The sequence below is a fragment of the Akkermansia sp. GGCC_0220 genome, from assembly GCF_017566105.1.
GTDB classification, from domain to species: domain Bacteria; phylum Verrucomicrobiota; class Verrucomicrobiia; order Verrucomicrobiales; family Akkermansiaceae; genus Akkermansia; species Akkermansia massiliensis.
In genome coordinates this window covers 115,344-208,789 of sequence record NZ_JABFCI010000005.1, presented here as the reverse complement: position 1 = coordinate 208,789, position 93,446 = coordinate 115,344, and the positions used below count along the sequence as shown (strand labels likewise).

The window sequence follows — 93,446 nt, the reverse complement described above, 5'->3', positions numbered from 1 at the left end:
TTTCCCTGCTCGATCCCCTCCTGGAAAGCAAGACCATTTCCACGGACGTCTACGGCCAGCAGAGCATCCAGTGGACGGAGTATACCGCTCCTACCAAACGCACCCGGTTCAGCCGCATTCCCACTTCGGATATTATAGCCGAGTCTCTTGTCGTAGACGGCTTTACCGTAAGCCAGACCGACCACTCCGGAATCTGTTCCATCCAGCGGCGTTCCTGCACCTCTACAGGGGTGATTCTGGAAAAAACCGATGGTCGCGGCAACACCATTATGGAGGAAACGGATCTTGCAGGACGCCCGGTTAAGACTACTGGTCCTGCGGGCCATGTCACCACCACCAGCTACTCGTCCTGCTGTGACCATCCTGCCTGCATCACCGACGCTTTGGGAGGAACAACCTGTTATTCCTATGACATCCGCGGCAGAAAGACGGCCGAATATGGCACCGTCATTCAGCCGGCCTGCTTCGCCTACGACGAAGCCGACCGCATGGTGGCCCTGACTACCTTCCGTGCAAACGAAGGCGACATCACTTCCGATCCTTCCGGCCAAACCGACGGAGATACCACCATCTGGCTCTATGACGAGGCCACGGGGCTGGAATTGAAAAAGACTTATGCCGACGGTTCCTGTGTTTCCAAAACCTATGACGAGCTCAACCGTCAGGAGACACTTGTCAAAGCCAGGGGGCTTGTCACAACGTATAAGTATGCTCCCTTTACAGGAGAACTCGTCTCCGCCTCCCACAATGACGCTACTCCCGGATGGAAGTTCACCTACAACCACCTCGGACAAATGACCTCCATCCGGGACGCCTCGGGTATCAGGGAATGCTCCTACGATGCTTATGGCCGCATGATTCAGGACACTTCCTTTGGACAGGTAGAAAGTTCTCTTCAAGAAGAATACGATGCCCAGGGGCGTTCCAACGGATACCGCCTGATGCTCGGCACACGCACCGTGCAGCACTCCCATCTTGACTACGATTCCAAAGGCGGCATGATTGGGATGAATCTGGAAGGACTGAAGTCTTCTTTTACCTGGCGGTACGATCAAACCACCGGCTTCCTCCACCATCTCACCTACCCCAACGGCATGGTCCGCCAAAACACCTACCATCCCACACTGAACATTGTAACCGCCATCGGTTACAGGAAGGAAGCGGACGGCGAATTGGCGGTCAGCCACGAATACGACTATGACGCGCTGATGCGGCCCGTCCAGCGGCGGGATTGCTGGGACAGCACTACTGCTGAAGTAGTAAGAGATTTTACCTACAACAGCCGCAGTGAACTGCTGGAAGACCGCATCAGCCGGGGAGGATGCTTCAGCTACCAATACGACAACATCGGCAACCGCAAAACCGCCCGGGAACTGGAGGAAGACCTCTCCTACGAATCCAACCGGCTCAACCAGTACACGGATATTGCCGGGGGGAAAGAAGATTTTACCCCCGTTTACGACGCCGACGGCAACCAGACCCGCATCAGGACCTCAACGGGCATCTGGGAAGTCTCCTACGACGCCAATGACCGCCCCGTCGTCTTCACCAGCCAGGATGGCAGAACGTCCATTACCTGCGGCTACGACTACCGGGGACGGCGCTTTGAGAAGAAAGTGGTCATCAATGGGGCAGTATCCAGCCACTCCCGGTTCCTGTACCGGGATTATCTGCAGGTAGCCGAACTGGATTTGATGCAGCCTGAGCCTATGCTTATAAAGAGCTACCTGTTGGATCCAACGGAACCGACGGCAACGCGCATCCTGATGATGACATGCTGGCAGGAAAACGGAATAAAAGTAAAAGAGCATCTCTACTTCATGCACGATGCCTTGAAGAACGTTACTTCCATTTTTGACGGACAACAGACGAGAAGAGCTCGTTACGAGTATGCTCCTTTTGGTAGCCTTCTCACCGCTAAGGAAGACATGGCTCAAGAGAACAAGTTCAGGTTTTCCTGCGAGTATGCAGATGACGAATTGGGGCTTGTCTACTACAATTACCGCCACCTCAATCCCACAGACGGCAGGTGGATCAACCGCGATCCCATCCAGGAACAGGGAGGTTGGAATTTGTACTCATTTATTAATAATAGTATTAATATAGAAGCGGATTTATTAGGATTGAGCTCCATTGAATGGGAATTAGGAGATGTTAAAGAAATTGTGACAAAGAAATATAATCTTTCTTTTAGTGATCCTGGTCATGATGAAATCATAGACAATTTTATTATTAATGGACTCGGTCCTAATGGAAGAGCTGTATTTGCAGCAGTTATGGGATTTGTTAGTTTAAGATATTGGAATATTGATATAATGAAAATTTATACTCATTTTTTGGCAGGAAGAGGAACTGATTATACATATGATCCTAATAAAATACCCAAAAAACCAGAGATGTATGCTGTTAGAAAAGCCATTGCTTTTGTGAAGGCAGATCCTAAAAATAGATGCAATAAGAATATTAGAATGAAAAATTGGTCTCTGGCCCATTCCAAAGAAAATGATATGCTATATATTTTAGGAGATTATAGTTATATTGTTGGAGGTATTGTTGATAATAAATTTAATTTTAAATATTCATTGTACATATATGATATATATGATTTTGATTTTCGATCTTTAGAAGGAACATGGAAAGAAAAAATGGCTAAGTGTTTTAGAAATGTAGCTTGTTTTGTTTCCGGTAAAATACCTGAATTTCAATTCAATTCTAAGAATTTTATTATCAAAGGTGTAAAACAAGATGAATATAATCCATCATCAAATAAATGAATACAAAAAATGTTATAACCTGGTTCGTTCCTATTATTTTATTTATAATTAATATATGTGTCACATATATTCTGCCACAATTTTATAATAAAAATAATGATAGGCAATTAGGATATTTGATTTTCTATTTAATTTTAGTTATTTTAATTTTTCTATTTTGCTGGATATATTCTCTCTTCTTAAATAGAAAAAATCTACTGATATTTTTTGTTATTTCTATTTTTTACTTCTTTTTTATATGTATAATGTTTTTATTAATTTTTCCGTTTCTTTAAAATTATATTGATATTTTAATAATATTATCAATTCGAGGTTTAATGTCTTTAAACCCTTCGAAAAGCTACAACTTTCCGAAGGGTTTTTTGTAAATTTGTATTAGATAGTTGTAATGGTTGTATATATTGTTTAAGCTAGGTCTTCCTCACTAATAGGTGGCGGAATATGAGTCAGGGGATTGACGGGGTGCAAACCGTTTATACTTACGAAGCAGTCACTGAATACGGAGCCCTCCATGAAGTGACAGAAACCTTGCAGGCGAACGGAAGCATCGTTCCGGGACAAAGCACCCGAAACATAGAGTGCATCGCTGAAAACGGCACGACTTCCAGAAGCGAACAGTATGTTCACACCGGAGAGGACTGGTCGCTGATTGTCTCGGAGGACTGCGAATATGACGACGAAGGGCAACGGGCGCATCAGCACGACGGAATGGATGTGCTGCGGCCCGTTGAGGGAAACCGGTAAAAACGGTACCGTGACCGGCTACGGTTACGGCTACAACTTGGCCAAGCAGCTGGTGGAGACCATTCGCTCGGCCACCGAAACACCCCCGAAACGATTACTTCCTACAGCTATGATTCAGCGGGAAGAAAGGTATCAACACGCCGAGACGTGAGTCAAATAAGCACTGTCCGGGACGCCTCCGGCATCAGGGAATGCTCCTACGATTCCTACGGCCACATGACCAAGACACTTCCTTTGGAACCGTGGAAAGCTCCATTCAGGAACAGAGAGGGTGGAATTTGTATGCATTTATTAGGAATAGAATTAACATAGAAGTGGATTTATTAGGTACAATACCCCCCTACAATGGAGGTGCCTCTGGCATCGTTGAAGTTCCTATTCCACAATCTTCTATAATAGAGAGCAACTAAATAACATTAAATTATATTGCTTATCCTGGAAAGCAAAAAAAAGATAAAGGATTTGAAGAAGTCAAAAAGCGATTAGAAAGAAAAGGCCCGGTTTATGAGACATTTTCTCCAGATGGTTTTAATCCCAGTGAACACTGTTGTTGTGGAAAATGTGTAAAAAAATTGCTTATTGTGATACACGGGACAGATATGTCCTATGGAACTAATCAGAATGTACGCGCTGAGTGGAGAGAAGCTGGACTGATGGAAACTCGAACGAGGCAGCAAATATCAGATGTATTCAAAAATGTAAAAATTCCCTTTTGTGAAAAATGTGAAGTAGAGTTACGCTCATGTTATTTGGGACAAAATGACGCGCTACGGACATCATTACAGAGTATGTTTCCTTGTGAAATTGTATTATATGGCACGCCTGTATTTGGATATGGAGCTATTTATGGATTTCAGTATCTATATCAAAAACTATTCAATTAGAATTATTTTCTTTTATAAATGAATGCAAAAAAAATCATATTCCTTCTATTTGTTTTAATTTCTTTTATTTTATTATATTATTATATTGACGTTTTAAACAATAGAGAAAGTGCAAAGAGTCTTAAAAGATTTTTCGATGTTTCTTCTTTAGAAAAAATAAAGAGCAAATATACACAAGTTGAAACTCTCGCGGTAGATGGATCTTCTTATACGAGTATTTGTATACCAAGTACCCAAAAAGTATTACCAAATGGTATTATCCTTATTAAAATGCCTTCGGGGAAAACGAGAGTATTTTACGGAGGTTATTATTTTCAACATTGTTTTCTACATAGCTTAGCACAGTACGCAAAAATAATAATTGAAGAAGATCCGGAATATATAATTGAACAAAAGAAAATATTAAATTTTGAAAACGCCATGGAAGTTTCTTTAGATATTTTCACTAAAAATAGTCATTTTTCGGAATTATAGAGTTCCAATTATTATGGGATTAATTTTAAAATAGAAAAAATTCTTATGAAAATCAGATTGATCACTTTCAGAATATCCTCAATAAATATCATTTGATTTTTCAGAATTTCAATTATATTCACGAAAATATGTGGAAAATCTGATGAAAAGAAGCGGCATTTCAGATCTTGATCTACACCAGCTGATAAGTATCGTTGAATGGTGGGAAAATGATTCCCTTGATATAGACAGCAATCAGCATGTATTATTTGTATTTAAAGAATACTGGTCAGACATACTGGTTACAGACAAAAATATCAACGAAATCAACAAACGACTTTCAGACATGAGTCAAATATGCGGATATGAAATTAAAATAACTTTAGAATTCCATGTCGAATTTACGAACCGCATCATCTATCCTGAACAATTTTACGGCGACCATTATTACAGGCCTAAATACAATAAAATCCTCCATTCCATTCTAAAAATAATTGGCATCAACATACCTTTGGAACCCATGCAACATTCCCGTTTTTTCCAAAACAATAACGCTGGACCGGACATATCATTATAGTAGTGGAAATATGACCCAATCCCCACTTAACCATTTTAACCTTTAATTGTCATGATATTCTAGTTAAAAAAGAATATGCCTTATTACCTAATGACGAATAAAAATGAGAGTAATGTAAAATTCTCAAATTACTGACCAGGATTTTATGACTACACCGAACTTTCTTTATCTGCCATTTGGTGATGCAGGACAGTCTGAGCACTTCCCTTTTGCTGATCGTTGGAAAGGAGATAGATGGAACGAGCATATTCATTGACAGGAATCCCTCCCCCCCCCCCTTCTTTTTTCTTCCATTCACCTACAGCCGCGGCACTGCGGCAAGCAACGCCTGCGTGTACTCGTGGGAGGGGGAGGAAAAAACTTCGTCCGCCTCCCCGTATTCCACGATGCGGCCCTTGCGCATCACGGCAATACGGTCCGCAATGTAATGAACCACGGACAAATCATGGGAAATGAAGATCATGGTCAGATTCAAGTCGCGGGCCAGAGCGATGAGAAGGTTCAAAATCTGGGACTGGATGGAGACGTCCAGCGCAGAAACGGGTTCATCCGCAATGACCAGCCGGGGTTCCGGAGCCAAGGCACGCGCGATGGCTACGCGCTGGCGCTGGCCTCCGGAAAATTCATGGGGATACTTGCGCATCAGGGAGGGATTCAGGCCCACCCTTTCCATCAGTTCCGCCACCTCGTCCCTCATCTGTGAGAAAGATCTTTTGCGGCTGCGGCATTCCAACGCCTCCTTCAACGTCGCATACACCGTGAAACGGGGATTCAGGGAAGCGTAGGGGTCCTGGAAAATCATTTGAAAATCCGGACGGCGCTTCCTGACCTCGGAGGCGGAAAGAGCCGTCAGTTCCTCTCCTTCTAGAAAAATGCGTCCCTCCGTAGGCTTCTGGAGCAGCATTACCGTGCGGGACAGAGTGGACTTGCCACAGCCGGACTCCCCTACCAGCCCAAGGATTTCTCCTTTCTCCACGGACAGGGACACCCCGTCCACCGCCACCACAGACGCCGGTTTGCGGGAGGAGAGCAGTCCCTGCACCGCAGGAAAGACAACGCTCACATGATCCAGTTCCAGAAAAGCCATGCCATCACTCTAACAAGCCTCCTGAGGCAAAACAAGACCCCAACCGTGCCAGCTCCGCCAATATCAAGACATCCATGCGCATCTCCCATTCATGCCTGCCCCAAAAAACACTGGGGCCGGCCTGAAGAATACGCAGGAAAAATCTAGCCTGTTTTTACTACCGCCGCGTCCTGTACCAATAGATGCCCTTCTACCGAAAACAACTTTACTTCTCCTTCTCATCTTTGCCGCAGGATGAACGGACAAGGAAGGAAAGAAGAGCTGCCCCGGCATCTCCAAGGAGAGCCGCTATTCCGGAAAAAACCGGACCAAAAATGATAATCAGCCCCGACTGGGCATCGCGCATATCTTCCGGAGTCACCCGGGACCAAAAGAGTTCATAGTAACACACGAGGCCGATAACAACAAAAGAAGTTGTTTCCCATTTCCACCGTCTATTGGTCTTTTTGAAGAACCACAACACCGCAAGGAAATACCAAGGCCCCCACACAAGGCCAAAGACATTCCTCAACACAAGAGCGCTCCAGAAACCAGCTACCACGGTGGAGGCAATAATCAGCAGCAGGACCGGATCTTTTCTTCCCCGCACATTTTGATGACCCATATCCGGACTCCCGGTTTCTCCATGCATATGGTTTATGAATAAATCTTTAATGGATCCATCTCAAGCAAAAAAGAGCCGTTCCCCGCGAAGGGAACGGCTCCTGAGATTGATGCTGCCGCGGAGCTTACGCGCCGAGCTGGTAGCGGACGAAGGAGACGACGGAGACGTCATCGCCGAGTTCCTTGCCGACCTGCTTGAGCAGGGCGTCCACCGTGACGTTGGAATCCTTAACAAATCCCTGGTTCAGCAGGCAGGACTGGGCGTACAGGGCCTTCAGCTTGCCGGGAAGAATCTTTTCCAGCAGGTGTTCGGGCTTGCCTTCCTGGATGAGCTGCTGCTTGGCGATTTCCTGTTCCTCAGCCACGAAGGCGGGGTCCAGGCTGTCGGAGCTGACGCTCTTGGGAGCGGCGGCGGCAATGTGCAGGGTCAGGTCCTTGGCAAGAGCCTTGAACGCGTCAGACTTGACGGTTTCTTCCTTGCCGGCCTTGATAGACAGCAGAACGCCAACCTTGCCGCCCATGTGGATGTAGGAGACCACAGCGCCGGAGCCGTCCACCGTGAGGCGGGCGAACTTGCGCAGAGCCATGTTTTCACCGATGGAGCTGCACATGGCCTTGATGTATTCTTCCGTAGTGCCTTCGGGCATGGCAACCTGGAGGGCTTCCTCCAGCGTGGCGGCCTTGGAATCCATGAGAGCCTTGGCAACGTCGTTCACCAGGCCCTGGAACTTGTCGCCCTTGGCGCAGAAGTCCGTTTCACAGTTGAGTTCAAGGATGATGCCGGAACAGCCGCAGGGAGCCACGGCGGCGCGGATCACGCCTTCCTTGGCGTCACGGTCAGCCTTGGCGGCAGCCTTGGCAATGCCCTTTTCGCGAAGATACTTCACAGCGGCTTCCATGTCGCCGTTGCATTCGTTGAGGGCCTTCTTGCAATCCATCATGCCGGCGTCCGTTTTGTCACGGAGGGCCTTGACGAGAGCTGCAGTAATTTCTGCCATAGTGTTTCTGTTCTTTCTAAATGGGTTGGTTTAGGCTTCGGCGGGAGCGCCCTTGCCTTCGTTGATGGCCTTGACAATGCAGTCAAGGACCAGACGGATGGAACGGACGGCGTCGTCGTTGCCGGGAATCGGGAAATCGATTTCCTTCGGGTCGGCGTTGGTGTCAACCAGAACGCAGACGGGAATGTTCAGACGGTGGGCTTCGCGGATGGCGATGTCTTCATGATCGGCGCCGATGGCTACCATGGCGTCCGGAGCGCCGCCCATGTTGCGGATGCCCTGAAGGTTGCGTTCCAGCTTCTGGCGTTCGCGGTCCAGAGCGGCCAGTTCCTTCTTGGACATGCTCTTGAATTCCGGGGTCTTTTCAATCCCTTCAAGGTAGGAAAGGCGTTCGATGCTCTTGCGGATGGTGCTCATGTTGGTGAGCATGCCGCCCAGCCAGCGATGGTTGACGTAGTACTGACCAGTGGCTTCCGCGGCTTCGCGGACGGCTTCCTGGGCCTGGCGCTTGCAGCCGACGAAGAGGATCTTCTTGTTGCGGCGTGCCAGATCGGCCAGGAAGGAGCAAGCCTTGTCCAGGCATTTTTCCGTTTCTTCAAGGTTGATGATATGGATACCGGCCTTGTCCTTGAGAAGGTACTTCTTCATGCTGGGGTGCCATTTGCGGGTCTGGTGGCCCAAATGAACACCGGCTTCAACCATCTGGTTAATCAGATCATTAATCATATATGTATGTAGGTGGCTTTCCTTGCGGCAGGAAAAGCGGTTTTTGGGGACTTCGACGCTTTCTACCCCTCCGATCCCCATTGTTCAGGTTGCGCCGAATCACGCGAGGGACAAATAATATACTTCACGATGCCCTTCTTGTCAAAGCATAAATCATTGATTTACGCAACCATTCCGCCATCCGCGGCATCCCGCCGGAGGAGCGCCTCCGCAGCGGCTTTCATCCCCTGCCTGATACTTATCGTATAAAAAACAGGAACATGCCGCAAAACAGTCTTGGAAAAAACATGGAAGAGGCGTTCCATGCGGGCGTTCCGGATGACCAAGACCCTGACAAGCGGCAATCCCGCCAAATTGATTTTCCTGTTTACCATTCCCCTGCTGATCGGCAACCTGTTCCAGCAGTTTTACAACATGGCGGACACCCTGATCGTGGGCCGCACGCTGGGCGTGGAAGCCCTGGCCGCCGTGGGCTGCACGGGCGGCCTGATGTTTTTCATCCTCGGCTTCGTCATCGGATTCACGGCGGGGCTGGCTATCATCACGGCCCAGCGCTTTGGAGCGGGCCGCAGGCGGGCGGTGCGTCGCAGCTTTGCCGTCTGCATCGTCCTGAGTTCCGTCATGACCGTCCTGCTGACCGCCGTCAGCGTCGCCTTCGCTCGTCCCGTTCTGGAACTGCTGCAAACTCCTCCGGAAATCCTGGAGGCGGCCCACGCCTACATCATCGTCATTTCCTGGGGCATCGGCGCAGCCATGCTGTTCAACCTCCTCTCCAACGTTCTCCGCGCCCTCGGGGACAGCCGGACGCCCCTCTATTTCCTGGTTCTGGCCTGCGTACTGAACATTGCGCTGGACCTGGCGCTGATCCTGCGGTTCGGCATGGGACCCGCGGGGGCTGCCGTCGCCACCGTAGCCTCCCAACTGGTTGCGGGCCTCTGCTGCACCGCCTACGTTTTTAAAAGGTTTCCCATTCTCCGGCTGACCAGGGCGGACTGGAACATGAGCCGCCGCTACCTCTGGGCGCATATCCGCGTGGCCCTTCCCATGGGGTTCCAGGCATCCATCATCGCCATTGGAGCCATTCTGGTGCAGTTTGCCCTCAACCGGCTGGGAGCGCAGTCAGTAGCGGCTTTCAGCGCGGCCCAGAAAATCGACATGGTGGCGACGCTGCCCATGATGTCCTTCGGCATCACGATGGCTACGTACGTGGCCCAGAATTACGGAGCCAGGAATCTGGAGCGCATCCGCCGGGGCGTCCTCCAGTGCAACCTGATGTCCGTGGGGTTCAGCATCGCCGTAGCCTCCGCCAATATTGCCTGGGGGCCGGAACTGATCCGGCTGTTCGTGGGAGACGGGGAGAAGGAAGTCGTCAGCCTGGCCCAGACCTACCTGAACATCAATGCCTCCATGTACTGGGTGCTGGCGCTCCTCTTCGTCTTCCGCTACACGCTGCAAGGGCTGGGCCAGAGCATCGTGCCCACCTTCGCGGGCGTCATGGAGCTGTGCATGCGCGCCCTGGCCGCCATCGTGCTGGCCCGCTGCCTGGGCTTCACCGGAGCCAGCATGGCGAGCCCCGCCGCCTGGATCGGCTCCTGCGTGCCTCTCGCCATCGCCTATTACTTCACCAGCAGAAAGCTGGCGCGGTCCATGAAGCAGGGCTTTCCTCCCTGCCGTGAGGAAGAGCCGGGAGCCGTCCGGCAGGCCGCGTGATTGCGGCTGGCATTCGCCCCGCACCGGAACCGGTATCTCACCCGGAGGAAAGAGAAACCGTCATGGAACGCCGCAGAGGTCAATCACGGGTCTTCGCGGAAATCCCGGAACGTTCCCTTCCCCAGTATTCCCGCGCCTTCTGCAAATAAAACGTGCCCAGGGGAGGCAATATTTCCAGTTCCTTGCCCCACTTTTCCGCCAATTCCGGAGAAGGCATGTCCTCCCTCATGTGCTTTCCCTCCCCGATCAGGAAAGGAAGCACTACCACCCTGTTTCCCTTCAAACGTGGAAATACTTCCTCCACGGAGGGGGAAGCGCCGAAATAGGCCAGGGCCATATCCGTTTCCTGCGGCCATAAAAAGGCCCGCAGTTTCTGTAAAAAGGCGAACGGCTCCGGAGGAAGGTCCTTTCCCACCACTCCATGGGCCACCACCAGCAGGGACGTTCCCGGCTCCAGCTCTTTCCCGAGGGCGTCGCGGACGGTCAGGAAGGGCATCACGTCTTCCCCGGCTCCCCACACCGGCTTGAATTCGAATTCCGGAGACACGCCGCGTTCCGCATACATGGCGCTCAATTGTTCCGGCAGCGCTTCCGTCACCGTCCAGCCGCTTTGCATGAAGACTGGATAAATCTGAACCACCCCGTCGCCCGGAGGCAGGTCGTCCGCCTGCATGTCCCGGAAGGAAGCCTGCCAGACGGGAGCGCCGTCCATGCCCAGCAGCTTGATGCGATCCGCCAGATGCTGCCGGAGTTCGGCCCCCGCCTCATCATAGGAGACGCATAGCTTGTAAATTTTTTTGGGCATGTGAAGTGAGACCCCGGAGGGAAGGCGGCGTTCAGCATCTTCCCCACTTGCAGACGCAGGGACGGTGCATGCCTGCCGTTTGTAACAGAAACGCCGGATGCCGGCAATACCATAACCGCCTTTTCCCTCCATGGCCTCCCATTCTCCGCAATACAGCAGGAAAAATTCTTTTATTCCGCTGATTTTCATTTTCTTATGAACCTTCTAAAGAAAGGGTCCGGAGAAAATGGTCCCCTCTTGCCGAATCTCCCGGCGGAGGCAGGATAGCGGCTTGACCGGAGGGCTTGAAACCGTCATGATATAAGGACATACAGGTTTTGTTTTATGTCGTTTTACATTCAATCCGTTGAAATCGGCGGCCCGCGGCCGTTCTACCTCCTGGGCCCCTGCTCTCTGGAATGCGAATCCTTCGTCTGGGAGATGGCCCGCTCCATCAAGTCCATTGCGGAAAACCTGGACATCCCGCTGATTTTCAAGGCCTCCTACGACAAGGCGAACAGAACTTCCATCACGTCCTTCCGCGGACCCGGCGTACGGGAAGGCTGCCGCATCCTATCGGAAATCGGCAAAGAGCTGGAACTGCCCGTCGTTACGGACGTGCATACGGCCCGGGAAGCGGAGATTGCCGCCGAATACGTGGACCTGCTCCAGATTCCCGCCTTTCTGTGCCGCCAGACAGATCTTCTGGAAGCCTGCGCCAAGAGCGGCCGTCCCGTGAACATCAAGAAGGGCCAGTTCCTGGCTCCGTGGGATACTGTGAACATCGGGGAAAAGATGCGCGCCTTCGGCTGTGACGAGTTCATGATGTGCGAGCGCGGCACCTCCTTCGGCTACAATAACCTGGTGGTGGACATGCGCTCCCTGTACTGGATGAAACAGGAAGGCTTCCCCGTCGTGTTTGACGCCACCCACGCAGTCCAGAGGCCCGGAGGCCTGGGCGGAACCACGGGAGGAGACAGCGAACTGGCTCCCGTGCTGGCGTCCGCCGCCATGGCGACCGGCAGCATTGACGGCGTGTTCATGGAGGTGCACAAGGATCCGTCCAAGGCTCTTTCCGACGGGCCCAACCAAATCCCCCTCCACCTGCTTGAAGGCGTGCTGAAACGCCTTCAGTCCATCCATCAGGCGGTTCAGTCATGATGAAGTTACCGTTCACATGCTTTCTGGTAATTGCCATGCATGGCATGGCGGCGCAGGCGGATACCACCCTGCCCGCAGCCACGCCCTTCGCCGGCGTAGACAAGAAATTGCCCATGCTGGAGCTTCTGCCCGTAGGCCAGGTGCTCCCCAAAGTCAGCCTGTCACGGTATGAAGGGCCGCGCCTTTCCATGCTGCTGACCGCTTCAAGCGTGACCGTAGCCGCCCCGCAGGAAATTGCCGCCAGCATCCTGAACGTGTACCTGTACGGGAAGAACAACCAGACCTCCCATCTTTTCACGAAGGCCGCCTCCTACTTTCTGGACAAAAAACTGGTCGTCTCCCATACGGAGACCACCCTCAAGGAAGAGAACTTTTCCGCCAGGGGCACCGGCCTTTACATGGATACCAATATCAAGAGGGGCATCATCCTTGGCCCCGTTCAAACCACCATCCGCATGGATCAACGCAACAAGTAACCATTCCTTTTATGAAAAAACTTTCCTCCCTGCTGCTGCTCGCCCTGACCGGGGGTCTTGCCTGCGGCGCCACTGACGGCGTTCCCGCCCATATCGTACAGCCTTTGCCCAAGGAACTGGATCCACGCCTGGAACCGCCCCTGGCTCCCCCCTCCGGCATCGTGCGCCCCCTGACGGCGGAGGAAACCGCCCGGAGGGAACGGGAACTGGCCCCCGTTCCGACCGCGGGCCTGAAGGAAGACGGTGAGAAGGCGATTGAAGCGTACAACGTGAAGGAAAAGACCGTTGACGGGCAGATTCAGGAATTCCGCCAGCAGCACCAGGTCACCGGCAATGCCACCGCCCCGGCTGCGGACACCGCTCCCGCTGCGCCCAATCCGGAAGAGAACTTCATGCGCGCCAATTCCTCAAACAACCTGTACTCCGTAGATTGTGACGGGGACCTGTACTTCGACATGGAAGAAGGCGTGCTGGTGTTCATGAAAAACGTCCGGGTGCGCAACCCCAATCTTTCCATGGACTGTGCGGACCACCTGAAAATTTATGCGGAGTTCGTGCCGAAGAAGCCGGGCGACAAGAAGCCCTCCGAACGCAAGCAGGAAAAAGAGAAGGAAAAGGAAAAAGAAGGGGAGAAGCCCCAGGTGGCCCTCCCCAACGGCGGCAATTTTGACTATAATTCCATTAAAACGGTCGCAGCCTCCGGCAACGTGAAAGCCAGCTATACCAACAAGGAGGGGGAAACCAGCAACGCCCAGGCGGACAAGATCACCTACAACGCCAAAACCGGGGAAATCATCCTGACAGGCTCCCCGGTGATTATTACGCCGGACGCCATCATCAAGAATCCGAACAAGGACGCCTTCATCCGCGTGTACTCGAACGGGAATATGTACAGCAGCCGCGGCACCAAGACCACGTTCCGCCACGTAGACAAGAAGCTTTCCGACCGGGACAAACAGAAAACCAACCGCAAGCCGTGAGCTCCCCCCTATCCACCCATCTGCTGAGAGCCGAAGGCATCTGCAAAACCTATAAAACGCGGACCGTCGTGGACCAGGTCAGCCTGACGGTGGGCCATGGCGAGATCGTAGGCCTCCTGGGGCCGAACGGCGCGGGAAAAACCACCTCCTTCTACATGGTGGCGGGGCTCGTGCGCCCGGACGAAGGCCGCGTGATTTTTGCGGGCGAGAATATCACGGAACTGCCGATGAACCTGCGCGCCAGGCGCGGCATGGGCTACCTGCCGCAGGAGGAGTCCATCTTCCGCAAGCTTTCCGTGGAGGACAACCTACTGGCCATTCTCCAGACCCGCAAGGACATGACCTCCCGCCAGCAGAAGGACCGCGCCGTGGAGCTGATGGACCGCTTCGGCATCACCAAGCTGCGCCGCTCCATGGCCATCCAGCTTTCCGGCGGGGAAAAGAGGAGGCTGACCATCGCCCGCGCCCTCGCCACCAGCCCCAAACTGCTGATGCTGGACGAACCGTTCAGCGGCGTGGACCCCATCGCCGTTTCAGACATCCAGAAGATCGTCATGGAGCTGCGCGATACGGACGGCCTTTCCATCCTGATTACGGACCACAACGTGCGGGAAACCCTGCACATCGTGGACCGCGCCTACATCCTGTTTGAAGGGAAGGTCATCAAGCACGGCACTTCCGAGGAAATCGCCAACGACCCCATCGCCCGCAAGCAGTACCTGGGCGACCAGTTCCGCATGTAACGCCACTTTCCGCCCCTCCCATGTCCTCTCCGCAGAATACGATCGCCCTGGTGTTCGACTATGACCAGACCCTGAGCCCCTTCTACATGCAGGATCAGGCCATTTTTCCGGAATTCGGCATCTCCCCGCAGGAGTTCTGGACCAGGTGCAACGCCACCGGGGAACGGGAAGGCTGGGACGGGGAACTGATTTACATGAAAAGCCTGCTGGACGCCCTCTCCCTGGACCGCGTCAGCAATGCCCGGCTCACCCAGCTTGGGGAACGCCTCACCTTTTACCCCGGCCTGCCGGATTTCTTTGACGCCTTCCCGTCCATGACCCTGTCCTCCCTTCATACGGACCTGGGCATCAACATTGAATACTACATCATTTCCTCCGGCCTGAAAGCCCTGATTGACGGCTCTGCCCTGCGCCCTTATTTCAAGGCCGTGTTCGGGTGCGAGTTCAGCGAGGAGAACGGCTACATCAACTTTCCCAAGAGGGTCATTTCCCACACCACGAAGACCCAGTACCTCTTCCGCATCAACAAGGGCATGCTGGATTACGACCAGGACGTGAACGACCACATGCCGGAGGACATGCGCCCGATTCCCTTCGCCAACATGATCTACATCGGCGACGGCCCCACGGACGTGCCTTGCTTCACCGTTATGCGCAGGAATGGCGGCCACGCCGTGGCCGTGTACAATCCGGAGGACGAAACGGGCCGCAGCTTCCGCAAGTGCTATAACCTGGCTTCCAATTCCGACCGCGTGAACTTCATCGCCCCGGCGGATTACACGCCCGGCAGCCACCTTACCCGCCTGCTGTCCGGCATGGTGACGGACATCGCCAACGGCATCGTGCGCCGCCGTGACCGCGCCCTGGCGGATTCCTGCATTGCGGCCCCCACCTTTTCCAAATAAAAACCTGCTCCATTCCTCTCCCCCCGTCATGAACAGCCATTTCCATTTCCTCGGCATCTGCGGAACCGCCATGGGCGCGGTAGCCGCCGCCATGGCCCGCCGCGGCTTTACCGTCACCGGCTCAGACGCCAACGTTTACCCCCCCATGTCCACCTTCCTGGAGGAGGAGGGCATCACCCTGTTTGAAGGCTACAAGGCCTCCAACATCCCCGCGGACGCGGACGTCATCGTCATCGGCAACGCCATGAGCCGCGGCAATGAGGAGGTGGAAGCCGTGCTCCAGCGGCGCCTGCGCTACCTCTCCCTGCCGGAGACGATGAAGGAATACTTCCTGCGCGGCAAGCGCAACTACGTGGTGACCGGCACCCACGGCAAAACCACCACCACGTCCATGCTGGCGTGGCTGATGGAGGACTCCGGGCTGAACCCCAGCTTCATGATCGGCGGCATCGCCCGCAACCTGGGCCGCGGCGGCCGTTTTACGGATTCCGATTTCTCCGTGCTGGAGGGGGACGAATACGACACGGCGTTTTTCGACAAACGCTCCAAATTCCTGCATTACCTGCCGGAACTGGTGGTCATCAACAACATTGAGTTCGACCACGCGGACATTTACAATTCCCTGGAGGAAATCAAGCTGAGCTTCCGCCGCCTGACCCAGATCATTCCCCGCAACGGCCTGGCGCTGGTCAATGCGGACGATCCCAACTGCCTGGACGTGGTGAAGGGGGCCCCCTGCCCCGTCAAGACGCTGGGCTTTTCCGACTCTTCCAACATTCGCATCCTGGACGTGGAAACCTCCACGGACGGCAGCCATTTCACCCTGGAAGGCACCCGCTACTACGTGCCGATGATCGGGGAATTCAACATCCGCAACGCCGCCATGGCGATTGCCGCCGCACAGTTTGCGGGGCTGAACGTCAAGCAGCTGGCGGACTCCATGGGCCGCTTTGAAGGCGTGGCGCGCCGCCAGGAAGTCAAGGGCGTGGTCAACGGCATTTCCGTGGTGGACGACTTCGCCCACCACCCCACGGCCATCAAGCAGGCCATCCTGGGCCTGCGCCAGCGCTACCCGGGATCACGCATCTGGGCCATTTTTGAGCCGCGCTCCAACACCACGCGCAGAAACATCTTCCAGAATGAACTGGCCCTGTCTCTCGCCACGGCGGATTTCCCCGTGGTGGCCGCCGTGGACCATCCGGACAAGGTGGCCCTGGAGGAACGCCTGGACCTCACCAAACTCTCCAATGACCTCTCCGCGCTGGGCAAGGACGCCCTGATCGGCGGACAGGCACAGGAAATCGTCTCCGCCGTCTGCAAGAAAGCCCAGCCGGGAGACGTTATTCTGGTAATGAGCAACGGCGGTTTTGACGGCATTCACGCCAAATTGCTGGAAGCCTTGAACGCCTGACCCTTTTTCATACATTCACCTCCAATGAAAAACGCATCCACCATCACCGCCTTCATCATCAGCTTCCTGGTCGTGGGCAGCCTGGCCCTGGTCTTCCTGTTCCTGGGAAACCGGGAGGAGGAGCCCGCCCCCGCTGAACCCGCGGCGCAAACGGAAGTTCCTCCGCGCCAGACGGTGACGCCCCAGCCCACCGTGGACCCGCTCACCAAGGAAGACATCAGCCGGCAGACGGCCACGCCGTCCTCCCTGGTCAACCTCAGCTCCCCCCAGACGCTGGCGCAGGCGATTGCCAAGGTTATTCAGGACCGGGACGCGGACACCCTGAAATCCCTGGAAATCCAGCAGGCCGTCACGGAGGCCCAGGGCCGCATCATCCGGGAACTCATGGAAGCGCGCCATGTGCGCCTTTCCACCCCCGGCATCACCAGCATCGGCGCGAATAACCAGGGGGCCAACCCCACGGCCAGATACACGCTCAACTTCAGCAGCGGCGCGCGCGGCTACCTGGACATGAAGCGCAATGACAAGCAGCAGTGGACGCTGGACACCCTTACGCTGCCCAGCAAGCAGGACCTGGCCAAGGACAAGGCCGCCCCCATGGCCATGAACGACCCCATGGGCATCGTCAGCTCCTTCATGGACGCCGTTGCCAAGGCGGACTTCCGCACGGCACGGAAATTCGTGGACGGAACCAAGGTGCAGGACGCCACCGTGGCCGGGCTGTGCATCCTGTTTGAAGAAGGCGCCTTCCGCCTCCGGGAGGACGCTCCCATCAAAACCGCCTATGAAGCGCCCACCAATGCGGGCTTTTTCGTCCACCTGCAGGACGCCCAGGGCAGGAAAGCCGGCAACGTGGGCCTGACCGTAGCCAAGAAGGATGAACAATGGCTGATTGCGGAAGCCTCCCTGGACAACATGCTGGAAGCCTACACGAAACGGCAGGGGGCCGGAGACGACATTTTCATCCCCATCGTGAAGAATCCGCAGGGGGGCGATTCCCTGGCCCTGTTCTTCGGTTTCAATGAAGATTCTCTGTCCAAGCGTTCCGAACGCCAGCTCCAGATTGTGGCGGAGGCCATCAAGATGGACAGCGGCAAGAAGCTGGAAATCAGCGGCCACACGGACGATGTGGGGAGTGAACGCTACAACCAGGGCCTCTCCGAACGCCGGGCGGCGGCCGTGAAGGCCCAGCTCGTCCAGTTCGGCGTTCCTGCGGAAAGAATCGTCACGAAGGGATTCGGCAAATCACAACCGCGCCGCACCTACTCCCCCACGGCGGACGAAGGAACGCGGGATGAAGCCCGCAAGGAAAACCGCCGCGCGGAAATGTACCTGGACTTTTAAAGAGTGATTAGAGTGGAGAGTGGAGAGAAAAGTTTTTCAGCCAATTCCATTAACTATTCTCTATCAACTATTAACTGAAACGCCATGGCCCGCCGCTACGTCATCAAGCAGGATGCCGCGCCAGCCGTTCCCATCTCCGGGATCGACTACCGCACGGCCCTTAATGAAGAACAGTATGCAGCCGTTTCTTCGGAACCGGGACCGGCGCTCGTCATTGCAGGGGCCGGTTCGGGAAAAACGCGCACGCTGACCTACCGCGTGGCGTGGCTCCTGGACCACGGCACGGACCCGTGGAACATCCTGCTGCTGACCTTCACCAACAAGGCGGCGCGTGAAATGACGGAACGGGTTCGCTCCCTGATTCCCCTGGACCTGTCCCGCCTGTGGAGCGGCACGTTTCATTCCATTGCCAACCGCATCCTGCGCCAGCACGCGGAATACCTGGGCTATACTCCGGCTTTCACGATCATGGATTCCGACGACCGCAAATCCATGATTAAAAGCGTGGTCAAGTCCCTCAAACTGGATGAGAAATCCACCCGCTTCCCCAAACCGGAAGTCCTTTCCTCCCTGTTCAGCCTGGCGGACAATGAGGGCGCCAATATCCAGGAAACGCTGGAAAACGCCTATCCGTACCTCTCCAACCACCTGGACGCCATCCTGGACGTGCATGAACAATACGTGGCCCGCAAGCAGGAAACCAATAGCATGGACTTTGACGACCTGCTGCTCAACGTCGTGAGGCTTTTCCAGGAACAGGAGCATCTGCGCGCCCTGTACGGCTCCCGCTTCCAGCACATCCTAGTGGACGAATACCAGGACACCAACTACCTCCAGAGCCGCTTTATCGACCTGCTGTCCCGGGAACACGGCCAGCTCATGGTAGTGGGGGACGACGCCCAGAGCATTTATTCCTGGCGCGGGGCGGATATGGAGAACATCCTCAGCTTCACTACCCGCTACCCGGCGGCAAAGACCTTCAAGATAGAGACCAACTACCGCAGCGTGCCGGAAATTCTGGAGCTCTCCAACGCGGCCATCGCCGCCAACGAGGTGCAGATTGAAAAAAGGCTCCGCTCCGTGCGGCCTACCGGGGAAATGCCCCCGGCCCTCGTTCCGCTCAACGACGACAGGATGCAGGCCAAATTTGTCGCCCAGCGCATCCGGGACCTCATTGAAGAAGGCACGGACCCCAATGAAATAGCCGTGCTCTACCGCGCACACTTCCACAGCATGGAATTGCAGATGGAACTGACCCGCGGGGAAATCCCCTTCCGCATCACCAGCGGCATCAGGTTTTTTGAACAGGCCCATATCAAGGACGTGGTGGCGTTCATGCGCTTTGTGGTCAATCCCAGGGATGAACTCTCCTTCCGCCGCATGGTGATGCTGCTGCCCGGCATCGGTCCCGGCATGGCCCAGAAGCTCTGGATACGCTGGGCCGCCTGCCCGGAAAGCCGGCTGGAAACGCCGCCGGAATCCTTCTCCGCCCTGATGCTGGATTTTCCGGTCCCGGCCAAGTCCAAAACGGCCTGGACGCAGCTCTGCTACACGCTGGATGAACTGGCCCCAGCCGGAAAAATCGCCGGGCCGGCCTCCATGCTCATTTCCATCAATGAAGCCGTGTATGACGAGTACATGCAGGCCGCCTTTGAGAATTACGACCAGCGCAGGCAGGACCTCCTGCACCTGGCCGGATTCTCCGAACGCTTTGAATCCACGGAGGATTTCCTCTCCCAGCTTTCCCTGCTGGGCAATACGGATGATGAAAGCGCGGCGGCAGACCTCTCCGGAGGCGCCGTCACCCTGTCCACCATCCACCAGGCCAAGGGGCTGGAATGGTCCGTCGTCTTCCTGATCGGCCTGTGCGACGGCATGTTCCCGCACCAGCGGGTGATTGACGACGGAGACCTGGCGGGTCTTGAGGAGGAACGCCGCCTCTTCTACGTGGGCATCACCCGCGCCAAAGACCAGCTTTACCTGACCTACCCCCGCTGGAACTGCCGCGCGCAGGGAGGAACCTTCATGCAGATGCCCTCCCGCTTTCTGGATGAATTCCCGGCCAGCCTGGTGGAGGAGTGGGCGGTAGAATAAGAAGCCTGTCCCCCTTCCTGCGGTAAATGCGGGGCGCACTGGGTCTTTAATCCTTTTCCGCCGGGGAGGGAAGACGCTGTGCGGAGGTCTGGGGTGACACCTCCTCCATCCATTTGAGGACTTCCACCAAATTCTCGTCCGGCGGCATTTCATGCTTTCCCGGAAAGGGAAATTCCTTGATGGCGCACTGCCTTCTTTTGAGAACCTTGACGTCATGGCTGACGGCACTGTTGGCTCCTCCGTCCTTGTCTCCATTGATAATAGCCACCGCCATGCGCGTGGGGCACGTGAGGCGGTCCTTCCCTCCCAGCCAGCCGCCCATGGATACAATCCCCTTCCACGGGCGGACGGGCGGAATCCTGCGCTCACTATATGTAAAGGCACGGGACGCTCCGCCTGAAATGCCGCCCATGTACATGCGGTCCGCATCAAAAAAGGCCATTCTCTCCAAACTCCCGTTCGTGGAAGTCCACAGCTTGCCCAGTCCGGCTTCATGTTCCTTGGACTCCGAATTTTTAAACGTCGTCAATCCCAGGGCCACCCATCCGTTGGCCTCGCAGGCCTTCCGGAATTTCTGGACCATGTGCTGTCCATTGCCTACGGAATTAAACAGAATGATGACGGGAGGCGGAGTTTCCGCCTTCAGCGTGGATGGATAATAGACAAAGGCTTCCGGATAGGAATCCGTAGCGGGGATTTTAGTGATCTTCCCCAGCCTTCCTTCCGTATGCCGCTGCATGCGCTCCTGGTTGCTCATGGCTTCCGGAACATGCTCCTTGATCCAGTCCACGTCGTTCCCGGACAAGCTTGCCAGAGGCAGTTCCACCTGTCGGCCTTTCTCCAATTTAAGGGAAACTTTCCTGCCGGCGGCGTTGAAGCGGACAAAAGCCGCCGTGATGGTTTTGCCGGCGGTATTGGTCCACACGCGCGGCTGGTGCGGCACATCGGCCTCCTGCGCCGGGGCAAGCGGCAGCAACACGGCCGCGAGGACCGTAAACAATCGGGTAGTCATTCCCCGGTAATAGGCTGCCGACCGTTGGCAGTCAATAAAATTCGCCTGATTGCACAGCTTTGGGCACATCCCTGTTCGGAAAGCTCCATTCTTGCAGAGGCGGAACGGAGCATCCAAACTGCCACCACAGCCGGAAACAAATTTTCTTATTTATATTTGAACCATTTTCACGGCCATTATTCCGGGAAGGAAACAGCAAAATAAAAGAGGACCCAGAAAACATCATACATCCCTCACCATCAATGAGATATTTTTTCTTCTCAGGAAAATGAATTTACTGGAAGCTTTCTGGAATTCCTTTCCGGCTCCAGGTTTAAAAACCCTGTCATGACAAAGACCGCCAGACAATAGCCGCAACCATCTTATCCTGAATCATTTTCATTCCCATCTCCATCAAACCTTCCCATGTCATCCCACTGAACAGCCCGGAACGAGAATCATCTAAAACCTCGGGCGCCGTGATTGTCACGAACGCATAACCACCTAATCATTAAACAAATAAAAAAGCATGAAATTAAGACTCCCACATATGCTGCTGGCAGCAGTTATCGCTTGCCTTGGCAGTTTCTCCGTTGCTACGGCAGCTAACTATGCGGCCAACAGCGCCGATTCATTCGTGACGGCCTGGAACCAGGCTGCCGCCTCGAATGAAGCGTCAACCATCACTATCACCGTGCCGGCAGGCTCCGATAACATCACACTGACCCAGGAACAACGGGCCCAGTTGAACGCCATCTCCGGAACGGGCAACGTTACCGTCCAAATGGCGGACCCCAGCGGCAAACTGGTTAATTTCAATTATGATCTGGTTAATGGACAGGTCAGCTTCAACGACATCACACTGAGCGAACCCCTGGGAAGCGACAATGACATCGTAGTCACGAACGCCACGGACACCACCACCATTGACGGCAGGAACATTGCCATCGAAGGAACGAATGACGCCGCCAATCCCAAGACGGTAGGCGCCACCGTCACTTCCACGAACGGACAGGTAGGCATCGGCGACAACGTTTCCATGGAAAAAGCCGTCACCGTTACCGGCCAGGCGGCTCACACGGTGGACCCCTCCACGCCCCCGGCAGGTGAGGCCTATACCAGGACGACCTACGACACCTACAGCAATTCCAACGAGCAGGCCGTGGTCCTGGGCAACAACGTCACCATGCAGGATACCGTGACGGCTACCGGCCAGATCGTCAGTGATCCGGCGGCCAAAGTTACGCTGAACGGAGACGTGACCTCCACGGCCGGGATCGGCACCGTGACCACGGAACAGTTTGACGCGGCCAACAACCAGAACAGCAAAACCGTCATCGATTCCATGGATGACAGCATTTCCGGCGGCATCGTCCTTGGTGAAACCACGGCCGGATCCATCACCATCAAGACTGTAGGCGGCAATGTTTCCCTGGGAGACAACACCGTTCTGAACGGCACCACCGTTTCCGCGGAATCCGTCGACCTGAACAAGACGGTTTACAGCAATGACGACGGCAACTGGAATACGGTTGTGGGCACGGAAAAGCTGGACACCATCGAAGGCAGCGTCACCCTGGGCAACAACACCACCGTCAAGGGGAATTCCACCCTGACGGCGGATGACAATATTGCCATCGGCACCAACAGCGTGATCACCGGCAATACCGCCGCTGACGGCATCATCACTGCGGGAGGCCAGATCTCCATCGGAGACGGCACCCAGGTCGTGGGCAACACCGCCACCAACGCCGGCAAGGCCGCCATCAACCTGGCCGACGGCCAGACCCTGTACATCGGTTCCGGCGCAGTTCTTTCCGGCAACACGTCCAACGGCGTCCTCGGTTCCGTGCATGCGGGCCAGAACACCCAGATCAACGTTTATACGGACGGCACCGCCTACACCTTCATCAATGACGGCATTGACACCGCGGCTCCCGCGGCCCCCACGGCTGACGCCGCCCCTCTGGCCGCTGACCAGACCGTCATGACGAAGACCGGCACGGGCACCCTCGTCTACGGCGGCGGCGGAGCCACCGACACGTTCGGAGGCACCTACCAGCAGCTTGAAGGCAACCTGATCATTGGCCACGCCACCTTTGGAACCGTGGACGCCGCTACCGGAAAAGTCGGCCCCCTCCAGTCCATCGGCGCCGCCGTAATGGGCACGGACGATACGGTTTACGACATCCGGACGGGCCAGGTGACCCTGGCGCAGAATTCCACCATGAAGGGGGCTTCCGCCTCCTTCGGAGGCGATTCCACCCTGCTCCTGAGCGACGGCTCCGTGCTTGACTTCGGCACCCCGGCCACCTTCACGGATAATTCCCGCGTGGGCATCCAGGTATCCGACGCCACCGGCAATCCCGTCCCAATCGCCCAGCTGAAGAAGGGCACGGAAAGCGTGAACGTCACGCTGAACGGCACGGACATTTCCGGACGCCTGCTGAACAACCTGTTCCTGACCACCACCATGGCTCCGGGAACGACGGAAGGCACCACCACCATCACCCAGAACATGAGGGGCATTGACGGTCCCATGTCCGGCTACAACGGCAACGTTTACACCGTAGCGGCCGCTCTGGAAAGCAACCGCCTGAACGTGGCCGCCGGTTCTCCCGCCGCCCAGTTCTATGAAACCCTGCTGCGCGTGACGGACCCGAACGAAGCTGCCAACATGATTCAGTCCGTCAGCGGTGAAAACGTGATGAACTTCGCGTGGGCCGCCAGCCGGACGCTGAGGAGCTTTGCCGACCTGGGACGCATCCAGTCCGCCGCCTCCATGGCCCGCCAGACGGAAGACACCATTGAAGTGGTGGACGCCAAGGGCTCCCCGATCGCCCGCAAGACGATCGCCAAGGGCAACGGCAACATCTGGGTAGGCGGCATGGGCAACTGGGATGACCAGGACGCCCGCGGAGGCATCTCCGGCTACAAGTACAATGCAGGCGGCTATGCCGTGGGTATTGACTACAAGGCTGCCCAGGGTTCCCTGATCGGCATTGCAGTGGGCCAGAGCTTCGGCGACATCAAGGACAAGAGCGGATTCGGCTCCGACTACGACGTGGATTCCTTCATGGCCATGATCTACGGCCGCATGCATCCCTTCAGGGAAAGCAAGTTCACGCTGGACGGCTACGGCGCCTACGGACGCTCCAAGTTCAAGGGCAATTCCTACATCATGGGAACCGCCGCCAACGGCAATGAAAATGCGGACTCCTTCAGCGGCGGCCTGTACGCCACCTGGACGGAACACTTCGCACTCGGCAAGGCCTTCGTAACGCCTTACACGGGTATCGAATTCATGACCACCGAACTCAAGGGCTTCTCGGAAAGCGGACCTTACGGCCGCTCCTTTGACCACGCCCGCGCCCAGAACTGGACCATTCCGTTGGGCGTGACCATCGCCCGCGCCTACCAGACGGACGGCGGCACCACCATCACCCCGGCCTTGACGGTGGCCGCGGCGCAGGATGTGAGCCGCATGAATCCCAAGTCCAACGTCAGCGGACCCCTGGGAGCCTGGAACGTGCGCGGCGTCAACGTCGGTCGCACCGCATTCCGCCTGAATGCCGGCATTGACGTGCTCTTCTCCAGCAATTGGGGAGCACGGGTCTGCTATCAGTTCGAGACCCGCAACAAGCTGACCTCCCATGGAATCAACGGAGCCATCAGCTATACGTTCTAAGTAGGACGGCGCTTCAGCGCATGCTTTTACTTGGTTATGGTAGGCCCTTTCCCGCCCTGTGCGGGAAAGGGTTTTCCGTATGTTTCAACTACTGTCTCCTGCCGCACATTAAATCTTTTCTTTTAAAAACGGCATCTCCGAATAAAGGAATGACGTCTGCACGGATTTCCAATCCGGCGTCAATGCAAATGTTTGAAGGAGGAACACATCAGGCAAACATATCTTTACTACAACTTAAACGGAAAAGAGGGCACGAGCATTTAATTAATTCATAATTCATTTATTGTAAAATATTTATTTTTTAATAAACCGGGAATCGGATTGGAAATCCGTTATCCGTGTCTCTGTTAAAGTATCTGTTGAGCATGAGATTATCTACATTCTGCATTTTATGCTGCCTATCCGCCGGGATTTCCCAGGCTGCCACCTATGTCTGGAGCGGAGCGGCAGGAAACGGGATCTATGGAGATTCCAACAACTGGACGGTGGACGGCGCGCCGAACGGCTACTTCCCGCAGCACAGCACCAATGACAACGCCATCATCGGGGAAAACGCCGGAACTGTTACCTGGTCCACCGCGCAATCCTTCTTCGGCGCCACCAATACGGTCCAGGTAGGGTCCGGAAGCACCCTGGTCTGCACGACTACGATAGGGGATCTCAACGTCAATTCCTTTACCCTGGAAGGCAATTCCCATCTGGTATTTGAATCCAGCAACGCCTTTGGACTGGGCCGTGACTTTACGCTGGATTTCGGCACCTTTACGGCGGCGGAACACGGTTCCTGGACCGCTACGGACCTCACCAACTTCTGGACCAACGGAAAAACCGTCACCTTCACCGGCACGCTGGATATGAACAGCCTTTCCGGAAGCGGAACGATTGAACTGGCTTCCATCAAATCCGCCCAGCAGGGAGGCAACCTCAATCTGGACCTGAGCGGCCTGAACATCGCCAGCAACTCCCAGGTACAGGCGACCGTGACGCAGGTCACGGAAAACGGCGTCACCAAGGTACTGATCAACTATGAAACCGTTCCGGAACCCGCAACGGCCACGCTGAGCCTGCTGGGACTGGGCTCCCTGCTGTTAAGAAGAAAGAGACAGTAGTCTCCGCCCCAGCACCGATTTTACCCCGGCTTGCTCCCCAAAGGGAAAGCCGGGGTTTTCTTTTGCCGGCGGGGTCAATTTTCACAAGCATTTCCCCATTCGCCAACGCGGCCGCTCCGGGGCCGCGCAACGCCGCCCCGAACGGAAAAACGGAAGCTTCCCCGCGCAGGTCAGAACTCGCAGTTGCGCGGCGTGCGGGCAAAGGGCAGTACGTCGCGTATGTTCGTCACTCCGGTCACGAACATCAGCAGGCGTTCAAACCCGGCTCCGAATCCGGCGTGCGGAACCGTGCCGTAGCGGCGCAGATCCGCATACCAGCGGTAGGCTTCCTCATTCATGCCCATGCGGCGCATGTTTTCCTCCAGAATGTCCAGCCGTTCCTCACGCTGGCTTCCCCCTACGATTTCCCCGATGCCGGGCACCAGCACGTCCATGGCGGTAACGGTCCTGCCGTCTTCGTTCAGACGCATGTAGAAAGGCTTGATCTCCTTCGGGTAATTGTAAACGATGACCGGGCATTTGAAATGCTCTTCCGTCAGGAAGCGTTCGTGCTCGCTCTGGAGGTTGATGCCCCAGGAAACGGGGTAATCAAACGTTTTCCCGCTCTTGAGCAGAATATCCACGGCTTCCGTATAGGAACAGCGCACAAACGGCGTTTCCTTCACATGCTCCAGGCGTTCCCGCAGTCCCTTGTCCACAAAGCGGGTCAGGAATTCCACCTCTTCCGCGCTGTTCTCCAGGGCGTCGCCGACCAGGAAGCGGACGAACGCTTCCGCCATGTCCATGTCTCCGTACAGGTCGCAGAAGGCCATTTCAGGCTCCACCATCCAGAATTCCGCCGCATGGCGCGTGGTATTGGAGTTCTCCGCCCGGAAAGTGGGGCCGAAGGTATAAATATTGCTCAGTGCGCATGCGAACGCCTCCCCTTCAAGCTGTCCGCTCACGGTGAGGTAGGCCGCCTTGCCGAAGAAATCCAGGGCTGCGTCACGGGAGGCGGCGTCGCCCACGTCCAGCGTCGTCACACGGAACATTTCACCGGCGCCCTCGCAGTCGCTGGCGGTAATAATGGGCGTGCTGACCCAGGAAAAGTCCCTCTCCTGGAAAAACCGGTGGATGGCATAGGCCAGCCTGCTGCGCATGCGGAACACGGCGCCAAACAGGTTGGTGCGGGGGCGCAGATGGGCGATGGAACGCAGGAATTCCGGCGTATGCCCCTTTTTCTGCAAAGGGTAGGAATCCGGAGCGGTCCCCACCAGCTCCAGGGAGGCAGCGCGCAGTTCCCATCGCTGCCTGCCCTGTCCGGCAACCAGAGCCCCGCGAACGCTCACGGCGGAGCCCGTGGTCATTTCCCCAATCCGTTCATAACCGGGAATGCCTGCATCCGCCACCACCTGGAGGGAAGCCACGGAAGAACCGTCATTTACTTCCAGAAAGGAAAAAGCCTTGGAATCACGGCGCGTACGCACCCAGCCCTGAATCAGTACGTCCGGCATTTCCGCCTCACTGTTCAAAGCATATTTCACCAATGTTCTGCTGATCATGGCGCAAGTATAATACAGCGCCTTTCCCATGCCAGCAGAATTACTTTTCTCCGGAGAGAATATTCAGGCGCTTCCGGCAGCGGAAGGAGGGCGTGCAGCACGGCTCTATTTGGAGGGCTGCATAACCTGCCGCCCCGTCGTAATGGCGATGGCGTCCGCCAGCGGCATTTCCTTTTCCGTGTGGGCCGCACCCCAGGAATCCGAGAAGATGAGCGTCTTCTTTTCCTCGTCAAAGCCGATGATGAGCCTCAAATGGCCACCGCGCGTCTGGGACAGGCGCAGCGGCTCAGGAACGATGCCCAGTTGAACGGACCACAGCACGGGAATGCCCGCCGTGATGTAGGGCCTGATGGCGTTGAGCCATTTGTCCATCTGGGACGGAGATCCGGCGCGCGCCAGCTTCAGCACCTCCCCGTCCGCATTGTCCCAGAAGCCGGACCAGTCATATTCATTCTCCACCTTCTCCTTTTTTAATTTGGAGGCGGCGCGGTTGTAGGCTTTCAGCAGATTCCGGAAATCACGGGTGTCCGTCAGGGAATCCAGCACCTTGATCCGGATCTGGAAGCGCGCCCCTATCTTTTTCAGGTTCTCCGCCATTGCCGCCGTGCTGGTTCCTCCTTCCGCGGAGGAATTGGCCAGGGAAGCAAGTTCGTGCTGGTCCACGTAATCCATTCCGTAATAGGCAAAAATCCGGGCGGCGGTCGCCACCACGCAATAACCCTTCTGCCCCTGGTCTACCATGGGAATGTCCTGGATGACCACCCGTTTTCCTTCTTTCCTGACGTGCTGCTTGATGTCCGCCTTTCTGGCGCGGGAAGAAGCGTCGCCCCTCGCGATGGAAGCCTCCGTGGGGCCGGCCTTCAACCGGATGAATTCCGCTTCAAATTCCCTGCCCTCCCGCGACGTATTGGTTTCCAGGGTAATCGCCCCCTTGTCCCAAATCCAGGACCAGCCATTGACCTTGACCACCGCCTCCTTCCGGGTGGCCCGGTACTCCCTGGGCTGCACTCCGGTGAGAGCGGTCAGCCCTTCCCTGACGCGGTCCAGGCGTTTTTCAAACTCATCCTTGTCAATGGCCCCGTTGTCCCCCTTGTTGTACATCATGACGGTCATGGACTGGGGAACGCCTTCCTTCCAGTGCACCAGCATTTCCCCCAGGGACATTTCCCCTATTTTGATTGCAGGCTTCGCAATCCGGAGCTGGGTCTTGTCCCTGTCCACCCAGCCTCCGGATTCCCCGTTGAAATATTTCCCAAACAAATCCGGTTGCGGGAGGGTCCAGAACGCGCCGGATTTTAAATCCGGCGCCATGTCGCCAGCGCCCCATGCGGCGGGAAGAAGGCAGCAGGCGGAAAAGACAGAGAGGAATGAAGAGATAAATCGCATAACGGCAAAGGAGTAGAGGAACGGTCCCGCTGCTCGGGGCCCATGCTGACAATGTATTCTTCCATGGCGGTCCTGCCAAGAAAAAATGAATCTTACCCCGGCGGACGGTCCGTTATTAGCCTTCCCTTCACCGGATTCATTCAGACAGGCCCCAGGAACAAAAAAACCGGCCTGCCGCGGTACATTCCGCAGCAGGCCGGCTTGAATGAATAAACCAGTCCGGTTACATGAACGGACGCAAACGCTGCATGATGGCGTCCTTGGAAGAGGCTCCCACCATCGTATCCATGATTTCCCCGTCCTTGATAACCAGAAGGGTGGGAATGGTACGCACGCCATAGGTAGCGGCAAGGCCGTTGTTGGCGTCCACATCCACTTTGCCCACCTTGATCTTGCCGGCCAGTTCCGTGGAAAGCTGGTCAATGATCGGGGCGATCATGCGGCAGGGGCCGCACCATGTAGCCCAGAAGTCGACAAGCACAGGAATGTCGGACTTCAGGACTTCATCCTCAAAATTTGCTTCAGAAAATACGTTTGCCATAGTACCGCTTAGAGTATTTCAACAGTCATTATGTTCACTTATTCTTCTGCATCGGCGCCATCATCGGAAGACTCTTCTGCAGGGGCATCGGAGGAGGCGTCATCGGAAGAAGATTCGGCGGCCGCGTCATCGGTCGCTTCTTCACCGGCGGAGGTGGGAGCCGCGGCAGCGGGCTTGGAGTCGCTCCCCAGCCAGCCCGTCATGCTGCGGGCTTCCAGGGTATCCGTGGCGTATTGATAACCAACGAAAATAAGCGCAAAGGCAAGAGCCACGAAGGAAAGAATATTGAGCAGCGTATTGGGAGACGCTTCCGTATCTTCTTCAAACTTCTTGGCCGTAAAGGAGGCGGAAGAAACCGGAGCGGCCGCAGGAGCGGTATTCAGCCCGATGGTGGCCTGCGGAAGCTGGGCGGTCGCCATGCCTGCCCCGGGAGGGGTCAGGGGAACGGTGGGCGCAGCGGCTGCGGGTGCCGCACCGGCGGGAGGAGCCACGGGCGTCGTGGCGGAGCCGAGAGCAACCGTCTTCAACCCGCCGCCAAGCTTGATGCCTCCGCCGAGCCCGGCGGGACGAAGGGGAATGGTGGGCGCAGCAGCAGCGGGCGGCGCGGTGGGTGCGGCGGGAGCCGCAGGAGCGCCGGAGGCGGGAGGGACAGAGGGAGCCGCCGGTGCCTTGGGCACGGAGGGAGCGGCCGGCGGAGTCGGAATGCTGGGCGGAGGCGGAGTACCGCCCGGAATGGAGGGGGGAGGTGGATTACTCATATCGGAAAAAATAGCTGTGCTGAACGATAGCTCTCGCTTATTTCCGACCGTAAATCAAGAAAAAGAATGCGCAAAGCCCAAATTCCGTGCAATTTTTTTTAATTTGGAGCGTATTCCATCCTAAACACGCTGTCCGGACTTGCCCTGAAAAGCGTTCTTTCCTACGCTGTGTATCCGGCATTATTTCATATGAAACCCATTACCAAATTAGCTTCCACCACCTTGCCCGACGGTTCCATTCTCGACCTCTGGGAACGGGACGGCTTCCATTTTCTTCTTCGTGACGGCGTGCAGCTCGCGTCCAGTTTTTCCCATGGGAGCAATGAAGCGGCAGCGGCCATGGCGGCAGCCCCGGTTAAAAGGGCCAACCAGCCCGCTTTTCTCCTGGACGGCCTAAGCCTGGGGTTCACCCTGTTTGCCCTGATGGACCTGGTCCAGAGGGAAAAGGCCCGCTTCATCGTAGCGGAGCCCTGCAAGCCGCTCGTTGACTGGCACCAGGAGCTGATGGACGGGGAACGCCCCGGCTTCCTGCACGATCCCCGCGTCAGCGTGGAATTCACTCCGGCGCTCCAGATCGCCCGCAAAAACCCGAAAAGCTTCCACGCCATCCTGTGCCGTTCCACGCATGAACGCATGAACCTGAGCGTGGCGGAGGCTTCCGACTATTTTGCCGCGCTCAAGCAGGGCGGCCTGCTGGTCATCACCGTGGCCCGGCCGGACGTCCGGCTTGCCCGCACACTCCAAAAAGCGGGTTTTGAAGTGAGCACGGAGGCCGTGCCTGCCTCACATAAAGGAAAGAAAACCACTTTTCACACCGTTATTCTTGGAAAGAAGGGGCGCTTCGTCCCCTTTTCCGCGCATCAATCCTGATTCCATCCTGCCACCATGAACCGCACAACTCTTACAACGGCCGGACTTCTGGCCGCCCTGCTCATCGGAATTCCCGCCCTGGCGGATTCCATTGCCCCGGGCATCCTGCTTCCCAAGAAAAACACCAAGTCCATTTCCTTCTCCCCCAAGGGGAGCTCGGACATTTTCCTGCTCGGCATCATGCCGCAGGGCAGCTCCGTCAAGAAGGGGGAATCCGTGGCGCAGGCGGACTTCCGCATCCTGGACAAGAGCATTGAAGACTACGAACGCACCATCAAGAGCAAAAACCTGGAAGTGCTGAAACTCCGGTACGCCCTGGACCAGCAGAAGGAACGCTCCGCGCTGGCTCTGCAAAAATACCAGACGGCCCTGACCCGGACGGAGGAGGACCAGAAAGACTTCCTGGAAAAGCGGAAGGCCCGCATGCTGGCGGAAGAAGAGGAACGCGTCAACAAGGCCCTGCGCCACATGTCCTACAAGCAGGAGGAGCTGAACCAGCTTACCAAGATGTACAAGGATGACCAGGTGGCGGAGGAAACGGAAGAAATCATCCTCAAGCGCCTGAAAAACGAACTGGGGGAAAGCGAATTTGCCGTCCAGGGAGCCAAGCTAGTCGCGGAGCTGGCCAAGCTGCGCAACATCCACCGCCTGGGGGAAGACTACGCCACGGCGGTCAAGGAAAAGCAGATGGATTTGGAACAGGCCCGGAAGCAGGCTGATTTTGACCTGGAACAGAAAAAGATAGCCCTGACGGAGGCGGAGGTGTCCCTGCGCCGCCTTCAGGACAAATACAACGAACTGAAAGCGGACCGGGAAATGGCCGCCTTCAAGGCCCCTGAAAACGGCATCCTGCTGTACGGCGGCTATGTGGCGGACAAATGGGTAGCCATTCCGGTGGCGGAAAAGCTCAAGCCCGGCGGCAAGCTGGAAGCCTTTGACAAAATCGCCACCATCGTCCCGCCGAACTCGGAACTGATCGTGCAGGCCACGCTGCCGGACTCCACCGCCACGCCCAAGGTGGGGGAAGCCGTCGTCATCAAGGTAACGAACATGCAGATTCCCGGCGTCATTACGGAAGCCAGCCCCATTCCGGGGGCGGACGGCAAGCGCCGTATCATCATCACGCCCAAGGTTCCCGCCAGCCAGATCTTCGCTCCCGGCCTCCCCGTCCAGGTCACCATCAAGGACCAGCAGGCCTGATCCCCCTACGGACCTCCATGAATAAAGCTGTCTTTTTTCTCGCCGCCCTGGGGGCCAGCACGGCGCTCTGCGCCTCCATTCCGGCGGAAAACGCGGAAAAAAGGGATACCATTCCCATTGCCAGGGTGCCGGACGTTCCGCCGCCCTCCCGGGAAACCCTGGACGCCTCCATCCGGAAGGCGGCGGACTTCCTGCTGAAGGAACAGAACAGGGACGGCTCCTGGGGAAGCCATACGCGCACCAAGGGGCTGAACGTCATCTGCCCCTACCCGGAAGGGCCCAGGTCGTTCAGAACGGCCTCCACCTCCCTGTGCGTAATCGGCCTGCTCACCAGCCCCCTGAAGGAGGACCCCGCCGTCAAGGCCGCGCTGGACAAGGCCGTGCAATACCTGCTAACCACGCTGCCCACCCTGAAACGGGGAGACACGCGCACCGTGCTCGGCGTCTGGGGCCATGCCTACGGCCTCTCCGCCCTGAGCCGGGCGGCCCGCAATCTTCCTGCGGATTCCCCCCTGTATGCGGAACTAAAAAAAGTGGCCGGCCTTCAGGTCAAGGCGCTGGACCAGATGGCGGACGTCCAGGGCGGCTGGGGCTATTATACGTTTGAAACCTTTTCCAAACGTCCCATCGGAGAGCCCACCTCCTTCCTGACGGCTACGGTCCTGCTCGCCTACAAGGACTCGGAACAGGCCTTCGGCCTCAAGCCGGATGCCCGAGTCGTCAAACGCGCCGTCGCCTGCCTGGAAAAACTGCGGACCCCTGCCGGCAGCTACGTCTATTCCCTTTCCCACTCTTTCTATCCCGGCCGGCCCATCAACCGCCACACCGGCAGTCTGGCCCGCACCCCCGCCGGAGACCTGGCCCTGATGCGGTATGACCCGGCTTTCATCTCCAGGCGGCAGTTGGAAGACGGCCTGGAACGCATCTGGAGCCGCGGCGGCTGGCTTTCCCTGGCCGTGAAAAAGCCCATTCCCCATGAAAGCTTTGCCCAGAACGCGGGCTACTTCTTCTACTACGGGTATTATTACGCCGCCCGCTGCCTGGAGGAAGTGGCCCCGGAACATCTGGCGCGCCATGCCTCCCATCTGGCAAGCGACCTCCTGCCCATGCAGGAAAAAGACGGCTCCTGGTGGGACTATCCCCTGTACAACTACCATAAATTCTACGGTACCGGCTATGCCCTGTACGCCGTCTCCCGCGTCAGGGAATCCCTGTACCCTTCCAATGCCGCAACGGCCTCCTGACCCATGTTCCGCCTGCTGACGACCAGCCTTCTCGCGATTCTGTGCCTGCATCTTCCCGCAGCGCACGGGAAACCCGCGCAGGCGGAAAAGGCGGATGCCATCCAGATCGCCAAAATTCCGGACATCCCGCCCGCGAAATCCGAACAATTTGACCAGGCGTTCCGCCGCGGCGTAGACTTCCTGCTGAAAACGCAGAACAGGGACGGCTCCTGGGGCGACCACCGGGTGATCGGCACCTGGAACATCCTCTGCCCCTATCCGGACGGCCCGCTCACCTTCAAGACGGCAAGCACCGCCCTGTGCATTGCGGGGCTTAACGCCAGCCCCCTGCACAACGAACCCGCCGTGCAGCAGGCCATGACCCGCGCGGAAAACTACCTGATCCGTACGATGCCCCATTTGAAGCGCGGCGACTCCCTTTGCGTGTACAACACCTGGGCGCATACCTACGTGCTGGACGCCATGAGCATGCGGGCCGCAAGACTGGACCGGAACAGCCCGCGCTACCGGGAGCTGAAAAGCTGCGCCGGCTCCCAGGTGAAAAAGCTCAATGAGCTGGCTTCCGCCATGGGGGGCTGGGGCTACCTCACCTATTCCGGCTTCAGCAAACGGCCCGCGGCGCAGCCTACCTCCTTCCTGACGGGAACCGTCCTTATCTCCGCCTGGATGGCCGGAAAATCATTCGGCCTGTCGCTGGACAACAAAATATTCAGCCGCGCGTTGAAGTTCCTCAAATCCCAGAGGACGCCGGCGGGAACCTACGTCTATTCCCTGGGGCATGCCTTCTATCCCGGCCGGCCCATCAACCGCCACACCGGCAGCCTGGCACGCACCCCCGCCTGTGACTACGCCATCAGGCTCTGGGAGCCGGAGGACATCTCCCTGCGCCAGCTCGTGGACGGACTGGACCGCCTGTGGAGCCGCCGGGGATGGCTGACGATGGCCCTGCACAAGCCCACTCCCCATGAAAGTTTCGCCCAGAATTCCGGCTACTTTTTCTACTACGGATACTATTATTCAGGAATGTGTCTGGACATGCTGGCCCCAAATCAGGTAAAACGCCATGCGTCTCTATTGGCGGACGACATCCTCACCCGTCAGGGAACAGACGGTTCCTGGTGGGATTACCCCCTGTACAATTATCACAAATTCTACGGCACCGGCTACGCCCTTTACGCCCTTTCCCGCGCGTGGGACAAGCTGTACGGACAGCCGGAACCGCCTTCATCCCTTACTTCCACACCATTCCGGCCATGACAAACACCATGAAATCCCTTCTGGCGCTCTGCCTGTTCTGCGGCGCGGCCGCCGTTTCCACCGCGGAAACGCCGGTCCGGCACACGTCCTTCAAGCCCGGTGAAATCTGGACGGACAACAACGGCGTGCACATCAATGCCCACGGCGGCGGCATTCTGTACGACAAGGGCACCTACTACTGGTACGGGGAACACAAGGTGGAGGGGGACGCCGGAAACCGCGCCCAGGTGGGCGTGCACTGCTATTCCTCCAGGGACCTGTACAACTGGAAGGACGAGGGAATCGCCCTGAAAGTGGTGGAAGGGGACAACTCCCACCCCATCGCCAAGGGCTGCATCCTGGAACGCCCCAAGGTAGTCTACAACAAGAAGACCAAAAAGTACGTGATGTGGTTCCACCTGGAACTCAGGGGGAAGGGCTACGGTTCCGCGTACGCGGGCGTGGCTACGGCCACAAAGCCCACCGGACCGTTCACGTTCCTGAAAGCCGGGCGCGTCAATCCGGGCAAATGGCCCCTGAACATGGACAAGAAGGACCAGACCATGAAAACGTTCAAGGGAGTGCCCGGCCTGACCTCCAGCGCCCTGCCGGAAGGCGTGCGTTCCGAGGACATGTTCAAGAAAGACTTTGAAAAAGGACAGATGAGCCGTGACATGACCATCTTTGTGGATGATGACGGCAAGGCCTACCACATCTATTCCTCCGAGGAAAACAGCACTACCCACATCGCGGAACTGACTCCGGACTACACGGAGCACACCGGCAAATTCGTCCGCGTCTTCCCCGGCCGCTTCATGGAAGCTCCCGCCATCTTCAAGCACAAGGGCAAATACTACTTCATCGCCTCCGGATGCACGGGCTGGGCGCCCAACGCCGCCCGCAGCGCCGTGGCTCCCCGCATTGCCGGACCGTGGACGGAGCTCAAAAACCCCTGCGTGGGTCCCAAGGCCGGGAGCACCTTCGGCGGACAGAGCACCTACATCCTGCCCGTACAGGGCAAACCCGGCAAATTCATCTTCATGGCGGACATCTGGCGGCCCCAGAACGCCATTGACGGCCGCTATATGTGGCTTCCCATCCAGTTTGACGGAGACCAGATCAAACTGGAATGGAAAGACGAATGGAAACTGGAAGACATGTAACCCGATTCACCGCCAACACGCATGAAAACACTGCTGCTCACCTTTTTTGCCGGACTGGCCTGCTGCCTCTCCTCCGTTGCCACGGCTGACGCCCCCGTCAAACACACGTCCTTCAAGCCCGGTGAAATCTGGACGGACAACAACGGCGTGCACATCAATGCCCACGGCGGCGGCATTCTGTACGACAAGGGCACCTACTACTGGTACGGGGAACACAAGGTGGAGGGGGACGCCGGAAACCGCGCCCAGGTGGGCGTGCACTGCTATTCCTCCAGGGACCTGTACAACTGGAAGGACGAGGGAATCGCCCTGAAAGTGGTGGAAGGGGACAACTCCCACCCCATCGCCAAGGGCTGCATCCTGGAACGCCCCAAGGTAGTCTACAACAAGAAGACCAAAAAGTACGTGATGTGGTTCCACCTGGAACTCAGGGGGAAGGGCTACGGTTCCGCGTACGCGGGCGTGGCTACGGCCACAAAGCCCACCGGACCGTTCACGTTCCTGAAAGCCGGGCGCGTCAATCCGGGCAAATGGCCCCTGAATCTGGACAAAAAGGACCAGACGACCGAGTTCACCAAGGAGATGCCTGACTATGTCCGCATCATCCGCAGGGACTTCCCCGGCGGCCAGATGAGCCGTGACATGACCATCTTTGTGGACGACAACGGCAAGGCCTACCATATTTACTCCTCCGAAGGGAACATCACCCTGCACATCGCGGAACTGACGCCGGACTACACCGGGCATAACGGAAAATACGTCCGCGTCTTCGTCAACCGCTACATGGAAGCTCCCGCCATCTGCAAGCACAACGGGAAATACTACATGATCGCCTCCGGCTGCTCCGGCTGGGCGCCCAACGCGGCCCGCAGCGCCGTGGCCCCCCGCATGGCCGGACCGTGGACGGAGCTCAAAAATCCCTGCGTGGGGCCCAAGGCCAATATCACCTTCGGCGGACAAAGCACCTACATCCTGCCCGTACAGGGCAAGCCCGGCAAATTCATCTTCATGGCGGACATCTGGCGGCCTAAAAACGCCATTGACGGCCGCCACATGTGGCTTCCCATGAAATGGGACGGCGACCAGATCATTCTGGAATGGAAGGATGAATGGACCCTGAAGGATCTGTAACCGTTTCCTTCCCCCTCTTTCATGCAGGATACGATCTACTGCTTCCACCTCCTGGCCACGAGGCAGAAGCGCACCCTGCTATATGCCCTGTGCTCCATTCCCGTCGTCACGGCAATCTGGCTGCTGAATCCGGAATGGCCTTTCTGGGCCGGTTACATTGCCTGGGCGCTCGTCTGCACGGCAGTTCTGATGATTCAATATGCCGCCCCTCTCCCCATCCGCTGCCCGCACTGCGGGCATGCCGGGCTTCGCCCCGCCTCGCAGACGCCGGAGGAACAGGGAAGGCCGGATACAGGCATCATGCTGGAATGCCGGGGCTGCGGCTCCTCCTTTTATACGGACGCCTATCTCCCATGGCCGGGGAAAAGCGTTCGCCGCCGTCTCGTTTCCGCGGATGAATGGGAAGAAAAACCTGCCTGTAAACAAGCCGGGCCTGCTTCCTCCGGAGAGGAAAGCAGGCCGGACAGGTTTTCCTGAATTTAACGGAGGAAAAGATTAACGGGCTTTCTTGGAAGCCATCACATAATTCCTCATGCGCTGGTCAGCGGGAGTGGTGGGGCGCACGCTGGTGACCCAGTTGCCATCCTTGTCCTTCTTCTTGATTTCCGTTCTGTCCCGGTACAGCTTCGCGGAGAAATCGTTGGAATCAAGGATCACCGGGCCGGGGCCCTTGGTGACGATGGGAGTGGGCGGTACTTCCGCCACCACCGTCATGGGGGTAGTAAGGGAATCATACCAGTACACCAGTTCCTGCTGGCCGATGGGGTTGTCCGGATAAGGCGCATAGGCTCCGTTATTGGTGGAAACCTTCACATAGGCCGGTTCCGGGAACGTGGTCTGATAGGAAGAAGGGGAACAGGCCCCCAACAGCAAAAGGCCGGCTCCGCCGACAATGATCATGGAATGCAGTTTCATATAGGCATTTGATTCCCTCCCGTCTCGTTCCGTTCAGACGATGCACGGTTCCGGGAACTTCCACTATGCCGTGAAAACTTTCCAAATTCACTTATTTTCAAACAGAAACGTTTATGAATGACAGAACTTCCGCCCGTTTGTCTTATCTCCGTCTTGAACGCGTTGCTGCACGCCGGAAACCATCGGGACCTCTTCCAGCCCTTGCACCCTCCGGAATATTCCGGACAACCATGCTCCGGGCAGGTAAGGCGGCATTAACAAAAACCATTCCCCTTCCAACAAAAAAACCTGCCGGGAATGACCTCCCGCACCAGCTCTGAAAAACGTTCCCGGCTCCGGCTCAGTCATACGCAGGCGGAGAGGAAGGGGAGGAATGTTCTCTCTCCTTTTTCCGTTCTTCTCCGGTGATGCCTCCGTGACGCCGCAGCAACGCGGCCATCTCCCCATCCCCGCGCTCCAGCGCCATGTCCAGCGCCGTACGGCCCCTGGCATCCACCGCATTGAGCAGCTCCCGGCACGAAACCAGAATATCCGCCAGGGGAACGGATCGGGAGGCAACGGCCTTCATCAGGGGAGTCGTCGTACCGCCCGGAAGCATATCCTCCCCGGACAGGCGAAGCCGGGACATCAGAAAACGAAGCATGCTCTCATCCCCCGTTTCCACGGCCAAAAAAAACGGCTGGCCAGGGAGAAACCGAACTGAATAAATCCGTGCGCAGCCTTTCCAGGTTTTCAGATAATTTTCGGTAAGCCGCAGCGGACGATCCTCCGGCTGCTGCCATGCGCTCCGCGATCAGACGCGCTTCCCCAAAGCCGGCAAAATTCCGGGCCGGGCTGGTGAAGCCCTCTGATCTTCTCTCCGGTACCAGCCCCGCGACGGCCAGCAAATCCCGGCACCTCTGGCGGTACAGCCACGACTCATGCGCCGTCATGTAAATGCCTATCCCGGAACTCCAGAAATAAATGCCGGGCTGAATTTCATACTCCACGGAAAAAACCACATAACGCCGCCACGCCCGGTCCGCCTCCCGGAGCCTGTCCTCCCATCCGGTACGCATGAAACTGCAGCCATTCTCCGGCAAGAAAGCCGTCCGGATACCGGACAACCGGGCCTTCCAGTAAATCCGGTAGGAGCCCAGCAGGAACTTGACGAAGGGATATTCAGAAGAACAAACGGCCTGTTCCACCTTTTGCAGCACGGGGTCATTCTCCTGCCAGCCGGGATCAACGGGCGCAACGTCCACCAGAGGGTAGGCATTCGTCGCGCAGGCCGTATCCGCAATAGCCATCATCCGCTCCATCTTTTTGAAGGCCCGGCGCACATGGACTTCCGCCTCCTCCAGCTCTCCCAATGACCCGGCATCGGGTACGCCCTCCCCCTTCATGGCAGAGCGCCGGTTTTGGTCGGCCAGCATCCACGCCCTGTAAAACCTCTCATCCGCTCTTAAAAATGCCTCCCAAGCCACCTGCGCCTGCACCCAGGATTCCATCACTATTTCATCCTGCAATTCCTGAAGAGGCATTTCCTTAAACCACTTTGATTGATGTTCAATCAATTCCGACTTTACAAACCACCGTGAAGCCAACCAGGCGGCTACGGGAGCATAAAGAGCATCCAGCCGGGACTGCCAATAGGCGTCCAGTGCGGCGGCTTCCTTCAGCGCACGAGCATCCTTCGCCGCCCGGGTGGCGTCTATCGCTTGTTCCAGACGGACAGGCTCCGTCCCCTCCGGACCAGGAACCGCACCTTTTCCATAGGCTGGTATATATTCGGCGAACGCCTTCAACGTTCCGGAAGGCAGTAAAAACTCCCTGGAAGGATCGGACGGCACATCCCCGGAAGCCCACCCGGCCACGCAAAATGCCGCCGCGGCCATAATCCGCCATCTCATGCCCATGCTGCTCCTGTTCTCTTCCTTCCGGCTTCCCCGCACGAGCCGCCATCATGTCATCATCCGGATTTCACGGCCTTTTCTTTTCAACGGGCAACCGCATGAAGGAAAGGAGCTTGCCGGGAACGCGGAGGCGTGGTTGAATGCATGCCTTCTCCATGATTACGGATTTCCGGCTGAAAGTGTTTGAGACCGTCGCGCGGCGCCTGAACTTCACGCGCGCGGCGGAGGAGCTGTTCATCACGCAGCCGGCCGTCACCCGGCATATCAAGGAGCTGGAACGCCTGCTGGACGCCCGCCTGTTCAAAAGGGAAGGCCGCGGCATCGCCCTGACGGCGGAAGGCGTGCGCCTGCTGGTCCATTCCCGCCGCATCCTCAAGGAATATGAAACGCTGGCGGAAGACATGTCTTCCGGCCGGAATACGCCCGTTTCCGGTGAATTGAGCCTGGGAGCCAGCTCCACCATGTCCCAGTACGTCCTGCCTCCGCTGCTGGCCCTGTTCAACCGCCATTATCCGGAAATACGCATACGGCTGAAAAGCGGCAATACGGAGGAAATCGAACAGGCCGTGCAGGATGAAGCCGTGCAGCTCGGCATCGTGGAAGGCACCGCAAGGCGTACGGACCTGCATTACCTGCCCTTCATGGAGGATGAAATCATTCTGGCGGGCGGTTCTCATGCCGCCGCCCCGCGGGAAGGCCTCTCCCTCCCGCAGCTCTCCCATGTTCCCCTGATCATGCGGGAACCGGGGTCCGGCACGCGCCGGGTGGTAGAGGAAGTCCTGAAGAAACACGGAATCGCCGCTTCCGGCCTCCACGTCCTGATGACGCTGGGCAATACGGAAAGCATCAAGATGTATCTGGCGCATTCTCCGGCATGCTCTTTTCTCTCCTCCCTCGCCGTGCGGGAAGAGCTCAAACGCGGGGATTTGAAAAAAATCCATCTCCGCCATCTGGAAATCCGCCGTTCCTTCCACTTTGCCAACGGGCACGGAGACTACAGCAGAATCAATGAATTATTCATCAAATTCTGCCGGAATTATTATAACAAAATCTAATCGCCTATAACAATTTCTGATTAGATTTTATGATGATTGTGGAGTATATCTCCCACGCAGCCGTTCCGGCACGTTCCCCCTCCGGACAAGACGGGCGGCCGCAGCCATCATTCTACAGCCCATGTCCCCCAAACATCTCGCCAATCCGCTCCACGGCATCCTGCTCATCGTCCTGTTCTCCTTTTCCGCCTTCTACATTGCGGACTTTGAATGGGTGAAACACCTCTCCTTCAGTCCGCTGATCGTCGGCATCGTGCTGGGGATGCTTTACGCCAACAGCCTGCGCAACCACCTTCCGGAAGCGTGGGTGCCCGGCATCCAGTTCTGCACCAAGCAGGTGCTGAGAACAGGCATCGTCCTGTACGGGTTCAAGCTGACTTTCCAGAGCGTGATCGACATCGGGGGCGCGGCTCTTCTGATCGACCTCATTGTGGTCTCCCTCACCATTCTGCTGGGCGCGGGACTGGGGCGGCTGCTGAAAATGGACCGGGACACGGCCCTTCTGACCTCCATCGGCAGTTCCATCTGCGGGGCGGCGGCCGTCCTGGGCGCGGAACCCGTCGTGAAAAGCAAGCCTTACAAGGCGGCCGTGGCCGTTTCCACCGTCGTCATCTTCGGCACGCTATCCATGTTCCTGTATCCGGCCCTGTACCGGGCCGGAATGCTGAACCTGACGACGGAACAGATGGGCCTCTTTACCGGAGGCACCCTTCATGAAGTGGCCCACGTGGTGGGCGCCGGCAACGCCATGGGGCAGGCCATCTCCGACCCGGCCATCATCGTCAAGATGATCCGCGTGATGATGCTGGCCCCGGTGCTGGTCATCCTGAGCATCATCCTGGCGCGGCGGGACTCCGCCGCCGGAGGAAACAGCGAAAAACGTAAAATCACCATCCCCTGGTTCGCGTTCCTGTTCCTCGCCGTCATCGGCTTCAATTCCCTGCACCTGCTGCCTGCCGAACTGGTGGACGCCATCAACACCCTGGACACGTTCCTGCTGACCATGGCGATGACGGCTCTGGGCGCAGAATCCAGCTTTGAGAAGTTCAAGAAAGCCGGAGCGCGCCCCTTCCTGCTTGCGGGCCTCCTGTACGTCTGGCTCTTCTTCGGCGGCTACTGGCTGGTCAAGCTCATCAGCTTCTAAACTTCACAGACCTTTCGCCTGCGGGGGGAGCATGCATCCGCGTTTCCTCCCCGTACGGAAGCAAAAAGGCCGTTTCATCCGCAACGGAACGGTTTCCAACAGAGAAACGGCTACTCAACATGAGTTCCTTGAGATAAAAAGCAGCCCCTGATTCCGGATTTATCATTCGTTTCCCGGCGGATCCGGGCAGTAAACCGCTCCTATTCCCGCTGCTGCGGCAGGTTTTCCCAGCCTGCCCCAACAAAAATTCATAGCCAAACCGTTTGGAGACGCTATAGTACACGTACCCAGTTTTTAAAACAAATGGCAACCAAATTATTCATTCCCGGACCCACTGAAGTAGCACCTGAAGTACTTGCCGCCATGAGCGGCCCGATGATGGGGCACCGATCCAAGGCGGCTTCCGCCCTGCAGCGCCGCATTTCCAACAATCTGCGCCGCATTCTGCTGACGGAACAGGAAATCCTGCTCTCCACTTCCTCCGGTACGGGCTTGATGGAAGGCGCCGTGCGTTCCTGCACCGCCAAGCGAGCCGCCATTTTTTCCGTGGGCGCCTTCGGCGACAAATGGTACAAGATTGCCACGGGCAACGGCGTTCCCTCCGACATTTTCAAGAGCGAACTCGGCCAGCCCACCACCCCGGAAATGGTGGACGCCGCCCTCTCCACCGGCAAGTACGACACTATCTGCATCACCCATAATGAAACGTCCACCGGCGTCCAGAACCCGGTGGAGGAAATTGCGGAAGTACTCAAAAAATACCCGGACGTCGTATGGTGCATGGACGCGGTAAGTTCCGCCGCCGGCTCCCGGATTGAAACGGACAGGCTGGGCGTGGACGTGCTGGTGACCTCCACCCAGAAGGCGCTGGCGCTCCCCCCCGGCATGGCTGTCTGCACGCTGTCCCAAAAGGCTTATGAACGCACCGCCTCCGTCCCCAACCGCGGTTGCTACTTTGACCTGCGCTCCATTTACGACACTATCCAGAAAAAGGACTACCAGTACACGAACACCCCCTGCGTCTCCATCATGTACGCCATGGACCTCCAGCTCCAGCGCATCATGCAGGAAGGCGTGGAAAACCGCTTTGCGCGCCATGAAGCCATGGCGGAATTCGTGCGCTCCTGGGCGGATGAATATTTCAGCGTCTTCGCCAACCGGGATCATCTTTCCCGCACCCTGACGGTCATCAGCAACACGAGGGACATTGACATCGCCGCCCTGAACAACGTGCTGATCGAACGCGGCATGCAGCTCGGCAACGGTTACGGGGATTTGAAGAACAAGACCTTCCGCATCGCCCACATGGGTGAGCTGACGATGGACGACATGCGCTCCATCACGTCCAACATCGTGGACATCCTGAAACTCAAGTAAGCGTTTTCCCTTCCCTCTTTTCCGGCCCCGCCCGGGAAAGAGGGAAGAACGCCTCCTCCGGAGAATGAACGGAACAGCCGCCATGAACAAGGTTCTTCACACGGCGCTCCAGGCTCTATTCATCATCGCCTCCGCCTGCGTCCTGACGGCCCTCATCATCGCCGGAGCCTTGAATGAAGTCATGCGCCCCTGGTCCGGAGCCTTCTTTCTAATGCTCGTTCCGTACTACCTGATCCTGGTGAAAAAACGCCTGGACCGGGAACAGGCGGGGGAAATGGCACGCTCCTGCACATGGAGCATGGCCGCCGCGGCAAGCCTGTTCCTGCTGCTCATCGGGATGCTCCTGCTGTTGAACAGCATTCCGGGAGGCGGAGAGTTTGTCCGGCTTCTCCTGTTCAAGCCCCTGGATTTTCTCAAAGCGGCAGGAGCGCCCATGCGGTACCTGCTGCTGTTCATTGCGGCATGTATTTTGGCGGGGCTTGTCTCCGGCATCCGTGCGCTATATCATTGCTCCCTCCGTCATTAACCTTCTGTACTCTCTCATTTTTCCATGTCCACACTCCATCCTTTCCCCGCCCTCCGTCCGCCCCGGGAACTGGCCGCGCGGGTTTCCTCCCTCCCCTATGACGTCATGAACCACCGGGAGGCCAGGGAAATGGCCGCCGGAAACGACGCCTCCTTCCTCCACATCTGCCGCTCCGACATCGACACGAGCGAAACCTCCATCCACGCCCCGGAAACCTATGCCAAGGCGCGGGAAAACCTGGAAGCATTCGTCCGCAAGGGCTACCTCGTCCGGGATGAAAAACCTTCCTTCTACATTTACCGCCAGATCATGTGGGGCCGCGTGCAGACGGGCATCGTCGGCTGCGCCTCCGTGGATGAATACGCCAGCGGCGTCATCAAAAAGCATGAACTGACCCGCAGGGAAAAAGAGCTGGACCGCATTGAGCACTTTGACGCCTGTTCCGCCCAGACGGAACCGGTATTCCTGGCCTACCGCAAGCACGAGGGCCTTTCCGGCATCATCCGGGAATGGATCAAATTCCACAAACCGGAGTACGATTTCACCACGGAAGACGGCGTCACCCACATCCTGTGGCCCGTCTCCGATCCCGGCACGGTGGAAGCCATCCGCAAAGGCTTTGAAGAAGTGGATGCTCTTTACATAGCGGACGGCCATCACCGTACGGCGTCCAGCGCCGCCGTTTCCGCCAGGCGGCGCAAGGAGCACCCGGACTACACGGGACAGGAGGAATTCAATTACCTGATGGCCGTCGTCTTCTGTGATGAAGACCTCTTCATCATGGACTACAACCGCGTCGTGCGCGACCTGAACGGCCTGTCCAGGGAAGAACTCCTGGAAAAGCTCCGCGCCTCCTTTGACGTGGCGCCTGCGGACGCCGTTCCCGGAGAAGGCTACGCCCCCCGCGCCAAGCACGAATTCGGCATGTATCTGGACGGCCGGTGGTATTCCCTCACCGCCAAACCGGGAACCTTCCCGGCGGACCATCCCATCGAAAGCCTGGACTGCGCCATTCTCCAGGCGAATGTGCTGGCCCCCATCCTGGGCATTGACGATCCGCGCACGAGCGACCGCATCGACTTCGTAGGCGGCATTCGCGGCTTGGGAGAACTGGAACGCCGCTGCTCCGGAGAAATGGCGCTGGCCTTCTCCCTGTACCCCGTCACCATGGACGACCTCTTCCGCGTGGCGGACGCCGGGGAAATCATGCCCCCCAAGTCCACGTGGTTTGAGCCCAAGCTGCGCAGCGGACTTTTTGTCCATACCATTGAACAATGACATTTTCCACCATACCAACATGAACAAGGTTCTTATTCCCACCAAACTCTCCAACGTAGCGGCCAATACGCTTAAAACGGCCGGCTATGAAGTCGTCCAGGACGCCGACACGCCTCTGGAAGAACAGGCCGCCGCCCATCCGGACACCGTGGCCCTGATCGTCCGCAGTGAAAAAGTCACTCCGGCAATCATGGACGCCCTCCCCTCCCTGAAGCTGGTCATCCGCGCCGGAGCCGGCTACGACAACATTGACATCGTGTACGCCCGCAAGAAGAATGTGGACGTCATGAACACCCCCGGCGCCAACTCCAACGCCGTGGCGGAGGAAGTCATGGCCATGATTCTGGCGTATTACCGCCACATCGTCCAGGCGGACGCCACCACCCGGGAAGGCCTGTGGGAAAAGAAAAAATACATGGGCAGCGAGCTGACCAAAAAAACCGTCGGCATTATCGGCCTGGGCAACATCGGCCGCAACCTCGTCAAGCGCCTCCAGGGATTTGAACCCACCCTGCTGGGCTACGACCACTTTCTGGCCCGCCAGCGCGCCCTGAACATCGGCGTCACCCCCACCAGCATTGAAGACATCTTCTCCCAGTGCGACATCATCACCCTGCACGTTCCGGGCGGTCCCTCCACCCACCACATGGTGAACGCGGAACTTATCGACAGCATGAAGGACGGCGCGGTGCTCATCAATTGCTCCCGCTACGGCGTGGTGGATGAAGAAGCGCTGGCCGCCGCCAAGGCCGCGGGCAAAAACATCGGCTACCTGACGGACGTCCACCCCAAGGACGCGCCCGGAGAAAAACCTTCCGCCGCCGTGGCGGACCTCATCCTTCCCCACCTGGGCGCCAACACCCGGGAGGCCAACACGAAGGCGGCCAAGCGCGCCGCAGAACAGATGGTGGCCTATTTCTCTGACGGAGACACCTCCTGCGTGGTGAACGGGGAATCCCCCAACGGTCTCAATCCGGCCCATCTCCAACTGGCTTTCCTGCTCGCTGCCCTGGCCCGCAAAGCCGGAGGCAACAAGCCTATCCGCCGGGTGGAATGCACCTTCTACGGCAACTTGCGCGTCTTCCGCAAATGGTTCACTGCCCCCATTCTGGAAGGGCTGCTGCCGCACGCGGAAAAGGGCCTCATGCCCGCCGCCGCGGAAGAATCCCTGCGGGAGCACGGCATCGTCTTCAAGGCGCGGGAGCCCAAGGACGACAAGCCCTATGAAGATTCCATCACGCTGGACGTGGTGATGGAAGATGAGGGGGAATATTTCAACACCAGCGTGCGCGGCGTGGTGACGGAAGGCATTCCCATGGTCTCCCGCCTGAACAACTTCAACGGGCTGTATGCGGACCTGCGCGGCACAACGCTGTTCCTGCATTACAAGGACCGTCCCGGCATCATCGCCACCATCGGTTCCGCCCTGTACTCCAACGGCATCAACATTGACAACATCGCCGCTCCGGCCGATCACGCCACGCGGGAAGCCCTGGCCGTCCTCAAGACCAACAAACCCGTTTCCGATGAACTGCTGAACAAGATTGCGGAAGAGATAGACGCCATCTCCGCCTTCTCCCTGAATCTTTAACAGGAATTAGACTCATCTCCGGACTCTTCCGGAACCCGCCTTCCAGGCAGCCCGCTTCCTCTCCATTCCCGGAGGGAGGCGGGTTGCCTTTATTTCTGCCATGTTGACAAGGCACACTCCTTTTTGTACTTTTACCCGAATCGTTGGAACACTCTCATGCGCTATGTACTGCTTCTCCTGACCATTTTAACCGCCGGATTCTCCGTCTGGTACTATCAACACCATATCTCCCCGGAAGGAAAGGAACTGGCCGCCCGGAAAACAGCCATGGAACAGGAGGCCGTAGTATTGGAGAAAACCGTCAGCCAGACCCGGAAGAAACTGGATGAAGCCCAGGACGCCACCCGGACGGCGGAAGAGGCCATGGAAAAATTCCAGGAAACCTATCTTGAGCAGAAAAGACAGCAGCAGCAGGAAGCCCAGGTTGCCGCCTACCAAAAAAGCATGGCGGACCAGCAGGAGGAAGTGAAGGAACACGACCAGAGGATTGACCAGTTGCGCCGCCGCATGAGCAGGCAGAGGGAAAACTCCAAGTCCGCCAGGGAAGAACTGCTTCAAAAGAGGGAGGGAATGAAAACCCTGCTTGCGAAGTTGGCCGACAAGCAGAGAAGTATTCAGGCGGAACTGGGGCAGGCCGAACGGGAACTGGCCAAGAACCGGGAGGATGCCAGAGCCAAAAAGAAATTTTCAGGAGCCGCTCCCCAGAAGGAGAACATCTCGGAACTTCAATCGCAAATAGCCTTCATTCGCCTGAAAACCTCCGCCACAAAGAAAAAAATGCAGGCTCTGGACGCCGCCCTGGAAGCCCTGGAAGAAAAAACCGGCAAGCAGCAGCTACTGATGCAGAAAGCGGAGGAAAAACTCACCGAACAGAAAAACAAGGCCTTAACCGACGATGACCGGGAAGAAACCGCCGCCCCGGCCCCGGGAGATGACGATTTGCTGGCTACAGCCGGATACAGGGAGCAGTCCAAAGCCGTCCGGAACGCTCTGGAACAAGCCCGGAAAGAAGAGGAACAGGCGTCCCGGACCTATGACGAGGCCCGAGCTGAAATGCGCAAGTCTTCCAGAGAAGAAGTGAAAAAGCTGGAGAAGGAGGAAAAAGACCATGCCTCCTTCCAGAAGCTGTTCACGGGCGCTGCCTCCGTTGTGGGATTCATCCTCCTCCTGTTCACGGTGGGGGCCTTCCGCCGCAGCAACGGCTGAGCGTGTTCCTGAAAACTTGAGGGCACGGAATGAAGAAAAGCTCCTGCGTCCCGTTTGCCGCTCTTCCGGCGCCCTCCGCAGGGAGGCGTTGACGGGCGGCAGGGATATGGTAGTCTCAGGCCTGCCTGATCATGCTCACACTGGCCCAGCTTCACGGACAACCGGAAATTTTCCATTCCATCCAGGGGGAAGGCGTCTCCCAGGGGACTCCCTGCGTCTTTCTGCGCCTGGCAGGCTGCAACCTGGCCTGTTCCTGGTGTGACACGGCGTACTCCTGGAACGGGACAGTTCCCGGAGTGCGGCTCACGCCTGAAAAGGCGGCGGAACTGGCGCTCCGTTATCCATGCCGCCGCCTGGTACTGACCGGGGGAGAACCGCTCATTCAGCAAAAAGCCCTTCCCGCCCTGCTGCGCCTGCTGCCGGACCATGCCGTGGAGCTGGAAACCAACGGCACCATTATGCCGGATGCGGAACTGCTGGAACGCATCACGCAATTCAACGTATCTCCCAAACTCCCCCACTCCGGCAATGAAACCGCCAGAACATGGAAACCGGACATCCTGCGCCGTCTGGCTTTCACGGAAAAAGCGTGGTTCAAATTCGTAGTGGCGTGCGAGGAAGATGTAAAAACCGCCCTGCGGCAGGCTTCCGGGGCAGACATTCCCGCAGAACGCATCCTGCTCATGCCACTGGCCTCCACACGGGCAGAGCTGGACGCCATGCGCGCGCAGACGGTGGAATGGTGCCTCCGTTATGGCCTCCGCTTTTCAGACCGCCTGCACATCGCCATTTGGGACAGCAAAAAGGGCGTTTGAAAACGCCCTTGTATAGTCAAAGGAAAATATTCCCTGGCAGGCATCCTGCGTGGAGCTCTTCGCTCCATCATTCCGGCAGCTTATGCCTTCTGCTTCAGGTCCAGCAGCATCTGGGCGTTGCTTGGGTACTTGTTCAGGAAAAACAGGAAGCGTTCCATGGCCTCTACAGGCTTGTGCCCCGCCAGCGCGCGGCGGATCAGGTTCATCTTGTACAGCCACGCTTCCGGCATGATGAGTTCTTCCCGGCGCGTTCCCGATTTCAGGATATCCACGGCCGGGAAGATATACTGCTCCGCAATGCGGCGGTTTAGGACAAGCTCCATGTTGCCCGTACCCTTGAACTCCTGGAAAATCAGGTCATCCATACGGCTGTTGGTTTCCACGAGTGCAGTGGCGATGATGGTCAGGGAACCGGCCTGGCGCGTATTGCGGGCGGCGGCAAAAAGACGGCGGGGCATTTCCAGCGCACGGGCATCAATGCCGCCGGACATGGTGCGTCCGCTCCCCTTGTCCGCGTTATTATAGGCACGGGCAAGGCGCGTGATGGAATCCATCAGCAGGAAGACATGATGGCCGGCTTCCACAAGCCGCTTGGCGCGCTCAATGCAAAGCTCCGCCATGCGGCAGTGGTCACGCACCCTGCCGTCATTGGAAGAAGCGTACACCTCGGCTCCGGGAAGGGAACGCTTGAACTCCGTCACTTCTTCCGGACGTTCGTCCACCAGTAGCACCATCAGGTGGATGGAATCCTTGTAATTCTCCAGAATGGCTTCCGCCATGTGCTGCAGCAGCGTCGTCTTCCCCGCGCGGGGCGGAGAAACGATCAGGCCGCGCTGGCCGCGCCCGATCGGCGCAATCAGGTCCAGCGTGCGCGTGGTATAGCGCTCCGGACGGGTTTCAAAGGAAATGCGCTTATTCGGATTGACCGCCTTGAGCTCTTCAAAATGCGGGCTCTTGCGGGCCTTCTCCGGCGCATCTCCGTTGACGGCGGATATCTCCGTCAGAAGAATGCCGCGGTCATGGCGGCAGGCTTGTCCATGCACCCAAACGGCGGGACGCAGGCCGAACTTGCGGATCATGTCCTGCGGAACGTACACGGCTTCCGCAAAAGCGTCAAAATCATTATCCGGCTTCCTTAAAAAGCCGAATCCCTTATTCGTGATTTCCAGCAGGCCGTCCACCGGTTCCGGGGGCGCCAGCTCACGGGGAGCATTATTCTGGGGAGCATTCCCCTCCTGGTGATTATTGTTCCAGCGGTTTTTAACCCGGTCATTGCCGTTCCTGCCATTGCGGCCGTCCTGCCGGTTGTTCCGGTTCTTATTGAAACGGTCGTTGTTATTGCGGCGGTTCTGTCTCTCAAAACGCTGCCTTTGCGGTTCATTCGTCCGATGGGATTCCCGCGCGGCATCTCCGGAGAAATCCGTCGCGCCTTCCTGTACCACCTTGATGGACGGAGCGGCAGAATCCGCATCCGGCCCTGTCTCCTGTACCCGCGGTTTTCTCACAAACCTCTGGCGGATCACCTTCGGCCTGCCTCCTTCGGACTGTTCCGGAGCAGAATCCGCAGGACTGGCGGCCGGTTCGGCAGGCGCCATGGAAACGGCAGCATCCGTTTTGGCGCCCTCTGCGGCATCGTCTTCAGGCGCAATGGTCTTGGCGGAACGCCTGCGCACCGGCTTGACGGGAGCTTCCGTTACGGGAACATCAGGGGAACCGGCAGTTTCCGGAACTTCCTCCACGGGCTTCTTGCGGGGACGTCCGCGCCGGGGCTTGGCAGGAGCTTCCTCCGTCCCTTCCGCCACCGGAATTTCAGCGCTGCTTTTGCGGGCGCTCTTCTTCTGCGGCGCATCCGTGCTCTCCATCCCTTCACCCGCCAATTCCGGAACCTTCTTCCTTGCCGTCCGCTTGCGGGGGGCCGGGGAAGAACCCTGTTCCGTCCCGGAAACTTCCGCAGCGGCGTGGGACTCTGCCGGAGCTTCCGCCGCAGACTTGGCTCTGCGGACAATACGTTTTTTGGGCGATGGCTCCGGAGAAACCTGTTCCGGAGTCAAATCTGGGGGGGTATCAGACATGGAAAAGAAAATTGGACTGCAACAACAGGCGTCTCCTGAAAGACAACGGCGTTAGTCAAGCTGTTCGAGGATTTCTTCCGCCACGTCGAAATTGGAGAAGACGTTCAGCGCGTCATCGTAATCGTCCAGCGCTTCATACAAGCGCAGGGCGGCCTTCGCCGTCTCCAGATCGTTAATCACGGAAACGTTCTGCGCCACGGAAATCAGCTTCATGGAAATCACCGTATGCCCGGCCTCGCGCAGGGCGGCGCACACATTGTTTAATTCCGTCGGGTCCGTAACAAACACCCATTCATTGCCGGAATCACCCTGCTCCACATCGTCCGCGCCGCATTCCAGCGCCAGGTCCATCGCGGAATCCTCCGTAAGGCCTTCCGCCATGATGCGGGCTTCTCCCTTGCGTTCAAACTGGTAGGCCACGGAACCGGGAGTGCCGATGCTGCCCCCGTTCTTGGTAAACAGAGTGCGCAGCTCGGAAGCGGAACGGTTCGTGTTGTCCGTCGCCACTTCAATCAGGAAAGCCGTGCCCGCCGGGCCGTAGCCTTCATAAGTAATCTCCTGGATGGTGGCGCCGCCCAGTTCCCCGGTGCCTTTCTTGATGGCGCGTTCAATATTCTCCTTGGGGGTGGACACGGCCTTGGCCCCGTCAATGGCGGCCCTCAGGCGAGGGTTCAGATCAGGATCTCCGCCGCCGCTCTTGGCGGCCAGCATGATTTCATGGGCAAAGCGGGCAAACACCTTGCCCTTCTTGGCATCTTCCTTAGCCTTAACGTACTTGATCTTAGACCATTTATTATGTCCTGACATAGAATTGGGAATAATAGTAAGTGTATGTGAAAAGAGACAAACTAACAAGTGGAACTGTTCTTCAACCCGGGCGAACACATTGTCTTTCGCAAATACCACGCAGGAAGGGAATCAGGGTGCGGCCATCCGTAAATAGGTTACAGGGACCGGATACTCTGCCGGGGAACACGCCGCACACCCTTAAGGGGCTCCGGCTACCGCTTGGCAGTCACTCTCAACACATGCAAAATAACGTATTCCCCAGTATTGGCAATACTTTTTTAGGTCACGGAAGCATGGAAGCAAACCCCAGGGAACCGGATAAACAATTCCTCCCACAGTCTGGAGTAATCATTCTACGGAAAGACTGCCCGTCTTATTTAATTTGATGAAAGCGCGAGCATCTCCAGGAAAAGATGGACGGCCGCTTTATCCTCTCTCCGCTAATCCGCCTCACGCTCTATTATTTCCCCTTCATCCCGGTTGTCGGGCTCATAGCAGGTAACATCTTCGTTTAACATGGAATAATAACTATATGGCTCTTCCTTTTCCAAAGGCCCTTCCTTTGCTTTTTGAAAATGCTTCAATTCCCTGCCATGCTCATCAAAATAGCTGATCTGCTGGAATCCATGTTCCGGATAGGAAAAACGGATAATAGCACACTTCATTAAATGATCGGAACTTAACTCTCCGTTTTCGTCGTAATAGCGGATTTCCTTCACGGCGCGGCCTCCTCCCAAATCACTCCCAGGTTCATAATGGTCTGCACAACGCCGGGCCCACCCCTGAAGGCCACGAGTCAACCGGCCAAACTTGTCCGTATATTCCGCTTCAGCTACATCATAAGGGTCCAGATAATACTTTGCTTGAAGCAAATCTTCAGGAAGAAGTAACCGCAATTGATCGATATCGTTCCAATCACCAAATCTTTCTTTTAAATAAAAGGTTTTTCTTGTGGAAGCCGTCAATTCCGCTTCCCATCCTTGATGAACTTCCAGGCAGGCAACGCCCGCCTCCACGGCAGGCGTTGCCTTGTACTGATGGTAACGGATCATTCGTCCTTTCGGAAAAATAGCCGGACGTTCCACATCCACAGGCTCCTGGCTTACGACACTTCTTGAATCATCTCCTTTTCCAAAAAAGGATTCCCTGAAAATGAAAGGACCATTGAGAATCCCTGCCCCTTCCTGACAAATAACCTCTCCCCGGTGATAACCATTTGCACAAAGGGCATCTTCTCCCCGTACACCATAAAAAGTGACGCACCTGCGTCCCCTATTCTCTTCCACCACACGCATGTGATAGCCCTGATCGTCAAGGTCACAGATTTTCCCATCCGCGGTGAAATAGGTGTAAATGCACAACGCATATTCCTGAATGTCCGTCCATTCCCGGTCGTTCGTTTCATCATAATCCTTTTTGGGGTAGAATCCGGACAGGAGATTCAAAGCCCCTCCCTGCTTCCGGTTTGTTCCGCGGCGCGCGTCGATCCATTCTTCACAATTAAGAATCAGTTTCCATTGCAGATATTGATGATCATTGAATTCGATCAACTTTTGTTCAATCCATCTTCCATTGACGGGAGGATACTTCCGGTCGGAATAGCCAGGGTTGAGGGGCTCCCATAAATCCATCACAGGATGCCCAACCGGGTCAATCATTCGCCTCGCCCCTTCCGAAAAAGTTATCCCGCCTGAAACTGCTATTAAAAAAATGTATAAAGAACACCTCATAACATGATCCATATCATTACCCTGAATGATGTATCCTAATATGATGTGAAGGATATATCAATTATTTCAATAAACCGAACCCTCTTTATTTGATCTTTTAGAACCATTTTCGGAAAATGTCACGACCATCCGGACGTGGAGCATAACCACTTTTGCCGGCCCCTTCTCCGCCTTTTCCTGACACAGTCCATCAGAGGGAGGACAGGATGGCATTTCCCCTTGTTGAAAGAACCTCCGTAATCATTTTTACACGGGAAAAAAGGATTTCCGCCACACGCCCGGCATGTTCCGGCTTGATTAGAAATCCATTCAAAAAATATTCAAGATAATAATAAACATTAAAAGTATCCGCGATATTCTGTCCCGCATTTTCCCGGGAAAACCTCTATTCCGTCATGGAACGGGACCGAAGTTCAACGCCGTCTGTGTTATCATTGACTAAGAAAGGGAGGCGGGCTTAGATATGCTCCTCTTCCTTTTCTCTGTCTTATGGAACAAGCAGCGCACCAAGAAAAATCACATGCGGCCTTTTCCTCCGTCCTGTGGTCCGCCTTTTTGACGGGCATCAAGCTCTGGGCCGGTATCGTGACGGGCAGCTTGGGCATCATTTCCGAGGCCCTGCACAGCGGCCTGGACCTGATGGCTGCGGCCATGACTTTTTACGCCGTGAAGGTGGCCGCCCGTCCTGCCGACGAGAGCCACCCCTACGGGCATGAGAAGGTGGAGAATCTTTCCGCGCTTGCGGAAACTGCCCTGCTCCTGATTACCTGCGCATGGATTGTATGGGAGGCTGTGGACCGGCTGTTTTACAATGAGGCGGAGATCACCCTCACCTGGTGGGCCTTCGCCGTGGTGGCCGTTTCCCTGCTGGTGGACGTGAACCGCTCCGCCATGCTCCGCCGGGTGGCCAAGAAGCACAAGAGCCAGGCGCTGGAAGCGGACGCCCTTCATTTTACCACGGATATCTGGTCTTCCGCCGTCGTGCTGCTGGGCCTTTTCTGCGTATGGCTGGCGCACCTGGTTCCCGCAGATTCCGTCTGGCACGGCCTGCTGGAGAAGGCGGACGCCATCGCCGCCCTGTTTGTGGCGGCCCTGGTTTGTTCCGTGGCCTTCGGCCTTGCCAAACGTTCCATTCACGCCCTGATGGACGGCGGTTCTTCCGCCCTGACGCAGCAGGTTCTAACCGCCATGAAGAAGAACGCCCCGGATTACCCGGTCAAGCGCATCCGTCTGCGTGACGGCGGCGCCCGCATTTTTGTGGAGCTGGACGTGGAAGCGCCCGCGGAGTTGCACGTAGACGACGCCCATGATGTGGCGGAGTCCATCGAAGGCATTGTCAAGTACGAGCTGCCGGAAGCGGACGTGATCGTCCATATCGAACCGGCCCGTGAGAATTTTTCCAACATGGAGCCGGACACGGTCGTCCACCGGCTGGCCCTGCGCCACCATGTCCGCATCCACGGATTTTATGCAGGCAGCGGCAAACATGCTCCCTGTTATTTCATGGATGTGGAGATTCCCGCGGACTGGCCTCTGGAGCGCGGCTACCATGTGGTAAAGGCGTTCCGGGATTCCGTCCAGCATGCGCTCAAGCCGGAGAAGGTGATCTGCCGCATTGAGCCGGACTGCCGCGATATGAAGGCGAACGCCATTCCGGAGCACGTTCCGCCGGAGGAAGTCCGCCTGAAGGTGAACCTCATCCTCCAGCAGCACAGGAATATCTGCAAGGTTCTCAAGCTGGACCTGGCACGGGAGGACAATTTCCCCACCCTGACTTGCGTATGCTCCGCGGATGCATCCCTGACCATCCGGGAATGCCACCAGATCGCCTCCCAACTGGAAGACCAGATAGAAAATGCCCTGCACCACCTGGGCCGCGTTACCGTCATTCTGAAACCGGCCAAATAAAACAGCATTTTATTTCCACGCAACGTTCATTTCCTCCCCATCATGAAACAAAACAAGTACGACGATAACGCCTTTTTCCGGAAGTACAGCCAAATGGACCGTTCCGTGAAGGGGCTGGAAGGGGCCGGAGAATGGAAAACACTGGAACGGCTGCTGCCGGATTTCCATGACAAGCACGTTCTGGACCTGGGATGCGGATTCGGCTGGCACTGCCGATATGCGGCGGAGCACGGGGCGGCCTCCGTGCTGGGCGTAGACATTTCCGCAAAGATGATCGCCAAAGCCAGATCCATGGGAAACGAAGGCATTATCGAGTACCGCTGCATGCCCATGGAGGATATCCTGCTTCCCGAGGCTTCCTTCGACATTGTCCTCAGCTCCCTGGCCTTCCATTACACGCCGGATTTCCAGGCAGTCTGCCGGAATGTCTCCCGCTGGCTCAAGCCGGAAGGCGCCTTTATTTTCTCCGTGGAGCATCCCGTTTTCACCGCCCAGGGAACGCAGGACTGGCATTACGATGAATCCGGCCAGATCATGCACTGGCCCGTGGACGGCTATTTCATGGAAGGACCGCGGCAGGCCGTTTTCCTGGGGGAGGAAGTGACCAAGTATCACAGGACGCTTACTTCCTATCTCGGCGCTCTGGCCGCCGGCGGATTTGAGGTTACCGCCATGGAGGAACCGAAGCCGTCCCGTGAACTTCTGGATTCCGTCCCCGGCATGCAGGAAGAGCTGCGCCGCCCCATGATGCTGATTATCTCCGCCCGCAAGAAGTAGCGCCCCCGGTCATCAGTGCCCCGCGGCGGAAGCTCCGGGCACTTCCCTGTCCAGTTCCGCACGGATGCGCTGGCGTTCGGAAACGATCTGTTCGTCGTCCGCGCCGCCTTCCCGCAGAAAGTATTCCGCCATGGACAGAGCCACTTCCGATTCCGAGGAGAAGACCTGGGAGGCGCCGGCTTCCTTAAGCACGTCCACGTCCCTCATGTACTTGGTGTGGATCATCACGTCAATGTGGGGGTTGAGCTCCAGAGCCACCCCCACGATTTCCTTGGCATCCGGAATGGAGGCGGAGAGAATCAGGCTTTCCGCATATTCAATGCCCGCATGGCGCAGGATTTCACGCTGGCTGGCATCCCCGTAAACGATGTCTCCGCCCTGTTCACGTATGGCGGTGACCGTGTCTATGTTCATCTCCACGATGATGACTTCCACCCCGTTGTCATTCAATATTCTCTTAAGAATGCGCCCCGTGGGGCCAAACCCCACCAGCACCACGCGCCGCGCGTCCGGCGACGGGAGCGCCAGGCTGTTCACTCCGCCCAGGTCCGTAAGGCCGATGCCGCGCTTTTGCAGCCACTTGACCACAGGGCCAATCTGGCGGTACAGGATGGGATTCAGGGAAATGGAGACGACGGCCGCCAGAATGATGGCCTGGTTGGCGTCCGGCGGCAGAATGTTGTACATGAGCCCCATCCCGGCTAGGATGAAGGAGAATTCACCCACCTGCGCCAGGGCTACGGATACGCTCAGCGCCAGCGGCAGCGGACGCCGCAGGCACCGCACCACCGCATAGGCCGCCAGCGGCTTGCCGATCATTACCACCCCCAGCGTCGCCAGGGCCAGCGGCCAGCAGTCCCCCACGGACATCGGGTCAAACATCATCCCCACGGAAACAAAGAAGAGCACGGCAAAGGCATCCCGCATCAGCATGGCCTCCGCCGCCGCGCGAGCGCAAAAGTCCGACTGCCCCACAACCATCCCCGCCAGGAACGCTCCCAGCACCATGGAAGCGCCGAAGAATTTCGCGGAGCACACCGCTACGCCCAGAGCAATGACCAGCACCGCCAGCGTAAACAGGTCCCGCGCTCCCGTCCGCGCCACGTAGCGCAGCACCAGAGGAATGATTTTTTTTCCGGCAAACAGCGTCAGGGCCACCAGCAGGGACAGCTTGACGAACATCCAGCCCAGTTCGTAGAGAATGCCGCTCCAGTCCCCGGCACCGCTCTGGCGCGCCTCCATCACGGCGGGGATGAGCACCAGCAGCAGAATGGTGAACAGGTCCTCCACCACCAGCCACCCCAGGGCCACATGGCCGCTCGGCGTATGGAGGTTCTGGTTGTCTTCCAGGACTCGTGTAAGCACTACGGTGCTCGCCACGGAGATCGCCATGCCGAACACCAGCCCGGAAATCGTGGACCATCCGAACATCCAGCCCACCAGTACCCCCAGCACCGTAGCCACGGATATCTGCACCACGGCTCCCGGCACCGCGACCCTCTGCACGGCAATCAAATCCTTCAAATGAAAATGGAGCCCCACGCCGAACATCAGCAGAATAACGCCCAGCTCCGCGAACTGCTCCACCGTGTGGGAATCCGCCACAAATCCCGGCGAATACGGCCCTACCACTACCCCGGCCAGCAGGTACCCGACCAGCGGAGACAAATGCAGTTTTCTGGCAATAAGGCCGAAAAGGAGGGCGGCGGTCAATCCGCCGACAAAAGTGAAGATGAGGCTGAAATCGTGATCCATACGCGCGTGACAAGTCTAAGAGGGTATCTTTGACCACCAGGTCGTTCCTACGCTATCGCGTTTGATTTCCCCTCACAAGAACGCATTGCGCCGCACTGGAATGCAGTCGCATTTTTCTTGCCGGGGGAAATCTGCGGCAGGAAAAACGGGGCCTGGCAGGATTCTATCATATTTTTATTTTTATTAAAAACTCCGTTTTTATTGTATTTTCAATCGTTTCTAATTGACTTTACGCATACGGGATTCCTATAAAGCGTGTTGATGAAACTCACCCTATCTATCCTATCCTGTCTGACGGGCCTCTCTACCCTGGCCCCCATGGGCTGGGCAGCCACCCATGAAATCACTACCAAGAACTTCCACATCACGCTCCTCGGCAACGGGGACGGTCCGGCGGACTGGATGGGGACCCGTGACTGGAGTGATGACCAGATAGCCGCCGTCACCACCACCCTCAATATCTGGGACGATACCTTCCGCAACACCGCTTCCCGGAAGATTGAAGCGACCATTTCCTGGGGGGCCCTTGAAGAAGGCGTCCTGGCAGGTTCTTTCTCCAATTACGTCGAATACGACGGGGAAAACTACAATGCGGCCACTTCCACGGAAGTCATCTGGAAAGAAGGGGAAGACGTCGTGCTGGAGGAAGGGGAAATGGATTTCAGGCTCCAATTCAATCCCGTCTACGGTTTCAGCACAGGCAATACCACGCCCCAGAACGCCACAGACTTCATCAGCGTCCTTCTGCATGAAATCGGGCATAACGTCGGCTTCAACTCGCTGAATGATACAGGAACATACGGAGAATACTACACGATCTGGGATTCCCTGATCACGGATGCCCAGGGCAACCATCCGGGAGATGCGGGCTTCAATTACCAGACCGGCGTTTCCTACACGATTGGTTCCGGAGGCCTCACTGTTTACAATCCCTTTGTTTTCGCTCCCGGTTCCAGCATGTCCCACGTGGACGCTGCAAGCGACCCGAACGCCCTGATGCAATATTCCATCGGGGAGGGCATCCAGAGGAGAAACCCCAGCGACCAGGAAAAAGCCCTCCTTGCGGAGATGGGCTGGGTGCTCAAGGATGACCCCACCTATTATGCGTCCGTGGACGGCGCTTCCATCACGGACCAGATTGACCTGAATTTCTTCACTTCCGTTCTCGTCAACCGGAACATGACCATTGATCCGGGTGAAGGCGCTACTATCGTCCTGCCCTCCCTCAGAGGAGACAAGGCGGAATACAACGTCACCATTCACTGCGGGGAAAGCGCTGACCGTCAATCTCTCCAACACCGCCATGGACTCCATCTGCGCCGGAGAGGTCATCGGCAATGACGCCAATTTCATCAAGACGGGGGCTAAAAACCTGGTGCTGGGCGGCGGCTTTTCCACCAGCGGAGCTCTGGACGTACAGCAGGGGGGACTGGTGCTTTCCGGCGCTTCCAACACCATCGGGGAGCTGAAGATGAACGGAGGAACCTTCGGCGTGTCCCAGCTTGCCAGGGAGGAAGTCACAGCCGAGGTCGGAAAGCTGACCGGCACCCGGGGCTCCATCAATCTTCTCCATTCCACCCTTACTCTGACCGGAACGGACAATACCATTTCCAGCGGCCTCAAACTGGTAGGCTCCGGCACCGTCGCCCTGGCGGAAGGAAAGTCGCTTGCCTTTGACGGCAGCAACACCATTGGAGACGCCATCTACATTGACGGTACCCGGAACGGTACCCTGCACATCACCCAGGGAACGCTGGCCTTCACCAACCAGGCCCGGATGGAAATAGCTACGCTGGCCCTGGATTCCGCCGCTTCCACCCTGAACGCGGGAGCCACCCGGAACATTGTCATTCATTCCATTACGGGAGACGGTGTTCTGGCCGCCCAGGGCGGCCAAATCACCCTGGATACGGCCAATCCCCTCACGTGGAACGGAACTCTCCAAGGCACGGGCACGCTCAGCAAGAAAGGCGCCGGCGCCCTGACGCTGGGAAGCGCCGGAAACGCGGGGTTCCATCTGGATTCCACCAGCGGAGCCATCATCCTCGCTTCCGAATCCTCCGCCTACGGAGCCATGATGCTGAACGGAGGCGGCATTTCCATCTTCCATGCGTCCTCCACCACCCGTTTCTCCGGGCAGGAAGGCGCTCTAACACTGAATGACGCCACCCTGGAGATGAGCGGAACGGCCAATGTCCTGACGGAAAACGCCTCCATCACCGGCACCGGCATCCTGCGGCTGAACGCGGATTCCATGCTGGCCATCCGCAACGGCAACAAGCTGGACACGGACATCACTATTGCCGGCTCCGGCCTGCTGGCCGTCCAGGAAGGAACCTTCACCCTGTCCGGAAATGCCAGGTTTGACGGAGCGGCGGTCGCCGTGGGTCCGGAATCCGCTGCCGCCGCGCTGGACCTGGGCTCCACACGCAATTCCATGGTGGGCGGCCTGCTGGGGAAAGGCTCCGTGATCTTCAACAACGGGGAACTCGCCCTCCATGCGGAAAAATCCTCCGTTTTTTCCGGCTCCTTCCAGGGGAACGGCACAATCAACAAGGCGGGGAAAGCGGCATGGACCTACACCGGCGCGGGGTCAGACACCCTGAACCTCAACATTACGGAAGGGGAAGTGGCCCTGATCCGTGATTCAGCCAATCCCATTCTGCTCCATTCCCTGACGGTTGATGCCACCGGGACGCTTACGCTCGCCATGGCCTCCGCCGGAGCCGCCCATAATACCACGCTTCTCCTTAACGGAACAAGCCAGTTCATGAACGGTTCCACCATCACGCTCGTGATTAATCCCCTGCTGGCGCAGACCAATACTCCCTTCATTTCCACGGAAGACGGAGCCACGCTGACCATTCAGGGAGACCGCAACGGGACCACCCTCAATATTGAATCCAATGTCGCCGCGCCGGAAAGGATGCTGGAACTGGTTCTCTTTGAAGGGAACATGGTGGGCAGCTACCTCAATATCAACGCTTACGGCGCGCTGGGCACCTATTATTCCGAGCTGCATGCGGAAAACCGGGACGGCCAAATCGTGCTGACAGGAACCCGCAAGGCGGACAACGCCCTGCTCGCCACGGCTGATACCTCCAATTCCGCCGCCGGGGCCGTCCTGCTCTGGAACTGCGGGGAGATCAAGGACGGAACGGAGCTGAGCTCCCTGAACCGCGCCGTTTCCAACGCCTGGAACGACGGAGATTACGCGAGGGCCAACCGCCTTCTGAGCGCCTCCGCCGGAACGGCCATTCCCGGCATCCTGGCCGCGCAAAGGTCCGGCCTGCGGAGGGAAATGACCTTCATCCGCAACCGCGCGGAAACCATGGGCCTCAATCCCGACTACATTCAGGGAGACCTTCCCCAGGTGAACGGCTGGATTGAAGCCAACGGGGGCAGGGATTCCCTGGACGGTTCCAATGAAGGCAACGGTTTCACCCTTAACTCCTGGGGAGGCACCGCCGGGCTGGACGTCAACTGCTCGGAGAATTTCACTTTGGGCGCGGCCTTCTCCGCCAACTATGGGGATTACTCCTCTGACGGGGCTGATTCCGCCTCCGGCGACCTGGACACCTACTACGTGAGCCTCTTCGGCCACTACCGCCACAGGAAATGGGGCCACTCCCTCATTCTCTCCGGAGGCTGGTCGGATGCGGATATTACCCGCAGCGTACGCCATGAGCTGGGAAGCTACCAGGCCAGCTTCAGCACCACCGGCATGAGCTTCGGAGCCATGTATGAGCTCACTTATGACCTGGTTCTCAACAAACGCCGGACGGCCATCCTTCAGCCGGTCGCCAATGTCAGCGTCATGCACTCCTCCGTGGACGGCTTCAATGAAACCGGCGCAGGCGGAGCGGGACTCCGCGTGGATGACATGGATATTACCACCGGAAGCGTGGCCGCCGGTCTGCGCCTGAAAGGCGTTCTGGGTTCCAACCTGACCGGGCGTGATATCACGGGAGAATTCCGCGTTCTGGTTTCTCAGGACTTCGGGGAGGACAAGGCACAGGCCAACGTGGCCTACCTGGCCAATCCGGGCCTTGTCCAGACCATCAGGGGAGCCAAGCTCGGCCGCACCGGCGTCCAGCTGGGCGCAGGCCTCAGCATTCCCTGCTCCGACTACGGCGCCGTTTATGTGGACGGCAATGCGGATCTCCGCTCCGGAGACACCTCCATCGGCGGAGCCCTCGGCTACCATTACAACTTCTGATCCGGCTCAGGCCTGATTTGACAAGCGCCATGCCTGCATGTCCGGGCATGGCGTTTTCATTATCCGCGGCATCCACATCTCAAGCCGTCGTGCACGGGCGTACCACCTCCCAGGCTGTTTTTCCGGACGCAGGTGTTTCTCGTACGCCTTTGCGCCAGGCGGTTACCGTGTTACCGCCCCATCCGCAGGAATTCTCCTCTTTTTCCCCGTATTATTTTGATAAACATTGATAATGATTGTTATTTTATTTGAATTTCATGGTAACATAATTTATATTTATTAAAAATAACCTCTTCCCAAATTCATGGCTGAAAATTCAACATTCGAGGAACAGTGGACCCTTCTCAGGAAGGAAACGGGAATGGAAGACGCTCCCCTCCGGCAAAAGCTGGAACACTTCATTTTCCGGCAATATGGCCGGGTGGTTTTGGTGCATTACGTAAAAGCCTTGTCGGCCCTGGAACTCAGCCATCATTTCTACCTGCGGTTCCGCAGGCGGAGCCGTTCCGTGGCGGAACCTATTCTTTACTGGACCGTCCTTGCGGAAACAACCATCAACATGACGCTTGAAGGAGTAAAGGATGTCCAGCCGTCCATCACTCCTCCTGCACGTGCCGGTGTTACCTCCCAGCTCGACATGTTAAAAGACTGCTACCTCCTTTATTTGAGGGACCGGCAGCATCCCTGCTGGCCTCCGGCATCCCGCAGAAGCCGCATCATTCGGGACAAATGGAATGCGCCGGAGCTGGAAGCCTCCTATTTTCCCCGGCTGTGCCTGAAAAACACGGACTGCCACTATGCCAACGTCATGAACATACTGCTGGGGGAAACGCTGCACTTCCTGACTGCCCTCCAGCAAATCAGGGTCCACGGAAAAACCCTGCTGGAGCTTAAAAAAGAGCAGCATCCGGACGCTTCCCCGGACGGCGCTCCGTCTTCATCCCCTCGCAGCCCGGAACAACTTCCGTGCGGCAAGCGTTGAAGGCAGCCTCGCTTCTTCCGCCAGAGGGAAGGAAAGGCCGCCGGAACCCTACAGAATCAGCATGCAATCCCCGTAGGAGAAAAACCTGTACCGTTCCCGGATGGCTTCCAGGTAGGCTTTCATGACCAGCTCCTTGCCGGCAAAGGCGCTGACAAGCATGAGCAGCGTGCTCTGGGGCAGGTGGAAATTCGTGATCAGGGCATCCACCACCTTGTACTTGTAGGGTGGATAAATAAAAATGTTCGTTGACCCGGAGCACTCCCTTAACGGCAGTCCTTCCGCGGTAGCCACATGTTCCAGCACGCGAACGCTGGTGGTGCCCACGGCAATCACCCTCCCGGCCTTATTAATCGCCCTCGCGGTGGCTTCAGGCAGGAAAAAATGTTCCGTGTGCATCTGGTGGTCTTCAATCCTGTCCGCCTTCACGGGACGAAACGTTCCCACGCCCACGTGCAGCGTCAGAAAATCATGGGGAACGGCCGCCAGCAGCTCCGGCGTAAAATGCAGCCCGGCCGTGGGAGCGGCAATCGCCCCTTCATGCCTGGCGTAAACAGTCTGGTAGCGCTCCTTGTCGGACGGGTCGCTCTCCCGGTTCATGTAATGGGGAAGCGCCAGGCGGCCGTACTTTTCCTCATCCACCTCCCGGTCAAACCGGATGAGGCGGTAGCCTTCCCCGTCAATGCCTTCCACGGTGCCCACCGCATCACCGATGGAGACCGTACGCCCCAGCTTCATCTTGCGCCCGGGGCGCACCATGCACTTCCACAGCAGGGGGTTGAGCACCTCTGCACGCACCACTTCAATGGCGCCGTCATTGGAAAAATACCTTGCGGGAACCACCCTGGTATCATTCAGGATGAAATGGTCCCCTTCCCGCACATATTCCGGCAGGTCGCAAAAATGCCTGTGCTCAATCAGGCCGGTATCCCGGTGGATGACCATCATCCGGGAGGCGGCGCGGTCCGGGAGGGGGCGGTCCGCTATCAACTCTTCCGGCAGCGGATAATCAAAATCAATGGTGCGCACGGCCAAGTGCATTGCCACGAATCCGCCGAAAGGTCAATACCTTTAAACCATAGGTAACACAATTATATCTTTACCCTGCTTCGGTTAATATGGTATGGAAGGATACATGAACAATTTGCTGTTAGCAAACATCTCCAACGCCACCGCCTGGGGGACCATCCTGGTGATCGTCCTCGTCATCTTCCTGGTCATCTTCTTCGCCATCATCGCCAAATTCTTCAAGACATGGCTGCGCGCGCGCCTCGCGAAAGCCCCTGTCTCCATGAGCAACATGCTGGGAATGTGGCTCCGCAAAGTGCCCTACCCCCTGGTAGTGGACACCCGCATCACGGCGGCCAAGGCCGGACTGGACATCAGCACGGATGAACTGGAAGCCCACTTCCTGGCCGGCGGCGACATCGTGGACTGCGTCCTCGCCCTGATTGCGGCGGAAAAAGCCGGCATCCCGCTGAGCTATGACCGTGCCTGCGCCATTGACCTGGCCGTGAAAGGCACGTCCAAGACCGTGCTGGAAGCCGTGCGAACCTCCATCAACCCCCGCGTCATCGACTGCCCGAACCCCAGCTCCGGCCAGACGCGCCTGACGGCGGTGGCCCGTGACGGCATTGCCGTGGCAGTGCGTGCCCGCGTGACGGTGCGCACCAACCTGGACCTTTTCGTAGGCGGCGCCACGGAAGAAACGGTGGTCGCCCGCGTCGGGGAAGGCATCGTCTCCGCCGTAGGCTCCGCGCCCTCCTACAAGGATGTTCTGGAAAAACCGGAGGTAATCTCCCGCACCGTGAGCGACAAGGGCGTGGACGCCGCCACGGCGTTTGAAGTGCTTTCCATTGACATTGCAGACGTGGACGTGGCCGGCAACGTGGGCGCGCGCCTCCAGGCCGAACAGGCGGAAGCGGACAAGCAGATTGCCCAGGCCAAGGCGGAAGTCCGCCGCGCCGCCGCCGTAGCCACGGAACAGGAAATGGCCGCCAAAACGCAGGAAATGCGCGCCAAGGTGGTGGAAGCGGAAGCCCAGATTCCCATGGCCATGGCGGAAGCCTTCCGCAACGGCAACCTGGGAGTGCTGGATTATGCCCGCTACCAGAACGTAGTGGCCGATACCAAGATGAGGGATTCCATTGCCAAGCCGGATGCTTCCCCCTCTTCCATTAAATAAATTCTCAGGCCACCGGAGAGACCGGATTTTCTCTCCGGTGGCCCTTCCTCCTTTATGGATTCACTGGCATACATGCTCGCCTCCGGCGGCGATGACGACAGCCTGAAGCTCTGGTTCTGGCTGATCGTGGGGGCGATCTTTCTCATCAAGAAAGTAATTGAGTTTTTGAAACCAAAAGAAAAAGATGAGGAAACGCCCGTCCTGGACACGGAAGACCATCATGAAAAACGCGTGAAGGAAGTCATTGCGGAAATGCGCCGGACCAATCCGCAGCCGCGGCAGCCACAGCCGGCACGGCCACAGGCTCCGGCGCGCGCTCCGCGCCCCTCCGCCCCACCCGTGGAGCTTCCCACTCCCGCCGTGGCCCGCAAGCGCCGTCCTGAACCGGAACCCAAGCCGGAGTGGACGGCGGAAACCGCCCAGCAAACCGCCCAGAACGTGCTGGAACGCTACGTAAAGGCCACGGAAGAAGCCCGGCAGTCCATGCGTTCCCTGTCTGACGCGGAACAGGCCGCCCTGCATCGTTTGCAGGAAAGGGAAATGAAGGAAAGCCGGCCTGAACCGCTTCCCACGGTCGCCGCGTCCGAACCTCTTTCCCTGAAAAACTCCCTGCGCCGTTCCCAATCCTTGAAAACGGCCATTCTTTATCAGGAAATCCTGGGCAAGCCCAGAGCGCTCCGGGGCATTTCCTTCAGCGGGGAATAATAGAGGGGAGGAGGGGGTTTCTCCCTCCGTCCATTCAAAAACCGGTTTTTCCTGGATTTGAAGGAAAGTTTTCAGAATATTTTTTATCGGGAAGGTTGTATGAAGGCCGGGAAACCGGACAAGTCCGGCTGGATGGAAAGCTCATCTTGAAGCCCGCAGGGCGGGTAAATCTGGAAGATGGACGAATCAACCTTTCATTCCCAGTTGGAGGCGCTCGTCCATGCCGCGGCAACTCCTGCCTTTTTCTTCATTCCCCCTTGCCTGGAAAGGAAAGGGGAGGTACCCTTCACCCGCAATGACAGATTCACCTTTGCAGATAGCCGGACGCCAATTCACCTCCCGCCTGATGGTGGGAACGGGAAAGTTTTCTTCCAATGAGAGCATGAAAAAAGCTCTGGAAGCTTCCGGCTCCCAAATTGTGACGGTGGCTCTGCGCCGGGCGGACCTGACGGGCTCCCATGACCCCGCCGCCAATATTCTGGATTTCATCGACCCTGAAAAATACCTTATTCTCCCGAACACCAGCGGAGCGACAACGGCGGAAGAAGCCGTGCGACTGGCGCGACTGGCGACGGCAGCCGGACTCCCCAACTGGATCAAGCTGGAAATCCATCCGGACGCCCAGTATTTGATGCCGGACCCCATTGAAACGCTGAAAGCGGCGGAAATCCTGGTCAGGGAAGGCTTCACGGTGCTTCCCTACATCAATGCGGACCCCGTGCTGGCCAAACGCCTCCAGGAAGCCGGAGCGGCAGCCGTCATGCCTCTGGGCGCTCCCATAGGCACCAACAAGGGCGTGCTGACCAGGGAGCTGATCAACATCATCATTGAACAGGCCGTCGTGCCCGTAGTGGTGGACGCCGGGCTGGGAGCCCCCAGCCATGCGGCGGAAGCCCTGGAGATGGGGGCGGACGCCGTGCTCGTCAATACGGCCATCGCCGCCGCCGGAGACCCCGCCTCCATGGCGGAAGCGTTCGCGCTGGCCTGCCGCGCCGGGCGCATGGCCCATCTGGCCGGCCTTCCCGCCGTTTCCGCCCGGGCTGCCGCCACCAGCCCCCTCACTTCCTTCCTGCATTAAAAGTGCAACGGGAGGGAAAGCGTTTCTTTCCTAACCCCCCACAGCCTAGGAAGCCTTGGAAGCCCCCTTCGCCAGCTTTTTGCGAATGAAAAATTCCAGAATGAAACAGGCGGCCACAAACAGGAGGATCAGCGGAATCAGATAAGGCTGGCTGAAGAACATCTGGTAGAAAAAGGCTCCCAGAATAAACAGCATCAGCAGGAACCCGAGGATGATCAGCAGCACGTTCCCCTGCGTCTCTTTCCGGAGCCGCCAATGGGCAACGAACACCGCCAGGTAGCTGATCAGGAAACAGGCGCCCGCCAGATTGGCGATGGCTACCAGGTTAAAGGCATTCGTCATCACCAGAATGCCCAGCAGAAGATAGAAAAAGCCTTCCGTGCCGCTGCCCCAGAAAGGCTGCTTGAAGATGGCTCCCAGCTGACCGTTGTGCGCCAGTGCCCGAGAAATGTCCAACATGCTGAACATGGTGGCGTTAATGGCTGACGCCGTGGCAATGAGCGCCGCCACGGATACGGCCATGAAGCCCCACACGCCCAGCACGGGATAGGCGGCCTGCGCCACGGCGGTTTCCGTGTGGCTTTCCAGGGAAGTGGCGGGAACGTTGGTCAGCACTACGTAGGAAAGCACCAGGTACAGAACCAGCACAATGCCGATAGCCAGGAAAATGGCCTTGGGCAATGTTTTGGAAGGATTTTTCAGATTGCCCGCCGTATTGGCCATCATGCCGTAGCCGGCAAACGCGAAAAACGTCAGTCCCACGCTCCCCAGCAGCCCGTCCAGTCCTTTCACCGGAATGGGGTCCGCGCCCACTGGCACGGAAGAACCGAAGCTGGCAAGCATCAGAACCGTCAGAATAAGCAGCTTGAACGCCACCATCACCACCTCCGACTTCCCTACGGCCTTGGCTCCTCCCATGTTCAATGCTCCCAGCAGCAGAATGGCCACGCTGGCGAAAAGGGCGGTGGAATAGATGTTGGTTAATTCGTCCGGCAAAAACAGGCGGGACGCATAGGCCCCGAAGGACTTGGCGACCAGGGCCACGGTAATGACCAGCGTTCCCAGGTAAATCAGCGTCAGCGCGCCGGAGAGGGTCTTATGGGAAAAAGCCTCGTTGAAATAATCCATGATTCCTCCGGAACCGGGATAACGGGAACCCAGCTTGGCGTAGGTATAACCGGAAAGCAGGGCCGCGACGCCTCCCAGCAGGAAGGACCAGTACACGTTTTTGCCCGCCATCAGGGTCGCCTGACCCATGAGGGCGAAAATTCCCGCTCCTACCATGGAACCTATTCCCAATGCAATCACGCTCCACAGGGATAAATATTCTTTTGGAGCCTTCCCGTGCATAAGGGAATTAGAGAGCTTACAGGGACGGAACGTTGACCTTTCCATACGAGATGACACGTCCTGCCGGTCCGGAACGCCCCGCAGCGTCATCATGACTATTCAGGCACGGCTTTCCCCTTGAACCGTCCGCAGGCGGCATGTAGGGTACGGCTGATGATCAAAACCGCCATTTTTGATTTTGACGGAACGCTTGCGGATACCATACCCCTGTGCCGGGAAGCCTTCCGCCGCGCCGTCCGGGAACTGGACGGCAGAACGTTGACGGATGAGGAAATCGAACGCCAGTTCGGGCCGGATGACCTGGGCGTCATCCAAAGACTGCTTCCCGGAAAGCCGGAACTGCACGAAAAAGGCAGGGAACTGTTCCTCCGCTATTACCGTGAGCTGCATCCGGAACTGGCGCCCACTCCCTTCCCCGGGGCGGCCGGACTGCTGCACGCCCTGCGCAGCCGCGGCATCCGTCTGGCCATGGTCACCGGCAAACGCCTGGAAAGCGCGGAGATTTCCCTTCAATTTTTCCATCTGGCCGAGTTCTTCCCCATTCTGGAAACAGGCTCCCCTGAGGGCGGCGTGAAGCCGGACCGCATCAGGCGGGCGCTGGACCGCCTGGACTCTTCCGCCGGGGAAGCCATCTACATCGGGGATTCCCCCACGGACGTGGACGCATGCCGCGCCGTTCCCATCCGCATTCTTGCCGCAGGATGGGCCGCGGAGGCGGATGTAAAGGGGCTCGAAGAACGGAAGCCTGACTACCTCCTGACCCGCTTTGAAGACCTGGACCGCTTTTTCCGGGAACATGATGGGAATGAGGGCCTTTAATATTGCAATCCCGCAGGAAATCGGACACCATTACTCACCCCGTTAACACCAATCCTTCCATGACTCCTCAGAAAGAATCCGGAAAAGAGGGCCTGAAAATCCTGCTCATGCTCGCCAGCGTCATCGTCATCACGGCCGGGCTGCAGGCGGGGAAGCCGGTGCTGCTCCCCATCGTCCTGTCCGGCTTTCTGGCGATCGTCAGTTACCCGCTGACCACTTTTTTCAAGGGCCGTCTTCGTTTTCCGCACTGGCTGGCGGTAACCTTCACGGTGATCATGGACTTCGGCATTCTTGTGGGCCTGGCCTATCTGGCCCAGTACCTGGGGCAGGACCTGGCCCGGACGGTCACGGTCAAATACCAGCCCCTGATGATGGAGAAAATCCACGAACTCCGCGCCTTCCTCATTGAACGTGACTGGAACAATCTGGCGGACCAGATGCTTCAGGAACTCCCGGACCTGCTCAACGGGCAGCGCATCGTGGCGTTCTCCACGGGGGTGATGGGACAGCTCGCCTCCATGCTGACCTTCACCACCCTGATTCTGATCCTGATGACCTTCTTCCTGGGGGAAGCCCCTCGCTTCCGGATGAACATCAACAAACTGGGCAACAACAGCGACACGGGAATCCGCAAATTTTCCAAAGCTCTGGCCGGAGTCCAGAAATATCTGATTATCAAGACCTTCATTAGCGCAGCCACCGGACTGCTGGCCTTCCTGCTCTGCTACTACATGAAGGTGGACTTCCCGCTGCTGTGGGGCATCGTGGCCTTCGCGCTCAACTTCATCCCCACCTTCGGCTCCATCATCGCGGCCATTCCCCCCACCTTGCTCGCCATGCTCCTGATCAGCTCTACGGCCGGCATCATCGTAGCCGGCGGCTACCTGGTGATCAACACGGTCCTGGGGAGCTGCCTGGAACCCATGCTGCTGGGCCGCCAATTCGGCATCGTGACAAGCATGGTCCTGCTCTCCGTCATCTTCTGGGGCTGGGTATGGGGCCCCATCGGCATGCTGCTGGCCGTCCCCATCACCATGCTGATCAAGCTCGGGCTGGAAAGCTCCAAGGATCTCGCCTGGATCGCCCAGCTCATCGACAACCCCCCTACGCCCAGATTCCCGCTCCCTCCTCTCCATTCCGGGAAAACCAACGAAAGCACAACCAAGGAATAATCCATGCATTCATTCGCATATAAAAACGGCACGCTCTACTGTGAAAACGTCAACCTCCAGGAACTGGCGGACAAGGAAGGCACCCCCCTGTACGTCTACAGCAAGCAGACCATTCTGAACCATTTCCACCGCCTCAGGGAAGCCCTGGCGCCCCTTAACGCGGAAGTGGCCTACGCCGTCAAGGCCAGCTCCAACATCGCCATCCTGAACCTCATGGCCCGCAATGGCGCGGGGTTCGACATCGTTTCCGGCGGAGAACTCTTTCGCGTCCTCAAGGCCGGCGGAGACCCTTCCAAATGCACCTATGCCGGCGTGGGAAAAACAGAGGCGGAAATCCGCTACGCCCTGGAACAGGGCATTTACTGCTTCAATGTGGAATCGGAGACGGAACTGCGCGCCATTGACGCCATCGCCGCGTCCATGGGAGTAAAGGCTCCGGTAGCCGTGCGCGTCAATCCCAATGTGGAGGCGGGAACGCACAAATACATCACCACCGGGAAGGCTGAAAACAAATTCGGCGTGGACTTTGAACTCATTGAACCTCTTTACGAGATGGCGGCCCGCGAACTTCCGAACCTCCAACTCAAGGGCCTGCAGATGCACATCGGCTCCCAGCTCACCCAGGCGAAACCCTTCCTGGAAGCCGTCAGGAAAGTGGCTCCGCTGGCCGCCGCGCTGAAAGAAAAGCACGGCATCGAATTCTTCTCCATCGGCGGCGGCATCGGCATCGTTTACCAGGATACGCTGGATTCCGGCGTCAAGGAATGGTGGAATGAAGACTGCGCCCAGCTCACGCTGAGCACTTACGCCCAGGCCGTCGTTCCCACCCTCCAGCCTCTGGGCCTGCATATCATCGTGGAACCGGGACGCCTCATCGTGGGAAATGCGGGCGCGCTCATCACTCGCTGCCTGTATGAAAAGACTGGAAAGGCCAAAACCTTTAAAATCGTGGATGCGGGCATGAACGACCTCATCCGCCCCGCCCTCTACCAGGGGTATCATGAAATCATCCCGGTCAGGGAACACCTCTCCGAATCCTGCATTACCACGGACGTCGTCGGCCCCATCTGCGAATCCGGGGACTTCCTGGCCCAGAACAGGGACATGACGGACGTGCGCCAGGGAGAACTCCTGGCCGTGCTGTCCGCCGGCGCCTACGGTTTTTCCATGTCCTCCAACTACAATTCCCGCCCCATGGCGGAAGAAGTGCTGGTGGACGGAAACCAGTGGAACGTCATCCGCAGCCGCCAGACCTGGGAAGACCTCATCCGGGGGGAATCCATTCCGGAATAACCTCCCGCGCTTCATCTTTCCCCACTTTCAAAGGGGCGTCTCACGAAGATAAAAACCGGAGGAGGGACGTCCCTTTTCCTATTATTCCATGTTGACGGAAAAAATCATTTTCCCTTTCCTCCACGCTGTCGCTTCACTTTCATCCTTCCGGCGGCAGCGCCGCCTTCAGTAATACTAATTCGGTTCCATGCCATCATTGGCCTGCCAGGGGAACATGACGGCATGGAAAATCCTTCCACCCGGTACGGGACGAGAAAAAAGATATTTTCTCGCCTCCCTGGCCGTATACTGGAAATGAAATACTACCTGCGGACAGCATGCGGCATCATCCTGGGAACAATGGCCTGTGTGCAAGGCCTGGGAGCGACGGCCCATCATGACAGCTGCATTCAGGAAGGCTGGAAAGAAGAAATTCCCCAGCCGGTTTACCCTGACAAAGACCTCGTGGATCTTTACCATAAAACATGGGAAATCGCGGCCGGACGGGTAAGAAAAGGCCCTGAGGGCCTCCCCGGCTCGCCCTACATGGATGAAAACTGTTACGAAGACCAAATCTGGATTTGGGATACCTGTTTCATGGTGCTCTTTGCCAAGTATGCGCCGAACTCATTTCCCGGAGAAGGAAGCATGGACAATCTGTACAAGCCCATTTGGGATAAGGAAAAAACTCCGCTTCGCATTCACCTCGTGGACAATCCTCCGTTGTTCGCATGGGTTGAAAAGGAATACTACGACTTTACCGGAAACAAAAACCGCATCCATGAAATCCTGAATCGGAAACAGTACCTTCAAAAACATTTTGACTGGTTTGCCAATGCCAAAGCGGGAGAACGTTTCGAATGCTCTCCCCAAAACATCCACCTGAACGCCATTGGTGAAGATGGTTTTACATGGACGGGGGGCGCCAGCGGAATGGACAACACGCCCAGAGGCCGGGACGCAGGCGGCTACAATAAGATTCTATGGATTGACGCCATTTCCCAGCAAGCCCTGAGCGCACGCTGCATGGCCCAATTGGAACAATCACTGGGCAATGCAGGCGCAGCCGGGAAATGGGAGGCCGTCTACCGCAAGCTGAAAGACAAAATAAACGAACTGTACTGGGATGAGCAGGACGGGTTCTACTATGATGTGGCGATAGAAAGCAGGCAGCCCTGCCGCATCAGGACAATGGCCTCCTACTGGCCGCTTTTAGCCGGAGTTGCTTCGCCGGCCCAGGCGGAAAAAATGGTAAAATACCTTCGGGACCCGCAGGAATTCGGTGGAAACTACCCGACGCCCACCCTTTCCCGCAGGGATAGGGATTACCATGACCAAACCGGGGATTACTGGCGCGGCGGCATCTGGCTGCCCACCACGTACATGACTGTCAAGGCGCTTGAAGAATACGGCTACCATGAGGAAGCCGACATGATCGCTGAAAAAATCATCCGCCAGCAGCTTGCCGCTTACCACGGCATCAAACCGCACACGATATGGGAATGTTACAGCCCCAGTGCCAACGAGCCGTCTACCGAACATGGCCGCAGGGCCCGTCCGGAATTTTGCGGCTGGTCGGCGCTGGGCCCCATTTCCCTCTTTATTGAAAACGTTCTGGGATTCCATAAGGTTTCTGCACTCCGGAATGAAATCCAGTGGAGATTGAAAAGGGAGAAAGGCAGGCACGGATTAAAAAATCTTCATTTCGGGACGACTACCACCGACATCGTTTTTGACGGCAAAAACACCGTTGACGTCACAAGCAACAACCCTTATTCCCTGGTGATTAACGGTAAAAAATACGCCATCAAGCCCGGAACCGCCTCCATCACCCTGAAATAACACACCCGGCCGGACATTCCCGGATCTCCAAAAAAATCCGTGCCACGGCCTCAGCCCTGCAGCTTTCCGGTCCACCCCGGCACCGGAGACAGGACTTCTTTATTCCCTCCAGGGCAAATCCCGTAAAGCCGCCTTGTAAACACCCGCGGAATATACTATTTACGTTAAAAATTTTCCATCCCTTTTTTCCTCATGTTTTCCAAAAGCCTCTTTCTAGCCGCAGGCCTCCTGTCCGCGTCCGCCGCCTTCTCCCTGCCCTCCAAACCCGTACCGGGCGACCCGGCCATCATCCCCCTCCCATCCGCGCTGGACGTGGAAAAAAACAAGCCGGGATTTCTGGTCAGCAACACGCTGCCTGTTTCCAAAACGGGAGACAAAAGCTGCATTGCCTCCTTCGTGACGGGGTTCTCCAACAACCTCCGGCAAATCAAGGTAAGCCCGGCTCCTTCCGCGGCCAATGCCGTACAGATCATCCTGAAAAAAGACGCTTCCCTGTCTCCGGAATGGTACTCCATCAAGGTCTCCACGCAGGGCATCACCGTCTCATGCACGTCTCCCGCCGGAGCTTTCTATGCGGCGCAAACCCTCAAGCAGTCTCTGGAAAAGGATGCCGCCGGCCACTGGGCCCTTCCCTGCATGACCATCACGGACAGTCCGCGCTTCACGTGGCGCGGCATCATGATTGACAGCGGCCGCAATCCCCGTTCCATCGCGGAGCTGAAAACCATCATCGACCTGCTCGCCTGCTACAAGGTAAACACCATCCACTGGCACCTGACGGAAGACCAGGGCTGGCGGCTGGAAATCAAAAAATATCCCAGGCTCACCTCCATCGGCGCCACCCGCCCGGAAAGCCCCATTCCCGGCAACCGCAACAAGGGAGACGGCAAACCCTTCACCTTCTTCTACACCCAGAAGGAAGTAAAGGAGCTGGTGGACTACGCCAAACGCAGGCACGTCACCATCGTGCCGGAAATAGAAACGCCCGGCCACGCCGCGGCCGCCATCACGGCTTATCCCGAATTCGGCAACAAGGACATCCCCGGCTACAAGCCCCGGGTGGCGACGCGCTGGGGGATCCTCCCTTTCACGTTCAGCCCCACGGAACCCACCTTCAAATTCATTGACGGCATCCTAGAAGAAGTCTGCCAGCTCTTCCCGGATTCCCCCTACATCCACATAGGCGGGGACGAAGCCCCCAAGCAGCAGTGGAAAAACTCCCCCCAGGCCCAGGAAGTGATGAAGAAAAACGGCCTGAAAAACGAACAGGAGCTCCAGAGCTACTTCATCCACCGCGTGGAAAAGCTGGTCAACGCGCGCGGCAAGCAAATCATCGGCTGGGATGAAATCCGGGAAGGCGGCCTTTCCAAGACGGCCACCCTGATGGTCTGGCATGATCCCGGCATTGCCCGGGAAGCCATCAAGCACGGAAACAAGGTGATCATGACTCCCTTTGAAAGCACGTACCTGATCCGGCAGGAAGGGCCGCATCCGGAAGGCCCCGAATATGAAATGGCGACTTTCTCCACCATTCCCCTGCAAAAAGTCTATAACATGAATCCCGTTCCGAAGGGGCTCACCCCGGAACAGGAAAAAAACATCCTGGGCGTGCAGGGAAGCTGCTGGAGCGAATACATGACCACACTGGCCAAATGGCAGTACATGGTATTTCCGCGCATGTTCGCCATCGCGGAGCTGGGCTGGACGCAGCCTGGCCGCAAGGACTTCACAGACTTCAAGGAACGCCTGGACAGGCACAAGCCCTTCCTGGACGCGCAGCGCGTCAACTACCGGACGGACTCCGGAGAACCGGCGCAGCCGGAGGCGAAAATGATCCGCGAATGACCATGTCCCGCAAGAGCTCTGCAACCCCTGCGCGCGCCTGAGTTCAGCCTTGCCCTCCCGAAAAAAAACACCTATCATGTCCCCGTTATGCCAATAGCCACACCAGAACAATACATTACCATGCTTGAAACGGCCAAGAAGGAAGGCTATGCCTATCCGGCCGTCAACGTGACCACGATCGAAGTGATCAACGGCGCCCTCCGCGCCTTCTCCGAAGCCAAGAGCGACGGCATCATCCAGGTTTCCATCGGCGGCGGCAAATTCGCCTCCGGCACCTCCATCGGCAGTTCCGCCCTTGGCGCCATTGTTCTGGCGGAAGCCACGCGCCGCCTGGCTGAAAAGCACAACGTGCTTGTAGCCCTGCACACGGACCACTGCCAGCCCGAACACGTGGACACCTTCCTGCGTCCCCTGATCGCCGAATCCCGCCGCCGCGTGGAACGCGGTGAAGCCCCCCTCTTCAACTCCCACATGCTGGACGCCTCCACGCTGCCCATGGCTGAAAACCTCAAGCTTTCCCGTGAACTGCTGAAGGAATGCGCCGAACTGGGCATCGTCCTTGAAATTGAAATCGGCGTCGTGGGCGGCGAAGAAGACGGCGTGGACAACTCCGGCCACCCCGCTGACAAGCTCTACACCTCTCCGGAAGACATGCTGATGACGTATGAAGCCCTGGCCCCCCTCGGCAAATTCATGCTGGCCGCCACCTTCGGCAACGTGCACGGCGTGTACAAGCCCGGCCACGTCAAGCTGAAGCCCAGCATCCTGCGCGACGGCCAGGAAGCCGTGGTCGCCAAGCACGGCGAAGCGGCCCGCATGCCCCTCGTCTTCCACGGCGGTTCCGGTTCCGAACTCTCCGACATCCGCGAAGCCGTTTCCTACGGCGTAGTCAAGATGAACATCGACACCGATACGCAATACGCCTTCACCCGCCCGATCGTCTCCCACATGTGCGAACACATCAACGGAGTGCTCAAGATTGACGGTGAAGTGGGCAACAAGAAGGACTACGATCCCCGTTCCTACCTCGCCAAGGGTGAAAAGGGAGTCGCCGCCCGTCTCCAGGAAGCCGCAGACAACCTCATGTCCGCCGGCAAGACCCTCTTCGGCAAGATATAAACAGCCCTTCAACGGCTTTGATGCAATGCCCGGTTTCCCCAAAGGAACCGGGCATTTTTTTCGCTCTTCGGACTGCGGATAAGAAATCCGCCAACTGGACGACAGCGGAACATTTTCTTTGAACCATCCATTTAATGGGAGGTTTGGAAGAAAAAAAAGCAGGGGCGTTCTTTTCCCATCGCTCTGCAATCCTCCTTTCTCCTGCTGCTACCCTTTCTGCCTCAAAAAAACATGTTGTCTGCGGATTTCTTATTCGTTAATGTTCGTTCGACTTTAAGACTGACTCCTTTTCGACATGAGCAACGAACTCCGCATTTTTCCCCCCGAGGTCCACTCTCCACACAAAACAACGCTGAAAGCGGTCCTCTCCACAGCTGCAGGCCGGGAATTCCATCAATACATGGATATTGAATCCACCGGAAACGTGGACATTGACAAAGACGACTTGGCGGACGCCTGGTGCATCTTCTTCATCCATAAAATGATGGAAACGGGCGGCGAATTCTCCGTTACAGGGCCGGGGCGCCTGTCCCGTTCCCTGCTGGTCAATCTGGACCGCTACGCGGAAGCCTGGAACCGCTGGATGCCCAACGTCTTTCACCGCGTCACCATCCATGCCGCCGAGCGAGACGACTCCGCTGTTCCCCAGCGGGACGAAGCCATTTCCTGCTTTTCCGGCGGTCTGGACGCCTGCTTCACCGCCTACCGCCACCGGAAAGGCTTGGCAGGCCCCCAGACCCTTAATCTGACGGCCTGCGTGATGTTCCAGGGAGCGGACATTGCGGAAAACAACCAGGAACACTTTGACAAGGCTTTCTCCAAGGCCAGAGAATTGCTGGAAGACATCGGCATCTGCCAATTCTACCGCATCCGGACCAATTTCCGGAACATGGGGATGGATTACGAAATGACCTACCATACCATGCTGATGGGAGGAATGCGCGTTTTCACCTCCCGCTTCGGTTACTTCATGGCGGGCAGCGAAGGGTCCTATGACTCCTTCTCCTACCCCTGGGCCTCCAATCCCATCACGGACCACTATCTAGGCTCCCACAGCAAGGAAGCCGTCACGGACGGCATGGGGCATGATCGTACGGAAAAAGCCGGACTCATCGCGCAGTGGGATAAGGCCATGGCCCTGCTGAGATGCTGCTGGGAAGGTAAAGACGCGTCCGGCAACTGCGGCGTATGCACCAAATGCCGCCTGACCATCATGAACTTCATGGCCATGGGAGTGCCCAGGGACAAAATAACGTGCATGCCGCGCAACGCCATGAATGAAGATATCTCCCAAATTCAGTTTAACCGCCCTTTCCGCGTCCTCTATGCCCAGGAAATACTCAAGCATGCCAAGGCCAACGGACTGGGGCAGGAGCCCTGGGCGGTCACCTTGGAACGGCGGCTGGCGGAAAGGGATCTTCCGCCAACCGGCATGAGACATAAAATCCGCCAACTCTTCCAACACTCATGATCACGATTAACCATCCATCCGTACAGACAGAGGGAAATGCGGTTACCATCTCCTATCCCATTCTTCAGGACGGCCACGCGCCGCGCACGCTTTCGTTTACGGTAGACTCCCGTTTCCGTGACTTTTTGAATCCCGGCAGGGCGGATGGAGCCCTTGTGGCCCTGCTTCCATGGATTTCCCAGCAGGGCGGTCAGGTTCGCGTTCTTCCCGCCATCTCCGCGCACCTGTACCACTTCGGCATACGGCTCCTCTCCCATATCCTGACAGGAATAGGGCCTTTCCTGAAACCCGTTGAACTGGCGGGAGAAGTTCACGCGGAAGTTCTTTCCCCCATTCCCGGCTGCCGCATTGGTACGGGCGGGTCCCTGGGGGTGGATTCCCTGTGCACTATCGCGGAGCTGGAAAAGGCGGGGACGCCTGTCACCCACCTGTTCCACAATAACTGCGGCTCCCATTGGGGAAACCGGGAACTGCTTGAAGGCAGACGAAAGCTCAGCCGGAATTTTGCTGAAAAAAACGGTATGGAATTCGTCTGGATGGATTCATCCCTGTACGATTTTTATGGCAACGAGGGATATTTGAACTGGTTTCCCTTTTTGGATTCCGGCAGTGTGCTTGTCCTGAATGGATTAATGAATTCATACTGGACTTCCGCCACCTATCATATCAATCATCCGGATTTCACCACCAGGGACCGGAGGGATTACTGTGAATTCCATCTTCAATCCCACATTCTATCCGCGGCGGAAACGGAACAGGTACGTTTCCACCTGCATGGCCTGGATTTGGCAAGGTATGAAAAAACAGCCATCCTTGCCAATTATCCTCCTGCCTGCGACTTCCTCAATGTTTGTCTGGAACGTGCTTTCAACTGCGGCACATGCTTGAAATGCCGCCGTACGATTTCCCAGCTTTATCTGCTTGGTCATTTGCAGGAATTTTCCAAGGTTTTCAACTTGAGGGCTTTTCAAGACAAGCCGCTGCGCTTCCTCGCAAAAACGATTGTTCATTCAGGCCACTTCCAGCAGGAAATGCTTTATCTCTTGAAGCATTCCACGGTCCTTTCCCCATCTGAAAAACGGCAGGTATGGTTCCACTGCATCAGAAAGCAGCCTTCCCTGTTGTCCCGAAGTTCCCAGTAACCCAACCTCCCTTCCGATTCCGGTTTCCCATGGCTACTTCCCAGCTCATTCCACAACAACAGGTCGATATTCAACCCAATGGGACTTCCCGCCTGTATTGCGATTTTATTTCTCCCGGTTATAACTGCCGGGTATGGGTAGACCTCGCACCCTTCGACCAGGCCCCCACAGTGGAAAACAATTTTGCAGACGCATGGATCAGGATGCTCATTTTTGAAATGATGCATGTCGGAGGCCGTTTTGAAGTGAAAGGGGCCGTCAGTCTTACTCTGCTTCGGAATTTAGAGCATTTCATGGAAGCCTGGTCGCAAATGCATCCTGAGTATCTTAACGTGGTAGATATCAAGCCGGACCGGATTATAGACGACAGAAACGCGCCGGTGGACGATTCTGCGGTTGCCCTCTTTTCCCAGGGGCTGGATGTGACCTTCGCCTTGTACAGGCATGCGTCCCCACATCGGAAACCGCGGTATGATTCCCTGGATGTGAAAGCCTGCCTGCTGGTACAGGGCGGAGACCGGGGACTTTACGAAGAACCCCTGTTCCTGCGCTGTTATGAAAAAGCTCTCTCTACGATTGAGGAACTGGGCATCACGCACCTTCTGCGCTGCGGAAGCAATTATCCTGAAATTTTCCCTCTGGATACATTCTGGAACAACCAGCTTAACTGGGGATTTCACTGGCAACTGGTTCATCTGGCGGCTTTGACAGGCATGGCATCCTTTTGGCAAAGGGATTATGGCAATGTACTGGTGGGGAGCACCTATCCCTATTCATCCGGCGTAGTGGATTTTGGCTCCAACTTTGTGACGGACCCCCTCCTTTCTTCCCGGCGATTCCGTGTGTATGAAGAAGGCTGGGGATTCACCCGGAGCCAGAAGGCAAAATTGGTCAGCCAATGGGAAAGAGGACTGCGCAACCTGAGAGTATGCTGGCACTCCAATCCGGATCAGGACAATTGCGGAGTATGCGAAAAATGCTTCCGGACCATCCTGAATTTCAAGGCCTCCGGAGCTTTTTATTTACGCGATATATCTTTGGATGAAATTCGCGACAAGGAGATATGGAATGAACACATCTTTTACGAATACCAGACCATTCTGGAAGATGCCGAAAAATGGGGAACTTCTCAGGAACCGTGGGCTCAGGCATTAAAGGAAAGGCTGTCCCTGGGTGTGTACCCGGCGCCCAAGCCATTGACTTTCCCTCAACGGATGGGAAAGAGAATCAAACACTTCCTGTACTATAAAAAAGAAGATGCGGCCAGCGTCCGCATCAAGATTCTTGGCCTTCGGATCTATAAACGTAAAAAAGAGGGTCCCCTGCATCAAAGCCGCGAATGATAAAGCCTGTCCCATGCAAGCGTGCGGCGGCCATAAATATCCTCAACCCACCCGCTTCTTGCAAATCCGCAAGCCGCAGACCTTGACACGGAGCACTCCGTTCTCCTCCTTGCGGTAATAAAGGTACTTGGACAAAGCGGCGGCTTTCCCTATCTGCCGCGCATGCTTCGCCTTCCTTTCCCGGCAGCGGTCGAGGTCCGGTACAGTCAAAACCTTCTCCAGCCAGGGAAATTCACTCAACTCATTCAACAGATGTACGCGGGGAAAACGCTCCCGCAGGGACAACTCATAAATTCCGGAAATTTTGCCGTAAACATTGTCCATCAGAAAAACCTCCTTGCCCAGAAGAGCTCCGGAAATGCCCAGATGGAGCCTGTCCGTCAAGATGGCGTCAGGCTGGTCCAGCGCCTTCAAAAGCCAGCGGGTATAGGCAAAAGCGTGTTCCACCTCATCAATCACGCGTACGGAATACACGGAAAGGTCCGTATTCAAAGGGAGTTCCTTCAACGCTTGAGCGTGGCCGGTACTTTCCGGATCATCTCGCAGGCAAACGGCAAGCTTTCCGGCGCCGGGCAACGCTACCAAGGAAGTCTTGACATCCCTTTTCATGCGCTTGCCCCACGCCCGTTCCTCCATCTCCAGAAAAGGCAGCCTGACGGGCCGCTTCTTCAGCATCTCGGGCTCCGCGGCCACGGCCATGTCATCCGCCAGCAGGAATCGCGCCTTCCCATTCCTTGACAGGCAGTAGTCATAACTAGCCCGTTCCCGGCAAAACACGGTAAAACGTTCATCCAGCACATCCACCAGTTCATCACAATCCCTGAAGCTCTGGGGCAGGATCACGCACTTCCGGAGGCGCGGATCCGAAAAAAGGCGTACATAATGAGGCAGCATGCCAAAATAGGGGACAAAACCTCCCCCGCCGCCGTAAACCAGCGTTATTTCCTCCTTTCCTGCAGGGAGTTCCGGGCCGCATGAACTGAAATTCAGCTCTTCCCTTTCAAACAGGGCGACCGTGGAAGCGGCAATCAGGGCATCCCCCACATTCCCCTGGTTCATCATGTAATGGAACGGCCCCAGCTCACGCAGAAGCTCCATCATCGCGTGAACAGGGACAGGGGAACAGGAAATCCGGCTACAATCCATCGCCCTGATTCTACCTTACCGGCCATCAGGACGCAACTACATAGGACGGGGTCGCCTCTCCGGCGTTCCGGCACCTCTAGTTGCCAGCTTTGCGGGACTCCCTCACGCGGTCATTGGCGTTCAGGATGCGCTTGCGCAGGCGGATGAAATGGGGGGTGGCTTCCACCAGTTCATCAGGCTCAATGTACTCAATGGCGCGTTCCAGGGAAAAGGCGACGGGAGGGGAAAGCTGGATGCCGTCCCCCTTCGTGGCGGACCGGATGTTGTTCAGGTGCTTTTCCTTGCACGGATTGACCGGCATATCCATCTGGCGCGGGTTTTCACCAACGATCTGGCCTTCGTAAATATCTTCCTGCGGCCCTACGAACAGACGTCCGCGTTCTTCCAGCGCCACCAGCGCGAACGGCGTGGAAACGCCCGTTTCCATGGAAACCAGGGTGCCGGTGGTACGCGTGGTGATATCCCCGGCGTAGGGGCCGTAATCCCGGAACAGGTGGGAGAAAATGCCGTGGCCGGACGTCAGGTTGACCAGCTCAAACTCAAATCCGATGATGCCGCGGGTGGGAATATAGGCCTGGATGAAGGTGTGGCCCGTGCCCTCCTTGGAAATCATGTCTTCCATCTGTCCCTTGCGGGCGTGCAGAAGCTTCATGACGCCGTTGGCGTGCTCATCCGGAACTTCCACGTAAATCGTTTCATACGGCTCCGTAAGACGGTCACCTTCATCCCTCTTCATGATCACGGTGGGACGGGAAACGCACAGTTCGTAATTCTCGCGGCGCATGGTTTCCACCAGCACGGCAATCTGCATGGCCCCGCGGGCGGAAACGGAGAAAACGCCGGCCTTGTCCGTATCCTCCACCTGGATGGAAATATTCGTCCGCATCTCTCTCATCAGGCGATCGCGAATCACGCGGGAAGTTACATTCTTGCCGTCGCGTCCGCCGAAAGGCCCGTTGTTGATGGAAAACTCCATGGAAATGGTGGGCGGGTCAATCGCCACAAACGGGAGGGGCTCCGTATCCGCGGAACCGCCCAGGGTCTCACCGATGTTCACGTTTTCAAACCCCGCCACGCCTACGATGTTGCCCGCCACGCCGATGGCCGAATCCGTGGTGCCCAGGCCGGAATATTCAAACATGCGGGTCACCTTGCCGGAAATGCAGGTGCCGTCGCTCTGGTGAAGCCATACGGTATCCCCCTTCTTCACGGTGCCGGAGGTGATGCGGCCAATGGCCACGCGGCCCACGTAGTCGTCCCAGTCAATATTGGAAACGAGCATCTTGAACTCCCCTTCCGGATCGGCGTCCTTAGGAGCGGGGATGTGCTCCACAATCTTGAACAGAAGAGGCGTGCAGTCCACAGGAGGTTCCCCCTCCATGGAATTCATGAAATAGCCGTCGCGGGCGGACCCGTACACAAAGGGAGCTTCAAATTGTTCGTCCGTGGCGCCCAGTTCCAGGAAAAGCTCCAGCACCTGGTCATGCACGGCGGCAGGGTCGGCATGGGGGCGGTCGATCTTGTTAATGACCACAATGGGCATCAGCCCTTCCTGAAGGGCCTTGCGGAGCACGAAACGCGTCTGGGCCTGCGGACCTTCAAAGGCGTCCACCACCAGCAGCACGCCGTCCACCATCTTCATCACGCGCTCCACTTCCCCGCCGAAGTCCGCGTGGCCGGGGGTATCCACAATGTTGATCGTGTAGCCGTTCCAGAGGATGGAAGTATTCTTGGCCTTGATTGTGATGCCCTTTTCACGTTCCAGGTCCATGGAATCCATGGCGCGTTCCTGCACGGCCTGGTTGGCCCGGTAGGCTCCCCCCGCCTGCAAAAGTTGGTCGACCAGGGTCGTTTTCCCATGGTCAACGTGAGCGATAATGGCGAGGTTGCGGAACTTGGAAGGGTCTGACATTGCGCGCGAGAGCTAAAAGCACTGGAAAATAAATGTCAAGCCTGCTCCATGAATACCTCCATATATTTTTAACGCGCGCGTGCCTCTCCCGTTGCAGGTGACGGAACTTTTGTTCTCTCCGGTGAATTTATAGCTTCCCCCCCTCTTCAAATGGGGCTATCCTGCTCTGGCATAAATAATTTCTAAATTCTAGACAACGATGAAGATTTGGTTAGATGGAAAGCTGGTGGAACAGGAGGAGGCCAAGACCTCCGTTTTTGACCATGGTACGCTCTATGGAGACGGCATTTTTGAAGGTATCCGGTTTTACAACAAGCGCGTCTTCCGCCTGGAAGACCACATGGACCGCCTGTACAACTGCGCCCATTATCTGCTGCTGGACATTCCCTATACCCGGGAGGAACTCTCCAACGCGGTATGCGAAACGGCGGCGGCTTCCGGCCTGAGCGACGGCTACATCCGCCTGGTAGTTACCCGCGGCATTGGCAACCTGGGGCTCAATCCCTTCAACTGCAAACGCCCCAGCGTCTTCATCATTGCGGATAAAATCTCCCTGTACGATCCCGCCGTGTATGAAAACGGGCTGCCCCTGATCACCAGCTCCGTGCGCCGCAACCGTCCGGACGCCCTCTGCCCCCAGGTCAAATCCCTCAACTATCTCAACAACATCCTGGCCAAGATGGAAGCTGTGCGCCAGGGCGTAGCGGAAGCCCTGATGCTGAACGATCTGGGCAACGTGGCCGAATGCACGGGAGACAACATCTTCATCGTAAAAGACGGAGCCGTCTTCACGCCGCCCGTCACGGACGGCTGCCTGGACGGCATCACGCGCCGCGTGGTGCTGGAAATCTGCCGGGAACTGCAAATCCTGGCAGAAGAAAAAACCATGAACCGCTTTACCATCACCTGCGCGGATGAATGCTTCCTGACCGGCACGGCAGCGGAATGCGTCCCCGTCACCAAACTGGACGCCTACCAGCTGGGTTCCGGCAAAATCGGTCCGGTGACCGCCCGCATCCTGGCCCGCTTCCAGGAACTGACCCAGACCACGGGAACAGCCTTCTAAAGCCTGGCATTTCCTTTTTGACAGCAAAAACGGCCCCTCCTGTCCGACGGGGCCGTTTTTTTGCGCCACTGCATCAAAACCCGAAAGCGGCGCAACGCCATTCCATGAAATGTTCAGCTTGAAATCCACAGGAGGAGTGAAGCCGGAACATGAACGGATCAAACGCCTGTTTTTACAGTACGGACCATCAGGAAACACGGTAAAAGAACACATCACCCCGGCATAAACGGAATGCGCTCACCCGGGAATGAATGCCTCCCGGCCTTTAGGGCATACTCCACTCCAGAGCGAAGCGAAAGGATTCTTTAAAAAGCCGTCTCCGCCTTATCTCCCACGCACAAGGACAAAACCGGACACGTTCCGCTTCTGCCCCCATACCGGAACCGTTCCAGCCAGGAAAAAGGCGGGATTACTTCTTCTTCGGCAATCCGGTTTCCGGATCAAACTGCTTGGCCTGCTGGGCGTGCTCCTTCGTCTGGTAGAACCGGACGTAATCAATCAGGAACTTCACGGGATAACCGTTACCATCCTTCGGAGCCTTTTCACACCAGTTGCCGCCCACGGCGGAATTGAGAATGAGGTAAAACGGCGTACGGAACGGATTGCCCGCCTCATTGGCATAATTGGTGGTATTCAGATCAATGGATTTCACCAGCTTGTCATCCACCATCAGCTTAATGGAATCCTTGTCCCACTCCATGACATACGTATGAAAATCATCGGAGAGGTTATCAATCTTCACCGTGCCTCCGCGGGAAGCATCCTTCTTGGACACGCCGTCCGGGCTCAAATGGAAGGTGGAATAAACCACATCCGGCTGCTGGGAAATATTCTCCAGCATATCAATCTCTCCATTGACGGGCCAGCCCCACTTGTTCTTGCCAAGCAGCCAGATGGCAGGCCAGATGCCCTTGGTTCTGGGAACCTTGGCCCGAACTTCCAGTCTGCCGAACATGAAATTCTTCGTCTTGATCGTCGTCACGGAACCGGACGTGTAGGGCATGAATTTGGTATTCTTAATCCAGTCCGACGGACTCTTCTTGTAATTGATATTGGCGAACTTCTCAAAATGGGTCTCCAGGACCAGGCAGCCGTCTTCCAGCCTCATGTTCTTGGGCCGTGCTGTATAGGTCTGCTGGGACCCCTGATTGCGTATCACGCCCAGCTCCGGCTTCCACTTCTTGGCGTCTATCTTGGACCCGTTGAACTCGTCACCCCAAACATAAACCCATCCGCCGGGAAGGGTCTTCGGAGGCTTGGCGTCTTCTCCCTTTACGGACATGCACAGGCAGGCGGCCAACAACACGGCAAACAGGCTCTTCTTCATACGGACCAATACTGTACTTGGAACCGCAGCCTTTCAAACAAAATACGTCCGGACGGGCGCCTTTTCCCTCCCTTCCCTTGCAGGATGGCGGAAATACCCTCTAAAATGGATAGAAACTCTCTTCCGCCGCATGCTATGATTACGGTATGAAGACCACTCCTTCACCCCGTGGCCGGGCCCTTCTTCATCAAACCCCCGTGGGGGCCATCGTCATCGTGGAAAACGGAACGGCCGTCACGCACGTTTTCTTTAGCCGCATGGTGCAACTGGAGCATGTGGAATGGGAGGAAACGCCCCTGCTGCGCCAAACAGCCAGCCAACTGGACGAATACTTTCAAGGTGCCCGCCGCATGTTTGACGTGCCCCTTTCTCCGCAGGGAACGGAATTTGAGCAAACGGTCTGGAAGGCCCTTCAAACCATCCCCCATGGGGAAACCAGAAGCTACGGCGATATCGCCCGGCAAATTGGACAGCCATCAGCCTGCCGGGCCGTTGGGCATGCCAACAACCAGAACCCCATCAGCATCATCATTCCCTGCCACCGGGTCATTGGAGCCAATGGAAAACTGACCGGTTACGCGGGCGGCCTGACTATCAAGCAATATCTGCTGGAACTGGAACAGGGTGCCGTGGCTCCCTTCATGCTGTTCCCGGATGCGGAACGCGCCCGATGGAATACCCCTGCCAGCTCGTGAAAACGGCGGAAAAGCTTGAATTGGCCTACTGCTGCGCGGCGTCCGCCGCCTGCGGAGGCGTCATGGACTTCAAGGCTGCCTTGGGAGACTCAATGCCGAGCCACTGAAGGGGCAGCAATTCTCCCGTCACCTTGTAATGCTTGTAAGTCAACCCGGCAAAAACGGCCAGGAAAAACATCAGGACGGCATACAGGGCCATCCACAAATAATTCTTCCGCGCCGTACGGGTGGCCTCATCCGCCAATTGCTGCAAATTCCGCATGGCGGCGGAAGGAGCTGCCTCTTCCTCCCCCGCTTCGGTCGGCTCGGGAATGAGTCCCGGAGAAGGCTCTTCGGCAAACCGGAGCCTGGCATCTCCCAGGGCAATTTCGTCGCCATCGTAAAGAGAGGCGGCGCCCATGGGCGTGAGCCCGTTGATCTTGATTCCGTTAGTTGAACCCAGGTCTTCCAGAACATACGCGCCCTCCTTGAACTGAAGCAGGGCGTGTTCTCCGGACACGGACTGAAAAGGCAGCACTATTTCACAATGTTCGTCGCGTCCGATGCGGGCGAAATATTCGCCGTTCTTCGGAAGAACGATGGTTTTCTCGGAACCGTCGGGCAATTGGATGGAAAGGCGGGGCATGATTCACGGGCATCATGCCATGCCGACGCTGATTTTCAATCCAAAAGACCGTTTGCCCGGCATGCCCGGGAAAAAAGCGGTTGCATGCGCCTCTCCTTCAGAAGGCGGATTCCATGAAGTTCCATCATGCGGCTCCATTTTTCCAGACTTCTGACCAGCAGGAGTTTCCCAAAAGATATTCTTAATAGATAATTCACACACTTTAAATCCCCTATATAAAACGTCCCTCCGGATAGGGAATTGACATCCCGGACCCGCGGCGGCTAACATCAGGCATGAACGCCACGCAAGCATCAGCTTTCAAGGGATACAATCTGCTGACGGCCGCCAAATCGGTAATTTCCAAATACGCTGTATTTTCCGGGAGGGCTACCCGTTCGGAATATTGGTACTGGGTATTGGGGCAGACTGCCGTCCTGCTCCTGTTGGACATGGCCTTCACCATCTTCATGATCATCCTGTTTGCCTGCCATCATCCGCAGCAAATGTCATCAACTGAAACTTTTACCTATGGCATGGCAGGTGCCGTTCCCCTTCTGCTATGGAGTCTATTTACCGTGATTCCTTCGCTGGCCGTCACATGCAGGCGCCTGCATGACACCAACAAAGGCGGAATTATGCTGCTGCTTTATCTGGTTCCGCTGATAGGGAGCATTATTCTTCTCATTTACTGCTGTGAAGACAGCCAGCGGGGAACGAACCAATACGGGCCGTCGGAAAAATACCCGGGGCTGCCGTAATTTTCCGGAATTTCCTTTTGCCAAACAGCTTTCCGGTTCACAGGAAAAGTTAGCGGCACATGCCATGGAAAAGCCGTACAGTCCTGCACTTGTCTTGCGTTTTGGGGGGAAATGCTTCATATTCAGAACATGTTTGTTGACAACATCCGCATATTTGCCAGGGCAGGAAAGGGAGGAAACGGGCTGGTCAGCTTCCGCAGGGCCAAATTCGTGCCCAAGGGCGGTCCGGACGGAGGAGACGGCGGCGATGGCGGAAGCGTCATTCTGGAAGTGGACCCGCACACGAATGACCTGCGCTCCTTTTTCTACGACCCCAAATTGATCGCCACGGATGGAGTAGGCGGACAAAGCGCCAAAAAGCATGGCAAAAACGGCAAATCCGTCATCGGGAAAGTTCCCCCCGGCACCATCATCTACCGCAGCAATGCCTCCTCCATGGCGGAGGCGACCTGGCTGGAACGGGAAGGCGAAGGCATCGAGCTGGAAAAAATTGCGGACCTGACGGAAATCGGCACTCGGTTCACGCTGTGCCAGGGCGGCATCGGCGGAAAGGGCAACTGGCATTTCCGCTCTGCAACCAACCAGGCGCCTACGGAAGCCGAGATGGGAACGGAAGGGGACGAAGGCGTCTTCTTCATGGAACTGCGCCGCATTGCGGATGCCGGACTGGTGGGCTACCCCAACGCGGGCAAGAGCACCCTGCTGGGAGACATCTCGGAAGCCAAGCCCAAAGTCGCCAACTATCCCTTCACCACGCTCCAGCCCATCATCGGCGTAGTGGAATTCGACAGCTTCCGCCGCTGCGTTGTGGCGGACATTCCCGGCATCATTGAAGGCGCGCACAACAACCGCGGCCTGGGGCATGAATTCCTGCGCCACATCACGCGCTGCAAGGTGCTCGTCTTCGTTCTGGACATGGCCGGCAGCGAAGGCCGCGACCCCATTGAAGACCTTCAAAACCTCCGCACGGAAATCAAGCTGTACAGTGAAGACCTGGCCAAACAGCCCTGGTTCGTCGTCGCCAACAAAATGGACCTGGAAGGGGCGGAAGAAAACCTGGCCAACTTCCGCATGCGTTTTCCTAAGGTGGACGTCATCCCCCTTTCCGCGCTCAACGGAGAAGGCATTTCCCGGCTCAAGAGCAAGCTTGACGAACTTGTAGGCTATAAATTCGTTCGTTAAAACCATCCGTCCAACCCTCTCTCCCTTCCACATGACCGCTCCGCTTGCCGCAACGACAGACCCCGACCAGCTCTTGTGCCGTATCGCCGGAATTGGAGACCTCTTCGCCATTGAAGGGGAATTCGTCACCGGCAAGGAAATCCCCAGCGGCCACATCAACACCACTTACAAGGCCACCTACCGCAAAAGCGACGGGACGGAAGACTCCTACATCCTCCAGCGCATCAACGACTATGTCTTCAAGGACCCCAGAGCCGTCATGCGCAATGTGGAAAAAGTCACGCGGCACATCAACTGGAAAGTCCTGCGCCGTCTGAAGGACTCCGCCGGGCAGACCCTCAACCTCTATCCGGCACGCGGCGGCCGCAACTACATTGACATTCCCGGCGACGGCATCTGGCGCTGTTACAATTACCTGGCAGGCACGCATACCTACGACGTGGTGGAAAACACCCGCCAGGCGTACCAGGCCGGATTTGCATTCGGCTCCTTCCAGGACTTGATCAGCGACATGAATCCGGACGACATCGTGGAAACCATTCCCGGATTCCACCACACCCGGAACCGCTTCAACCGCCTGGTGGAAGTGGCGGCGCAGGATCCGCAGGAACGCCTTTCCACCTGCCTTCCGGAACTGGACTTCATCAAGGCGCGCGAGCAGGACGTGGACCGTTTGCTGGACCTCCAGGCCAGCGGCGTGCTTCCCACCCGCATCACCCATAACGACACCAAAATCAACAACGTCATGCTGGACGAGGATACGGACCACGCCGTCTGCGTCATTGACCTGGATACGGTCATGCCCGGCCTTGTGCTGTACGACTTCGGCGACATGGTGCGCACCGTTACCCCGCCTACGGAAGAAGATGAGGAAGACCTGGACAAGGTGCGCATGCGCATGCCGATGTTCCAATCCATTGTGGAAGGGTATCTGGCCGCCGCCCACGGCTTCCTGACCCAGGCGGAAATAGACCAGCTTGCTTTCTCCGGAAAACTCATCACGCTGGAAATCGGCATCCGGTTCCTGACGGACTACCTGGAAGGAGACCAATACTTCAAGGTTTCCCGCCCGGACCACAACCTCATCCGCTGCCGCACGCAGCTCAAGCTGGTGGAATGCATTGAACAGGAACTTCCGTCCATGGAGCAATATGTCAAGCGCGTGGCCAAGGGGATGTCCAGAAAATAGAGTGGGAGCTCTCCCTCCTTCTTTTCCATTCTCTCCGGGACGGCTATGCCGTCCCTTATTATTTATATTATTTGAACACTGCGGCGATTTCCATAATCCAAGAAACATTCCACGCAATCGCCACAGACCATGTTTGAAATACCGGATATTCAACTCAATCAATATGGCAAGCCGGCAAGGATCATGTATCTGGCCCCGTATGCCCCCGACGCTCCCGATTTCTCCAAAAAACCCTACACGGGCAACGGAGGCTATCCCCAGTACCACTACAACATTTACAAGGCCATTCAGGACATCGGCTATGACGTCGTCTCCTCCTCCAAGCCCTATTCCGTGCAATTCGCCAAAGGAAACGTGGACTATGTATTCTCCCTGATGAACAGGTTCGGCATGTCCAAGCCTGAAATATTCATCTCCTCGTACTGTGAATTCATCCAGGTCCCCTATTTGGGCGCCCCGCCCAACATCCGCGCCATTGCGGAAGACAAGCTCCTGACCAAGCTGGTATTCCGCTCCCTGGGCCTGAACATGCCGGAGGGCATCGGGCTTTCCGGGGAAAAAGGCATTCCGGACAAAGCGCCCTTTCCCGGCCCCTACTTCGTCAAAAAACGGTTTGGAGCCGCTTCCGGCGGTATTCGGGAAGACAGCATCTGCGGCTCCTGGGAGGCGGTAGCCGCGTGCGCCCGGCGCCTGATGGAGGAAGGGCATGAAGTGCTCGTGGAACAATACTGCGAAGGCATTGACGTCACGGTTCCCGTGCTGGGGGGTGAAAAACCCGTCATTCTGGGATACGTGCAGCCGAAATCCGACAAACCGGGCAGTATCATCACGGAAGACCTGAAACTGCATGACCACCTGGGCTACCAGATAGTCTCCGTGCACGGCCTGGAACAGGACATCGCCAACGACGTGCAGAAAGTCTGGGACGCCCTGGGGCCGATGGACTATTTCCGCATCGACTACCGGATTGACTTTGAAAAAGGCGAACGGCGCATCCTGGAAATGAACATCTGCTGCCACCTGGGCAAAAGCGGCTCCATCTGCCTGGCGGCCGCAGAACACGGCTACTCCCAGGCGGACCTCCTCAAATACATCATCGCCTACAGCATGAACAGGCAGAAAAACCTCTGCCGATACGGTACGTGGCTTATCTGACCATGTGCGCCAACAGATCATCCACCTATCATGGCGGGGAGAAAGTTGCTAATCCGGTATCCGGCTGATTGCTTCAAACACTTCCAGCCAGCTTTCCCTGGACGCTTCCAGCCCTCCCAGCGCCATGCCGCGTTCCCGGGCAGCGGAGGCCATATCCTCCCGGTAATGCGGTTCCCACGCCATCTTGGTGGCGTATGTGATGAAATCCCCGGGGCTTTCGCACAGCCATCCGGTCTTCCCGTGTTCCACCATCTGTTCCCAGCCTCCGCGCTTGTCCACAATAAGCACGCTTCCGCTCGCCATGGCCTCAAAGCCCACGCGCGGCCAATTCTCCGTCGTATCCGTGGGTTGCAGCACGATGTGGCATCTTTGGTAAAACTCCTGCTGGGATAGAGACCTCTGGTCATGGAACGTCTCCACCCAGTCGGGCGGCCTTCCGGTCTTCGCCTCGCTCCGCTGATCAAAGCCGAGAAAAGTTCCGGTCTTCCGCACGGGTGAGGCAAAATGCTCGTAAATGTGCCACGTATCCTTACTGAATTTGTCCTCATCCTGGCGGGAAATGTGCCCCGCGCCAAACCAGTCTGTGGATCGTTGGGCAAGGAAGGGAAAATCAGTCGTGTCAAAATACGGCTTGAACGTCATGAAGCGGATGGACGGATCAGAATTCAAGGCTCTCAGGCGCGGCATCATGTTCTTCCTCACCCGGTCATTCTGGTAAAGAAACAGGGAAATATCTCCCCTCTTCATGGCTTCCTTTTCGCTGCCGAAAAGCCAGGTCATGCAATTGACGAAGACTGTCCTTGCCGTCCGTTTTCGTATCTCCGGGAGGGCCGCCAGAAACTCCTCATTGCAAAAACTGATGACGGGCGCCCCTTCCGGAATGGCCGACCAGTCGTATCCTTCATGTACCGTGACGCCCTGCCCAACCATTTCCAGATAGAGTTCGGCACGGTGTGCGTTCTTCTGGGTGGGGATAAGGTGCATTTCCACCCCCAGATGTCCCCAAACCTTGATCTGATGATAAAGTTCGGCCCCCGCCCCTCCGTAAAGGGACGGAAACCCAATAATGTAGAGAGAGTTCATAGCTGGATTATTTTATTATTGGGGAATTCGTTTCAACGCTTTTTTAACACTTTCACGATCCTATCCCTTACGCTTCTAAACCTCAACTTAAAATAGAACGCGACTTCCATAACAGAGCAAGCTCCCCGTGGCCAGATATATTGACCTGCATCTTGATACGATTGGCGTATCCCATATCATTCATCCGCCATTGATGGAAAAACAAAAGCATGAACCGCCGCGTCTTATACACGGCAATTCCATTGCAAGCTGTGTGAACGGCCACTTTCCACTCGAAGCATGCCCGGATAGAATGGAGAAAGATAAGGTGATTGGTGTATACTTAATCAAACTTCAATTTCAAGAATACAACCAACATCTGAAATAGATTTTAAAAGAGAAGGGGGTAACCTAAACGACGCCATACCTTCCGTAAGGCTGATATGAATATATTTATCTCCACAATCAATTCTTGATGCTAAAATTATTATTTCTTTTAAACATCCAATCACTCTATCTTGCTGATTAGGTAAAATATCATAGTCTTTAATCCAAATTCCAAGATCTGGATTAGCTACTTGCTCTAATTGATTATCAGGCTACTTTTGACAACCTTCTATACGAAAAATAATAGTAGTTACATCTGGCATTTATTTATAAT

79 protein-coding genes are annotated in these 93,446 nt (G+C 56.9%); 55 read left to right on the top strand and 24 right to left on the bottom strand.

Annotated elements, in window-relative coordinates:
* From HJW02_RS05795 to HJW02_RS05775, 4 genes are all read left to right on the top strand, one after another.
* Positions 1-2,774 (top strand): RHS repeat protein (locus HJW02_RS05795; RefSeq protein WP_208050612.1); only part of this gene is annotated, 2,774 nt, incomplete at its 5' end.
* Positions 2,775-3,215: 441 nt separating this feature from the next.
* Positions 3,216-3,518: a hypothetical protein gene (locus tag HJW02_RS05790; RefSeq protein WP_102721534.1), complete on the top strand. Its 303-nt coding sequence runs from the start codon at positions 3,216-3,218 to the stop codon at positions 3,516-3,518.
* A 902-nt stretch (positions 3,519-4,420) separates the two neighbouring features.
* Positions 4,421-4,876 carry a hypothetical protein gene (locus tag HJW02_RS05780; protein WP_146018223.1) on the top strand — a complete coding sequence of 152 codons (456 nt, stop codon included), beginning with the start codon at positions 4,421-4,423 and terminating at the stop codon, positions 4,874-4,876.
* A gap of 130 nt (positions 4,877-5,006) precedes the next feature.
* Positions 5,007-5,432 carry a hypothetical protein gene (locus HJW02_RS05775; RefSeq protein ID WP_146018224.1) on the top strand — a complete coding sequence of 142 codons (426 nt, stop codon included), beginning with the start codon at positions 5,007-5,009 and terminating at the stop codon, positions 5,430-5,432.
* A 298-nt stretch (positions 5,433-5,730) separates the two neighbouring features.
* Here the strand turns inward: HJW02_RS05775 and HJW02_RS05770 are convergent, their stop codons facing one another.
* The 4 genes from HJW02_RS05770 to rpsB form a co-directional block, all read right to left on the bottom strand.
* Entirely contained in the window at positions 5,731-6,519 is a 789-nt protein-coding gene (locus tag HJW02_RS05770; RefSeq protein ID WP_022396309.1) for an ATP-binding cassette domain-containing protein, read from the bottom strand.
* 205 nt (positions 6,520-6,724) lie between these two features.
* Positions 6,725-7,150, bottom strand: a complete 426-nt coding sequence (locus tag HJW02_RS05765; RefSeq protein WP_102733187.1) for a hypothetical protein — start codon at positions 7,148-7,150, stop codon at positions 6,725-6,727.
* Between the two features lie 97 nt (positions 7,151-7,247).
* Positions 7,248-8,120: a translation elongation factor Ts gene (gene tsf, locus HJW02_RS05760; RefSeq protein WP_022396311.1), complete on the bottom strand. Its 873-nt coding sequence runs from the start codon at positions 8,118-8,120 to the stop codon at positions 7,248-7,250.
* A gap of 30 nt (positions 8,121-8,150) precedes the next feature.
* On the bottom strand, positions 8,151-8,846 hold the full coding sequence (rpsB, locus tag HJW02_RS05755; protein ID WP_102721700.1) for a 30S ribosomal protein S2: 696 nt from the start codon (positions 8,844-8,846) through the stop codon (positions 8,151-8,153).
* A gap of 276 nt (positions 8,847-9,122) precedes the next feature.
* On the opposite strand from rpsB, the gene HJW02_RS05750 reads away from it, so the two are divergent.
* A complete protein-coding gene (locus HJW02_RS05750; protein ID WP_208050611.1) occupies positions 9,123-10,556 on the top strand; it encodes an MATE family efflux transporter in 1,434 nt (477 codons plus the stop codon).
* A 79-nt stretch (positions 10,557-10,635) separates the two neighbouring features.
* Here the strand turns inward: HJW02_RS05750 and HJW02_RS05745 are convergent, their stop codons facing one another.
* Positions 10,636-11,361, bottom strand: coding sequence for a CbiX/SirB N-terminal domain-containing protein (locus HJW02_RS05745; RefSeq protein WP_180971060.1), 726 nt, complete (start codon positions 11,359-11,361; stop codon positions 10,636-10,638).
* 324 nt (positions 11,362-11,685) lie between these two features.
* Here HJW02_RS05745 and kdsA point away from each other — a divergent pair, with 324 nt between their 5' ends.
* The 8 genes from kdsA (at position 11,686) to HJW02_RS05705 (ending at position 20,454) form a co-directional block, all read left to right on the top strand.
* Positions 11,686-12,501, top strand: a complete 816-nt coding sequence (gene kdsA, locus HJW02_RS05740; protein ID WP_022396315.1) for a 3-deoxy-8-phosphooctulonate synthase — start codon at positions 11,686-11,688, stop codon at positions 12,499-12,501.
* Positions 12,498-12,977: an LPS export ABC transporter periplasmic protein LptC gene (gene lptC, locus HJW02_RS05735; protein WP_022396316.1), complete on the top strand. Its 480-nt coding sequence runs from the start codon at positions 12,498-12,500 to the stop codon at positions 12,975-12,977. Before kdsA ends, lptC begins: the two co-directional genes overlap by 4 nt.
* Positions 12,978-12,988: 11 nt before the next feature.
* Positions 12,989-13,957, top strand: coding sequence for an LptA/OstA family protein (locus HJW02_RS05730; RefSeq protein ID WP_102721538.1), 969 nt, complete (start codon positions 12,989-12,991; stop codon positions 13,955-13,957).
* Positions 13,954-14,700: an LPS export ABC transporter ATP-binding protein gene (gene lptB / locus HJW02_RS05725; RefSeq protein WP_102721539.1), complete on the top strand. Its 747-nt coding sequence runs from the start codon at positions 13,954-13,956 to the stop codon at positions 14,698-14,700. The genes HJW02_RS05730 and lptB overlap by 4 nt, the downstream gene beginning before the upstream one ends.
* Before the next feature lie 20 nt (positions 14,701-14,720).
* Positions 14,721-15,605, top strand: coding sequence for a haloacid dehalogenase-like hydrolase (locus HJW02_RS05720; protein WP_102721540.1), 885 nt, complete (start codon positions 14,721-14,723; stop codon positions 15,603-15,605).
* 28 nt (positions 15,606-15,633) lie between these two features.
* A complete protein-coding gene (mpl, locus tag HJW02_RS05715; protein ID WP_022396320.1) occupies positions 15,634-17,016 on the top strand; it encodes a UDP-N-acetylmuramate:L-alanyl-gamma-D-glutamyl-meso-diaminopimelate ligase in 1,383 nt (460 codons plus the stop codon).
* A gap of 24 nt (positions 17,017-17,040) precedes the next feature.
* Positions 17,041-18,360, top strand: a complete 1,320-nt coding sequence (locus HJW02_RS05710; protein WP_205597359.1) for an OmpA family protein — start codon at positions 17,041-17,043, stop codon at positions 18,358-18,360.
* A gap of 84 nt (positions 18,361-18,444) precedes the next feature.
* Positions 18,445-20,454, top strand: coding sequence for an ATP-dependent helicase (locus HJW02_RS05705; protein WP_102721541.1), 2,010 nt, complete (start codon positions 18,445-18,447; stop codon positions 20,452-20,454).
* Positions 20,455-20,500: 46 nt separating this feature from the next.
* Here the strand turns inward: HJW02_RS05705 and HJW02_RS05700 are convergent, their stop codons facing one another.
* Positions 20,501-21,466, bottom strand: coding sequence for a hypothetical protein (locus tag HJW02_RS05700; RefSeq protein ID WP_022396323.1), 966 nt, complete (start codon positions 21,464-21,466; stop codon positions 20,501-20,503).
* A 508-nt stretch (positions 21,467-21,974) separates the two neighbouring features.
* On the opposite strand from HJW02_RS05700, the gene HJW02_RS05695 reads away from it, so the two are divergent.
* Both HJW02_RS05695 and HJW02_RS05690 read left to right on the top strand, forming a co-directional pair.
* Positions 21,975-25,133: an autotransporter outer membrane beta-barrel domain-containing protein gene (locus HJW02_RS05695; protein WP_102721543.1), complete on the top strand. Its 3,159-nt coding sequence runs from the start codon at positions 21,975-21,977 to the stop codon at positions 25,131-25,133.
* A gap of 365 nt (positions 25,134-25,498) precedes the next feature.
* Entirely contained in the window at positions 25,499-26,242 is a 744-nt protein-coding gene (locus HJW02_RS05690; RefSeq protein ID WP_022396325.1) for a PEP-CTERM sorting domain-containing protein, read from the top strand.
* 170 nt (positions 26,243-26,412) lie between these two features.
* Here HJW02_RS05690 and asnS read toward each other — a convergent pair whose 3' ends face one another.
* The 4 genes from asnS to HJW02_RS14010 all read right to left on the bottom strand — a co-directional run bounded on the left by asnS (position 26,413) and on the right by HJW02_RS14010 (position 30,468).
* A complete protein-coding gene (asnS, locus tag HJW02_RS05685) occupies positions 26,413-27,780 on the bottom strand; it encodes an asparagine--tRNA ligase (protein ID WP_180971069.1) in 1,368 nt (455 codons plus the stop codon).
* Between the two features lie 108 nt (positions 27,781-27,888).
* Complete coding sequence (locus HJW02_RS05680; protein WP_180971795.1) at positions 27,889-29,169, bottom strand: C39 family peptidase; 1,281 nt, start codon at positions 29,167-29,169, stop codon at positions 27,889-27,891.
* Positions 29,170-29,392: 223 nt separating this feature from the next.
* On the bottom strand, positions 29,393-29,710 hold the full coding sequence (trxA, locus tag HJW02_RS05675) for a thioredoxin (protein WP_022396328.1): 318 nt from the start codon (positions 29,708-29,710) through the stop codon (positions 29,393-29,395).
* Between the two features lie 38 nt (positions 29,711-29,748).
* Complete coding sequence (locus HJW02_RS14010; protein WP_102729851.1) at positions 29,749-30,468, bottom strand: hypothetical protein; 720 nt, start codon at positions 30,466-30,468, stop codon at positions 29,749-29,751.
* 189 nt (positions 30,469-30,657) lie between these two features.
* Between HJW02_RS14010 and HJW02_RS05665 the strand changes: the two genes are divergently transcribed.
* From HJW02_RS05665 to HJW02_RS05635, 7 genes are read left to right on the top strand one after another with little or no spacing between them, the layout of a single operon-like run.
* Positions 30,658-31,338 carry a hypothetical protein gene (locus tag HJW02_RS05665; protein WP_102731255.1) on the top strand — a complete coding sequence of 227 codons (681 nt, stop codon included), beginning with the start codon at positions 30,658-30,660 and terminating at the stop codon, positions 31,336-31,338.
* Between the two features lie 15 nt (positions 31,339-31,353).
* Positions 31,354-32,538, top strand: coding sequence for a hypothetical protein (locus HJW02_RS05660; protein WP_022396331.1), 1,185 nt, complete (start codon positions 31,354-31,356; stop codon positions 32,536-32,538).
* A 17-nt stretch (positions 32,539-32,555) separates the two neighbouring features.
* Positions 32,556-33,782: a prenyltransferase/squalene oxidase repeat-containing protein gene (locus HJW02_RS05655; RefSeq protein ID WP_022396332.1), complete on the top strand. Its 1,227-nt coding sequence runs from the start codon at positions 32,556-32,558 to the stop codon at positions 33,780-33,782.
* Positions 33,783-33,785: 3 nt separating this feature from the next.
* The gene (locus HJW02_RS05650; RefSeq protein ID WP_022396333.1) at positions 33,786-35,039 is read left to right on the top strand and encodes a prenyltransferase/squalene oxidase repeat-containing protein; all 1,254 of its coding nucleotides are present in this window, start codon (positions 33,786-33,788) and stop codon (positions 35,037-35,039) included.
* Positions 35,040-35,047: 8 nt separating this feature from the next.
* Positions 35,048-36,181, top strand: a complete 1,134-nt coding sequence (locus HJW02_RS05645; RefSeq protein WP_243759993.1) for a glycoside hydrolase family 43 protein — start codon at positions 35,048-35,050, stop codon at positions 36,179-36,181.
* Between the two features lie 21 nt (positions 36,182-36,202).
* Positions 36,203-37,312, top strand: coding sequence for a glycoside hydrolase family 43 protein (locus HJW02_RS05640; RefSeq protein ID WP_102721550.1), 1,110 nt, complete (start codon positions 36,203-36,205; stop codon positions 37,310-37,312).
* 21 nt (positions 37,313-37,333) lie between these two features.
* Positions 37,334-37,789, top strand: a complete 456-nt coding sequence (locus HJW02_RS05635; protein ID WP_102721551.1) for a hypothetical protein — start codon at positions 37,334-37,336, stop codon at positions 37,787-37,789.
* An 18-nt stretch (positions 37,790-37,807) separates the two neighbouring features.
* Here HJW02_RS05635 and HJW02_RS05630 read toward each other — a convergent pair whose 3' ends face one another.
* The 3 genes from HJW02_RS05630 to HJW02_RS05620 form a co-directional block, all read right to left on the bottom strand.
* The gene (locus tag HJW02_RS05630) at positions 37,808-38,227 is read right to left on the bottom strand and encodes a hypothetical protein (RefSeq protein ID WP_102721552.1); all 420 of its coding nucleotides are present in this window, start codon (positions 38,225-38,227) and stop codon (positions 37,808-37,810) included.
* A gap of 340 nt (positions 38,228-38,567) precedes the next feature.
* Positions 38,568-38,870 carry an ankyrin repeat domain-containing protein gene (locus tag HJW02_RS05625; RefSeq protein WP_146018254.1) on the bottom strand — a complete coding sequence of 101 codons (303 nt, stop codon included), beginning with the start codon at positions 38,868-38,870 and terminating at the stop codon, positions 38,568-38,570.
* 4 nt (positions 38,871-38,874) lie between these two features.
* Positions 38,875-40,119, bottom strand: coding sequence for a hypothetical protein (locus tag HJW02_RS05620; protein ID WP_146018253.1), 1,245 nt, complete (start codon positions 40,117-40,119; stop codon positions 38,875-38,877).
* A 158-nt stretch (positions 40,120-40,277) separates the two neighbouring features.
* Here HJW02_RS05620 and HJW02_RS05615 point away from each other — a divergent pair, with 158 nt between their 5' ends.
* The 8 genes from HJW02_RS05615 to HJW02_RS05580 all read left to right on the top strand — a co-directional run bounded on the left by HJW02_RS05615 (position 40,278) and on the right by HJW02_RS05580 (position 49,114).
* Positions 40,278-41,177 carry a LysR family transcriptional regulator gene (locus HJW02_RS05615; RefSeq protein ID WP_102721556.1) on the top strand — a complete coding sequence of 300 codons (900 nt, stop codon included), beginning with the start codon at positions 40,278-40,280 and terminating at the stop codon, positions 41,175-41,177.
* 121 nt (positions 41,178-41,298) lie between these two features.
* Entirely contained in the window at positions 41,299-42,321 is a 1,023-nt protein-coding gene (locus tag HJW02_RS05610; protein ID WP_102721557.1) for a YeiH family protein, read from the top strand.
* 303 nt (positions 42,322-42,624) lie between these two features.
* Positions 42,625-43,698, top strand: coding sequence for an alanine--glyoxylate aminotransferase family protein (locus tag HJW02_RS05605; protein WP_102721558.1), 1,074 nt, complete (start codon positions 42,625-42,627; stop codon positions 43,696-43,698).
* 82 nt (positions 43,699-43,780) lie between these two features.
* A complete protein-coding gene (locus HJW02_RS05600; RefSeq protein ID WP_102733215.1) occupies positions 43,781-44,224 on the top strand; it encodes a hypothetical protein in 444 nt (147 codons plus the stop codon).
* A 24-nt stretch (positions 44,225-44,248) separates the two neighbouring features.
* Positions 44,249-45,502, top strand: coding sequence for a DUF1015 family protein (locus HJW02_RS05595; protein WP_102721560.1), 1,254 nt, complete (start codon positions 44,249-44,251; stop codon positions 45,500-45,502).
* 19 nt (positions 45,503-45,521) lie between these two features.
* Positions 45,522-47,093 (top strand): 3-phosphoglycerate dehydrogenase family protein, encoded by a 1,572-nt coding sequence (locus HJW02_RS05590; protein ID WP_146018252.1) that lies wholly within the window; start codon positions 45,522-45,524, stop codon positions 47,091-47,093.
* A gap of 156 nt (positions 47,094-47,249) precedes the next feature.
* Positions 47,250-48,299: a hypothetical protein gene (locus HJW02_RS05585; RefSeq protein ID WP_102721562.1), complete on the top strand. Its 1,050-nt coding sequence runs from the start codon at positions 47,250-47,252 to the stop codon at positions 48,297-48,299.
* A 131-nt stretch (positions 48,300-48,430) separates the two neighbouring features.
* Positions 48,431-49,114, top strand: coding sequence for a 7-carboxy-7-deazaguanine synthase QueE (locus tag HJW02_RS05580; protein ID WP_102721563.1), 684 nt, complete (start codon positions 48,431-48,433; stop codon positions 49,112-49,114).
* An 80-nt stretch (positions 49,115-49,194) separates the two neighbouring features.
* On the opposite strand, the gene rho is transcribed toward HJW02_RS05580, so the two are convergent.
* The 3 genes from rho to HJW02_RS05565 all read right to left on the bottom strand — a co-directional run bounded on the left by rho (position 49,195) and on the right by HJW02_RS05565 (position 53,633).
* Entirely contained in the window at positions 49,195-51,186 is a 1,992-nt protein-coding gene (gene rho, locus HJW02_RS05575) for a transcription termination factor Rho (protein WP_240454361.1), read from the bottom strand.
* Positions 51,187-51,237: 51 nt separating this feature from the next.
* Complete coding sequence (locus tag HJW02_RS05570; RefSeq protein WP_102721564.1) at positions 51,238-51,993, bottom strand: YebC/PmpR family DNA-binding transcriptional regulator; 756 nt, start codon at positions 51,991-51,993, stop codon at positions 51,238-51,240.
* Positions 51,994-52,415: 422 nt separating this feature from the next.
* Complete coding sequence (locus HJW02_RS05565; RefSeq protein WP_102721565.1) at positions 52,416-53,633, bottom strand: hypothetical protein; 1,218 nt, start codon at positions 53,631-53,633, stop codon at positions 52,416-52,418.
* Between the two features lie 561 nt (positions 53,634-54,194).
* On the opposite strand from HJW02_RS05565, the gene HJW02_RS05560 reads away from it, so the two are divergent.
* A complete protein-coding gene (locus HJW02_RS05560) occupies positions 54,195-55,613 on the top strand; it encodes a cation diffusion facilitator family transporter (RefSeq protein ID WP_022396349.1) in 1,419 nt (472 codons plus the stop codon).
* Positions 55,614-55,655: 42 nt separating this feature from the next.
* Entirely contained in the window at positions 55,656-56,390 is a 735-nt protein-coding gene (locus HJW02_RS05555; RefSeq protein ID WP_102721566.1) for a class I SAM-dependent methyltransferase, read from the top strand.
* 12 nt (positions 56,391-56,402) lie between these two features.
* On the opposite strand, the gene HJW02_RS05550 is transcribed toward HJW02_RS05555, so the two are convergent.
* Positions 56,403-58,145, bottom strand: a complete 1,743-nt coding sequence (locus tag HJW02_RS05550; protein ID WP_022396351.1) for a cation:proton antiporter — start codon at positions 58,143-58,145, stop codon at positions 56,403-56,405.
* A gap of 261 nt (positions 58,146-58,406) precedes the next feature.
* On the opposite strand from HJW02_RS05550, the gene HJW02_RS05545 reads away from it, so the two are divergent.
* The 3 genes from HJW02_RS05545 (at position 58,407) to HJW02_RS05535 (ending at position 63,346) form a co-directional block, all read left to right on the top strand.
* The gene (locus tag HJW02_RS05545) at positions 58,407-59,486 is read left to right on the top strand and encodes a hypothetical protein (protein WP_156340826.1); all 1,080 of its coding nucleotides are present in this window, start codon (positions 58,407-58,409) and stop codon (positions 59,484-59,486) included.
* Positions 59,449-62,364, top strand: a complete 2,916-nt coding sequence (locus HJW02_RS05540) for an autotransporter outer membrane beta-barrel domain-containing protein (protein ID WP_156340825.1) — start codon at positions 59,449-59,451, stop codon at positions 62,362-62,364. The genes HJW02_RS05545 and HJW02_RS05540 overlap by 38 nt, the downstream gene beginning before the upstream one ends.
* 304 nt (positions 62,365-62,668) lie before the next feature.
* Positions 62,669-63,346 (top strand): hypothetical protein, encoded by a 678-nt coding sequence (locus tag HJW02_RS05535; RefSeq protein ID WP_102721568.1) that lies wholly within the window; start codon positions 62,669-62,671, stop codon positions 63,344-63,346.
* 48 nt (positions 63,347-63,394) lie between these two features.
* On the opposite strand, the gene queA is transcribed toward HJW02_RS05535, so the two are convergent.
* A complete protein-coding gene (queA, locus tag HJW02_RS05530; protein ID WP_102721705.1) occupies positions 63,395-64,372 on the bottom strand; it encodes a tRNA preQ1(34) S-adenosylmethionine ribosyltransferase-isomerase QueA in 978 nt (325 codons plus the stop codon).
* A 106-nt stretch (positions 64,373-64,478) separates the two neighbouring features.
* On the opposite strand from queA, the gene floA reads away from it, so the two are divergent.
* From floA to HJW02_RS05515, 3 genes are all read left to right on the top strand, one after another.
* Positions 64,479-65,528, top strand: coding sequence for a flotillin-like protein FloA (floA, locus tag HJW02_RS05525; protein WP_102721569.1), 1,050 nt, complete (start codon positions 64,479-64,481; stop codon positions 65,526-65,528).
* A gap of 54 nt (positions 65,529-65,582) precedes the next feature.
* Positions 65,583-66,233 (top strand): hypothetical protein, encoded by a 651-nt coding sequence (locus HJW02_RS05520; RefSeq protein ID WP_102721570.1) that lies wholly within the window; start codon positions 65,583-65,585, stop codon positions 66,231-66,233.
* A gap of 295 nt (positions 66,234-66,528) precedes the next feature.
* Complete coding sequence (locus tag HJW02_RS05515; RefSeq protein ID WP_102721571.1) at positions 66,529-67,311, top strand: thiazole synthase; 783 nt, start codon at positions 66,529-66,531, stop codon at positions 67,309-67,311.
* A 45-nt stretch (positions 67,312-67,356) separates the two neighbouring features.
* Here HJW02_RS05515 and HJW02_RS05510 read toward each other — a convergent pair whose 3' ends face one another.
* Positions 67,357-68,661, bottom strand: coding sequence for an APC family permease (locus HJW02_RS05510; protein ID WP_257228123.1), 1,305 nt, complete (start codon positions 68,659-68,661; stop codon positions 67,357-67,359).
* A 153-nt stretch (positions 68,662-68,814) separates the two neighbouring features.
* Between HJW02_RS05510 and HJW02_RS05505 the strand changes: the two genes are divergently transcribed.
* The 9 genes from HJW02_RS05505 (at position 68,815) to HJW02_RS05465 (ending at position 80,686) form a co-directional block, all read left to right on the top strand.
* Positions 68,815-69,480 carry an HAD family hydrolase gene (locus tag HJW02_RS05505; RefSeq protein ID WP_022396360.1) on the top strand — a complete coding sequence of 222 codons (666 nt, stop codon included), beginning with the start codon at positions 68,815-68,817 and terminating at the stop codon, positions 69,478-69,480.
* A 59-nt stretch (positions 69,481-69,539) separates the two neighbouring features.
* Positions 69,540-70,652 (top strand): AI-2E family transporter, encoded by a 1,113-nt coding sequence (locus HJW02_RS05500; protein WP_102721706.1) that lies wholly within the window; start codon positions 69,540-69,542, stop codon positions 70,650-70,652.
* A gap of 3 nt (positions 70,653-70,655) precedes the next feature.
* Positions 70,656-71,945, top strand: coding sequence for a diaminopimelate decarboxylase (gene lysA / locus HJW02_RS05495; protein ID WP_102721573.1), 1,290 nt, complete (start codon positions 70,656-70,658; stop codon positions 71,943-71,945).
* Positions 71,946-72,239: 294 nt separating this feature from the next.
* Positions 72,240-73,766 (top strand): trehalase family glycosidase, encoded by a 1,527-nt coding sequence (locus HJW02_RS05490; protein WP_180971092.1) that lies wholly within the window; start codon positions 72,240-72,242, stop codon positions 73,764-73,766.
* A gap of 192 nt (positions 73,767-73,958) precedes the next feature.
* A complete protein-coding gene (locus HJW02_RS05485; protein ID WP_102721575.1) occupies positions 73,959-75,611 on the top strand; it encodes a beta-N-acetylhexosaminidase in 1,653 nt (550 codons plus the stop codon).
* An 87-nt stretch (positions 75,612-75,698) separates the two neighbouring features.
* Positions 75,699-76,730, top strand: a complete 1,032-nt coding sequence (fbaA, locus tag HJW02_RS05480; RefSeq protein ID WP_102721576.1) for a class II fructose-bisphosphate aldolase — start codon at positions 75,699-75,701, stop codon at positions 76,728-76,730.
* 400 nt (positions 76,731-77,130) lie between these two features.
* Positions 77,131-78,201, top strand: a complete 1,071-nt coding sequence (locus HJW02_RS05475; protein ID WP_102721577.1) for a hypothetical protein — start codon at positions 77,131-77,133, stop codon at positions 78,199-78,201.
* Positions 78,198-79,343, top strand: a complete 1,146-nt coding sequence (locus HJW02_RS05470; RefSeq protein WP_022396367.1) for a hypothetical protein — start codon at positions 78,198-78,200, stop codon at positions 79,341-79,343. The genes HJW02_RS05475 and HJW02_RS05470 overlap by 4 nt, the downstream gene beginning before the upstream one ends.
* A 29-nt stretch (positions 79,344-79,372) precedes the next feature.
* On the top strand, positions 79,373-80,686 hold the full coding sequence (locus tag HJW02_RS05465) for a hypothetical protein (RefSeq protein ID WP_146018251.1): 1,314 nt from the start codon (positions 79,373-79,375) through the stop codon (positions 80,684-80,686).
* Between the two features lie 42 nt (positions 80,687-80,728).
* On the opposite strand, the gene HJW02_RS05460 is transcribed toward HJW02_RS05465, so the two are convergent.
* Entirely contained in the window at positions 80,729-81,787 is a 1,059-nt protein-coding gene (locus HJW02_RS05460; protein WP_180971091.1) for a polysaccharide pyruvyl transferase family protein, read from the bottom strand.
* Positions 81,788-81,908: 121 nt separating this feature from the next.
* Positions 81,909-83,744, bottom strand: coding sequence for a translational GTPase TypA (gene typA, locus HJW02_RS05455; protein WP_022396370.1), 1,836 nt, complete (start codon positions 83,742-83,744; stop codon positions 81,909-81,911).
* Between the two features lie 199 nt (positions 83,745-83,943).
* On the opposite strand from typA, the gene ilvE reads away from it, so the two are divergent.
* Positions 83,944-84,810, top strand: coding sequence for a branched-chain-amino-acid transaminase (ilvE, locus tag HJW02_RS05450; RefSeq protein WP_102721580.1), 867 nt, complete (start codon positions 83,944-83,946; stop codon positions 84,808-84,810).
* Between the two features lie 409 nt (positions 84,811-85,219).
* Here ilvE and HJW02_RS05445 read toward each other — a convergent pair whose 3' ends face one another.
* Entirely contained in the window at positions 85,220-86,137 is a 918-nt protein-coding gene (locus HJW02_RS05445) for a glycoside hydrolase family 16 protein (protein ID WP_022396372.1), read from the bottom strand.
* 146 nt (positions 86,138-86,283) lie between these two features.
* Between HJW02_RS05445 and HJW02_RS05440 the strand changes: the two genes are divergently transcribed.
* A complete protein-coding gene (locus HJW02_RS05440) occupies positions 86,284-86,832 on the top strand; it encodes a methylated-DNA--[protein]-cysteine S-methyltransferase (protein WP_102721581.1) in 549 nt (182 codons plus the stop codon).
* Positions 86,833-86,857: 25 nt separating this feature from the next.
* On the opposite strand, the gene HJW02_RS05435 is transcribed toward HJW02_RS05440, so the two are convergent.
* Positions 86,858-87,457 carry an FHA domain-containing protein gene (locus tag HJW02_RS05435; protein ID WP_022396374.1) on the bottom strand — a complete coding sequence of 200 codons (600 nt, stop codon included), beginning with the start codon at positions 87,455-87,457 and terminating at the stop codon, positions 86,858-86,860.
* Positions 87,458-87,476: 19 nt separating this feature from the next.
* On the opposite strand from HJW02_RS05435, the gene HJW02_RS14005 reads away from it, so the two are divergent.
* The 5 genes from HJW02_RS14005 (at position 87,477) to HJW02_RS05415 (ending at position 91,723) form a co-directional block, all read left to right on the top strand.
* Positions 87,477-87,611 (top strand): hypothetical protein, encoded by a 135-nt coding sequence (locus tag HJW02_RS14005; RefSeq protein WP_257228122.1) that lies wholly within the window; start codon positions 87,477-87,479, stop codon positions 87,609-87,611.
* 121 nt (positions 87,612-87,732) lie between these two features.
* Positions 87,733-88,197 carry a DUF805 domain-containing protein gene (locus HJW02_RS05430; protein WP_022396375.1) on the top strand — a complete coding sequence of 155 codons (465 nt, stop codon included), beginning with the start codon at positions 87,733-87,735 and terminating at the stop codon, positions 88,195-88,197.
* A gap of 129 nt (positions 88,198-88,326) precedes the next feature.
* Positions 88,327-89,379 carry a GTPase ObgE gene (gene obgE, locus HJW02_RS05425; RefSeq protein ID WP_102721582.1) on the top strand — a complete coding sequence of 351 codons (1,053 nt, stop codon included), beginning with the start codon at positions 88,327-88,329 and terminating at the stop codon, positions 89,377-89,379.
* Positions 89,380-89,410: 31 nt separating this feature from the next.
* The gene (locus HJW02_RS05420; protein WP_022396377.1) at positions 89,411-90,568 is read left to right on the top strand and encodes an aminoglycoside phosphotransferase family protein; all 1,158 of its coding nucleotides are present in this window, start codon (positions 89,411-89,413) and stop codon (positions 90,566-90,568) included.
* Positions 90,569-90,697: 129 nt separating this feature from the next.
* Positions 90,698-91,723: a hypothetical protein gene (locus HJW02_RS05415; RefSeq protein WP_102721583.1), complete on the top strand. Its 1,026-nt coding sequence runs from the start codon at positions 90,698-90,700 to the stop codon at positions 91,721-91,723.
* 48 nt (positions 91,724-91,771) lie between these two features.
* On the opposite strand, the gene HJW02_RS05410 is transcribed toward HJW02_RS05415, so the two are convergent.
* The gene (locus tag HJW02_RS05410) at positions 91,772-92,806 is read right to left on the bottom strand and encodes a glycosyltransferase (RefSeq protein WP_102721584.1); all 1,035 of its coding nucleotides are present in this window, start codon (positions 92,804-92,806) and stop codon (positions 91,772-91,774) included.
* A 127-nt stretch (positions 92,807-92,933) separates the two neighbouring features.
* On the opposite strand from HJW02_RS05410, the gene HJW02_RS05405 reads away from it, so the two are divergent.
* On the top strand, positions 92,934-93,173 hold the full coding sequence (locus tag HJW02_RS05405) for a hypothetical protein (protein ID WP_146018250.1): 240 nt from the start codon (positions 92,934-92,936) through the stop codon (positions 93,171-93,173).
* Positions 93,174-93,446 lie beyond the last annotated feature (273 nt).

Bases quoted from the DNA above. Each gene is read 5' to 3' on its own strand.
- HJW02_RS05445 (WP_022396372.1), bottom strand. From the start codon at position 86,137: ATGAAGAAGAGCCTGTTTGCCGTGTTGTTGGCCGCCTGCCTGTGCATG.
- HJW02_RS05490 (WP_180971092.1), top strand. From the start codon at position 72,240: ATGAAATACTACCTGCGGACAGCATGCGGCATCATCCTGGGAACAATG.
- HJW02_RS05440 (WP_102721581.1), top strand. From the start codon at position 86,284: ATGAAGACCACTCCTTCACCCCGTGGCCGGGCCCTTCTTCATCAAACC.
- HJW02_RS05570 (WP_102721564.1), bottom strand. From the start codon at position 51,993: ATGTCAGGACATAATAAATGGTCTAAGATCAAGTACGTTAAGGCTAAG.
- HJW02_RS05540 (WP_156340825.1), top strand. From the start codon at position 59,449: ATGGACTCCATCTGCGCCGGAGAGGTCATCGGCAATGACGCCAATTTC.
- HJW02_RS05475 (WP_102721577.1), top strand. From the start codon at position 77,131: ATGGATATTGAATCCACCGGAAACGTGGACATTGACAAAGACGACTTG.
- rpsB (WP_102721700.1), bottom strand. From the start codon at position 8,846: ATGATTAATGATCTGATTAACCAGATGGTTGAAGCCGGTGTTCATTTG.
- rho (WP_240454361.1), bottom strand. From the start codon at position 51,186: ATGTCTGATACCCCCCCAGATTTGACTCCGGAACAGGTTTCTCCGGAG.
- HJW02_RS05585 (WP_102721562.1), top strand. From the start codon at position 47,250: ATGCGCTATGTACTGCTTCTCCTGACCATTTTAACCGCCGGATTCTCC.
- HJW02_RS05420 (WP_022396377.1), top strand. From the start codon at position 89,411: ATGACCGCTCCGCTTGCCGCAACGACAGACCCCGACCAGCTCTTGTGC.
- HJW02_RS05620 (WP_146018253.1), bottom strand. From the start codon at position 40,119: ATGAGATGGCGGATTATGGCCGCGGCGGCATTTTGCGTGGCCGGGTGG.
- HJW02_RS05485 (WP_102721575.1), top strand. From the start codon at position 73,959: ATGTTTTCCAAAAGCCTCTTTCTAGCCGCAGGCCTCCTGTCCGCGTCC.
- HJW02_RS05415 (WP_102721583.1), top strand. From the start codon at position 90,698: ATGTTTGAAATACCGGATATTCAACTCAATCAATATGGCAAGCCGGCA.
- kdsA (WP_022396315.1), top strand. From the start codon at position 11,686: ATGTCGTTTTACATTCAATCCGTTGAAATCGGCGGCCCGCGGCCGTTC.
- HJW02_RS05430 (WP_022396375.1), top strand. From the start codon at position 87,733: ATGAACGCCACGCAAGCATCAGCTTTCAAGGGATACAATCTGCTGACG.
- HJW02_RS05535 (WP_102721568.1), top strand. From the start codon at position 62,669: ATGGCTGAAAATTCAACATTCGAGGAACAGTGGACCCTTCTCAGGAAG.
- HJW02_RS05745 (WP_180971060.1), bottom strand. From the start codon at position 11,361: ATGCCCAAAAAAATTTACAAGCTATGCGTCTCCTATGATGAGGCGGGG.
- HJW02_RS05545 (WP_156340826.1), top strand. From the start codon at position 58,407: ATGAAACTCACCCTATCTATCCTATCCTGTCTGACGGGCCTCTCTACC.
- HJW02_RS05595 (WP_102721560.1), top strand. From the start codon at position 44,249: ATGTCCACACTCCATCCTTTCCCCGCCCTCCGTCCGCCCCGGGAACTG.
- HJW02_RS05520 (WP_102721570.1), top strand. From the start codon at position 65,583: ATGGATTCACTGGCATACATGCTCGCCTCCGGCGGCGATGACGACAGC.
- HJW02_RS05680 (WP_180971795.1), bottom strand. From the start codon at position 29,169: ATGCGATTTATCTCTTCATTCCTCTCTGTCTTTTCCGCCTGCTGCCTT.
- HJW02_RS05460 (WP_180971091.1), bottom strand. From the start codon at position 81,787: ATGATGGAGCTTCTGCGTGAGCTGGGGCCGTTCCATTACATGATGAAC.
- HJW02_RS05630 (WP_102721552.1), bottom strand. From the start codon at position 38,227: ATGAAACTGCATTCCATGATCATTGTCGGCGGAGCCGGCCTTTTGCTG.
- HJW02_RS05565 (WP_102721565.1), bottom strand. From the start codon at position 53,633: ATGATTGACCCGGTTGGGCATCCTGTGATGGATTTATGGGAGCCCCTC.
- obgE (WP_102721582.1), top strand. From the start codon at position 88,327: ATGTTTGTTGACAACATCCGCATATTTGCCAGGGCAGGAAAGGGAGGA.
- HJW02_RS05515 (WP_102721571.1), top strand. From the start codon at position 66,529: ATGACAGATTCACCTTTGCAGATAGCCGGACGCCAATTCACCTCCCGC.
- HJW02_RS05590 (WP_146018252.1), top strand. From the start codon at position 45,522: ATGAACAAGGTTCTTATTCCCACCAAACTCTCCAACGTAGCGGCCAAT.
- HJW02_RS05700 (WP_022396323.1), bottom strand. From the start codon at position 21,466: ATGACTACCCGATTGTTTACGGTCCTCGCGGCCGTGTTGCTGCCGCTT.
- lptC (WP_022396316.1), top strand. From the start codon at position 12,498: ATGATGAAGTTACCGTTCACATGCTTTCTGGTAATTGCCATGCATGGC.
- HJW02_RS05550 (WP_022396351.1), bottom strand. From the start codon at position 58,145: ATGGATCACGATTTCAGCCTCATCTTCACTTTTGTCGGCGGATTGACC.
- HJW02_RS05505 (WP_022396360.1), top strand. From the start codon at position 68,815: ATGATCAAAACCGCCATTTTTGATTTTGACGGAACGCTTGCGGATACC.
- typA (WP_022396370.1), bottom strand. From the start codon at position 83,744: ATGTCAGACCCTTCCAAGTTCCGCAACCTCGCCATTATCGCTCACGTT.
- HJW02_RS05600 (WP_102733215.1), top strand. From the start codon at position 43,781: ATGAACAAGGTTCTTCACACGGCGCTCCAGGCTCTATTCATCATCGCC.
- HJW02_RS05610 (WP_102721557.1), top strand. From the start codon at position 41,299: ATGTCCCCCAAACATCTCGCCAATCCGCTCCACGGCATCCTGCTCATC.
- HJW02_RS05510 (WP_257228123.1), bottom strand. From the start codon at position 68,661: ATGCACGGGAAGGCTCCAAAAGAATATTTATCCCTGTGGAGCGTGATT.
- HJW02_RS05410 (WP_102721584.1), bottom strand. From the start codon at position 92,806: ATGAACTCTCTCTACATTATTGGGTTTCCGTCCCTTTACGGAGGGGCG.
- HJW02_RS05645 (WP_243759993.1), top strand. From the start codon at position 35,048: ATGAAATCCCTTCTGGCGCTCTGCCTGTTCTGCGGCGCGGCCGCCGTT.
- HJW02_RS05615 (WP_102721556.1), top strand. From the start codon at position 40,278: ATGATTACGGATTTCCGGCTGAAAGTGTTTGAGACCGTCGCGCGGCGC.
- HJW02_RS05435 (WP_022396374.1), bottom strand. From the start codon at position 87,457: ATGCCCCGCCTTTCCATCCAATTGCCCGACGGTTCCGAGAAAACCATC.
- HJW02_RS05655 (WP_022396332.1), top strand. From the start codon at position 32,556: ATGAATAAAGCTGTCTTTTTTCTCGCCGCCCTGGGGGCCAGCACGGCG.
- HJW02_RS05580 (WP_102721563.1), top strand. From the start codon at position 48,431: ATGCTCACACTGGCCCAGCTTCACGGACAACCGGAAATTTTCCATTCC.
- HJW02_RS05605 (WP_102721558.1), top strand. From the start codon at position 42,625: ATGGCAACCAAATTATTCATTCCCGGACCCACTGAAGTAGCACCTGAA.
- fbaA (WP_102721576.1), top strand. From the start codon at position 75,699: ATGCCAATAGCCACACCAGAACAATACATTACCATGCTTGAAACGGCC.
- HJW02_RS05780 (WP_146018223.1), top strand. From the start codon at position 4,421: ATGAATGCAAAAAAAATCATATTCCTTCTATTTGTTTTAATTTCTTTT.
- HJW02_RS14005 (WP_257228122.1), top strand. From the start codon at position 87,477: ATGCCGACGCTGATTTTCAATCCAAAAGACCGTTTGCCCGGCATGCCC.
- HJW02_RS05790 (WP_102721534.1), top strand. From the start codon at position 3,216: ATGAGTCAGGGGATTGACGGGGTGCAAACCGTTTATACTTACGAAGCA.
- HJW02_RS05650 (WP_022396333.1), top strand. From the start codon at position 33,786: ATGTTCCGCCTGCTGACGACCAGCCTTCTCGCGATTCTGTGCCTGCAT.
- HJW02_RS05710 (WP_205597359.1), top strand. From the start codon at position 17,041: ATGAAAAACGCATCCACCATCACCGCCTTCATCATCAGCTTCCTGGTC.
- HJW02_RS05640 (WP_102721550.1), top strand. From the start codon at position 36,203: ATGAAAACACTGCTGCTCACCTTTTTTGCCGGACTGGCCTGCTGCCTC.
- floA (WP_102721569.1), top strand. From the start codon at position 64,479: ATGAACAATTTGCTGTTAGCAAACATCTCCAACGCCACCGCCTGGGGG.
- HJW02_RS05690 (WP_022396325.1), top strand. From the start codon at position 25,499: ATGAGATTATCTACATTCTGCATTTTATGCTGCCTATCCGCCGGGATT.
- HJW02_RS05660 (WP_022396331.1), top strand. From the start codon at position 31,354: ATGAACCGCACAACTCTTACAACGGCCGGACTTCTGGCCGCCCTGCTC.
- HJW02_RS05770 (WP_022396309.1), bottom strand. From the start codon at position 6,519: ATGGCTTTTCTGGAACTGGATCATGTGAGCGTTGTCTTTCCTGCGGTG.
- HJW02_RS05465 (WP_146018251.1), top strand. From the start codon at position 79,373: ATGGCTACTTCCCAGCTCATTCCACAACAACAGGTCGATATTCAACCC.
- HJW02_RS05625 (WP_146018254.1), bottom strand. From the start codon at position 38,870: ATGCTTCGTTTTCTGATGTCCCGGCTTCGCCTGTCCGGGGAGGATATG.
- lysA (WP_102721573.1), top strand. From the start codon at position 70,656: ATGCATTCATTCGCATATAAAAACGGCACGCTCTACTGTGAAAACGTC.
- HJW02_RS05500 (WP_102721706.1), top strand. From the start codon at position 69,540: ATGACTCCTCAGAAAGAATCCGGAAAAGAGGGCCTGAAAATCCTGCTC.
- HJW02_RS05560 (WP_022396349.1), top strand. From the start codon at position 54,195: ATGGAACAAGCAGCGCACCAAGAAAAATCACATGCGGCCTTTTCCTCC.
- HJW02_RS05705 (WP_102721541.1), top strand. From the start codon at position 18,445: ATGGCCCGCCGCTACGTCATCAAGCAGGATGCCGCGCCAGCCGTTCCC.
- HJW02_RS05730 (WP_102721538.1), top strand. From the start codon at position 12,989: ATGAAAAAACTTTCCTCCCTGCTGCTGCTCGCCCTGACCGGGGGTCTT.
- HJW02_RS05765 (WP_102733187.1), bottom strand. From the start codon at position 7,150: ATGCATGGAGAAACCGGGAGTCCGGATATGGGTCATCAAAATGTGCGG.
- tsf (WP_022396311.1), bottom strand. From the start codon at position 8,120: ATGGCAGAAATTACTGCAGCTCTCGTCAAGGCCCTCCGTGACAAAACG.
- HJW02_RS05665 (WP_102731255.1), top strand. From the start codon at position 30,658: ATGAAACCCATTACCAAATTAGCTTCCACCACCTTGCCCGACGGTTCC.
- HJW02_RS05720 (WP_102721540.1), top strand. From the start codon at position 14,721: ATGTCCTCTCCGCAGAATACGATCGCCCTGGTGTTCGACTATGACCAG.
- mpl (WP_022396320.1), top strand. From the start codon at position 15,634: ATGAACAGCCATTTCCATTTCCTCGGCATCTGCGGAACCGCCATGGGC.
- HJW02_RS05635 (WP_102721551.1), top strand. From the start codon at position 37,334: ATGCAGGATACGATCTACTGCTTCCACCTCCTGGCCACGAGGCAGAAG.
- HJW02_RS05695 (WP_102721543.1), top strand. From the start codon at position 21,975: ATGAAATTAAGACTCCCACATATGCTGCTGGCAGCAGTTATCGCTTGC.
- HJW02_RS05555 (WP_102721566.1), top strand. From the start codon at position 55,656: ATGAAACAAAACAAGTACGACGATAACGCCTTTTTCCGGAAGTACAGC.
- ilvE (WP_102721580.1), top strand. From the start codon at position 83,944: ATGAAGATTTGGTTAGATGGAAAGCTGGTGGAACAGGAGGAGGCCAAG.
- HJW02_RS14010 (WP_102729851.1), bottom strand. From the start codon at position 30,468: ATGAGTAATCCACCTCCCCCCTCCATTCCGGGCGGTACTCCGCCTCCG.
- HJW02_RS05470 (WP_022396367.1), top strand. From the start codon at position 78,198: ATGATCACGATTAACCATCCATCCGTACAGACAGAGGGAAATGCGGTT.
- trxA (WP_022396328.1), bottom strand. From the start codon at position 29,710: ATGGCAAACGTATTTTCTGAAGCAAATTTTGAGGATGAAGTCCTGAAG.